67 protein-coding genes and 1 pseudogene are annotated in these 84,479 nt (G+C 72.0%); 36 read left to right on the top strand and 32 right to left on the bottom strand.

Features of this window, described 5'->3' with window-relative positions:
- Positions 1-90 precede the first annotated feature (90 nt).
- Positions 91-1,857: an SGNH/GDSL hydrolase family protein gene (locus tag ABTX60_RS35895; protein ID WP_352101212.1), complete on the bottom strand. Its 1,767-nt coding sequence runs from the start codon at positions 1,855-1,857 to the stop codon at positions 91-93.
- Between the two features lie 221 nt (positions 1,858-2,078).
- On the opposite strand from ABTX60_RS35895, the gene ABTX60_RS35890 reads away from it, so the two are divergent.
- The gene (locus ABTX60_RS35890; RefSeq protein WP_352101211.1) at positions 2,079-2,486 is read left to right on the top strand and encodes a DUF6278 family protein; all 408 of its coding nucleotides are present in this window, start codon (positions 2,079-2,081) and stop codon (positions 2,484-2,486) included.
- Between the two features lie 140 nt (positions 2,487-2,626).
- Positions 2,627-3,370, top strand: a complete 744-nt coding sequence (locus ABTX60_RS35885) for an amino acid ABC transporter ATP-binding protein (RefSeq protein WP_352101210.1) — start codon at positions 2,627-2,629, stop codon at positions 3,368-3,370.
- 221 nt (positions 3,371-3,591) lie between these two features.
- On the opposite strand, the gene ABTX60_RS35880 is transcribed toward ABTX60_RS35885, so the two are convergent.
- Together ABTX60_RS35880 and ABTX60_RS35875 are read right to left on the bottom strand one after the other, a co-directional pair.
- The gene (locus ABTX60_RS35880; protein ID WP_352101209.1) at positions 3,592-5,160 is read right to left on the bottom strand and encodes a CocE/NonD family hydrolase; all 1,569 of its coding nucleotides are present in this window, start codon (positions 5,158-5,160) and stop codon (positions 3,592-3,594) included.
- A 116-nt stretch (positions 5,161-5,276) separates the two neighbouring features.
- Positions 5,277-6,035, bottom strand: a complete 759-nt coding sequence (locus tag ABTX60_RS35875; RefSeq protein ID WP_352101208.1) for a hypothetical protein — start codon at positions 6,033-6,035, stop codon at positions 5,277-5,279.
- Positions 6,036-6,139: 104 nt separating this feature from the next.
- Here ABTX60_RS35875 and ggt point away from each other — a divergent pair, with 104 nt between their 5' ends.
- Entirely contained in the window at positions 6,140-7,948 is a 1,809-nt protein-coding gene (ggt, locus tag ABTX60_RS35870; protein WP_352101207.1) for a gamma-glutamyltransferase, read from the top strand.
- A gap of 66 nt (positions 7,949-8,014) precedes the next feature.
- On the opposite strand, the gene ABTX60_RS35865 is transcribed toward ggt, so the two are convergent.
- Together ABTX60_RS35865 and map are read right to left on the bottom strand one after the other, a co-directional pair.
- Positions 8,015-10,552 (bottom strand): ATP-dependent Clp protease ATP-binding subunit, encoded by a 2,538-nt coding sequence (locus ABTX60_RS35865; RefSeq protein WP_352101206.1) that lies wholly within the window; start codon positions 10,550-10,552, stop codon positions 8,015-8,017.
- 186 nt (positions 10,553-10,738) lie between these two features.
- Entirely contained in the window at positions 10,739-11,506 is a 768-nt protein-coding gene (gene map / locus ABTX60_RS35860; protein WP_352101205.1) for a type I methionyl aminopeptidase, read from the bottom strand.
- A 32-nt stretch (positions 11,507-11,538) separates the two neighbouring features.
- Between map and ABTX60_RS35855 the strand changes: the two genes are divergently transcribed.
- The 9 genes from ABTX60_RS35855 (at position 11,539) to ABTX60_RS35815 (ending at position 22,500) form a co-directional block, all read left to right on the top strand.
- The gene (locus ABTX60_RS35855) at positions 11,539-11,790 is read left to right on the top strand and encodes a helix-turn-helix domain-containing protein (protein ID WP_352101204.1); all 252 of its coding nucleotides are present in this window, start codon (positions 11,539-11,541) and stop codon (positions 11,788-11,790) included.
- Between the two features lie 98 nt (positions 11,791-11,888).
- Positions 11,889-13,418, top strand: coding sequence for a hypothetical protein (locus ABTX60_RS35850; RefSeq protein WP_352101203.1), 1,530 nt, complete (start codon positions 11,889-11,891; stop codon positions 13,416-13,418).
- Between the two features lie 170 nt (positions 13,419-13,588).
- Positions 13,589-14,431, top strand: coding sequence for a nitrilase-related carbon-nitrogen hydrolase (locus ABTX60_RS35845; protein WP_352101202.1), 843 nt, complete (start codon positions 13,589-13,591; stop codon positions 14,429-14,431).
- Entirely contained in the window at positions 14,428-15,714 is a 1,287-nt protein-coding gene (locus ABTX60_RS35840; protein ID WP_352101200.1) for an aspartate aminotransferase family protein, read from the top strand. The genes ABTX60_RS35845 and ABTX60_RS35840 overlap by 4 nt, the downstream gene beginning before the upstream one ends.
- Before the next feature lie 28 nt (positions 15,715-15,742).
- Positions 15,743-17,341, top strand: a complete 1,599-nt coding sequence (locus ABTX60_RS35835) for a PucR family transcriptional regulator (RefSeq protein WP_352101198.1) — start codon at positions 15,743-15,745, stop codon at positions 17,339-17,341.
- A gap of 155 nt (positions 17,342-17,496) precedes the next feature.
- Positions 17,497-18,339, top strand: a complete 843-nt coding sequence (locus ABTX60_RS35830) for a nitrilase-related carbon-nitrogen hydrolase (protein WP_352101197.1) — start codon at positions 17,497-17,499, stop codon at positions 18,337-18,339.
- 67 nt (positions 18,340-18,406) lie between these two features.
- Positions 18,407-19,810, top strand: a complete 1,404-nt coding sequence (hydA, locus tag ABTX60_RS35825) for a dihydropyrimidinase (protein ID WP_352101196.1) — start codon at positions 18,407-18,409, stop codon at positions 19,808-19,810.
- Positions 19,811-19,821: 11 nt separating this feature from the next.
- The gene (locus tag ABTX60_RS35820; protein ID WP_352101195.1) at positions 19,822-20,844 is read left to right on the top strand and encodes a TIGR03842 family LLM class F420-dependent oxidoreductase; all 1,023 of its coding nucleotides are present in this window, start codon (positions 19,822-19,824) and stop codon (positions 20,842-20,844) included.
- A gap of 135 nt (positions 20,845-20,979) precedes the next feature.
- Positions 20,980-22,500, top strand: coding sequence for an NCS1 family nucleobase:cation symporter-1 (locus ABTX60_RS35815; RefSeq protein ID WP_352101194.1), 1,521 nt, complete (start codon positions 20,980-20,982; stop codon positions 22,498-22,500).
- A 25-nt stretch (positions 22,501-22,525) separates the two neighbouring features.
- On the opposite strand, the gene ABTX60_RS35810 is transcribed toward ABTX60_RS35815, so the two are convergent.
- From ABTX60_RS35810 to ABTX60_RS35790, 5 genes are all read right to left on the bottom strand, one after another.
- Entirely contained in the window at positions 22,526-23,194 is a 669-nt protein-coding gene (locus ABTX60_RS35810; protein ID WP_352101193.1) for a hypothetical protein, read from the bottom strand.
- Positions 23,195-23,414: 220 nt separating this feature from the next.
- A complete protein-coding gene (locus ABTX60_RS35805) occupies positions 23,415-24,305 on the bottom strand; it encodes a LysR family transcriptional regulator (protein WP_352101192.1) in 891 nt (296 codons plus the stop codon).
- A gap of 108 nt (positions 24,306-24,413) precedes the next feature.
- A complete protein-coding gene (locus ABTX60_RS35800; protein WP_352101191.1) occupies positions 24,414-26,153 on the bottom strand; it encodes an FUSC family protein in 1,740 nt (579 codons plus the stop codon).
- An 87-nt stretch (positions 26,154-26,240) separates the two neighbouring features.
- Positions 26,241-27,296 (bottom strand): AEC family transporter, encoded by a 1,056-nt coding sequence (locus ABTX60_RS35795; RefSeq protein ID WP_352101190.1) that lies wholly within the window; start codon positions 27,294-27,296, stop codon positions 26,241-26,243.
- Between the two features lie 128 nt (positions 27,297-27,424).
- Positions 27,425-29,128 (bottom strand): NAD-dependent malic enzyme, encoded by a 1,704-nt coding sequence (locus ABTX60_RS35790; protein ID WP_352101189.1) that lies wholly within the window; start codon positions 29,126-29,128, stop codon positions 27,425-27,427.
- A 260-nt stretch (positions 29,129-29,388) separates the two neighbouring features.
- Between ABTX60_RS35790 and ABTX60_RS35785 the strand changes: the two genes are divergently transcribed.
- From ABTX60_RS35785 to ABTX60_RS35770, 4 genes are all read left to right on the top strand, one after another.
- A complete protein-coding gene (locus tag ABTX60_RS35785) occupies positions 29,389-31,215 on the top strand; it encodes a gamma-glutamyltransferase family protein (protein ID WP_352101188.1) in 1,827 nt (608 codons plus the stop codon).
- Between the two features lie 164 nt (positions 31,216-31,379).
- Positions 31,380-32,228 carry an inositol monophosphatase family protein gene (locus ABTX60_RS35780; RefSeq protein ID WP_352101187.1) on the top strand — a complete coding sequence of 283 codons (849 nt, stop codon included), beginning with the start codon at positions 31,380-31,382 and terminating at the stop codon, positions 32,226-32,228.
- Between the two features lie 180 nt (positions 32,229-32,408).
- Positions 32,409-33,818 (top strand): phytoene desaturase family protein, encoded by a 1,410-nt coding sequence (locus ABTX60_RS35775; RefSeq protein WP_352101185.1) that lies wholly within the window; start codon positions 32,409-32,411, stop codon positions 33,816-33,818.
- Positions 33,815-34,324: an O-acetyl-ADP-ribose deacetylase gene (locus tag ABTX60_RS35770; protein ID WP_352101184.1), complete on the top strand. Its 510-nt coding sequence runs from the start codon at positions 33,815-33,817 to the stop codon at positions 34,322-34,324. Before ABTX60_RS35775 ends, ABTX60_RS35770 begins: the two co-directional genes overlap by 4 nt.
- Before the next feature lie 21 nt (positions 34,325-34,345).
- Here the strand turns inward: ABTX60_RS35770 and ABTX60_RS35765 are convergent, their stop codons facing one another.
- The 3 genes from ABTX60_RS35765 to ABTX60_RS35755 form a co-directional block, all read right to left on the bottom strand.
- Positions 34,346-35,179, bottom strand: a complete 834-nt coding sequence (locus ABTX60_RS35765; protein WP_352101183.1) for a class II glutamine amidotransferase — start codon at positions 35,177-35,179, stop codon at positions 34,346-34,348.
- Positions 35,180-35,376: 197 nt separating this feature from the next.
- Entirely contained in the window at positions 35,377-36,786 is a 1,410-nt protein-coding gene (locus tag ABTX60_RS35760) for a DUF2252 domain-containing protein (RefSeq protein ID WP_352101182.1), read from the bottom strand.
- A 3-nt stretch (positions 36,787-36,789) separates the two neighbouring features.
- Complete coding sequence (locus ABTX60_RS35755) at positions 36,790-37,368, bottom strand: potassium channel family protein (protein ID WP_352101181.1); 579 nt, start codon at positions 37,366-37,368, stop codon at positions 36,790-36,792.
- Between the two features lie 345 nt (positions 37,369-37,713).
- Between ABTX60_RS35755 and ABTX60_RS35750 the strand changes: the two genes are divergently transcribed.
- Positions 37,714-38,130 carry a DUF7144 family membrane protein gene (locus ABTX60_RS35750; protein WP_352101180.1) on the top strand — a complete coding sequence of 139 codons (417 nt, stop codon included), beginning with the start codon at positions 37,714-37,716 and terminating at the stop codon, positions 38,128-38,130.
- 11 nt (positions 38,131-38,141) lie between these two features.
- Here the strand turns inward: ABTX60_RS35750 and ABTX60_RS35745 are convergent, their stop codons facing one another.
- Positions 38,142-40,187, bottom strand: coding sequence for a SpoIIE family protein phosphatase (locus tag ABTX60_RS35745; RefSeq protein WP_352101179.1), 2,046 nt, complete (start codon positions 40,185-40,187; stop codon positions 38,142-38,144).
- A 180-nt stretch (positions 40,188-40,367) separates the two neighbouring features.
- On the opposite strand from ABTX60_RS35745, the pseudogene ABTX60_RS35740 reads away from it, so the two are divergent.
- Both ABTX60_RS35740 and ABTX60_RS35735 read left to right on the top strand, forming a co-directional pair.
- Positions 40,368-40,721: pseudogene (locus ABTX60_RS35740) on the top strand (alpha/beta fold hydrolase); the annotation flags it as partial.
- A gap of 296 nt (positions 40,722-41,017) precedes the next feature.
- Positions 41,018-44,911, top strand: a complete 3,894-nt coding sequence (locus ABTX60_RS35735; RefSeq protein ID WP_352101177.1) for a glycoside hydrolase family 2 TIM barrel-domain containing protein — start codon at positions 41,018-41,020, stop codon at positions 44,909-44,911.
- 27 nt (positions 44,912-44,938) lie between these two features.
- Here ABTX60_RS35735 and ABTX60_RS35730 read toward each other — a convergent pair whose 3' ends face one another.
- Positions 44,939-45,301: an ArsR/SmtB family transcription factor gene (locus ABTX60_RS35730; RefSeq protein WP_352101176.1), complete on the bottom strand. Its 363-nt coding sequence runs from the start codon at positions 45,299-45,301 to the stop codon at positions 44,939-44,941.
- Positions 45,302-45,432: 131 nt separating this feature from the next.
- On the opposite strand from ABTX60_RS35730, the gene ABTX60_RS35725 reads away from it, so the two are divergent.
- Together ABTX60_RS35725 and ABTX60_RS35720 are read left to right on the top strand one after the other, a co-directional pair.
- The gene (locus tag ABTX60_RS35725; protein WP_352101175.1) at positions 45,433-46,914 is read left to right on the top strand and encodes an AlkA N-terminal domain-containing protein; all 1,482 of its coding nucleotides are present in this window, start codon (positions 45,433-45,435) and stop codon (positions 46,912-46,914) included.
- Between the two features lie 10 nt (positions 46,915-46,924).
- Positions 46,925-47,407 (top strand): methylated-DNA--[protein]-cysteine S-methyltransferase, encoded by a 483-nt coding sequence (locus ABTX60_RS35720; RefSeq protein WP_352101174.1) that lies wholly within the window; start codon positions 46,925-46,927, stop codon positions 47,405-47,407.
- On the opposite strand, the gene ABTX60_RS35715 is transcribed toward ABTX60_RS35720, so the two are convergent.
- The 3 genes from ABTX60_RS35715 to ABTX60_RS35705 form a co-directional block, all read right to left on the bottom strand.
- Positions 47,404-48,135: an SIR2 family NAD-dependent protein deacylase gene (locus tag ABTX60_RS35715; protein ID WP_352101173.1), complete on the bottom strand. Its 732-nt coding sequence runs from the start codon at positions 48,133-48,135 to the stop codon at positions 47,404-47,406. The two genes, ABTX60_RS35720 and ABTX60_RS35715, sit on opposite strands and share 4 nt — an antisense overlap.
- Positions 48,136-48,215: 80 nt before the next feature.
- The gene (locus ABTX60_RS35710; RefSeq protein WP_502992462.1) at positions 48,216-48,743 is read right to left on the bottom strand and encodes an NUDIX domain-containing protein; all 528 of its coding nucleotides are present in this window, start codon (positions 48,741-48,743) and stop codon (positions 48,216-48,218) included.
- Positions 48,744-48,753: 10 nt separating this feature from the next.
- Positions 48,754-49,827 (bottom strand): ADP-ribosylglycohydrolase family protein, encoded by a 1,074-nt coding sequence (locus tag ABTX60_RS35705; protein ID WP_352101171.1) that lies wholly within the window; start codon positions 49,825-49,827, stop codon positions 48,754-48,756.
- 249 nt (positions 49,828-50,076) lie between these two features.
- Between ABTX60_RS35705 and ABTX60_RS35700 the strand changes: the two genes are divergently transcribed.
- On the top strand, positions 50,077-51,195 hold the full coding sequence (locus ABTX60_RS35700) for a glycerate kinase (RefSeq protein WP_352101214.1): 1,119 nt from the start codon (positions 50,077-50,079) through the stop codon (positions 51,193-51,195).
- Between the two features lie 98 nt (positions 51,196-51,293).
- Here the strand turns inward: ABTX60_RS35700 and pssA are convergent, their stop codons facing one another.
- From pssA to ABTX60_RS35655, 9 genes are all read right to left on the bottom strand, one after another.
- Entirely contained in the window at positions 51,294-52,076 is a 783-nt protein-coding gene (pssA, locus tag ABTX60_RS35695; RefSeq protein WP_352101213.1) for a CDP-diacylglycerol--serine O-phosphatidyltransferase, read from the bottom strand.
- Positions 52,077-52,134: 58 nt separating this feature from the next.
- Positions 52,135-52,791 (bottom strand): phosphatidylserine decarboxylase, encoded by a 657-nt coding sequence (locus tag ABTX60_RS35690; RefSeq protein ID WP_053671161.1) that lies wholly within the window; start codon positions 52,789-52,791, stop codon positions 52,135-52,137.
- Between the two features lie 170 nt (positions 52,792-52,961).
- On the bottom strand, positions 52,962-54,167 hold the full coding sequence (locus tag ABTX60_RS35685; RefSeq protein WP_352101170.1) for an acyl-CoA dehydrogenase family protein: 1,206 nt from the start codon (positions 54,165-54,167) through the stop codon (positions 52,962-52,964).
- 2 nt (positions 54,168-54,169) lie between these two features.
- Complete coding sequence (locus ABTX60_RS35680) at positions 54,170-54,682, bottom strand: MaoC family dehydratase (protein WP_030843910.1); 513 nt, start codon at positions 54,680-54,682, stop codon at positions 54,170-54,172.
- A gap of 5 nt (positions 54,683-54,687) precedes the next feature.
- Entirely contained in the window at positions 54,688-55,650 is a 963-nt protein-coding gene (locus tag ABTX60_RS35675; RefSeq protein WP_184555485.1) for an HpcH/HpaI aldolase/citrate lyase family protein, read from the bottom strand.
- Positions 55,647-57,695 (bottom strand): ethylmalonyl-CoA mutase, encoded by a 2,049-nt coding sequence (locus ABTX60_RS35670; RefSeq protein ID WP_352101169.1) that lies wholly within the window; start codon positions 57,693-57,695, stop codon positions 55,647-55,649. The genes ABTX60_RS35675 and ABTX60_RS35670 overlap by 4 nt, the downstream gene beginning before the upstream one ends.
- A gap of 17 nt (positions 57,696-57,712) precedes the next feature.
- Entirely contained in the window at positions 57,713-59,056 is a 1,344-nt protein-coding gene (ccrA, locus tag ABTX60_RS35665; protein WP_352101168.1) for a crotonyl-CoA carboxylase/reductase, read from the bottom strand.
- A gap of 380 nt (positions 59,057-59,436) precedes the next feature.
- Positions 59,437-60,246, bottom strand: coding sequence for a TetR family transcriptional regulator (locus ABTX60_RS35660; protein ID WP_352101167.1), 810 nt, complete (start codon positions 60,244-60,246; stop codon positions 59,437-59,439).
- Between the two features lie 160 nt (positions 60,247-60,406).
- Positions 60,407-62,212: a 3-hydroxyacyl-CoA dehydrogenase family protein gene (locus ABTX60_RS35655; protein ID WP_352101166.1), complete on the bottom strand. Its 1,806-nt coding sequence runs from the start codon at positions 62,210-62,212 to the stop codon at positions 60,407-60,409.
- A gap of 396 nt (positions 62,213-62,608) precedes the next feature.
- Between ABTX60_RS35655 and ABTX60_RS35650 the strand changes: the two genes are divergently transcribed.
- The gene (locus ABTX60_RS35650; RefSeq protein WP_352101165.1) at positions 62,609-63,184 is read left to right on the top strand and encodes an adenylosuccinate lyase; all 576 of its coding nucleotides are present in this window, start codon (positions 62,609-62,611) and stop codon (positions 63,182-63,184) included.
- 2 nt (positions 63,185-63,186) lie between these two features.
- On the opposite strand, the gene ABTX60_RS35645 is transcribed toward ABTX60_RS35650, so the two are convergent.
- The 4 genes from ABTX60_RS35645 to ABTX60_RS35630 form a co-directional block, all read right to left on the bottom strand.
- Positions 63,187-63,690, bottom strand: coding sequence for a GNAT family N-acetyltransferase (locus ABTX60_RS35645; protein ID WP_352101164.1), 504 nt, complete (start codon positions 63,688-63,690; stop codon positions 63,187-63,189).
- Positions 63,691-63,710: 20 nt separating this feature from the next.
- Positions 63,711-64,109, bottom strand: a complete 399-nt coding sequence (locus tag ABTX60_RS35640; protein ID WP_352101163.1) for a RidA family protein — start codon at positions 64,107-64,109, stop codon at positions 63,711-63,713.
- Between the two features lie 57 nt (positions 64,110-64,166).
- Entirely contained in the window at positions 64,167-65,756 is a 1,590-nt protein-coding gene (locus ABTX60_RS35635) for an alpha/beta hydrolase (protein WP_352101162.1), read from the bottom strand.
- 136 nt (positions 65,757-65,892) lie between these two features.
- Complete coding sequence (locus ABTX60_RS35630) at positions 65,893-66,930, bottom strand: Rv2578c family radical SAM protein (protein WP_352101161.1); 1,038 nt, start codon at positions 66,928-66,930, stop codon at positions 65,893-65,895.
- Positions 66,931-67,101: 171 nt separating this feature from the next.
- Between ABTX60_RS35630 and ABTX60_RS35625 the strand changes: the two genes are divergently transcribed.
- The 11 genes from ABTX60_RS35625 (at position 67,102) to ABTX60_RS35575 (ending at position 82,460) form a co-directional block, all read left to right on the top strand.
- Positions 67,102-67,545: an SRPBCC family protein gene (locus tag ABTX60_RS35625; RefSeq protein ID WP_352101160.1), complete on the top strand. Its 444-nt coding sequence runs from the start codon at positions 67,102-67,104 to the stop codon at positions 67,543-67,545.
- A 156-nt stretch (positions 67,546-67,701) separates the two neighbouring features.
- Positions 67,702-70,092, top strand: coding sequence for an MFS transporter (locus tag ABTX60_RS35620; protein WP_352101159.1), 2,391 nt, complete (start codon positions 67,702-67,704; stop codon positions 70,090-70,092).
- A 164-nt stretch (positions 70,093-70,256) separates the two neighbouring features.
- Positions 70,257-72,677 (top strand): SpoIIE family protein phosphatase, encoded by a 2,421-nt coding sequence (locus ABTX60_RS35615; protein ID WP_352101158.1) that lies wholly within the window; start codon positions 70,257-70,259, stop codon positions 72,675-72,677.
- A 208-nt stretch (positions 72,678-72,885) separates the two neighbouring features.
- Positions 72,886-73,611, top strand: coding sequence for a class I SAM-dependent methyltransferase (locus tag ABTX60_RS35610; RefSeq protein ID WP_352101157.1), 726 nt, complete (start codon positions 72,886-72,888; stop codon positions 73,609-73,611).
- Positions 73,612-73,746: 135 nt separating this feature from the next.
- On the top strand, positions 73,747-74,823 hold the full coding sequence (locus ABTX60_RS35605) for an SGNH/GDSL hydrolase family protein (RefSeq protein WP_352101156.1): 1,077 nt from the start codon (positions 73,747-73,749) through the stop codon (positions 74,821-74,823).
- Between the two features lie 74 nt (positions 74,824-74,897).
- On the top strand, positions 74,898-75,731 hold the full coding sequence (locus ABTX60_RS35600; RefSeq protein WP_352101155.1) for a M55 family metallopeptidase: 834 nt from the start codon (positions 74,898-74,900) through the stop codon (positions 75,729-75,731).
- The gene (locus ABTX60_RS35595) at positions 75,724-77,037 is read left to right on the top strand and encodes a M20/M25/M40 family metallo-hydrolase (RefSeq protein ID WP_352101154.1); all 1,314 of its coding nucleotides are present in this window, start codon (positions 75,724-75,726) and stop codon (positions 77,035-77,037) included. The genes ABTX60_RS35600 and ABTX60_RS35595 overlap by 8 nt, the downstream gene beginning before the upstream one ends.
- Before the next feature lie 4 nt (positions 77,038-77,041).
- Positions 77,042-79,006, top strand: a complete 1,965-nt coding sequence (locus ABTX60_RS35590; protein ID WP_352101153.1) for a prolyl oligopeptidase family serine peptidase — start codon at positions 77,042-77,044, stop codon at positions 79,004-79,006.
- Positions 79,003-79,935, top strand: coding sequence for a S66 peptidase family protein (locus tag ABTX60_RS35585; protein ID WP_352101152.1), 933 nt, complete (start codon positions 79,003-79,005; stop codon positions 79,933-79,935). The genes ABTX60_RS35590 and ABTX60_RS35585 overlap by 4 nt, the downstream gene beginning before the upstream one ends.
- Positions 79,936-80,007: 72 nt before the next feature.
- Positions 80,008-81,852: a CocE/NonD family hydrolase gene (locus ABTX60_RS35580; protein WP_502992460.1), complete on the top strand. Its 1,845-nt coding sequence runs from the start codon at positions 80,008-80,010 to the stop codon at positions 81,850-81,852.
- 44 nt (positions 81,853-81,896) lie between these two features.
- Positions 81,897-82,460: a GNAT family N-acetyltransferase gene (locus ABTX60_RS35575; RefSeq protein WP_352101150.1), complete on the top strand. Its 564-nt coding sequence runs from the start codon at positions 81,897-81,899 to the stop codon at positions 82,458-82,460.
- A 14-nt stretch (positions 82,461-82,474) separates the two neighbouring features.
- Here ABTX60_RS35575 and ABTX60_RS35570 read toward each other — a convergent pair whose 3' ends face one another.
- Positions 82,475-82,822, bottom strand: coding sequence for a VOC family protein (locus tag ABTX60_RS35570; RefSeq protein WP_351633556.1), 348 nt, complete (start codon positions 82,820-82,822; stop codon positions 82,475-82,477).
- A gap of 48 nt (positions 82,823-82,870) precedes the next feature.
- Here ABTX60_RS35570 and ABTX60_RS35565 point away from each other — a divergent pair, with 48 nt between their 5' ends.
- Together ABTX60_RS35565 and ABTX60_RS35560 are read left to right on the top strand one after the other, a co-directional pair.
- The gene (locus ABTX60_RS35565; protein WP_352101149.1) at positions 82,871-83,350 is read left to right on the top strand and encodes a phage holin family protein; all 480 of its coding nucleotides are present in this window, start codon (positions 82,871-82,873) and stop codon (positions 83,348-83,350) included.
- Between the two features lie 6 nt (positions 83,351-83,356).
- A complete protein-coding gene (locus ABTX60_RS35560; RefSeq protein WP_352101148.1) occupies positions 83,357-84,388 on the top strand; it encodes an SDR family oxidoreductase in 1,032 nt (343 codons plus the stop codon).
- The last annotated feature ends 91 nt before the right edge of the window (positions 84,389-84,479 follow it).

Genomic DNA, 84,479 nt, shown 5'->3' with positions numbered 1-84,479 from the left:
ACCCGCTACGACAAACGCGCCCGCCACTACGAAGCCCTGGTCACCATCGCCTGCCTACGACTCTGGCTCTCCTGACTTTGCGGACACGACCTAGGGCCGCAGCAGGCCCAGGTCGACCGAGTCCGCCAGGGCCGCGAGCCCCGCGTCGCCCGGATGCAGATGGTCCCCGCTGTCATAGGCGGGGAGCATCCGGGAGGGCTGCTGCGGATCACGGACCACCGCGTCGAAGTCGAGCACACCGTCGAAGACCCCGCCGTCGCGGATCCACTCGTTCACCACGCCCCGCTCGGCGTCGACGGCCGCCGTGCACCGTGCCTCGCCCTCGCAGGGCAGGATCGTGGCCGCGAGCATCCTCAGCCCCCGGGCGTGCCCACGCGCCGCGAGCTCCCGCAGCCCCGCGACCAGCTGCTCCGCCGAGGCCCCCCACCGCAGGTCGTTCACACCCTCGAAGACGACGGCCGTACGCGCCGACGGCTGGGCGAGGACGTCCCGGTCGAAGCGGTGCAGGGCGCTCACCCCGGCCGTGTCGGTGGACACCCCGTCGCCTGGGTACCGGTCGGTGGCCACGCGGTTGCCCGAGACGCCCAGGTTCAGCACGCCGTAGCGCGGGACGGTGCTCTGCGTCAGGAGCCGGGCGGCCAGGACGCTCGGCCAGCGCCGGTTGGCGTCCGGCGTGGACTTGTCGCCGTCGGTGATCGAGTCGCCGAGCAGCACCACGGACCCGGGCCCGCCGCTCACATCGACCCCGGCGAGCAGCGGCCAGCGGGTGATCACCGAGGTGTACGCCCCGGCGGTGCCGTCCGCCGCGTGATCCCCCGGCTCGCTGACGTAGGAGCGCTGCTGCGCGAGCCCGTGCACGGGCGCCGCGGCCACCGTGCCGGGCAGATGGAAGCTCACCAGCAGGTTGGCGTCCGCGGGGACGGAGAAGCCGAGCGGATCGCTGTACGCCTGACCCCCGGCCGGGATCGTCACGCCCGCCGCACCGCCGAAGGCCAACGCCACCGGAGCGCCCCGCGAGGCCGCTCCCGAGGCCTGCACGGCGACCGTCGTGCTCCCGATCCGTACCGGGGCCGACGCGAAGGTGTTGTCGAACCTCACCCGCACGCGCGGCCCGCCGGCCGAGGTGTGCACGACCAGCCGCAGCGTCCGCTCGGTCCAGGGCCCGACGGTCGCGTAACCGCCCGTGGCCGTGGTCCAGCTGCCCGTCCAGCCCCGCGTGGCGGTCCGCACCGACATCGCGAAGACATGTAGTCCGGCCGCGCTCGGGAGCCGGACCGAGGTCACCGCACGCCCCGGGGCCAGCGGCACGGTCACGACGTACAGGCGGGCCTGGCCGGCGAGTTGGCCGCCGGGCGTGTTGATGTGCGGCAGGGCCACGGCCTTGGTGGCGAGCGGCCCGGTGCGCCAGTCCGGGGCGCTCAGCCGGTAGCCGGAGCGGGAGCCGTTCGCGTACGTGATCGTCCCCGGACCGCCCGCCTCCGTGCCGCCGGTGCCCGCCACCAGGAAGGCGAGTGCGTCACCCCGCCCCGCGACCCGGACGTCCTGCCCGGTGGCCCGCACGTTGTCCGGCTCGCCGGGCTGCCGCTCGGGCCAGGTCAGCCGGGCGCCTTGCACCGTGAGAGCGCGGCCGGGCGTCCAGCCCGCGGCGGTGAGGTCCTGCGCGGACAGGGAGGCGCCGGAACCGTCGAAGTCGGCCTCCGCGGGCCGGCTGTCGTCGCTGACGGCCACGTTGTCGAACAGCCGCTCCAGCGGCACCGGCGCGGCCCGTTCCTCCGCGACGGCCCGGGCGGACACCGCCGGGACCAGCGACCCGCACAGGGCCAGGACGACCAGGACCCCCCGGACACATCGGCGCACGGCCGACTCCTCCCACTCAGCGACACACGACGCGACAACACGGAACACAGGGACGGAAACCGAAGAGACAACGACGGCCGAGACGCAAGACGCACGGTGAAGTTAGGGAGGCAGGAGTGACCCGTCAACGCGCGTCGCGTGAACTCGGCCTGAACTCGACCGGGATCGGCGGACCCGCGCGCCTGTGGTGCGTACGCCGGTACGAATGACACGCTGGGAGTATGAACATCCCTTTCCTGGGCCACCGGCGCCAGAAGGTCGGGTTCCCCGATCCGGCGGGCATCGCGGAACTCCTCGCCGAGTGCGAGCTGCTGCGCTCCCAGGCGTCCCGGGCGGGTGTCCTGCTGGACGACACGGTGGCCTCGCTGGAGGCACTGGACCAGCTCCTGCCGCGCTGGCGGGACGACGAGGAGACCCTGACCTGGCTCGGCAACGACGCCGGTCTCTACCTGGGCAGCGTCATCGTGCGCACCGTACCGGGCGCCGCCTGGGAGATCCGTACCGACGGTCAGCCCGTCGTACGGCTGGACTCCGGCCGCGAGTTCGACGTCGTCGACTCCGGCCGCGAGTGGGCCGCGTACGGGGTGCCCGAGCTGTCGCAGCTGTACGCGGAAGTCGCCGAGTCATGACCCCCCTGGCCAGAACCTTTGGCCCAAAGTCCGACGTAAATACGGCTAATGATCGAAAAGTGCGTGTCGCCCGCCACGTTCGATCTTGCCTGGATACGTTGCGGCAACCACCACACAGCTGAGAGTGAGTAGGGCTGAGTATGGCCGGCGAGCCGCTGATCGAGCTGCGTGACGTCAACAAGCACTTCGGGGAGCTGCATGTCCTGCAGGACATCAACCTCACGGTCGGCCGGGGGGAGGTGGTCGTGGTCATCGGCCCGTCGGGGTCGGGAAAGTCGACCCTCTGCCGGGCGATCAACCGGCTGGAGACCATCGAGTCCGGTCAGATCGTCCTCGACGGGCAGCCGCTGCCGGAGGAGGGCAAGCCCCTGGCCCGGCTGCGCGCCGACGTCGGCATGGTCTTCCAGTCGTTCAACCTCTTCGCCCACAAGACCGTGCTGCAGAACGTCTCCCTGGGGCAGGTCAAGGTCCGCGGGCGCCGCAAGGAGGACGCCGACAAGCGCTCCCGGGAGCTTCTCGACCGGGTCGGCGTCGCCAACCAGGCGGACAAGTACCCGGCGCAGCTCTCCGGCGGTCAGCAACAGCGCGTGGCCATCGCCCGCGCCCTGGCGATGGAGCCCAAGGCGATGCTCTTCGACGAGCCGACCTCGGCCCTCGACCCGGAGATGATCAACGAGGTGCTGGAGGTCATGAAGCAGCTCGCCCGCGAAGGCATGACCATGATCGTCGTCACGCACGAGATGGGCTTCGCCCGCTCGGCCGCCAACCGCGTGGTCTTCATGTCCGACGGCAGGATCGTCGAGGACCGTGCCCCGGACGAGTTCTTCACCAACCCGAGCAGCGACCGTGCCAAGGACTTCCTCTCCAAGATCCTCAAGCACTGAACGGGCAGGGACCGGACGGCTCATCGGATCGGACCTCGACTACGATGTGCCCTTCATCCCTGTCGGAGAGGGGGACTTCGCCGAAGGCCGCCGATTCCGCCAGGGGGAGCAGACCGCCCGCCCGGTCCGCGGGGCATTCCCACCGGGTGCGGCCCCCACGGCCCGAAGGCCGTGGGGCAGGCGGTTCACATCGGCCAGGCCCGTCCGGCGGCAGCCGGAGATCACTGCTCGCGCAGCGGAACCGACACGTACGACGGGTCGTCCACCGGCGAGGAGAAGGTCAGCTGCGCGCCGGACGGGTTGTGCTCGATGTAGAGCGGGTCGACCGTGTCGACGACCAGGGCGAGGCGATGCCCGGCCGGGACGTCGTAGGCCGTGGAGTACAGCTCCAGGTCGACGCCGAAGGGCTTTCCGGGGGTGCGCCCGTGGAAGGTGTACGGCGCGTGCGTGACCAGCTTGCCGAGGCCGAGCGGCCCCACGTCGTACAGATAGGCGACGAGGGTGCCGCTCTCCTTGGTCGGGGTGAGGGTCGTGTGCAACTTCGCCGTGCCGCGCACCTGTTGGACCGTGGCGGACTTCTCCGACTGCCAGACGGCGGCCCAGCGGCGGGGGAGCAGCGGGATCGAGGCCATCGGCGGCACGTGCGCCACCTGGTCGAGGATGCTGGACAGGAAGACGACACCGCCGTCCGCCCCGGAGTTCACGTTCGCGTGGATCGTCTTCGAGCCGCCGAGGGTGATCTTCCGGTCGGTCGCGGCGGCCGACTTCCAGTCCGGGTAGCCCTCGTAGCCGCCCGCGGAACGGGACTTGAGCTGGACGGGCTGCTCACGGTCGATGCCGTTGTCCTCGCCCCTGAGGTAGTGGTCGAACCAGCGCCCGGTGTCCTTCCAGACGTCGTTGGGCAGCCCGAACAGGCCGGTCAGCTCGGCGGTGGCGTGGTCGCCGGGCCGCATCTCCAGCCGCTTCGGGCCGGTCAGCTTCTCGTAGAAGTCGGCGTACTGGTTGGGCGGGAAGACGCTGTCGCCCCAGGCGTTGGCGAGCATGATGGCCGCGCCGTTGTCGTTGATCCGGTCGACGTAGGTCGCAGCGGAACGTTTCTTCCCCCAGGCGATGAGCTCCGGCTCCTTCGCCAGGTTGGAGCCGTAGAAGTCGTCGAACGTCTGCCGGAGTTCCGGGCTCTGGCGGCCCGTCACCACGCTGGCGCCGTCCAGCAGGGCGGCGGCTTGGAGGTGCTGGGTGCGCCCGGCGTAGATCGAGCCGATCAGGTCGGCCCAGCCGCTGAGCGAGGCGACCGCCTTGACCCGCTTGTCGTGCGCGGCGGTGAGCAGGCTGATGCCCGCGCCGTAGGAGACGCCCGCCATGCCGATGTGCCCGGCGTCCGCGGGGGTGTGGGCGAGCGCCCAGTCGATGACCTTCGAGGCGTCGGCGACGTCGGGCGGCCCCGCCACTTCTATCTCGCCGCCCGACTGCCAGAATCCGCGCACGTTGTAGGTGACGACGACGTACCCGGAGTCGGCGAGCTTCTGCGCCTGGGCCAGGTACTCGACCTGGGGCAGACCCCAGCTCGTGGGCATGACGAGCAGCGGGTAGCGGTCGGTGCCGCGGGCGCCGGCCGGGGTGACGACGTTGGCCTTGAGGACGGTGCCGCCGTCGCCGGCGATGTCGACGAAGCGGACGGGGCTCGGGGCCGCCTGGGCGGTGGGGGCGAATCCGAGGGCGGTGCCGGCGACCAGGGTCGCCGAGACGGCGCCGACGGCGGTGGTGCGCAGGGCCTTGTGGTGATGTCCCACGGGTCACTCCTCACTCGTGTCAGTGCAAAGTGACCGAACGGTAACCGCGACCTCTTACCAGAGGTAACCCGCCGGTAAGTTACGTGCCAGTAACGATTGTTGAGCAGTGGAGGAGTCTAGGAGGCGCGGTGAGTGTTGCGTGGAGCAGTGGCCTCGGGCAGGGGTGCCTGTGCCGCCCGGGTCACGTCCCCCACCAGTTCGACGACGTCCGGGCCGTACGCCTGTGAGTTGATCACCTTGAGCAGCAGGACGAACGAGCCGGTGCCGTACTTGCGGGTCAGACGCTCGTGGTTGCGGGCGAGGTAGCGGGTGGCTGCCTGATTGGTGATGGCCCGCTGGCCGCAGAACAGGAACACGGGACGCGTCTCGCGGCGGTCACCGGCGGTGATCCGGGCCAGTATCACGTACTCCGTGACGCCGGGGTTCATGCGATGGCGCTCGCCTCCTATCTGGAAGGCGCCTCGGTCCGGCCCCGGTTCGGGATCGACGTTGACGCGCACGCCGGGGAGCATGGCCGACATGTGCGCCACCATGCGCCGGTTCGAGCCCGGGCCGCCCACGCAGAACTCGGTGCGCTCCCCGAAGCCCTGATGGGCGGTGTCCTGCGTGACCACATGGAGGTTCGCTCCACAGTCCTTGATCAGCGCGGAGAGCTCCAGGAGCGCGTACACGTCGAAGCGGTGGACCGCCGGCTCGGAGGCGGCCGGGTCGCGGTTGACGACGAGCAGCGACTCGGAGTTCTCGGGCAGGCCGAAGAAGGCCTGCTTGCGCCGGAGTTTCCGCTTCCACAGAAACGTACGGGCGAGCCAGCCCAGCGTCGCACTGATGCCCGCCGCGACCACACCCAGAACGATGTTGCGCACGTCGTCATTCATGGGCGCGCATGCTAGCGGGCCCGACGCACCGGTGTTCGACGCCTGCCTGACGCGCCCATGGCGATGAATTAAGCTGCGCGGACGGCCTTTGACTGGAGGTGCGGATGCGTCGCCCTGTCGCACGGAATCTGACGGTCCTGGCGGTTTCGGCCGCTGTGGTGGTGTCGGTGGGAGCGGCGGCGCCGCCATCCGCCGTGCCGGACACCGGCGGTGGGAAAACCCCGCTGGCCGTCGGCTACGGCGGCGCCGTCTCGAGCGTCGATCCCGATGCCTCCGCCGCCGGGATCGAGGTCCTGAGAAAGGGCGGCAACGCCGTCGACGCCGCCGTCGCCACGGCCGCCGCGCTCGGCGTCACCGAGCCCTACTCCGCCGGCATCGGCGGGGGCGGCTACTTCGTGTACTACGACGCCAAGTCCCGCACCGTGCGCACCATCGACGGCCGGGAGACCGCGCCGCTGAGCGCCGACAAGAACCTGTTCGTCGAGAACGGCAAGCCCCTCGCCTTCGCCGACGCCGTCAGCAGCGGCCTGAGTGTCGGCACCCCGGGGACGCCCGCCACCTGGCAGACCGCACTCGACCGGTGGGGCAGCAAGCGACTCGCGAGTGTCCTGAAGCCGGCCGAGCGGCTGGCGCGCGACGGTTTCACCGTCGACGAGACGTTCCGCTCGCAGACGGCGTCCAACGAGACCCGCTTCCGCTACTTCCCGGACACCGCCGAGCTGTTCCTGCCCGGCGGGCAGCTCCCCGTCGTCGGCTCCACCTTCAAGAACCCCGATCTCGCCCGCACCTACGCGGAGTTGGGGCACAAGGGCGTCGACGCGATCTACCGCGGCCGCCTCGGTCGGGACATCGTCGACACGGTCAACAAGCCGCCGGTGGATCCCGGCTCGGGCTGGAACGCTCGGCCCGGCGACCTGACCACGAAGGACCTGGCGGCCTACCGCACCAAGCTCCAGGCGCCCACCAGGACTTCCTACCGGGGTCTCGGCGTCTACTCCATGGCGCCGTCCTCCTCCGGGGGCACGACGGTCGGTGAGGCGCTCAACATCCTGGAGCGGACCGACCTGTCCAAGGCGAGCAAGGCCCGCTACCTGCACCGCTTCATCGAGGCCAGCCGGATCGCGTTCGCCGACCGGGGCCGCTGGGTGGGCGACCCGGCCTTCGAGGACGTGCCGACGAAGGAGCTGCTGTCGCAGCGGTTCGCCGACTCGCGCGAGTGCCTCATCAAGGACGACGCGGTGCTCACGAGTCCCGTGCCGCCGGGGGACCCGCGCAACCCCGCGCGCTGCGGCTCGGGGGGCAAGGCGGCCCCCACGACGTACGAGGGCGACAGCACCACGCATCTGACGGTGGCCGACAAGTGGGGCAACGTCGTCGCCTACACCCTCACCATCGAGCAGACCGGCGGCAGCGGGATCACCGTCCCCGGGCGGGGCTTCATCCTCAACAACGAACTCACGGACTTCTCCTTCACCCCGGCGAACCCGGCCGTGCACGACCCGAACCTGCCGGGGCCCGGCAAGCGGCCGCGGTCGTCCATCTCGCCGACGATCGTGCTGGACCGGCACCACAAGCCGGTGGTGGCGCTGGGGTCGCCGGGTGGCGCGACGATCATCACGACCGTTCTGCAGACGCTCACCGGGTTCGTCGACCGGGGGCTGCCGCTGGTCGACGCGATCGCCGCGCCTCGGGCCAGTCAGCGCAACGCCGCGCAGACCGAGCTGGAGCCGGGGCTGTACGACGACGCGGAGTTGAGGAAGCAGCTCGAGGCGATCGGGCATTCCTTCAAGGTGAACCCTGAGATCGGTGCGGCTACCGGTGTGCAGCGGCTGCCCGGTGGGAAGTGGCTGGCAGCCGCTGAGACCGTGCGGCGGGGTGGGGGGTCGGCGATGGTGGTGCGGCCTGTGCGTTGAGTTGCCGGGTGCGGGTGTGGGGGCTGGTCGTGCCCCGCGGCGGAGCCGCACATCGACACCGCGCCCCTAGGGCGAGGGTGCGGCTGCCTCTTCAGTCTCGAACGCCAAGTGGCCGTCCTGCACATCCACCGTCACCCGGCCGTTCTTCGACACCCGGCCGTCCAGCAACAGGCGTGACAGCTCGTTGTCCACCTCGCGCTGGATCGTGCGGCGGAGTGGGCGGGCGCCGTACTCCGGCTGGTAGCCCCGTTCGGCCAGCCACTCCACCGCACGGTCGGTGAAGGTCACCGTGACGCCCTTTTCCCGCACCAGGGACCGGGTGCGGTCCAGCAGGAGGTTGGTGATCCGGCGCAGCTGCTCCGTGGTCAGCTGACGGAAGACGACGATCTCGTCGATGCGGTTGAGGAACTCGGGGCGGAAGTGCTCGCGCAGCGGGCGCAGGATCTGCTCGCGGCGGGCCTCCTCGTCCGCGTCGGCACCGCCCGCCGCGAAGCCCGTCGTGGCACCGCGGCGGGTGATCGCCTCGGAGCCGAGGTTGCTCGTCATCACGATGACCGTGTTGCTGAAGTCCACCGTGCGGCCCTGGGAGTCGGTCAGCCGGCCGTCGTCGAGGACCTGGAGCAGGATGTTGAAGACGTCCGGGTGGGCCTTCTCCACCTCGTCCAGCAGGAGCAGCGAATACGGGTGGCGGCGCACGACCTCGGTGAGCTGGCCCGCCTCCTCGTGGCCGACGTAGCCGGGCGGGGCGCCGACCAGCCGGCTGACGGTGTGGCGCTCCTGGTACTCGCTCATGTCGAGCCGGACCATGCGGTCCTCGCTGCCGAACAGCGACTCGGCGAGCGCCCGGGCCAGTTCGGTCTTGCCCACACCCGTCGGGCCGAGGAAGAGGAAGCTGCCGATCGGGCGGTCGGGGGCCGCGAGCCCGGCGCGGGAGCGCAGCACCGCGTCCGAGACGACCCGCACGGCCTCGTCCTGGCCGACCACCCGCTCATGCAGATGCTCCTCCAGGCCCAGCAGACGGTCCTTCTCCTCCTGGGTGAGGCTGCTGACCGGGATGCCGGTCTGCCGGGACACCACCTCGGCGATCGACTCGGCCCCGACCACCAGGTCCTGGCCCTCGTCGACCTCGCCGTCACCGCCGGCGTCGGTGATCCGCTGCTTCAGCTCCATGATCCGGTCGCGCAACTGGGTGGCCTGCTCGTACTGCTCGTCCGCGACGGCCTGGTCCTTGTCCCGCGTCAGCTGCTCCAGCTCCCGCTCCAGGGACCGTACGTCCGTGCCCTTGGTCCGGGCCCGCAGCCGCACCCGGGCGCCGGCCTGATCGATGAGGTCGATCGCCTTGTCGGGCAGGCGGCGGTCGGTGAGATAGCGGTCGGACAGCTCGACGGCCGCTACCAGGGCCTCGTCGGTGTAACGGACCTGGTGGTGGGCCTCGTAGCGGTCCTGGAGACCGCGCAGGATCTCGATCGCGTCCGCTGCCGTGGGCTCGGGCACCATGATCGGCTGGAAGCGGCGGGCCAGCGCCGCGTCCTTCTCGATGCGGCGGTACTCCTCCAGCGTGGTGGCGCCCACGATGTGCAGCTCACCCCGGGCGAGGGCCGGCTTGAGGATGTTGCCCGCGTCCATCGAGCTGCCGTCACCGCCGCCGGAACCGGCGCCCACGACGGTGTGCAGCTCGTCGATGAAGATGATCAGCTGGTCGGAGTGGGCGCGGATCTCGCCCACGATGTTGTTCATCCGCTCCTCGAAGTCACCCCGGTAGCGGGTGCCCGCGACCACGCCCGTGAGGTCCAGGGCGACCACGCGGCGCCCGATCAGCACGTCGGGCACGTCCGCCTCGGAGATGCGCTGCGCCAGCCCCTCCACGATGGCCGTCTTGCCGACTCCGGCGTCACCGATCAGCACCGGGTTGTTCTTGCCGCGCCGGGAGAGGACCTCGACGGTCTGCTCGATCTCCTGGTCCCGGCCGATCACCGGGTCGATACGGCCCTGGCGGGCCAGTTCGGTGAGGTCGCGGCCGTACTTGTCGAGGGTCGGGGTGTTCGTCGGGCGCGGGCGCTCGGCCTGCGGGACCTCGGGCGCCTCGGGCGGCTCGGAGGGGGCGAAACGGGCCGCGTTCAGGATGTGCCCGGCGGCCGAGTCGGGGTTGGAGGCCAAGGCGCTGAGCACGTGCTCCGGGCCGATGTAGCCGTAGCCGCGGGCCCGGGCCATGTCGTGCGCGTCCAGCAGGGCCCGCTTGGCGGCCGGGGTGAGGGACAGCGCGGTCGGCGGAGGAGCGTCGTCCTTGGTGTGCTGGGCCGGTCCCGACCGGTCGTCGATCTGCGACGCCAGCGAGTCGGGATTCGCGCCGGCCTTGCTGAGCAGGGTGCGGGTGGGCTCTGTGGCGAGCGCCGCCCGCAGCAGATGCTGGGTGTCGAGGTCCCGGCTGCCGTGCTCGGCGGCGTACTGGGCGGCGCCGCGGACGAGCTCCCGGGCCGGCTGGCTGAGCAGCCGCCCGAGATCGATCTGCCGGGGACCGGGACGCGGTCCGCCGAAGAAGCGTGCGAGGAATTCTCCGAAGGGATCCGAGCCGTAGCCCTCCGGGCTGGTGAAGCCGCTGCTCATGGGCCTTCCGTTCCCGGCGTCCCCGGCGCGCGGGCGGGGGACGCCCTCGCTTGTCGACGTGCCGGGGTCGGGTAACCCGGGTGGCAGCCGGTTACACCTGGGGCGCGCTCGTAGAACACCTTCGCACGATCGTCGACGAGGGGCACCTCAGGGTCATACCGGGAGGAACGGGACGCGGGGCGGAGCTCAGCGGGCCGTGAGGATTCTCGGCCCGGATTCCGTGATCGCCACCGTGTGCTCCGCGTGGGCCGCGCGGGAGCCGTCGTTCGTCCTCAGGGTCCAGCCGTCGGGCGCCGCGTGGAAATCGTCCGTGCCGCCCGCGATCACCATGGGCTCGATCGCCAGCACCATGCCGTGCCGCAGCCGCATGCCGCGCCCCGGGCGGCCCTCGTTCGGCACCCCGGGATCCTCGTGCATCCGCCGGCCGATGCCGTGGCCGCCGAAGCCGTCGGGGATGCCGTAGCCGGCGCCCCGGCAGACCGTGCCGATGGCGTGGGCGATGTCGCCGACGCGGTTGCCCACGACGGCCGCCTCGATCCCGGCCGCGAGGGCCCGCTCGGCGGTGTCGATCAGGCGGAGGTCTGCCGCGTGCGGGGTGCCGACGACGAAGCTGAGCGCCGAGTCGCCGACCCAGCCGCCCAGTTCGGCGCCGAAGTCGATGGAGACGAGGTCGCCGTCCCGCAGGCGGTAGCGGCCCGGGATGCCGTGCACGATCGCGTCGTTGACCGAGACGCAGAGGACGGCGGGGAAGGGGGTCGGTGCGAAGGACGGGCGGTACCCGAGGAAAGGCGAGGTGGCGCCCGCCTCGCGCAGCACGCCGTGCGCCACCTCGTCCAGTTCCAGCAGGGAGACGTCCACGCCGGCCGCCTTCCGTGCGGCCGTCAGGGCGGCGGCGACGACCTGGCCCGCCTCGTACATCGCGTCGATAGAAGTGTCTGTCTTCAGCTCCACCATGCCAATTACTATACCGGTATTAGAATGGGGGCATGGTGCGCACCCCCCTCACCCCCGAAGAGCGCGAACGCGGCGAGCGGCTCGGCCGCCTGCTGCGTGCGGCGCGTGGCGGCCGGAGCATGACGGAGATCGCGGCGAGCGCCGGCATCTCCGCGGAGACCCTGCGGAAGATCGAGACCGGGCGGGCCCCGACCCCGGCCTTCTTCACGGTGGCCGCGCTGGCCGGGGTCCTCGGCCTGTCCATGGACGAACTGGCCGGGCAGTGCACGCCGGTTCCTGTCTGAGGCTCTTGCGCCGCGCGTGAAAACTACCCGTAGCGCTCCCGTAACACGGCTGGTGTTGCCTACGGGTCGGAGTGCTCCGGTCTCACGGGAGTTGAGCGATGGCGGCGGATCAACTCCCGGCTGAAGTCGGGGAGTTCGCGACCTACCTGGACGGCCTGCTGGCCCGCCTCGACCCGTCCGGCGGGTGGTGCGCCGTGTTCTGGCGGCGCGACCCGGAGGGCATGCGGGCGTGCCTCGACGGGCGCGAGATGCCGCCCTGGGACGTGGTCGAGGCACTGCTGCAGGACCTCGCCGCTCAGTACGGCCCGGGGGGAGCCGGCCCGGAGACGGACCGCGCCCGCGCCCTGCACGCCACGGCGCTCAGCGCGTACGACGCCCTGCCCGGCGGCCGTGACGTCCTCGGCGACCGCCTGGACGTCATGCTCCGCGAGCAGAGGTACGCCGCCGAACGCCAGGCCGCCCTCGCCCGCCGCCTGGCCTCCGCCGCTACCCGCGAACAGGCGGACGCCCTGCGCCTGGACCTGGCCTGGGCCAGGGACGACCACGAACGGGCCGGCGCGCGGTGCGCGGAACTCCGGGCACGGATGGCCTTTCTGGACCGGCGTGAGCGGGAGGTGTCCCCGACGGCGTGGGGTGCCGCCGCGCCGACGCACGGCGGCGGGGCGGCATCGCCGTCCGCCGGTGATCCAGAACCCGCACCGGCTCCACCGCAGGCGTTCGACCCGGCCACCCCATCATTCGCCTCCAGCCCAGTGGCCCCGGCGCCACCACAGGCGTTCGACCCGGCCACCCCATCATTCGCCTCCAGCCCAGCGGCCCCGGCGCCACCACAGGCGTTCGACGCACCCGCCCCCGGCCCCTCGGCCCCTCGACCCGTCACCCTCCCCAAGCAGCGCAGACGCCGTCGGGGCAGTGCCCGCTTCGCCGGGATGGCGGACGAGGAAGCCGCACCCGTCGCCGTGCCGCCCCCCGTCGTGCCCACCCTGCCCACGCCCGCCCCCACGACCGCCGGCCGTACCCTGCGCGGCGCGCGCTTCGCCTGGGCCGCCGAGGAGGCGGCGGCGAAGCGCCCGGCGCGGGAGGCCGACGCGGTCGCGGCCGACGACGGGGCCGAGGTCGGCAGGACCGTGGAGGCGCTGGCCCGGTTGCGCAGCGAGGGGCGCAGCGGCGAGGCCCACGCGCTGCTGGCCGAGGTCGCCACCTGGGAACCCGGCAGGTTCCCGCTGCTCGCGGCGCGGCTGCGGCTGGCCGGGCTGGACGCCGACTGGCAGACCCTGCTGTGGGAGGCCGCCTCACTGCCCGCCGGACGGCTGGTCGCCGCCGCCGACGCACTGGTCGAGGCCGGGCGGCCGGGTGACGGCCGGCAGATGCTGCGGCAGGGGATCGCACGGCCGCCGGACGAGGTCGGACGCGCGGTCCTCGGCCTGGTCGCCGAGGGGCGTCACCGCGAGGTGCGCGTGCTGCTCGACGCGTACGTCAGGGCCCGTGCCCCCGAGGAGGCGGCGCGCAGCGCCGAACCGGAACCGGGGAGCCTCGCGCCGCTCCTGCTGGAGGCGGCCCGGGGGGTCTCGGAGGAGCGGCACTGGGACTTCGTGCACGCCCTGCGGGTCGCCGGATTCGCCGTCTGACCGGTGACGTCGCGCCCCGGGCGACTCACCCACAGGAGTGCGAATCGCGCAACCCCCCGCGGGTTGGCGACGATGGTCTTGGCAACCCCGTGCCAGAGGCTTACGTTCGTGGCTCTACGGCCCGCTTCTACGGGCGTAGAGGCGCAGACGTCGCGTCGAAGGAGCAGCTCATGGCCAACGTCGTACGTGCCGCCCTGGTCCAGGCCACCTGGACCGGCGACACCGAGTCCATGGTGGCGAAACACGAGGAGCACGCCCGCGAGGCGGCTCGCCGGGGCGCGAAGATCATCGGTTTCCAGGAGGTCTTCAACAGCCCCTACTTCTGTCAGGTCGAGGAGCCGGAGCACTACCGCTGGGCCGAGCCCGTCCCCGACGGGCCGACCGTGCGGCGGATGCGGGCGCTCGCGCGCGAGACGGGCATGGTGATCGTCGCGCCGGTGTTCGAGGCGGAGCAGCCCGGCTTCTACTACAACACCGCGGCCGTGATCGACGCCGACGGTACCTACCTCGGCAAGTACCGCAAGCACCACATCCCGCAGCTCAAGGGCTTCCGTGAGAAGTTCTACTTCAAGCCCGGGAACCTCGGCTGGCCCGTCTTCGACACGGAGGTCGGCAGGGTCGGCGTGTACATCTGCTACGACCGGCACTTCCCCGAGGGCTGGCGGCAGCTCGGCCTCGCCGGAGCCCAGCTGGTCTACAACCCCTCCGCGACCCACCGGAGCCTGTCGTCGCACCTGTGGCGGCTGGAGCAGCCCGCGGCGGCCGTCGCCAACGGGTACTACATCGCCGCGATCAACCGCGTCGGCCAGGAGGAGTACGGCGACAACGACTTCTACGGCACGAGCTACTTCGTCGACCCGCGCGGGCAGTTCGTCGGGGACGTCGCCAGCGACAGCAAGGAGGAGCTCGTGGTCCGGGACATCGACCTCGACCTCATCGAAGAGGTGCGGCAGACGTGGGCCTTCTACCGCGACCGCCGCCCCGACGCCTACGAAGGGCTGGTGCAGCCGTGACCAACGACCTCCTGGGCCGCCACCGGGCCGTGCTCCCCGACTGGCTCGCCCTCTACTACGAGGAGCCCCTCGAGATCACCCACGGCGAGGGCCGCCACGTCTGGGACGCCCGGGGCAACCGGTACCTCGACTTCTTCGGCGGCATCCTCACCACCATGACGGCGCACGCGCTGCCCGAGGTGACCAAGGCGGTGAGCGAGCAGGCCGGGCGGATCATCCACTCCTCGACCCTCTACCTCAACCGCCCGATGGTCGAACTCGCCGAGCGCGTCGCCCAGCTGAGCGGCATCCCGGACGCCCGCGTCTTCTTCACCACCTCCGGAACCGAGGCCAACGACACCGCCCTGCTGCTGGCCACCGCTTACCGGCGCAGCAACACCATCCTGGCCATGCGCAACAGCTACCACGGCCGTTCCTTCAGCGCCGTCGGCATCACCGGCAACAGCAGCTGGTCCCCGACGTCGCTCTCCCCGCTCCAGACGCTGTACGTCCACGGCGGGGTGCGCACCCGCGGCCCGTTCGCCTCCCTCGGCGACGAGGCCTACATCGCCGCCTGCGTCGAGGACCTCGAGGACCTGCTCGGCCACACCCGCGCGCCGGCCGCGCTGATCGCCGAACCCGTGCAGGGCGTCGGCGGTTTCACGGTCCCGCCGGACGGGCTGTACGCCGCCTTCCGCGAGGTGCTGCACGAGCGCGGCATCCTGTGGATCGCCGACGAGGTGCAGACCGGCTGGGGCCGCACCGGCGAGCACTTCTGGGGCTGGCAGGCCCACGGCCGGAACGGGCCGCCCGACATCATGACCTTCGCCAAGGGCATCGGCAACGGCATGTCCATCGGCGGGGTCGTCGCCCGTTCCGAGATCATGAACTGCCTGGACTCCAACAGCATCTCCACCTTCGGCGGCACCCAGATCACCATGGCGGCGGGCCTCGCCAACCTCAACTACCTGCTGGAACACGACCTCCAGGGCAACGCCCGGCGCGTCGGGGGACTGCTCATCGAGCGGCTGCGGGCCGTCGCCGCGCACGTACCGGCCGTACGGGAGGTACGCGGCCGCGGCCTGATGATCGGCATCGAGATCACCAAGCCGGGGACCGACGAGGCGGATCCGCGGACCGCCGCGGCCGTCCTGGAGGCGGCCCGCGAGGGCGGCCTGCTGATCGGCAAGGGCGGCGGCCACAACACCAGTTCGCTGCGCGTCGCCCCGCCGCTGTCCCTCAATGTCGCGGAGGCCGAGGAGGGCGCCGCGATCCTCGAGAACGCTCTGAGGAGCGTCCAGTAGCAGTGCACCGAGCAAGGGATACGGCGCCATGACCATCACCCTGGATTCCCTGGAGCCCGCGCTGTCGGTGCGGCAGATCCTCACCCTGGAGCGGGTGCTCGCCGGGGAGCCCGAGGTGGTGGCCGGCGCGGGCCATCTCGACCGGCTGGTGCGCTGGGTGCACGTCGCCGAGGCCGCCGACGTCGGCGTGATGCTCAGCGGCGGCGAGATGGTCCTCACCACCGGCGTGCTGCTCGCCGGTGACGAGGACAAGCAGGCCGAGTACGTCCGGTCCCTGCACCGCGCCGAGGCCGCCGCCGTCGTCCTGGGACTCGGCCGCGCCTTCCCCGCGGCGCCGGACGTGATGCGCAGGGCGGCCGAGCGCTGCGGACTGCCGATGGTCGTCCTGCACCGGCCCTTCCCCTTCGCCGACCTGACCGAGGAGGTCCAGTCGCGGCTCGTGCGGCGCAAGTTCGCCGCCGTCAGCCTCTCCGAGGCGGTCCGCACCGAACTCACCGCCCTCATCACCGCCGGCGCCCCGCTGCAGCGCCTGCTCGACGAGGTCGCCCGGCACAGCGCCTGCCCGGTCGTCGTCACCAACCTCGCCCACCGCGTCCTCGGCACGGCGGGGGAGCGGCCCGCGGTGGACGACGTGCTGCGCGACTGGGAGCGCATCGCCCGGCAGGCGTGGGGGCACCACCCAGGCCCTTCAGGCACTGGGGGAGGCACCGAGGGCGACGGCTGGATCCGGGCCGAACTGGGCGGACGCGGGGAACGGTGGGGCCGGATCGTGCTGTGCGGCTACCGCGGCGACACCGCCACCGGACGGCTGCTGGCCGACCGCGCCGCCGAGGCCCTCGTCCTGCACCGCATGCTCGGCGGCGGCGCCACCTGCTCCTGGGAGGAGCAGTCCGCGCAGGGCCTGCTGACCGACCTGGTCAGCGGCGTCGTACCGGCACGGCAACTGCTGCCCCGGGTCCGGGCGGCCGGGCTGCCCGTCAACCGGCGCACCTTCGTGCCGCTGGTCGTCCGCGACGGCGATCCCGCCCGGCTGGAACGCCTGCTGCGGCTGCTGGGCCTGCCCGGACTGGTCGCCGAACTCGCCGACGGGGCCACCGCCGTGCTGCTGAGCGTCCCCCGGGACCAGGACGCGGGCGCCCTCGCCGTGCACTTCGCGACCCGGCTGCGCACCGAGTCCGGCCCGGACCACACGGTCGTCGCCGCGGCGGAACCCCGCGCCGCCTGGGACGACGTCCCCACCGGACTGCGCGAGGCCCAGCACGTGTCGGACGCCGTGGCCGACTCCTCCGCCGTCCTCGACCTTCCACCGGTGGTACGCCTGAAGGACGTCCACCTGCGGGGCCTGATCCGGCTGCTGCGCGACGACCCGCACGTGCAGTCCTTCGCGGAGCGGGAGCTGGACGGGCTGCTGCGCGAGAGCGACGAGGACCTGCTGTCGGTCCTGCGGACCTACCTGGCCACCGGCCGCAACAAGTCCCGCACCGCCCAGCTCCACCACGTCTCCCGGCCCGCCCTCTACCGCCGTCTGGAGGCGATACAGGTCCGGCTCGGGGTGGACCTCGACGACTTCGAGCAGGCCGCCTCGGTGCACATCGCACTCCTCGCGCACGACGCGCAACAGCAGTGAAACACGAGACCACCTGGGAAAACGGCGGTGAAACATGGGTCCGCGAAAGAGTGACACGGTGGCACGCCGCACGCCCTCGGACGTGACACGCTGCAACTCAAAGACGCCCTTCGCCCTCCCTAGGCTCACGGCACACCGAGCGACCGGAGGTCCCGATGAGCCAAGTGATCCGTGCCGCCGTCTTCCAGACCGCCTGGACGGGCGACAAGGAATCGATGATCCAGGTCCACGAGCAGGCGGTCCGCGACGCGGCCGCTCAGGGTGCTCAAGTCCTGTGTTTCCAGGAGCTGTTCTACGGGCCGTACTTCTGCCAGGTCCAGGACCCGGCCTTCTACGAGTACGCCGAGCAGATCCCCGAGGGCCCCATCGTCCGCCGTTTCCAGGCGCTCGCGAAGGAACACGGCATCGTCCTGGTGCTGCCGATGTACGAGGAGGAGCAGCCCGGCGTCCTCTACAACACGGCCGCCGTGATCGACGCGGACGGCTCCTACCTCGGCAAGTACCGCAAGACGCACATCCCCCAGGTCAGGGGTTTCTGGGAGAAGTTCTACTTCCGCCCGGGCAACTCCGGCTGGCCCGTCTTCGACACCAAGGTCGGCCGTGTCGGCGTCTACATCTGCTACGACCGCCACTTCCCCGAGGGCTGGCGCGCCCTCGGCCTCGCGGGTGCCGAGATCGTCTTCAACCCCTCGGCCACCTCGCGCGGCCTGTCCGGCTACCTCTGGCAGCTGGAACAACCGGCGGCGGCCGTCGCCAACGAGTACTTCGTGGGCGCGATCAACCGGGTCGGCGTCGAGGAGTACGGCGACAACGACTTCTACGGCACGTCGTACTTCGTGGACCCGGAGGCCCAGTTCGTCGGCGAGGTGGCGAGCGACAAGGAGCCCGAACTGGTAGTCCGCGACCTGGACATGGCCAAACTCCGAGAGGTCCGCGACCGCTGGCAGTTCTACCGGGACCGGGCACCTGGAACGTACGGTCCGCTGACGGCCCCATAGGGGCGCGGGGAACTGCGCGACCAGCCCCACACGACCCGCACGTCAACACGGCGAGGAGCGAAACAGCATGAGCAGCCGTACAGTCATCCGCGGCGGCCTCGTCATCACCGCATCCGACGAGATCCACGCCGACGTCCTGATCGAGGACGGCCGAATCGCCGCCCTCGCAACCTCCCACACCCCCGCCGCAGAGGCCTTCACGGCCGACCGCACGATCGACGCCACCGGAAAGTACGTCATCCCCGGCGGCGTCGACGCCCACACCCACATGGAGCTGCCCTTCGGCGGCACCTTCGCCTCCGACACCTTCGAGACCGGCACCCGGGCCGCCGCCTGGGGCGGCACCACGACGATCATCGACTTCGCCGTGCAGAGCGTCGGGCACAGCCTGCGCGAGGGACTCGACGCCTGGCACGCCAAGGCCGACGGCAACTGCGCGATCGACTACGGCTTCCACATGATCGTCTCCGACGTCAACGAGCACACCCTCAAGGAGATGGACCACCTGGTCGAGGAGGGCGTCACCTCCTTCAAGCAGTTCATGGCCTACCCGGGGGTCTTCTACAGCGACGACGGCCAGATCCTGCGCGCCATGCAGCGCTCCGCCGACAACGGCGGCCTGATCATGATGCACGCCGAGAACGGCATCGCGATCGACGTGCTGGTGGAGCAGGCACTGGCGCGCGGGGAGACCGACCCCCGCTACCACGGTGAGGTCCGCAAGGCCCTCCTCGAAGCCGAGGCCACCCACCGCGCCATCAAACTCGCGCAGGTGGCCGGCGCACCCCTCTACGTCGTGCACGTCTCCGCGACGGAGGCGGTCGCCGAGCTGGCCCGGGCCCGCGACGAGGGACTGAACGTCTTCGGCGAGACCTGCCCGCAGTACCTGTTCCTGTCCACCGACAACCTCGCCGAGCCGGACTTCGAGGGCGCGAAGTACGTGTGCTCGACCCCGCTCAGGCCGAAGGAGCACCAGGCCGCACTGTGGCGGGGCCTGCGCACCAACGACCTCCAGGTCGTCTCCACCGACCACTGCCCCTTCTGCTTCACCGGTCAGAAGGACCTGGGCCGCGGCGACTTCTCCAAGATCCCCAACGGTCTGCCGGGCGTGGAGAACCGTATGGACCTCCTCCACCAGGCGGTCGTCGACGGGCACATCTCGCGCCGCCGCTGGATCGAGATCGCCTGCGCCACCCCGGCCCGGATGTTCGGCCTCTACCCGAAGAAGGGCACCATCGCTCCGGGCGCCGACGCCGACGTCGTCATCTACGACCCGCACGCCGAGCAGGTCATGTCCGCCGAGACGCACCACATGAACGTCGACTACTCGGCCTACGAGGGCAAACGCACCACCGGCCGGGTCGAGACGGTGCTCTCGCGCGGCGAACCCGTCGTCACCGAGCGGGAGTACACCGGGCACGCCGGGCACGGCGTGTTCACCCCGCGATCCACCTGTCAGTACCTCAACTAGGAGTGGCGCAGATGGACTTCGGACTCGTCCTGCAGACCGACCCGCCGGCCTCGCGGGTGATCAGCCTGATGAAACGCGCGGAACGGAACGGCTTCACGTACGGCTGGACCTTCGACTCCGCCGTGCTGTGGCAGGAACCGTTCGTGATCTACAGCCAGATCCTGGCCAACACCACGACCCTGAAGGTCGGGCCGATGGTGACCAACCCGGGCACCCGCACCTGGGAGGTCACCGCCTCCACCTTCGCCACCCTCAACGACATGTTCGGCAACCGCACGGTCTGCGGCATCGGCCGCGGCGACTCCGCGATGCGGGTGGCCGGCCGCAAGCCCAACACCCTGGCCCGGATCAGCGAGGCCATGAAGGTCATCCGGGACCTCGGCGGCGGACGGGAGGCCGACCTCGGCGGCGGCACCGTCGTCCGGTTCCCGTGGATCAAGCCGGGTGCCGAAGTGCCTGTGTGGATGGCCGCGTACGGTCCCAAGGCCCTGAAGATGACCGGCGAGGAGGCGGACGGGTTCATCCTCCAGCTGGCCGACCTCTATCTCACCGAGTACATGGTCAAGGCCGTGAAGGACGCGGCCGTCGCGGCCGGACGGGACCCCGCCGAGGTGACCGTCTGCGTGGCCGCACCGGCCTATGTGACCGAGGACGACTCGCCCGAGGCGCTCGCCCACGCGCGCGAGCAGTGCCGCTGGTTCGGCGGCATGGTCGGCAACCACGTCGCCGACCTCGTCTCCAAGTACGGCGAGCACTCGGCCGCCGTCCCCGACGAACTCACCGACTACATCAAGGCCCGCGAGGGCTACGACTACTCCCACCACGGGCGCGCCGACAACCCCGACACCCGGTTCGTGCCCGACGAGATCGTCGACCGGTTCTGCCTCATCGGCCCGGTCGAGAAGCACATCGAGAAGCTGGACGCGCTGCGCGCGCTCGGCGTGGACCAGTTCGCCGTCTACGACATGCACGACGCGCAGGAGGCCGTGATCGAGGCCTACGGCTCCCGGGTGATCCCGGCCCTCAACGGCTGACCTCCTCCGCTGCACCCCCTGTGAACTCCCCCTTCCCAGCGGCTCGGGAAGGGGGCCCAGGACGCTCCCGAGCGCACCCCCCATCGGCTCACCGCACGGCCTTTCCCGTCCCACCTCCCCTGATTGGCCCGGCCCATGACCGATACCGCTCCCACGGCCCCACCTCCGACCACCCAAGTCACCCGCGCCGACGGCCGGGTGGAGATCGCCCCGGGTGCCCCCGCACCGACCGGCCCCTACGCCAACGAGGACCTGCTGCCGGTCCCGGTCGAGAAGCGCACCTGGACCACGTACAACTTCTCCGCCCTGTGGGTCGGCATGGCCCACAACACGGCCTCCTGGACCCTCGCCTCCGGGCTCATCGCCGTCGGCATGGACTGGAAGCAGGCGGTGCTCACCATCGCCCTGGCCAACGTGATCGTGCTGATACCGATGCTGCTCACCGGACACGCCGGTCCCAAGTACGGCATACCCTTCCCGGTCTTCGCCCGGGCCTCGTTCGGTATCCGCGGCGCCAACCTGCCCGCCGTCGTACGGGCGTTGGTGGCGTGCGGCTGGTTCGGCATCCAGACCTGGATCGGCGGCGAGGCGATCTACTTCCTGGCCGGCAAGCTCATCGGTACCGGCTGGACGGACGCGGCGAAGGTCGGCGGCTACGCCTGGACCATGTGGCTGTCGTTCGCGATCTTCTGGGCACTCCAGGTCGTCATCATCTACCGGGGCATGGAGACCATCCGCCGTTTCGAGAACTGGGCGGCGCCCTTCGTGCTCGTCGGCGCGTTCGTGATGCTGTGGTGGATGAGTGACAAGGCGGGCGGCTTCGGCCCGTTGTTCGACCAGCCCTCCAAACTCGGCTGGGGCGCCGACTTCTGGAAGCTGTTCGCGCCCGCCCTGATGGGCATGATCGGCTTCTGGTCCACGCTGTCGCTGAACATCCCCGACTTCACCCGCTACGGCAGGAGCCAGAAGGCACAGACCCGGGGCCAGGCCCTCGGCCTGCCGACCACCATGACCCTCTTCGCCTTCCTGTCGGTGATGGTCACCTCCGGCTCCCAGGCCGTCTACGGCGAGGCCATCTGGGACCCGGTGCAGCTCGCGGCCAAGACCGACAACACGGTGGGCCTGCTCTTCGCGCTGGTCACCGTCCTGGTCGCGACGCTCTCCGTCAACGTCGCGGCCAACCTGGTCTCGCCGGCGTTCGACTTCTCCAACATCGCGCCCCGCCGCATCAGTTTCCGGGCCGGTGCCCTCGCCACCTGCGTCCTCGGCGTGCTGATCTTCCCGTGGAAGCTGTACTCCGACCCGCAGGGCTACATCTTCACCTGGCTCGGCCTGGTCGGCGGCCTGCTCGGCACCGTCGCGGGCATCCTCATCGCCGACTACTGGATCCTGCGCCGCGCCCGCCTCGACCTCGCCGACCTGTACCGGCCCGGCGGCCGCTACTGGTACGAGGGCGGCTGGAACTGGCGGGCCGTCGTCGCCTTCGTGGTCGGCGGTGTCCTCGCCGTGGGCGGCGCGAGCTTCAAGCCGCTGATCGACGGCCGTCCCATCCCCGCGCTGGCCGATCTGGCCGACTACGGCTGGGCCGTGGGCCTGGGCACCTCGATGGTTCTGTACCTGACGCTGATGGCCACGCGGGGCCGCGGCACCCGCTGAGGAGGGCCGGCGCGCTGGAGAGCGCTCAGTCCTTGTCGCTCTCCAGCGCGGCCATCGCTTCCTTCGCGGCCTTGATGGCGCCCTTGTTGATCGTGTCCGTGCTCGGCGCCTTCTTCGACTCGAAGTCACTGCCGTTGTAGGTGATCGTCACGAGCGCGTTGGAGGCGCGGGCGAACACGACGCCCTCGCGGGTCTCCTGCTTGTCCTCCGTCGTGAGGTTCACGACGGAGTACGCGCTGTCCCCCAGTCCGGGGACCGCTCCGCCGCCGCTCTGCTTCTCGAGGTGCGCCTGGTACGACTTCTGCGCGGCCTCGTCCGACTCCATGATCTCGTAGGACACGTCGAGCCAGCGGTAGTCGTAGCCCTCGAGGGCGTTCCAGGAGCAGGTGCGGCGCAGCTCCGCGTCCGTGGACGGGATTTCCTTGCCGGCCGTCTTGGCGCCCGGCACCAGCGCCTCGACGGTCTTCTTGGCGACGCTCTGGCACGGGGCGGGCGCGGCCGAGTACACCTTCGGCGCCGTCGACGTCGACGGCGCCGACTCCGAGCGGGTCTCGGTCTTCTCTTCGGCCGGCTTGTGCTCGGCGGCCTGCGGCGCGGCGAGCGGACCGGACGACAGCGCCCAGCCCACCGCGGCGAGCACCACCACCGGGGACAGACGGGCGGTCAGGGCCAGGGGCAGAGGTAGGGAACGCACGGCGCCCTTCAGGTGGGGACGGACGGTGCGGAACGGGTCCGCACGGCGGACGGGACGACAGTGTCACATGCGTCCCTGTGCTGCGGAAGTGCGGCCTCCTCCATGCGTTCCGTGGAACACCGTGCGTGTCGGAGCGGTCGCGCTGCGCCCGGCGCGCTCCGCCGACGCCGCCCGGGACAAGGCCGGACATGCCCCGACTTCCGGTGGCAGGAAGGGACATTCACTCCTCGGTCGACGTCCGCAGCGCGTGGTCGAGGAAGCGCCGGGTGATCGGCGGCACGGCGCGGGAGCTCAGCCAGGCGATGCCGATGTCCCGGGCGCCCCGTACGTCGGTGATCTCCAGGTAGCGGATCGGGGACTCGGAGGCCGCCGTGACGTCCGGCGACGACGGGATCAGGGACACCCCCAGGCCCGCGGCGACCAGACCCCGCAGGGTCTCCACCTCTTCGCCCTCGAAGGCGATGACCGGCGTGAAGCCGGCTTCGCGGCACAGTCCCGCGGTGATGTCACGCAGCCCGTATCCCTGCTTGAGCAGGATGAACCGCTCCTCGGCCACCTCGGCCAGGCGGATCCGGCGGCGTTTGGCCAGCCGGTGCCGGGACGGGACCGCCAGCCGCAGCGGCTCCACCAGCAGGCGCCGCCACGTGATGAGGGGGTGGCCGGGGTCGCTGCTGGTGATGACCAGATCCGCGGTCGTGTCCAGGAGGTGCCGGGTCAGGCCCATCTCGCCGTCCTGGTGCAGTTCGAACTGCGCCTGCGGGAAGGTCTGCCGGAAGTCGGTGACGAGCCGGGGGACCAGCCAGGTGCCCAGGGTGTGCAGGAAGGCCAGCGACACCACGCCCGAGTCGGGGTGGACCATCTCGGCCACGGCTCGCCGGCCCCGGTCGTAGTTGTCGAGCACCCCGTCGACATACTCCTTGAACACCCGGCCCGCCGGGGTCAGGCGCAGCACGCGCCCGACGCGTTGGAGGAGCTCGGCGCCGACCTCGTCCTCCAGCCGCGCCAGGGCGCGGGACAGGGCGGGCTGGGTGATGCCGGCGTCCGTCGCGGCGTCGGTCACCGTCGTTCCCTCCGCGACGGACTGGAAGGAACGCAGCACCTGAAGATCCATGGAGCCATTCTTTCCCGTCATGGGCCGCCGATGACCCAGGCGGCGGCGGCATGGATCACACCGGGTCGAGACCGGACCGGGACCGCTGCCGAGCCGATGCCCGACCTGCTACCGGACCGGGTCCGACGCGCCCGCGACCACGTGCCCCGTCACCTGGTCGCAGAGCTGTTCGGCCGCCGTGATCGCGCCCTCCCAGTCGGGCAGCGGCCGCCCGCGGCGGGCCGGTTCGCGCCGGGCGTGGGCGACCGTGCGGCGCGCCTCGGCCAGCTGGTGGTAGGCGGTACGGCGCAGCGACTGCCGCTGGACCGGGCCCGCTTCCGGCGCGGCGTCGCGGTAGCGCCGCGCGGCGGCGACGGCGGCCTCGGTCTGCGCCTCGGCGCGGTGGGCGGCGGAGTCCGGCCACACCGCGAAGTGCGCGACGAGCACCAGCGCGGACGCCAGTGCCGTGTCCACCACCCGTGTGCCGTACAACGGACGGTGGTCGCCCAGCAGGTCGAGCAGCACGAACACGACGGCGGTCAGGCCCAGCGTGGCGAGCGCGTAGTGGTGCCGCACGCCGATGGCCATGAGCGCGCCGAACACGGCCACGACGCCCACCACGGCGTACGTACCGGTGGCCGCCGCGGACACCGCCCCGATGGCGGCCACCCCGACGATCGTGCCGACGCACCGGTGCAGTGCGCGCGGGAACAGCGGCCCAAAGTCGGGCTTGTAGACGAAGGCCACCGTCATGGGCAGCCAGTAGCCCCGAGGCCGGTGCAGCACCTCCGCGAGCACATGGGCCGCGAGCACGCACCCGGCCAGCAGCAGGGCGTACCGCGCCCGCGCCGCCCGTCCGGGCCCGTCGTGCGCCGGCAGACGCAACTCCAGGTCGGCCCCGTCCGGTTCGGCGTCGACGGCGGTGACCAGGTCGGCCAGGGCGCGCATGCCCGGCGAGCCGGTCACCGGTACCGGCTGCGCCGCAGGGTCCTCCGGGGCCGCGAGGCGGCCCGGCAGCAGGCGCCCGGCCAGGTGCCGCGGTACGCCGGTCAGGGCGGGCGGCAGCGCACGGCCCTCCCACACCACCGCCGTCACGGCCTCGCCCAGCCGTACGGCGTAGTGGAACGCCCGGACGAGATCCCCGGTCCCGTCCCGCTGCCGCCGCCCACGCGGGGCGAGATGAGGGGCCATCACCTCGTGGGCATGGTTCAGTGCCAGCGTCATCCGCAGGCGGGCCTCCTCGGCGGCCTCGGTGCCCGCCGCGGTCAGCGCCTCGCCCGCGCTCCGGTACACGGCGAGCACGGCGGCCCGTTCGACGTGGTACCGGCGCCACAGCCACGGCGCAGCGGACAGCACGAGGACGAGCGCGACACCGGCCAGCAGCGCCAGCGGCGGCTGCCACCACGGCCCCGGCACCGGGATGCCGCTGCCGATCGTGACACCGAGCAGCAGGTGCATGCCCGACACGGACGCGATCCGCCCGCGCAGGCCGACACCGCCCGCCACGAGCGCGGCCGTCACCAGACACCCCGCCACCGCCGCCGGCTCCCCGCTGCGCAGGGCGACTTCGCCGGCGAGCAGGCCGAGCGCGCTGGACACCCCGGTCCAGCCCAACCGCCGCACCCGGACCCGGTACGGATCGGAACCATCCTGGCTCACCCCCCACAGGGCGCCGATGGCGGCGATCGCCGAGAGCACGACCCACCCGGTGGCGAGCCCGACGAGCAGGGGCAGAGCGAGCGCGACGGCCCCCCGCGCCGCCGCGGCGAACGGCAGGGATCCGGGCAGGCGGCCGAGAACGGAGCGCGGCCACCACGGGCGCGACGGGCGGCGCGGACGGTCCGGTCGCGAGTCTGCGGCTGGTGTCATGAGGCCGTGTCCTTTCGGGGTGATCGGCCGGAGGCCGGGTGCGGAGCGCACGAGGCGTTTGCCCCGGCGGCGTGGCCCCGGCCGAGGTCAGCCGATCAGCTCGATGAGCAGGGGCAGGGTGACGAAGGAGAGGAGCAGGCTCAGTACGACGGCGGACCCGATGGTCCGCACGTCCTCGGCCGAGCCGTGCCGGGCGGCGAACATCAGGGGGACGGGCGAGACGGGGAACGCGAGAATCAGCGCGGCCTGGGCGGCGACCGCCTCGGAGGTCAGGAGCAGCCCCGTCCCGTAGACGAGCAGGGGCAGGACGACCACGCTGGTGAGCGAGACCGCCCACACGGCGGGGGACAGCGCGGGCCGGCCGATCCGGGCGACGGAGACGCCGACGTACAGCAGGGCAGTCGCCGAGGCGGCGCCCGCCAGCAGACTCAGAGCGGAGTCGGCGATCTCCGGCACACCGACCCCGGCGACCGACAACACCAGGCCCAGGACGGGACCCCAGCAGAACGGCTCGCGCAGCGCGTGCCCGACGGTGCGCGGCACGGAGGGGCGCGGGCCGGGCGAACCGGCTTCGGCGGCTGCCGGCCGGGCGGCCGCCTCGGGCGCACCCCCGCCGACGGTGGCCAGGACGGGCCGCCGTGCGGGGGCTGCCCCGGCGGTGACCGCCCCGGGCTCCGGATGTTCCGGCATGCCGAGGAGGATCAGGACGACCGGGTCGAGAACGACGTTGACGATGATGCCCGCGACGGCGATCGGCACGGCGGCCTCCGCGGTCCCGAACAGGCCCCCCAGGATGGACGTGCCCATGAAGGCGTATTGCGGCTGGACGCACGCCAGCGCGAACAGCGCCGCCCGCCTCAGCGGCCGGCGGGCCGCGAGGCGCAGCACGCCCAGCAGGACGGCGTACACGGCGAGAAACCCCAACGCCAGCAGGCCCACCAAGGGCAGTTGCTCGACCAGCACGTGCCGCGGCGTCTGCCAGATGCTCAGCAACAGGGCTGCGGGAAGCGCGAGTTGCATGGTCAGCTCGCGCAGTGCCTGGGCACCGCCCGCGTCGAAGAGCGCCCGGCGGCCGGTGCCGTAACCGACCAGGATGAGGAGGAAGACCGGCACCACGACGGTGAAGATCTCGGCGAAAGACATGACTGCGTCAATCCTTTGGAGCAAGGCGGGGGCGCGACCGTGCGGGCCGGTGACGGTGTGTCAGAGAGCCGGGGGAGTCCGGTCGGCGCCCCCTTGGGGGGTGGGGAGCGATACCCGGGCTGAGCCCGTCAGACGGCCTCGATCGGCGGGTACACCGGATGCCACATGGCCGCGCGGACGCGCTCCTCGACCGTGTCGTCGGCGCTCTCCCGGGCGACGCCGTCGGCGACCGCGGCGCGGGCCACGGCCACGGCCACCGCCACGGAGGTGTCGCGCAGCCGGTCGATCGGGGGCAGGATCGGCGCGCCGGGTGCCGTGGGGTCGGTCTGGTCCGCGATGGCGCGGGCCGCGGCCACCAGCATGCCGTCGGTGATCCGCTCGGCCCGGACGACGGCGGTGCCGAGTCCCAGACCGGGGAAGACCAGCGCGTTGTTGGCCTGGCCGATGTGGTGGGTGACGCCGTCCGTCTCCACCGGCTCGAAGGGGCTGCCGGTGGCGATCAGGGCCCGGCCGCCGGTCCAGGCGAGCAGGTCGGCGGGGACGGCCTCGGCCAGCCGCGTCGGGTTGGACAGGGGAAGGATGACCGGACGGTCGATGTGGGCGGCCATGGCCCGGACGATGTCCTCGGTGAAGGCGCCGCCCTGCCCCGAGGTGCCGATCAGGACGCTCGGGCGCACCCGGTCGACGATCTCCGCCAGCGGCACGCCACCGAGGTTCTCGTCGTGCCGCCATCCGGTCACTTCGGCGCGGCGGCGGGCGAAGGGCATGTGGAAGTCCCGGAGCCCCTGCTGACCCTCGGTCAGCAGGCCGTGGCGGTCCACGGCCCAGATGCGCTCCGCGGCCTCCCGCGGCGTCAGCCCGTCGGCGATCATCGCGTCACGGAGCTGCTCGGCGATCCCGATGCCGGCGGTTCCGGCACCGAAGAGCACCACCCGGTGGTCGCGCAGGGCGGCACCGCCGGCGCGCACGCCGGAGAGCACGGCGGCCAGATTGACGGCGCCGGTGCCCTGGATGTCGTCGTTGAAGGTGAGCGTCTTCTCGCGGTAGCGGTCCAGGATGCGGCGGGCGTTGGACGAGCCGAAGTCCTCCCAGTGCAGCAGGGCGTCGGGGAACAGCTTGGTGGCCGCGGCGACGTAGGCGTCGATGAAGGCGTCGTAGCGGTCCCGGTCGGCGCGCGGGTGCCGGTTGCCCAGGTACAGCGGGTCCTCCAGCAGCTCCTGCCGGTCGGTGCCGACGTCCAGCATCACCGCCAGGGTGCGGGCCGGGTCCACTCCGGCGGCGGCCGTGTAGACGGCGAGCTTGCCCACCGCGATGTCGATGCCGCCCACTCCCCAGTCACCGATGCCGAGGATCGCCTCGCCGTCCGTCGCCACGATCAGGTCGACGTCGTCGGCGCCCAGTCCGGAGGCGCGCAGGGAGCTCTCGATGGACTCGGGGTCGTCCACCGAGAGGTACACGCCGCGCGGGCGGCGGTACTCGTAGCTGTAGCGCTCGATCGCCGTACCGACGGTCGGGGTGTACACGATCGGCAGCATCTCGCCGAGATGGTCACCGAGGAGCCGGTGGAAGAGCACCTCGTTGCGGTCCCGCAGCGCCGTCAGATAGACGTTCTTGGCGAGATCGTCGGGCTGGGAGCGGAACTGCGTGTAGGCGCGGGCGGCCTGCTGGTCCTGGGTCAGGACCTGCGGCGGCACCAGGCCGGTCAGCCCGAGCTCCTGCCGTTCCCGCCGGGTGAAGGCCGTACCCCGGTTCAGACGCGGACTGTTCAGGACGGAGTGTCCGCGCTCGCTCGTCCGGATGACACCGTCGACGGTGCTCCTCTCTGTGCCCATGATGACTCCTCAGAAGGTCGGGACCGGGGACTCGTTCCAGAGTGTGACGCTGCGTGTCATGCGTCCAATGCCTGACATGACGGAGATCCATAACCTCAGGACATTCGAGCCTTGACCTGCGGTTTTTCGCGGGCGGGGAGTCGGCTGGGCTGCTGACTGTGATTGACGTCGCCCGGGCGGGGGCAGCGAAGGGGAGGGGGGTTCCGGACCCGACGGCTCCGGCCCCCGGTCCGAGTCCCGAGGCCCCGGTGAGAGGTCAGATGTTCACCACCCGCCCCACCCTCCAGGGCACCTTCGGCATGGTGTCCTCCACCCACTGGCTCGCCTCGCAGTCGGCGATGGCCGTCCTGGAGAGCGGCGGCAACGCCTACGACGCCGCCGTGGCGGGCGCGTTCGTGCTGCATGTCGTCGAGCCCCACCTCAACGGCCCGGCCGGTGAGGTGCCGATCCTGCTCGCCCCGGCCGGTGGCGAGGTGCGGGTGCTGTGCGGGCAGGGCGTCGCACCGGCCGGCGCGACCGTCGCGCACTACCAGGACCTCGGACTGGATCTCGTCCCCGGCACCGGGCCGCTCGCCGCCGCCGTGCCGGGCGCGTTCGACGCCTGGATGCTGCTGTTGCGCGACCACGGCACCAAGTCCCTCGACGACGTCCTGGCGTACGCCATCGGCTACGCCGAGCACGGGCACGCGCCCGTGGAGCGGGTCGGCGAGACCGTCGAGACCGTGCGCGAGCTGTTCGAGACGGAGTGGACCTCCTCTGCGGACGTCTACCTCCCCGGCGGCAAGGCACCCCGCCCCGGCGAACTCTTCGCCAACCCCGCACTCGCCGCCACCTGGAAGCGCCTGCTCGCCGAGACGGCGGGCGCGGGCGACCGGGAGGCGCGGATCGACGCCGCCCGGCAGGTATGGCGCACCGGCTTCATCGCCGACGCCCTCGTCCGCCAGGCCGGGCGCCCCACGAGGGACACCAGCGGAGAGCGCCACACCGGCACCCTCACGGCACCCGACCTCGCCGCCTGGTCCGCGACCTACGAGACCCCGGCGACATACGACTGGAACGGCTGGACCGTGTGCAAGCCGGGCCCCTGGAGCCAGGGCCCGGTCCTCCTCCAGCAACTCGCCCTGCTCCCGCCGGAACTGCCCCCGTACGGTTCGGCCGACTACATCCATCTCCTGGTGGAGAACTGCAAGCTCGCCATGGCCGACCGGGAGGCCTGGTACGGGGACGTCGCCGACGTGCCCCTCGACGACCTGCTGTCCGACGCGTACAACACGCCCCGCCGCGCCCTCGTCGGCGAGCGGGCCGGCAACGACCTGCGGCCCGGCAGCCCCGGCGGACGCACCCCGCGGCTGTGCGCGCACGCGCGCGTCGCGGCCGCCGCACAGGAGGGCTTCGACGCCCTGGGTGCCGGCGAACCGACCGTCGCCAAGAGCCCGGCGTCCCCCGTCCCGGGCGAGCCGGAGATCCTCGCCGACGGGACCACCCGCGGCGACACCTGCCACCTCGACGTCGTCGACCGCTGGGGCAACATGGTCTCGGCCACGCCCAGCGGCGGCTGGCTCCAGTCCAACCCCGTCGTGCCCGAACTCGGCTTCCCGCTCGGCACCCGGCTCCAGATGACCTGGCTGGAGGAGGGCCTGCCGAGCTCCCTCACCCCCGGCCGCCGCCCCCGCACCACCCTGACGCCCTCGATCGCGCTGCGCGACGGTGTGCCCGTCATGGCGTTCGGCACGCCCGGCGGGGACCAGCAGGACCAGTGGCAGCTGCACTTCTTCCTCGCGGTCGCCCTGCGCGGCCCCGTGCGCGGCGGCCCCGACCTCCAGGGCGCGATCGACGCCCCGAACTGGCACAACGACAGCTTCCCCGGCTCCTTCCACCCGCGCGGCATGCGCCCGGGCAGCGTGACCGTGGAGTCCCGCACCGACCCCGCCGTCGTCGGGGAACTGCGGCATCGCGGCCATGACGTGACCGTGGGCGGCCCCTGGTCGGAGGGCCGGCTGTGCGCGGTCGCACGGGACCCGGAGACGGGCGTGCTGTCGGCGGCGGCGAACCCGCGCGGCATGCAGGGGTACGCCGTGGGCCGGTGATCCGCGGAGAGCCGCCCACGCCCGGCCGTCCCCGCTGCCCGCCCACGCGCGTGGCACGCAGCGGCCTCCGGCCACGCCCCGGCCGCCCCCGCTGTTCATCGCGCTGCCACCCGGAGTGCACCCGGCGGGCAGGGCCTGTCAGTGGCCCGTGTTGTCATGGAGGGGTGAACGACAGCAACGAAACCATCGAAGAGTTTCTCCCGGAGCACGCCTGCGACGACGTCGAAGAGGCCATCCGCAAGGCGGCCGCCGCCGAGATCCTTCCGCGCTGGCGCCGGCTCGCCGCGCACGAGGTCGACCAGAAGAGCGGCCCGCACGACCTGGTGACCGATGCCGACCGCAAGGCCGAGCTGTACCTGACCGAGGCCCTGGTCGCCCTGCTGCCCGGTTCGGTCGTGGTCGGCGAGGAGGCGGTGCACACCAACCCCGTCTCGTACGAGGCGATACGCGGCGACGCCCCGGTCTGGATCGTCGACCCGGTCGACGGGACACGCCAGTTCGTGCGCGGCGAGGCCGGATTCTGCACCCTGGTCGCGCTGGCCCACCGCGGCACCGTGCTCGCCTCCTGGACGTACGCGCCCGCCCTGGACCGGCTCGCCGTCGCCCGGCGGGGCAAGGGCGCCCACCTCGACGGGGAGCGGCTGCTGGCCGGAGTGCCGGAGCCCGGCCGGGACCTGCGCGTGGCCACCTCCCACCCCGACTACACGACGGACGAGCAGAAGGACGCCCTGCTCGGCCTGCGCGCCGACGGTGTCGCACCGCGCCCGTGCGGCTCCGCCGGACTGGAGTATCTCGCCATCGCCCGCGGCGAGTTGGACGCGGTGGCGTTCTCCTGGGAAGCGGCCTGGGACCACGCGGCCGGTCTGCTCCTCGTCGAGGAGGCGGGCGGCGCTCACCTCACCCTCGCGGGCGCCCCGTTCCGCATCCAGGGCGGCAACGCCCTGCCCTTCACCGCCGCCCGCGACGCGGCCACGGCGCGCAGGGTGGTGGGGCTGCTGTCGGGCGGGGCCTGAGCACCGAAACCGTTGCGTGTTGCACACAGGTGATGACCCACTGTGCACACGGGGGCATTCCGGTCGCCGTGAAGTGCCCTTCTGCAGCGGAAATCACCCGCGGCCGGTGACTGTCAGTCTCCGGGCATATCCTGAGGCTCAGTGGCCGTCGGCTGACGAAGGGGTCCGAAGGTGCCGTCGATGCTCGATGCCGTCGTAGTGGGTGCGGGGCCGAACGGACTGACCGCGGCCGTGGAACTGGCCCGCCGCGGTTTCTCCGTCGCCGTCTTCGAGGCCCGGAGCACCGTGGGCGGCGGGGTCCGCACCGAGGAGCTCACCCTCCCCGGCTTCCGTCACGACCCGTGCTCGGCGGCCCACCCGCTCGCCATCAACTCACCGGCGTTCCGCGCCCTGCCGCTCGAGCGGTACGGCCTGGAGTGGCTGCACGCCGAGCTGCCCATGGCGCATCCCTTCCCGGACGGCTCGGCGGCGGTCCTGGCCCGGACCGTCGGTGAGACGGCCGCCTCCTTCGGCCCGCGCGACGCCGGCGCGTACCGCAGGCTCGTCGAGCCGTTCCTGCCCAAGTGGGACACCCTCGCCCGGGACTTCATGTCACTACCGCTGACCGCCCTGCCCCGCGACCCGGTGACCCTCGCCCGCTTCGGCCTGGCCGGGCTGCCCCCGTCGACACTGCTGATGCGCCGCTTCCGCGACGAGCCGGCCAAGGCCCTGTTCTCCGGGCTCGTCGCCCACGTCATGGCACCGCTCGGCGGCTTCGCCACCGGCGCCATCGGCCTGGTCTTCGCCCTCGCGGCGCACGCCCGCGGCTGGCCCGTCGCCCGCGGCGGCTCCCAGTCCCTCTCCGACGCCCTCGCCGCCTACCTGCGCGACCTCGGCGGCAGCGTCCACACCGACTACGAGGTCAAGCGCCTCGACGACCTGCCGCCGGCCCGGGCGTACGTCTTCGACACCTCACCCACCGCCCTGGCCCGCATCGCCGGCTTCGGCAACCACTACGGCGGATACCGCTACGGGCCGGGCGTCTTCAAGATCGACTATGCGCTGGACGGGCCCGTGCCCTGGACCGCGAAGGAGGCCCGCGCCGCCGGCACCGTACAGATCGGCGCGAGCAGCGCGGAGATCGGATCGGCCCTGCGCGCGGTCTCCCGTGAGGGCCGGGCCCCCGACCGGCCGTTCCTGATCACGGTCCAGCCGAGCGTCGTCGACCCCACCCGGGCCCCGGCGGGCAAGCACGTCTTCTGGGCCTACGGCCATGTCCCGCACGGCTGGACCGGCGACCTCACCGACGCCATCGAGCGCCAACTGGAACGCTTCGCCCCGGGTTTCCGGGACCGCGTCCTGGCCCGTGCCACCGCGGGGCCGCCGGAACTCGCCGCCCGCAACGCCAACTACATCGGCGGGGACATCGCCTCCGGTGCCGTCTCCGGCCTCCAGCTCCTGCTGCGCCCGAGGCCGACGCTGTTCCCGTACCGCACCCCGCACCCGGCCGTTTTCATCTGCTCGTCGGCGACCCCGCCCGGCCCCGGTGTGCACGGCATGTCGGGACACAACGCGGCGAAAGCCGTCTGGAAGCGACTGAGGCAGATATGACGGCCGTCGAGCTGGTCCGGGGCGACATCACCCGCGAGAGCGCCGACGCGATCGTCAACGCGGCCAACTCATCGCTGCTGGGCGGGGGAGGGGTCGACGGGGCGATCCACCGCCGCGGTGGCCCCGCGATCCTGGAGGACTGCCGCAGGCTGCGTGCGGCGCACCTCGGCAAGGGCCTGCCCACCGGCCGGGCGGTCGCCACCACCGCGGGCGACCTGGACGCCCGCTGGGTCATCCACACGGTCGGCCCGGTGTTCAGCACGACCGAGGACCGCTCCGGCCTGCTCGCCTCCTGCTACCGCGAGTCGCTCCGCGTCGCCGGTGAACTCGGAGCCAGGACCGTGGCGTTCCCCGCGATCTCCACCGGTGTCTACGGCTGGCCGATGGACGACGGCGCCCGCATCGCGGTCGAGACCGTGAAGGCAGCGGACACCACCGTCGAGGAGGTCAGGTTCGTCCTCTTCGACGAGCGGGCCTACGAGGCGTTCGCAGCGCGGCTGCGCTGAGCCGGGCGACGGCGGGGCGGCTCAGACGGGCTCCGGCTCGAAGTGCTGCAGCAGGTCCCGCCCGGGCTGCACGACACCGTAGGTGCTCTCCGGCACGGCGTTCCACACGCCGGGGAGGTCGCCCAGCGGCTCCGACACGACCAGCCGGGTCTCGTCCGAGACGTGGTTCAGGAACCCGAGGTCGGGATGGAGGGCACGCACGTCCTCCACCCGGCTGCTGTAGTACAGCGACCGTGACTTCCCCGCGCTGGAGTAGCGGAAGAACCACACCCGCTCGCCATCGGTCACTGCGACCGTCATCTGCAGCGGCTGCGGCACCCCGTGCTCGCGGCCCAGCCGCTCGATCAGCCCCGTCATCCGGGCCACCGCGCCCGGCGGATCGCCGTCCAGCCCGAGGGTGAGCGCCACGTGGAACATCACCTCGGAGTCCGTCGTGCCCTCCATCGACGCGAACAGCCCCGGGTCCACGGCCAGCGTCAGATCCCGGCGCATCTCGCGGAACCCGTCGATCGCCCCGTTGTGCATCCACATCCACCGCCCGTGGCGGAACGGATGGCAGTTCGTCTGCTGCACGGCCGATCCGGTGGAGGCGCGCACATGGGCGAAGAACAGCGGCGAGCGGACGTGGTCGGCGATCTCCCGCAGGTTGCGGTTGCTCCAGGCCGGGCCGGTGTCGCGGATGACGGCGGGGGTGCGCAGATGCCACGCGTACCAGCCGACGCCGAAGCCGTCGCCGTTGGTGGTCTCGACCCCCATCCGCGCGTGCAGGCTCTGGTCGATCAGCGAGTGCTGCGGGCGGTAGAGGACGTCGTCGAGCAGCACCGGAGTGCCCGAGTAGGCGAGCCAGCGGCACATGGCCGTACCCCCTGTTCCGAGCCGCCCGGGCCGGACCCGCGCGGCTCCGTAGGCGGTGTCCGTGGATTTCAGGGAACCCCGGGTCGCGCCGGGGCGCATCGCCCGCTGCGGGTGAGAGCGTGACGCCCCCCGCCGGAGCGGTCCCGGGCAGGACGACGGCGCGCCCCGGCCCCCGGCACCCGCCCGGGGCCGGGGCATCACGGTGCCGCCGCGTGTACACGGCCCGACCGGACCGCCGTGCGCAGCGCCGCGAAGTCCCGCTCGTTCTGGTCGGCGTACGCCTGGGCGAACACCGTGAGGGCACGGTCGAAGCGGTCACCGCCGCCCAGATAGGCCGCGATGGCGACGGGGTCGCCGGAGCGGGCGTGGGCCCGTGCCAGGCTCGCCCCGCACAGCCGCCCGAACAGCCTCAGCAGGTCGGGGTCCATGGTCTCCGGCTGGGCGATGCCCTTCCAGTCGCGCAGTTGCCGCACGTAGAAGTCCCGCTCCTGCCCGTCGAGACCCACGGCGTGCGTCCAGCCCAGCAGGATGTCGCTGGTCGTCTGGATCAGGCGCTGTCCCGCCACGACACGGCGGCCCTGGTTGTCGTAGCGGTCGCCGCCGCTGTGTTCCGCGAGCACCGACTCCTGCGCCTCCTTGGCCTGGAGCAGCAGCGGATCGTCGTCGTCGCGGCCGAGCAGCAGCACGATCCAGCAGCGCGTGCCGACACTGCCGACCCCGACGACCTTGCGGGCCATGTCCACCGGGCGGTACCGGCGCAGCAGATGCCGGCGCTCGGACGACAGGCTGCGGGCGTAGCCCTCCAGGACGGCGCGCAGTTCCTTTTCCCGTCCGTGCTCCGAGGAGTCGCCCACCAGGTCCCGCAGTGGGGTGATCAGCGGCGGGTCCGGTGTGATCCGCCGCCCTTCGGCCGTGTCCCGGGTGAGCTTCGCGTAGGCCTGCATCTGGGTGCGGGTCCGGGCGCTCGCCGTGGCCTTCGCGGTGCGGCGCCGTGCCTCCTTGGACATCGACGCGGCCATCAGCTCCCGCATGCGGTCGGCGTCGTCCTGGGCGTACCAGATGTCCAGGTTCCGCATCCCGGCGAAGTCCCGCATCCGCCGCCGGTAGGCCCGGACACAGCTCTCGATCGCGCTGTTCTGCTCAGCGGTCTTGAAGCCGCCCGCGCGGCCAGCGATGGCGAAGCTGGCCGCGAGCCGTTTGACGTCCCACTCGAACGGCCCGGCCAGCGTCTCGTCGAAGTCGTTGATGTCGAAGACCAGATGGCGCTCCGGGGAGGCCAGCAGCCGGAAGTTCAGCAGATGGGCGTCCCCGCACAGCTGCGCCCGCAGCCCGGTGTCCGTGGTGGCCCCAAGGTCCGCCGCCATGATCGCCGCCGCGCCGCGGTAGAAGCGGAACGGGGACTCCAGCATGCGGGCGTAGCGCAGCGGCACCAACTCCGGTACGCGGGTGGCCGACTGGCGTTCCAGTACGTCGACCGGGTCGAACCGGTCCGGCCCCGCCTCGAACCCGGCGTGGGACGACCGCGGCACCCGCCGCCGCGCCTCCCGGCCGGCGGCCGCCCGCTCGGCCGGTGACATGAAGGTCGTGAAGGGGCTCGGTACGGTCATGGCTCAGTCCTTCCGCCGCGTGGGGAAGTCGTCCGAGGGCTCCCGGCCCTGCCGCCGCAGTCCCGCCTGCACGGCGCCGGCGAGGATTCGCGCCGCCACGCCCACCAGCAGCAGACCGCCCGCCATCTGAATCATCGTCAGCACCCGCCCGGTCTGCGAGCGGGCCACGATGTCGCCGTATCCCACGGTGGTGAACGTCGTGAGCGTGAAGTACAGGGAGTCCGTCTTGGTCAGCGGCTCGCTGAACGAGCCGGGGGTGGTGTGCTCCAGCAGGAAGTAGGCGCCCGCGAAGAGCAGCAGGAAGAGCGCGGCCGTCGTGGCCAGGGCCTCGACGGCCTTCAGCCGGGGGTGGGGGGAGGTCACGATGGCCCGCACCTGCCACCAGAAGACCACGACCACCAGCAGCAGACCGCAGGCCAGCAGCACCGAATCGCCTCTTGTGCCGCGTCCGTCCAGGGGCAGCACGTAGTAGACGGTGACGAGCCCGGCCGCCACGAGCGCGGCACGCACGAGGGTCGAGACCGCCGCACGCCGTTGCCGCCCCGGCCGCCGCCGGTACGGCTGCTCCGCTGGATCGTCCATCGCGCGTCTCTCGGTCGCGTCCTGCCTCCGGCACCGGGGCGCCCCACAAGGCCTGTCCCACCACCTCAGCGCCCCGGCGACGCATACGGATCACCCGCCACGGGTGAGGCAGCCCTGCTCGCGCCCCGGGCAGGCTGAGGTGGACGGGGACCGCTGCCGGGCGGCCCCCGGGACGTAAGGACCGCAAGGAGCGGTTCCCGGGGCGGCGAGGACCGGCCCAGCGGTGCCGAGGAGCTCGCCGGGCTGTCCGGCGGGCACGGAGCGCCGCGGCTTCGCCGCACAGGGCGTCCCGGTCCCCGCTACCTGTCGCTGACCGATACGGACCCAGCAGAATCGAGGAGCAGGATGGCTGCCACACACCCCACGCACGGGCGCTCGACGGCGAAGCGCGGCTGGGCCACCGGCATGACGGCCTTCGCGGCGATCATGCTCATGATCGCCGGGATCCTGGCCGTCATGCGCGGCATCTCGGCCATCGCCGAGGACGAGGTCTTCGTCTCGACCCCCAACTACATCTTCCAGTTCGATCTCACCGGCTGGGGCTGGACCCACCTCGCCCTGGGCGTGGTCGCCGTGCTCGTCAGCCTGGGCCTGTTCCAGGGGTCGGGCTGGGCGCGCGTCGTCGGCGTGGGCATCGCCGCCCTCGTGATCATCGCCAACTTCCTCTCCCTGCCGACCTACCCGGTCTGGTCGGTCATCATGATCGCGATGTCGGGGTTCGTCATCTGGGCCTTGTGCACGCCACGCAGGGGTGACGCCTAGCCCGTCATGGCTCAGGCCCTCGTGCGGACCAGCAACAGGGCGACATCGTCGTCCGGCTCGGGACTCAGCGCGCTGAGCAGACTGTCGCTCGCGCGCTGGAGGCTGGGCCCCGCGTGCTGGAGCAGCCGGGTCAGGGTGCCGAGGCCGGTGTCGATGGGCTCCCCGCGGTTCTCGACCAGGCCGTCCGTGTACAGCGCGAGCAGGGAGCCCGGGGCGAGTTCCACCTCCACCGTGCCGAACTCCACGCCGCCGACCCCGAGCGGCACACCGCCCGGCACGTCGACGAGCCGTGCGCTGCCGTCCGCCCCGGCGAGCACCGGCGGCAGATGCCCGGCGCTGGACAGCTCGCAGGTGCCGCGCCGCAGGTCGCACACCGCGTACACGCACGTGGCGATCGCGTCACCGAGCGAGCCGGCGATGTCGTCGAGGTGCCGCAGCAGCTCGGCGGGCGGCAGGTCCAGCCGGGCCAGCGCCCGCGTCGCGGTGCTCAGCTGCCCCATGATCGCGGCGGCCTGGACACCCTTGCCCATGACGTCCCCGACGACCAGCCCGGTGCGTCCCGGACCCAGCGGGAGGACGTCGTACCAGTCGCCGCCGACCTCACTGAGGGCCGGGCGGTAGCGGGCGGCGATGTCCAGCCCTTCCCGCTCGGCGGGCGTGCTCGGGAGCAGGCTGCGCTGCAGGGTCAGGGCGGTGCCGCGTTCGCGGCCGTAGAGGCGGGCGTTGTCTATGCAGATCGCGGCGCGTGCGGCGAGTTCCGAGGCGAGCACCTGGTCCTGGTCGTCGAAGGGGCGCTCGTTGACCGTGCGGTACAGCGAGAGCGTGCCGAGCACCTTGCCCCGGGCCACCAGCGGCAGCGCCAGGTAGGAGTGGGCGCCGGCCTCGTGCAGGGCCTGGGCGGCCCGTGAGTCCCGGGCGAGCCGCCGCAGCATCTTGGCGTCCACGCGCTCGACCAGGACCGGGCGGGCACTGCGGACGCACTGCGTGATGATCCGCGACGAGCCGTACGTGGCGAGCTCGCCCACCGGGTCGGCGGCGTGGATGGCGTCGGTGGGGTAGCCGGCCGCGACGGCCAGCGCCCGGAACTCGGCCGGGGCGCCGCCCGACACGGGCGTGATGGTGCCGCGCGCCACGACCGACTCCAGGACGTCCACGGCGGCCAGGTCGGCCAGATGCGGCACGACCACGGCGGCCAGTTCCCGGGCGGTCTGCTGGAGGTCCAGCGTGGTGCCGATCTTCATCCCCGCGTCGGCGATCACCGACAGGTGCTGGCGCGCCTGTGCGACCTCGGCCGCGGCCTGCTGGCGCTCGGTGACGTCCAGCACGGCCATCGCGAGCCCGAGGACCCGCCCGTCGGTGTCCTCGATGCGGTGGTAGGACTCCGAGTAGGCGCGCTCCTGCGTGTCCGCCGCCGTACGGCCGACGGTCTGCTGGTCGAGCAGCGGTCTGCCGGTCTCCAGGACGTGCCGCATCCGGGTCTCGATGGCCGCCACGTCCAGGTCCGGCAGCACTTCCCCGACCCGGCGCCCCAGCACGGCCTCCTCGGGCACGCCGTTGATCCGCTCCAGCGCGGGGTTCACACCGACCCAGCGCAGGTCGTTGTCGAAGACGGCGATGCCGAGCGGGGTCTGGTTGACGAGGCTGTGGGAGAGGGCGAGGTCGCGCTCCACCTTGCGCACGGTCGTCGCGTCCGCTGCGAGTCCCAGCAGGTGGGGCTGTCCTTCGGGGTCGAGGAGGCGCATCGTACGGAACTCCACGGCCCGTTCCGTGCCGTCGCGGTGCCGCAGCGGGAACACTCCGGCCCACCGCGCCCCCGTGCTGACCTGGGCGAACAGCTCCCTGCCCCGGGACCGGTTCTCGGGGGAGACCAGGAGGGTGTCGGCCCGCTGCCGCAGTGCCTCCTCCGCGGTCCAGCCGAGCAGCTGCTCGATCTCCGGGCTCCAGAGCGCGATGTGCCCGCCCGCGTCGAGGACCACGGCCGCGACCTTGAGCAGATCCAGCAGCCCGCCGGGCGCGGCCGTGACGGCGTCGCGGTCCGAGGTCGCGTAGCCGTTCATGCGGGCCGCTCCTTCCGGCGCGGCAAAAGGTACCGCCATGATCTGTTGTGCGGGCTGTCCGATGAGGTCACATTACGGTCGGAGCAGCGGCACTGTCGCGCCGAAATGACAAAAAAGGGCGGGTCGGCACCCGCAGGGGGAGGGAGCGGCGCCGTGAAGGACTGAACGTCGCGGGAGAGCTTGCTCACGGGGTCGGGAACGGTGCGCTGGGACCGGTTGGGCGATCCCGGCGCGGAGCCGGTCGTGCTGCCGCACGGGACGCCCTTCTCCTCGTACGTGTGGCACGAGATCGCACCCGCCCTCGCGACCGTCGGGCATCACGTCCACGTCTGGGACAGGGCGGGCTACGGCACCTCCGGCACGCACCCCGGCCAGGACGTCTCACCGGCCGCCCAGGGCCGGATCCTCACCGAGCTGCCGGCGCACCCGGGGCTGCGGGTGCCGTCCGTGGCCGCACACGACTTCGGCGGGTGCGTGGCCCCGCGCGCCCGCCTGCTGCACCGGGCCCGCTACCGGCGGATCGCGCAGGCCGACCAGCGCTGCACCGACGAGATCCAGCCGCTCTCCGCTGGACGCGCCCGCCCGCCTGACGAGCGAGCTGCTCGCCTCCCGCACGGCCTGAATCATCAGGACCGCACAAAGTCCGACGCGGTCATTGCTTCGAATGTGTGCGAGTCCTAGGGTGTGCCTGCTCAGCAGTTGCTCTGTCACCGTCAGTTGCCCGTCGAATCAACAGAAACACCCACCAGGGGTGCGCAGTTGAGGATCGCATCTGACGTGCCCTCAGTCCGTGCAGCACCGCACCTGTCGAACCGAGGAAGGCCACGTTCATGCCGCACCCCCCGCATCCGTCCCCCGCCGACCGGCCCGTCGTCAGCCGCCGTCGTCTGCTGGAGGGAGGAGCCGCCGTGCTCGGCGCGCTCGCCCTCTCGGCGTCGCCCACCGCCTCGTACGCGGCTGGCCGGCGCCCGGCGGCGGACGGCCCTCCGGAGTGGAACGACGGCCTGAGCGTGTACCGGGTGGGCACCGAGCCACCGCACACCACCCTCATGCCCTACGCGGACCTCGGACAGGCACTGAAGGGCGACCGCGAGCGCTCGCCGTACCGGTTGAGCCTCGACGGCACCTGGAAGTTCGCCTACGCGGACCGTCCCGACGACCGTGACCCGGACTTCTACGGCACCGATGTCGACGACTCCGGCTGGGACACCATCCCGGTGCCCTCGGCCTGGCAGATGCACGGCTACGACTTCCCGATCTACGTCAACATCACCTACCCCTGGTGGGGCCCCAACGGCGGCGGCGAGAACGCCCAGCCGCCCGCCGCCCCGACCCGTTACAACCCCGTCGGCCAGTACCGCCGCACGTTCACCGTGCCCCGCGACTGGAAGGGCCGGCGCACCTTCCTGCACTTCGAGGGCGTCAAGTCCGCCCACTACGTGTGGATCAACGGCAAGCTGGCGGGCTATCACGAGGACTCCTACACCTCCGCCGAGTACGACATCACCCCCCACCTCAAGCCGGGCACCAACCAGATCGCCGTAGAGGTGTACCGCTACTCCGACGCGGAGTGGCTGGAGGACCAGGACATGATCCGGCTGAGCGGCATCTTCCGCTCGGTCCACCTGTTCTCCACCCCCAGCGTGCACGTGCGCGACTTCCGCCTGGACACCCCGCTGGGCGACGGCTACACCTCCGCCGAGCTCAAGGTCACCGCCCAGGTCCGCGACTACGGCGGCGAGGGCGCGGGCCGCTACACCGTCGAGACCCAGCTCTATGACGCGCGCGGCCACGCCGTCTGGTCCCGCCCCCTGAACCGGACGGTCGACGTCCCCGACGGCGAGGAGGCCACCGCCGAGGCGTCCAGGGCTGTCCCCTCACCCAAGCTGTGGTCGGCCGAGCACCCGAACCTCTACACCGCCGTGCTCCGCCTGCGCGACCCGGCCGGCAAGGTGGTCGAGACCCTCTCGCACCGGGTCGGCTTCCGCGAGTTCGCGCTGAAGGACGGCCTGATGCGCATCAACGGCAAGCCGGTCTCCTTCCGCGGCACCAACCGGCACGAGATGCACCCCGTCACCGGCTCGGCGCTCACCCGGGCGCAGATGGTCGAGGACATCGGGATCATCAAGCGCCTCAACATCAACAGCGTCCGCACCTCGCACTACCCCAACAACCCCCTGTGGCTCGAACTCGCCGACGAGTACGGCCTGTACCTCGTCGACGAGACCAACCTGGAGACCCACGGAATCCGCGACAAGTTCCCCGGCAGCGGGCACCCGGAGTGGACCGAGGCGTGCGTGGTCCGCGCCCAGAACATGGTCCACCGCGACAAGAACCACGCCTCGGTGGTCATCTGGTCCCTCGGCAACGAGGCCGGCGGCGGCACGACCTTCAACGCCATGCACGACTGGATCCGCTCCTACGACTCCACCCGCGTCATCCAGTACGAGGGCGACGACCGCCCCGGCATCAGCGACATCCGCTCCGAGATGTACGACAGCCCGCAGCGGGTCGAGCAGCGTGCCAAGGACACGAGCGACACCCGGCCGTACGTGATGATCGAGTACTCGCACGGCATGGGCAACTCCAACGGCAACTTCAAGAAGTACTGGGACATCGTCCGCCGCTACGACGTCCTCCAGGGCGGCTGGATCTGGGACTTCGTCGACCAGGCCCTGCGCTGGCCCACCCCCACCCGCAAGCTGCTGACCGAGTCCGGCCCGGGCTCGCTGCGCGGCGAGGTCATGGCACCCGCCGGCACTTTTGACCGTGCCAAGGGCGTCACGGGCGGCACCGTCTTCCCCCGCGACACCCGCCTGGACCTCACCGGGTCCCTGACGCTGGAGGCCTGGGTCACCCCGGACGTCACCGGCGGCCATCAGCCCGTCATCGCCAAGGGCGACACCCAGTACGCCCTCAAGCAGACCGACAAGAACCTGGAGTTCTTCATCCACGGCGGCGGCCAGTGGGTCACCGCGAGCTGGGCGCTGCCCGAGGGCTGGACCGGCAAGGAGCACCACATCGCCGGCGTCTTCGACGCGGACGCGGGCACGCTCACCCTGTACGTCGACGGCCAGGTGCGCGGCACCAGGACCACCACCCGCCGCCCCGCCGACAACACCGCCTCCCTGTCGCTCGCCACCGACGTCGACAACCCGACCCGGGAGTTCAGCGGCACCATCCGCCGGGCCCGCGTGTACGCCCGCGCCCTGAGCGCCGCGGAACTGGCCTCGGACACCCGCACGCCCGGCGACGAGGGCGTGCGCTTCTGGTTCGACGCCGCCACCGCCGGGTTCACCGAGAAGCGCCCGCGCGACAAGACGTTCTACGCCTACGGCGGCGACTGGGGCGACAACCCCAACGACGGTGCCTTCTCCGGCGACGGCATCGTCACCGCCGACCGCGGCCTCACCGGCAAGGCCGCCGAGGTCAAGCAGATCTACCAGGCGGTCAACGTCACGCAGGCCTCGGGCGGCCCCGGTGCCGTCACCCTCACCAACGAGTACCTGTTCACCAACCTCCGCGAGCTCGAAGGGCGTTGGTCCCTGGTCTCCGACGGCGAGGTCGTCCAGCGCGGCCGGCTGACCCGCGACCAGCTGGACGTGGCGCCGCTGAGCAGCAAGGACATCAAGGTCCCGGTGCGGGTCCCGGCCGCGCCCGAGCCCGGCACGGAGTACTTCCTCCAGCTCTCCTTCACCACGAGGGAGGCCACCCCGTGGGCGAAGGCCGGCTTCGAGGTGGCCAAGCAGCAGCTCGCCCTCGACGCGGACAGCCCGGCCGTGCAGCCCGCGCCGCTGCGGAGCGTGCCCGCCCTGAGCCACACGGACGGGGACAAGACCGTCGTGGTCAAGGGCAAGGGCTTCGCCGTCACCGTCGACAAGGGCACCGGAACCATCACCTCCTACGAGGCGGGCGGTACCCGTCTCCTGACCTCCGGCCCCGTCCCGAACTTCTGGCGCGCACCCACCGACAACGACCACGGCAACGGACAGCACACCCGCAACCAGACCTGGCGCGACGCCGGAGCGAAGCGGAAGGTGTCCGACGTCCGCGTGCGGCCCTTGGCCGACCGGGCCGTCGAGGTCACCGTCACCGGCACGCTGCCCACCGGCACGGAGTCCACGTACAGCACGACGTACACGGTCTTCGGCAACGGCGAGATCAAGGTCGACAACACCCTGCACCCGGGGGCGGCGAACCTGCCGTACATCCCGGAGGTCGGCACCCTGCTGTTCTTGCCGCGGAGCCTGGACCGGCTGCACTACTACGGCCGGGGTCCCGAGGAGAACATGTGGGACCGCAACAACGCCACCGACGTGGGCCTGTACTCCGGCACCGTCTCCGGGCAGTGGACCTCCTACCTGCGCCCCCAGGAGAACGGCAACAAGACCGACGTCCGCTGGGCCGCTCTGACCGACGGCCGGGGACGCGGCCTGCTCGTGTCCGGTGAGCCGCTGCTGGAGGTCAACGCCTCGCACTTCACCCCCGAGGACCTCTCCGTCGGAGCCCGCCACGACTACCAGCTCACCCCTCGGGACGCCGTGGTCCTGCGGGTGAACCACCGCCAGATGGGCGTGGGCGGCGACGACAGCTGGGGCGCGCACACGCACGCCGAGTTCAAGCTGCTCGCCGACCGCGACTACGCGTACACGTACCGGCTGCGTCCGCTGACGCGGGTGAGCGAGGCCATGGAGGCCTCGCGACGGCGGACCGCCACCGACTAGAACCCACGGTGGGACAGCGGCGCCGCCTCAGTCGGCGGCGTCGCTGATGCCGAGCCGCAGATGCTCCACGTGGTAAACGGCCTGGTCGAGCAGCTCGGCGACATGGTGGTCGTGCAGCGCGTAGACCACCGAACGGCCCTGCCGCTCGCCCACGACCAGGCCCAGGTTGCGCAGCAACCGCAGCTGGTGGGAGCAGGCCGACTGCTCCATGCCCACCTCGGCGGCCAACTCCGTGGCCGGCAGCGGGCCTTCGCGCAGCCGCGCGAGGATGAGCAGCCGGGAGGGTGTGGACAGGGCCTGGAGCGTGGTGGCGACCTTCGCGACGTTGTCCGCGTCCAGGCGTACGCGCTCGGCGGCTTCCTGCGCGGGAGTGACGGCTCCATGACCCATGCCGTCATCGTACCGGGCCCGCACGAACACATGAATGAATCTTCATCTGTCTCCGTCCGGGGGCCGGTCCCGAGCACGTCGATGTCGGATTCTCGCCAGCCCCGCACCGCCCGGTGCCGGATGCTGGACCCATGCAGAAGGGGATGCACACCGACACCGAGCGCTGCGTGCGCGCCGTCCGGTCCAAGGACGCGCGGTTCGACGGCTGGTTCTTCACGGCCGTCCTGACCACCGGCATCTACTGCCGTCCCAGCTGCCCGGTGGTGCCGCCCAAGCCGGAGAACATGGTCTTCCACCCCAGTGCGGCGGCCTGTCAGCAGGCCGGGTTCCGGGCCTGCAAGCGCTGCCGGCCCGACACCAGCCCCGGCTCCCCGGAGTGGAACCAGCGGGCCGACCTCGTGGCCCGCGCCATGCGGCTGATCGCCGACGGTGTCGTGGACCGCGAGGGCGTGCCCGGCCTTGCCGGCCGCCTCGGCTACAGCACCCGCCAGGTCGAACGCCAGCTCCTCGCCGAGCTGGGAGCGGGCCCCCTGGCGCTCGCCCGTGCCCAGCGCGCCCAGACCGCCCGGCTGCTCGTCGAGACGACCGCCCTGCCCATGGCGCAGATCGCCTTCGCCGCCGGCTTCGCCTCGATCCGGACCTTCAACGACACGGTCCGCGAGGTCTTCGCCCTGTCCCCGAGCGAGCTGCGCGCCCGCGCCCCGAAACGGCAGGGCGCGAGCACCCCCGGCGCCCTGTCGCTGCGGTTGCCGTTCCGCGCACCGCTCAATCCCGACAACCTCTTCGGACACCTCGCCGCCACGGCCGTACCCGGCGTGGAGGAGTGGCGCGACGGCTCCTACCGTCGCACCCTGCGCCTCCCGTACGGCCACGGCATCGTGGCCCTCACCCCGAATCCCGACCACATCGCCTGCCGCCTCACCCTCAGCGATCTGCGCGACCTGACCGTCGCCATCAGCCGCTGCCGACGCCTGCTCGACCTGGACGCCGACCCCGTCGCGATCGACGAACAGCTCCGCACCGACCCGGTCCTCGCGCCCCTGGTGGACAAGGCGCCCGGACGGCGGGTGCCGCGCACGGTCGACGAGGCCGAGTTCGCCGTCCGGGCCGTGCTCGGACAGCAGGTCTCCACCGCCGCCGCCCGCACCCACGCGGCCCGCCTGGTCGAGGAGCACGGCGAACCGGTCGAGGATCCGGAGGGCGGTCTCACCCACCTCTTCCCGGCCCCCGAGGCCCTCGCGGCGCTCGACCCCGGGACGCTGGCGATGCCGCGCACCCGCCGCACGACCTTCACCACCCTGGTCGCCCGGCTCGCCGACGGCGACCTCCACCTGGGCGTCGAGAGCGACTGGCCGCGCACCCGCGCCGAGCTCCTCGCCCTGCCCGGATTCGGCCCCTGGACGGTGGACGTCATCGCCATGCGCGCCCTCGGTGACCCCGACGCCTTCCTCCCCACCGACCTCGGCATCCGCCGCGCCGCGCGGGAACTGGGCCTGCCGTCCACTCCGGCCGCCCTCACCGCCCGCGCGGCGGCCTGGCGCCCCTGGCGGGCCTACGCGGTCCAGTACCTCTGGGCGACCGACAGCCACCCGATCAACTTCCTTCCGGTATAGGGACGTTCCGATGAAGCAGCACACCGTGACCGACAGCCCGTACGGACCCCTCACCCTCGTCGCCGACGACGGTGTCCTGTGCGGCCTGTACATGACCGGACAGCGCCACCGCCCGGCGGAGGAGACGTTCGGCACCCGCGACGACACCCTCTTCGGGGAGGTGGAGGAGCAGCTGAAGGCCTACTTCGCGGGCGACCTCAAGGAGTTCACCGTCCCCCTGCGCCTGAACGGCACCCCGTTCCAGCGCACCGTCTGGGACCAGCTGTGCCGCATCCCTTACGGCGAGACACGCACCTACGGCCGGCTCGCCGACGCCCTCGGCGCCCCCGCCGCCTCCCGCGCGGTCGGCCTCGCCAACGGCCGCAACCCCATCGGCATCATCATCCCCTGCCACCGCGTCATCGGCGCGAACGGCGGCCTGACCGGCTACGGCGGAGGCCTGGAGCGCAAGCAGCGCCTGCTGGACTTCGAACGCGGGGCGGCGTTGTTCTAGGAGGTGGCGATCAGGCCACGCAGCAGCTCGGGCAGTGCCGTGCCGATGGGATCGCGGACGATCTCGTCGGCACGGTCGTCGTACGGGGTCGGCTCGCCGTTGACGATGACCAGTCGGGCTCCGTGGTCGGCGGCGACACCGGCGAGACCCGCCGCGGGCTGCACCTGAAGGCTCGAACCGACGGCGACGAACACGTCACAGGCCTTGCTGACGGCGGCCGCCTCGCCGAGGACGACGGGGTCGAGCCGCTCGCCGAACATCACCGTCGCCGGCTTCAGGATCCCACCGCACTCCCGGCACGGCGGATCGTCCTCACCTGCCTCCACCCGGGCCAGTGCGTCCGCCATCGGGCCGCGGGCGTGGCAGCCGGTACACACGAAACTCCGCGCCGTTCCATGCAGTTCGAGCACCTTGCGGGCGGGTATCCCGGCGAGCTGGTGCAGCCCGTCCACGTTCTGCGTGATCACCCGCACCGGCACCCCGGACCGCTCCAGCTCCGCCACCGCCCGGTGCGCGGCGTTGGGCTCGGCCCGCAGCGCCCCGGTCTCGCGCCGCATCAGCCAGGACCGGCGACGGATCTCGGCATCAGCCATGTAGTACTCGTACGTCACGAGCTTCTCGGCCTCGGGATCCCGCCGCCACAGCCCGTTCGGCCCGCGGTAGTCCGGGATCCCCGAATCCGTACTGATGCCGGCACCGGTGAGCAGGGCGACGAGGGGTTTGGCCATGTCGCCGAGGGTAGGCCGGTCCGCGGGGCGGCGGCGAACGGATTTCGAACGGAACGCCGAGGGGTGAACGGCCGGACCCGTCAGGACACCCGCCTGCCGTTCTCCAGCTCCGCCGTCCCCGAGCCGTCCGCCAGGACGTCGAGGGCGGCCAGGACACGGCCGCTGTGGGCGTCTGACAGGTACTCGGTCAGCTCCTCGCGCGCCACCAGCCGCCAGGACAGCAGCTCCTCCTCCTGGAGGCGGATCGCTTTGAAGTCGTCCTCGCTCAGCACCCCACCGTCGTACAGGTACGCCACCAGCGGCGGACGGCCCGCGCCCTGCACCCAGTCCACCGTCAGCAGCCGGCCGAGCTCACGGTCCAGGCCGATCTCCTCGGCCGTCTCGCGCCGCGCACCCTGCCGCGGGGTCTCGCCGTCGTCGGACTCGACGGTGCCGCCGGGCAGCGCCCAGCCCTCCCGGTAGTTGGGCTCGACGAGCAGCACACGGCCCTCGTCGTCCCGGAACAGCGCGGCGGCGCCGGCCAGGACGCGGGGCAGGGACGCGATGTAGGCGGCGTAGTCAGGAGAGGAAGTCACCGGTGCAGGGTAACCAGCAGCGCCCCGCCTCATCCTCCGGCGCTCAGGCCGCCTGTTCCGCCAGCCGCAGCGTCCGCTCCGCCAGCTCGCTGATCCGTACCCCGTCGAAGCCGAACACCGCGCTGCGGACCGTGTCCTCCAGCGGCGCCTTCCACTGGTCCGGGATGGCCGCGGCGCCGCCGAAGACTCCGGCCACCGAACCCGCGGTCGCGCCGTTGGAGTCGGTGTCCAGGCCGCCGCGGACCGTGAGCGTGATGGTCCGGGTGAAGTCGCCGTCGCCGTAGAGCAGGCCGGCGGTGAGGACGGCCGCGTTCGGCACGGAGTGGATCCAGCCCATCCCGGTGGTCTCCTCGGTAAGCGTGGTGAGCGTGTCCTCCCAGGACATCCGGGTGTCGTGCAGCGCGACCACCCGGCGGACCGCGCGGGCGAACCGGCTGCTCGCCGGGATCACGGCCAGCGCCTCGTCGACGGCGTGCCGCACGGTGGGCGCCGTGAACGCCGCCGCGATCAGCGCCGCAGCCCACATGGCGCCGTACACCCCGTTGCCGGTGTGCGACAGCACCGCGTCCCGCCGGGCGAGCAGGGCGGCGCGGCGCGGGACACCCGGGCAGGTCCAGCCGAAGACGTCGGCCCGGATGAGGGCGCCGATCCACTCCTGGTACGGGTTGTCGTACGTCGCCGTCAGCGGCGGCTTGAGCCCGCCCGCGAGGTTGCGGTACGCGGCCCGCTCGGCGGTGAACGTCTGCAGGTACGGCAGCCGCAGCAGCCACAGGTCGCCGACCTGCTCGGTGGTGAAGCCGAAACCGTGGGTCTCCAGCAGGTCGAGGCCGAGAATCGCGTAGTCGACATCGTCGTCACGGCAGCTGCCGTGGATGCGGCCGCGGACGCAGCTGCGCCACTCGGGGCGCAGCGCGAAACCGTCGTGCTCACTGATCGGCTCGGGCAGGTAGTCGGTCAGCGGCAGGGCCGCGGCCTGTCTGAGGTAGCGGTCGATGCGGTCGCGGGTCCACACCTCGCCCTGTTCGACCGGCTTGCCGAGCATGTTTCCCGCGATGCGGCCGGTCCAGCCGCCGAGGATGCGGTCGGAGAGCGCCGTTCCGGTGTCAACGAGGGTCATGGTTGTGGTCTACCCGTTTCGGGAGGGGGCTTGCGGCGCGTTCGGGGCTGCCGGTCCCCGGTGGCTGTTCGCGCAGTTCCCCGCGCCCCTGACGCGTCGGTCCATGGGTTGGGCAAAGGCTGACGGGCGGGGGTCCCTCCGGTTAAGGTCACAGCGGCGCGACTGGCCCTGACGTGCGTGAGGGCCCGGAGAGCAAGGGGAGTGCAAGTGGCGGACGCTGCAGTGAGCGGCACCCGGAAGGCACGGCGGGTGCTCGTCGCCGCGGACAAGTTCAAGGGGTCGCTGACGGCCGTGGAGGTCGCCGAGCGGGTGACGGCCGGGATGCGCCATGTCCTGCCGGACCTCGAGGTCGAGGCGCTGCCCGTGGCCGACGGCGGCGACGGGACCGTGGCCGCGGCCGTCGCGGCCGGATTCGAGCGCCGGGAGGTACGGGTCGCCGGGCCCCTCGGCGACGAGGTGACGGCGGCCTTCGCGCTGCGCGAGGGCACCGCCGTCGTGGAGATGGCCGAGGCGAGCGGGCTGCAACGGCTTCCCGCCGGGGTCTTCGCCCCGCTCACCGCGTCCACGTACGGCTCCGGCGAGCTGCTGAGGGCCGCGCTGGACGCGGGTGCCCGCACGATCGTCTTCGGGGTCGGCGGCAGCGCCACCACCGACGGCGGCGCCGGGATGCTGTCGGCGCTGGGCGCCCGGTTCCTTGACGCCGACGGGGAGCCGGTGCCCCCGGGCGGCGGCGGACTCGCCCGGCTGGCCACCGCCGATCTGTCGGGACTCGACCCGCGCCTCGCCGAGATCGAGCTGGTCCTCGCGAGCGACGTCGACAACCCGCTGACCGGCCCGAAGGGCGCCCCCGCCATCTACGGCCCGCAGAAGGGCGCCTCACCCGACGACGTGGAGGCGCTGGACACCGCCCTCGCGCACTTCGCGGAGGTGCTCCGGGGCCCGGTCGGTCCCCAGGCCGCCCAGTACGCGGCATCGCCGGGTGCGGGCGCGGCGGGCGGCATCGGCTACGGCGCCCTGCTGCTGGGCGCCCGGTTCCGTCCCGGGATCGAGGTCATGCTCGACGTCCTGGGCTTCGCCCCCGCCCTGGACCGCGCCGACCTGGTCATCACCGGCGAGGGTTCCCTCGACGAGCAGACCCTCCACGGCAAGGCCCCGGCGGGCGTGGCCGCCGCGGCCCGGGCCGCGGACAAGGACGTCGTGGCGGTCTGCGGCCGCCTGGCCCTGCCGCCCCAGACCCTGGGCCGCGCCGGTTTCCGCCGGGCCTACCCCCTCACGGACGAGGAACCGGACGTCGCGAAGTGCATCGCGGAAGCGGGCCCGATCCTGGAGCGGGTGGCGGAGCGGATCGCCCGGGACTTCCTGACCTGAGCCGGGCGGTTCCCTCCGCTGCGGCAACCCATGACGGCGCCCCGTGCACGAGAAAGGCCCCGAGCTCTCAGCTCGGGGCCTTCGTCGTCGTACGGTCGCTACGGCAGCTGCGCCGTCCGCGCCTCGCGGCGGTTGTCACGGAAGTTGTTCACCCGCCGGGCCGTAGCGAACAGCGGGATCACCGCCCCCATGACCAGCTGGAGCGCACAGCCCGTCTGGAGCAGCAGCTGGCCGCTCGGTGCGTCGAAGGCCCAGGCGGCCATCATGCCCATGCCCAGCACGATCCACGACAGCATCGCCACGGCGAGCCGGCCCCGCGGCTTCGGGTACTCCACGCGGCTCACCATCAGCCACGCCGTCCCCAGGATCGCCAGCAGGGTCGCCACGAAGGGCAGCTCCAGCAACACGATGGACACCACGGTCAGCGCGCCGAACGGTGACGGCATGCCCTGGAACGTGCCGTCCTTGACCGTGACGCACGAGAACCGGGCAAGCCGTAGCACCACCGCCAGCAGCACCACGATCGCCCCGACCGCCGCGACCCGCTGGTACGCGCCCTCGGCCACCATGCCGTAGACGAGGACGAAGTACGCCGGCGCCAGGCCGAAGCTGATCAGGTCGGACAGGTTGTCCAGTTCGGCGCCCATGGGGGAGGAGCGCAGCTTGCGCGCCACCAGGCCGTCGAACAGGTCGAAGACCGCCGCGCACAGCATCAGGATGACCGCCGTGGCCGCGCTGTTGCGCGCCATGCCGGACTCCTGGCTGCCCATGAGGTCCGGGATCAGGATGCCGGTGGTGGTGAAGTACACCGCCATGAAACCGCACGTGGCGTTACCGAGGGTCAGCGTGTCCGCTATCGACAGGCGAAGAGAGAGGGGCATCTCCTCTTCCTCGTCGACCCCGTCGGACTCCGGGACCCAGCCGGCCTTGGTGTCAGGATCAATCACGGTCAATGCGAGTCACCCCCGCCACGGTCTTCTGACCGACCTCGACCGCGACCTCCACGCCCTCGGGCAGGTAGAGGTCGACCCGCGAGCCGAAGCGGATCAGGCCGATCCGCTCGCCCTGCTCGACCTTCGTGCCCTCGGGCAGGTAGGGGACGATACGACGGGCGACCGCGCCGGCGATCTGGATCATCTCGATGTCGCCGAGCTCGGTGTCGAAGTGCCAGACGACACGCTCGTTGTTCTCGCTCTCCTTGTTGAAGGCGGGAACGAAGCCACCGGGGATGTGCTCGACCGACGTCACCGTGCCGGCCAGCGGCGCGCGGTTGACGTGGACGTTGAGCGGGCTCATGAAGATCGCGACGCGGGTGCGGCCGTCCTTCCACGGCATGATGCTCTGCACCACACCGTCGGCGGGCGAGATGACCCGGCCCTGGGTGATCTCACGCTCGGGGTCGCGGAAGAACCACAGCATCCCCGCCGCGAGCGCGGTGGCGGGAACGGCGACGGCCTTGGCGGCGCCGGAGCGCCGGGCCCGTGCCAGGCTGAGGGCTGCGGTGGCGACGGTCGGAAGGAGCCACGGCGATGCTCCGCGCGCGAGGCGTACGCCGGCCCGGCTGTCGCGAGGTGCAGAGGTTTGGCTGTGGGGCATGGATGACCTTCGTAGCGGATGATGCCGCACACTGACGGGGGACGGCGGCTTTCCGGCGATCGTAGCGGCTCGGGGCCGTAACTGGGTAAGCCAGGCAGCCGAGTCGGCGGCAGAAGAGTGCTGACGGGGTGTGATCTTCTTCTCCAAGAAAACACCCCGTATCCGGACATCTAGCCCTGGAATCGATACTCTTCGAGCAGCCGCCTGCCGATGATCATTTTCTGGATCTCGGCGGTACCTTCACCGATGAGCAGCATCGGGGCCTCACGGTAGAGGCGCTCGATCTCGTACTCCTTGGAGAAGCCGTAGCCGCCGTGGATCCGGAAGGCGTCTTCGACGACCTCCTTGCAGTACTCGGAGGCGAGGTACTTCGCCATCCCTGCCTCCAGGTCGTTTCGCTCCCCGGAGTCCTTTTTGCGTGCTGCGTTCACCATCATCGCATGGGCGGCCTCGACCTTGGTAGCCATCTCGGCCAGCTTGAACTGGATCGCCTGGTGCTGGGCGATCGGCTTGCCGAAGGTGTGGCGCTGCTGCGCGTACCGCACGCCCAGTTCGAACGCACGCTGAGCGACGCCGCAGCCACGCGCCGCCACGTTCACACGGCCGACCTCGACCCCGTCCATCATCTGATAGAAACCACGGCCGGTGACCCCGCCGAGCACACGATCCGCAGGAATCCGCAGGCCATCCATGATGAGTTCGGTGGTGTCGACCCCCTTGTAACCCATCTTGTCGATCTTGCCGGGGATCGTGAGGCCGGGGCGCACCTCGCCGAAGCCGGGCTCCTTCTCGACCAGGAAGGTCGTCATCGACTTGTGAGGCGCGGTGCCCTCGGCGTGACCTTCGTCACTTCTCACGAGGACGGCCACCAGGGACGACGTTCCGCCGTTCGTCAGCCACATCTTCTGGCCGTTGAGGACGTACTCCTCGCCGTCCTTGACCGCCTTCGACGTGATCGCCGACACGTCCGAGCCCAGGCCCGGCTCCGACATCGAGAAGGCGCCCCGGATGTCGCCGGCGGCCATCCTCGGCAGGAAGTGGTCCTTCTGCTCCTGCGTGCCGTGCTGCTTGAGCATGTACGCCACGATGAAGTGGGTGTTGATGATGCCGGAGACCGACATCCAGCCGCGGGCGATCTCCTCGACGCAGAGGGCGTAGGTGAGGAGCGACTCGCCCAGGCCCCCGTACTCCTCCGGGATCATCAGGCCGAACAGGCCCAACTCCTTGAGGCCGTCGACGATCTGCTGCGGGTACTCGTCGCGGTGCTCCAGTTCCGTGGCGACCGGAATGATCTCCTTGTCCACGAAGTCCCGGACGGTGGACAGGATCTCCTGCTGGACGTCCGTCAGACCGGCGGTCTGGGCGAGTCGCGCCATGGCTACTTCTCCTGCTCCCTGAGCTCGGGGCGGCCGGGCTGCTCGCCGCCGCGCTCCTTGATGTACGTCTCGGTCGGCACCATCACCTTGCGGCGGAACACGCAGACCAGCGTGCCGTCCTGCTTGTAGCCCTTGGTCTCGACGTAGACGATCCCGCGGTCGTTCTTCGACTTCGACGGCCACTTGTCGAGCACGGTCGTCTGGCCGTAGATCGTGTCGCCGTGGAAGGTCGGCGCCACGTGCTTCAGCGACTCGATCTCCAGGTTGGCGATGGCCTTGCCGGAGATGTCCGGCACGGACATGCCGAGCAGCAGCGAGTAGATGTAGTTGCCCACGACGACGTTCTTGCCGAAGTCGGTCGTCTTCTCCGCATAGTTGGTGTCCATGTGGAGCGGGTGGTGGTTCATGGTGAGGAGACAGAACAGGTGGTCGTCGTACTCCGTGACCGTCTTTCCCGGCCAGTGCTTGTACGTCGCCCCGACCTCGAACTCCTCGTAGGTGCGCCCGAACTGCATCGCGCTCAGCCCTCCGGGATCTCGAACTTGCTGGTGCGCTGCATGCCGGCGGCGCGGCCCTTGCCGGAGATGACCAGGGCCATCTTGCGGCTGGCCTCGTCGATCATCTCGTCGCCGAGCATCGCGGAGCCCTTCTTGCCGCCCGCCTCGGACGTGTAGTAGTCGTACGCGTCCAGGATCAGCTCGGCGTGGTCGTAGTCCTCCTGCGACGGCGAGAAGATCTCGTTGGACGCCTCGACCTGGCCCGGGTGCAGCACCCACTTGCCGTCGAAGCCGAGCGCGGCGGCGCGCTGGGCGACCTCGCGGTAGCCGTCGATGTTGCGGATCTGCAGGTAGGGGCCGTCGATCGCCTGGAGGTTGTTGGCGCGGGCGGCCATCAGGATCTTCATCAGGATGTAGTGGTAGGCGTCCGCCGGGTAGCCGGGCGGCTGCTCGCCCACGACCAGCGACTTCATGTTGATGGACGCCATGAAGTCGGCCGGGCCGAAGATGATCGTCTCGACGCGCTGGGAGGCCGTCGCGATCTCGTTGACGTTGTTCAGGCCCTGCGCGTTCTCGATCTGCGCCTCGATGCCGATCTTGCCGACCTCGAAGCCCATCGTCTTCTCGATCTGGGTGAGGAGGAGGTCGAGAGCGACGATCTGCTCGGCCGTCTGCACCTTCGGCAGCATGATGCAGTCGAGGTTCTGGCCGGCGCCCTCGACGACCGTGACGACATCGCGGTACGTCCACTCGGTCGTCCAGTCGTTGACGCGCACGACCCGCGTCTTGCCCGTCCAGTCGCCCTCGTTGAGGAACTTCACGATGGTGTGCCGCGCCTCGGGCTTGGCGAGCGGGGCGCACGCGTCCTCCAGGTCGAGGAAGACCTGGTCGGCCGGGAGGCCCTGGGCCTTCTCCAGGAAGCGCGGGTTCGAGCCCGGTACCGCCAGGCAGGAACGCCGGGGGCGAAGGCGGTTGACCGTGGTCATGCGGGGACCTCCAGGGGGTCGAGCTTGTTCGCTTTCCGGATCTCGTCGACGATGCGGCCGATGATTCCGGTGATGTCGAAGTCCTTCGGGGTGAAGACCGCGGCCACTCCGGCTTCCCTGAGCTGCTCGGCGTCACCATTCGGGATGATGCCACCGGCGATCACGGGTATATCTGTGGCACCGGCCACACGCAGCCGTTCGAGGACGTCGGGGACCAGCTGGGCGTGCGAGCCGGACAGGATGGACAGGCCGACCGCGTGCACGTCCTCGGCGAGGGCCGCGTCCACGATCTGCTCCGGCGTCAGCCGGATGCCTTGGTAGACCACCTCGAAGCCGGCGTCGCGCGCACGGACCGCGATCTGCTCGGCGCCGTTGGAGTGCCCGTCCAATCCCGGCTTGCCGACCAGGAAGCGCAGCTTGCCCACGCCCAGGTCCTTGGCCGTCAGGTCCACCTTGCGGCGGACCAGGGCGAGCGTGCTGCCCTCCTCGACGGGGACGGCCACCGGCGCCGACGAGACGCCCGTGGGCGCCCGGAACTCGCCGAACACCTCGCGCAGCGCCCCGGCCCACTCGCCGGTCGTCGCCCCGGCGCGGGCGCACTCCAGGGTGGCCTCCATGAGGTTCTCGTCGCCGCGCGCGGCCTCCTTCAGCCGCTCCAGGGCCTTGCAGGGCCGCGGGTGGTTGAAGGGCGGCTGGTAGCGGCTGTCGCGCCACTGCTGGAGCGAGGCGATGACCCGGGCCTCGACCGCCGGGTCCACCGTCTGGATCGCGGTGTCCAGGTCGGCGGTCAGCGGGTTCGGCTCGGTGCCCTCGAAGGCGTTGACACCGATGATCTTCTCCTGGCCGGACTCGATCCGGCCCCGGCGCTCGGCGTGCGAGGCGACCAGCTGCGACTTGAGGTAGCCGGACTCGACGGCCGCCATCGCGCCGCCCATCTCCTGGATGCGGTCGATCTCGGCGAACGACGCCTCGACCAGCTGCTCCACCTTCGCCTCGATCACCTTCGAGCCCTCGAAGATGTCCTCGTACTCCAGCAGATCGCTCTCGTACGCCAGCACCTGCTGGATGCGCAGCGACCACTGCTGGTCCCAGGGGCGGGGCAGGCCCAGGGCCTCGTTCCAGGCGGGGAGCTGCACGGCGCGGGCGCGCGCGTCCTTGGAGAGGGTGACGGCCAGCATCTCCAGGACGATCCGCTGGACGTTGTTCTCCGGCTGCGCCTCCGTCAGGCCCAGGGAGTTGACCTGGACGCCGTAGCGGAAGCGGCGCTGCTTGGGGTTCTCGATGCCGTACCGCTCGCGGGTGATGCGGTCCCAGATGCGGCCGAACGCCCGCATCTTGCACATCTCCTCGATGAAGCGGACGCCCGCGTTCACGAAGAACGAGATGCGGGCCACGACATCGCCCATGCGCTCCTGCGGCACCTGGCCGGAGTCGCGCACGGCGTCGAGGACGGCGATCGCGGTGGACATCGCGTACGCGATCTCCTGGACCGGCGTGGCGCCCGCCTCCTGCAGGTGGTAGCTGCAGATGTTGATCGGGTTCCACTTCGGGATGTGGGAGACCGTGTACGCGATCATGTCCGTCGTCAGGCGGAGGCTCGGCCCCGGCGGGAAGACGTGCGTCCCGCGGGAGAGGTACTCCTTGACGATGTCGTTCTGGGTCGTGCCCTGGAGCTTGGTGATGTCCGCGCCCTGCTCCTCGGCGACGACCTGGTAGAGCGCCAGCAGCCACATGGCGGTGGCGTTGATCGTCATCGAGGTGTTCATCTGCTCCAGGGGGATGTCCTGGAACAGCCGGCGCATGTCACCGACGTGCGCGATCGGCACGCCGACCCGGCCGACCTCGCCGCGGGCGAGGACGTGGTCGGAGTCGTAGCCGGTCTGCGTCGGCAGGTCGAACGCCACCGACAGACCCGTCTGGCCCTTGGCGAGGTTGCGCCGGTACAGCTCGTTGGACGCCTCGGCCGTGGAGTGACCGGCATACGTGCGCATGAGCCACGGCCGGTCCTTCTCCCGCCTGCCTTCGGCGGGCTGACGCTCAGTCATCTGTGCCCCCGTATGTCTCAGATGTTGCGGAAGCGGTTGATGGCGTCGATGTGCTGGGCGCGCTTCTCCTGGTCGCGCACGCCCAGGCCCTCCTCGGGGGACATGCACAGCACGCCGACCTTGCCCTGGTGCAGGTTGCGGTGCACGTCGTAGGCGGCCTGGCCGGTGTCCTGAAGGGAGTACACCTTGGACAGGGTGGGGTGGATCTTGCCCTTCGCGATGAGGCGGTTGGCCTCCCACGCCTCGCGGTAGTTGGCGAAGTGCGAGCCGATGATGCGCTTCAGGGACATCCACAGGTAGCGGTTGTCGTACTCGTGCATGTATCCCGAGGTCGAGGCGCACGTGGTGATGGTGCCGCCCTTGCGGGTGACGAAGACGCTCGCGCCGAAGGTCTCGCGGCCGGGGTGCTCGAAGACGATGTCGATGTCCTCGCCGCCGGTGAGCTCGCGGATGCGCTTGCCGAAGCGCTTCCACTCCTTGGGGTCCTGGGTGTTCTCGTCCTTCCAGAACTTGTAGCCCTCGGCGTTGCGGTCGATGATCGCGTCGGCGCCCATCGAGCGGCAGATGTCCGCCTTCTGCTCGCTGGAGACGACACAGATCGGGTTGGCGCCGCCGGCCAACGCGAACTGGGTGGCGTAGGAGCCGAGGCCGCCGCTCGCGCCCCAGATGAGGACGTTGTCGCCCTGCTTCATGCCGGCGCCGTTGCGGGAGACCAGCTGCCGGTAGGCGGTGGAGTTGACCAGGCCGGGGGCGGCGGCCTCCTCCCACGACAGGTGGTCGGGCTTCGGCATCAGCTGGTTGGACTTGACCAGCGCGATCTCGGCGAGGCCGCCGAAGTTGGTCTCGAAGCCCCAGATGCGCTGCTCGGGGTCGAGCATCGTGTCGTTGTGGCCGTCGCTGGACTCCAGCTCGACGGAGAGGCAGTGCGCGACGACCTCGTCACCGGGCCGCCAGGCGTTGACGCCCGGGCCGGTGCGCAGGACGACGCCCGCGAGGTCCGAGCCGATGATGTGGTACGGCAGGTCGTGGCGCTTGGCCAGCTCGTTGGTGCGGCCGTAGCGCTCCAGGAAGCCGAAGGTGGACAGCGGCTCGAAGATCGACGTCCACACCGAGTTGTAGTTGACCGACGAGGCCATGACGGCCACCAGGGCCTCGCCCGGGCCGAGCTCGGGCAGCGGCACCTCGTCCAGGTGGATCGACTTGCGGGGGTCCTTGTCGCGGGTCTCGAGGCCCGCGAACATCTCCGTCTCGTCCTTGTGCACGGTGATCGCGCGGTACGACTCGGGGAGCGGGAGGGCGGCGAAGTCCTCCGACGTGGAGTCGGGCGACTGGATCGCGGCCAGGATGTCCTTAACGGTCACGGTGTTGCCTCCGGCGGTGAGCGCCCTGAGGGAGGGGCGCCGATGGGTTCGTCGGTGCTGCTGAGGGTTGAGGGTGTGCCGTCGGTTCGGCGGTGGTGCTGATCGGCAGCGCTGGGTGGCGCGGGAGGTTGCCTGTGACGCAGGCGCCGGGCGGGCAAGCGGGTGAGCCTGCTGGGACGTCGCCCGGACCTCTTCAACGTATGACACCGCGTGTCACCCCGCAAGGCACTGAGTGCCAGAACTTGGCCTCAGATGAAATCTTTACGTAACAAATGAGCGATGATCGATCGAACGGCCTCGGCAAGGGCCTGCAAAACGGCCCCTGACATGCCAAAACGGCCACCCCGAGGGGTGGCCGTGATCACACGCGTGAAGAGGGCTCAGCGTTCCTTGAGTGCCTGCTCGATGGTCCGCATGACCTCGTCCAGCGGCGCGTCGGTGCGGGCTACGGTCACCAGCACCTCGCCCTGCGCCGAGGCGGTCGCCACGGCCGGCTGCGGTTCCGTGGAGCGCCCCGCCCCGATGCCCGTGCCGAAGGTCTTGCGCACGATCGCGAAGGCGTGGTCCAGCTGCGCCTCCACGTCGCCCTGGCCGCCCGCCCGCAGCCAGCGCCGCAGCACGTGGTTGTGGGCCGTGACGACCGCGGACGCGGCGACCTCCGCCAGCAGCGGGTCGTCGTTGGCGTCGTCGGCGTGCGCCCGCTCGTCGAAGTGGCCGAGGAGGTAGCGGGTGAAGAGACGCTCGTAGCGGGCCACCGACGCGATCTCCGCCTCGCGCAGGGTGGGCACCTCGCGGGTCAGCTTGTAACGGGCGACCGAGATCTCCGGCCGCGCCGCGTACATCCTCATGACCTCCTTGATGCCACGGCACACCGTGTCGAGCGGATGCTCGTGCGCGGGCGCGGCGTTGAGCACCGCCTCGGCCCGGATCAGGGTGTCGTCGTGGTCGGGGAAGATCGCCTCTTCCTTGGAACGGAAGTGGCGGAAGAAGGTGCGGCGGGCGACCCCTGCCTGGGCCGCGATCTCGTCGACGGTGGTCGCCTCGTACCCCTTGGTCGCGAACAGCTCCATCGCGGCTGCCGCCAGTTCCCGGCGCATCTTGAGCCGCTGGGCGGCGGCGCGAGAGCCGGCGGCACTCTCCGGCACGTCGGCCGTGGCTGGTGTACGTGAGGACTTGGCGGGCTGGGGCATGCCCTGAACGTACTGCATGTGCGCAGCTCGCCGCGCATGGCCCGGTTCTTCCCCGGTGCCCGGGGACGGGGGAGGGGCGGGCCGGCCGGCCGGGTGGAACCGGTCCGGGCCGAGCAGGCCGCCCCACTCCGCGCCGGACCGGAACCAGTCGCCGGGACGCTCAGCGCTTGGCATATTCGCGGAAGCCTCGGCCGGTCTTGCGGCCGAGGCAGCCCGCGGCCACCAGGTGCTCCAGCAGCGGCGCCGGAGCGAGCCCCGGGTCGCGGAACTCGCGGTGCAGGACCTTCTCGATGGCGAGCGAGACGTCCAGCCCGACGACGTCCAGCAGCTCGAACGGACCCATCGGGTAGCCGCCGCCCAGCTTCATCGCCGCGTCGATGTCGTCGAGGGAGGCGTAGTGCTCCTCGACCATCTTGATCGCGTTGTTCAGGTACGGGAAGAGGAGAGCGTTCACGATGAAACCGGCCCGGTCGCCGCAGTCGACCGGGTGCTTCCTGATGCGGCCGCACACCTCGCGGACCGTCGCGTGGACGTCGTCGGCGGTCAGCACCGTACGGACGACCTCGACCAGTTTCATGGCCGGCGCCGGGTTGAAGAAGTGCATGCCGATCACGTCCTGCGGGCGCGAGGTGGCCCGGGCGCAGGCGACGACGGGCAGCGACGAGGTCGTGGTGGCCAGGATCGCGCCCGGCTTGCAGACCTTGTCCAGGGCCGCGAACAGCTGCCGCTTGACCTCCAGGTCCTCGGCGACCGCCTCCACGGCCAGGTCGACGCCGGCGAAGTCCTCGTAGGTGCCCGAGGCCGTGATCCGGTCCAGGGTCCCGGCGGCCGCCTCGGCGGTCATCCGGCCCTTGTCGACCGAGCGGGACAGGGACTTGCCGATCCGGGCCTTGGCGGTCTGCGCCTTCTCCGCGGTGCGGGCGGCGATGACCACCTCGTACCCGGCCTTGGCGAAGACCTCGGCGATACCGGAGGCCATGGTGCCCGACCCCGCGACACCCACCGAGCGGATCTCCCGGCCGGGAGCCAGGTCGCCGCCCTCCAGCGGGGTCAGGGCGTCCCGCACGACGACCGCGCTGCCCGGTGCCTCGTAGGTGTAGAAGCCGCGCCCCGCCTTGCGACCCGTCAGGCCCGCCTCGCTCAGCTGCTTGAGGATCGGGGCCGGGGCGTGCAACCGGTCGCGGGAGGCGGCGTACATGGCCTCCAGGACCGTGCGCGCGGTGTCGACGCCGATCAGGTCGAGCAGTGCCAGCGGGCCCATCGGCAGTCCGCAGCCCAGCCGCATCGCGGCGTCGATGTCCTCGCGGGAGGCGTACTTCGCCTCGTACATCGCGGCCGCCTGGTTGAGGTAGCCGAACAGCAGGCCGTCCGCGACGAACCCGGGGCGGTCGCCGACCGCGACGGGCTCCTTGCCCAGGTCGAGCGCGAGGTCGGTGACCGCCGTGACGGCCGCCGGCGCGGTCAGCACCGAGGAGACGACCTCGACCAGCTTCATGGCCGGCGCGGGGTTGAAGAAGTGCAGGCCCAGCACCCGCTCGGGGCGGGACGAGTCGGCGGCCAGCCGGGTCACGGACAGGGCGTTGGTGCCGGTCGCCAGGATCGTCTCGGGGCGCACGATCCCGTCCAGCTCCCGGAAGATCTGCTGCTTGATCTCGTACGACTCCGGGGCCACCTCGATGACCAGGTCGGCGTCGGCGGCGGTGCGCAGGTCACCGGAGGTGCGGACACGGCCGAGGATCTCGGCGCGCTCCTGCTCGGTCAGCCGGCCGCGCTCGACGCCGCGGGCGGTGGAGGCCTCCAGGGCGGCGACGCACTTCGCGGCCTGGGCCTCGCTGATGTCGATGCCGACGACCGTACGGCCGGCCTTGGCGAGGACCTCGGCGATGCCGGTGCCCATCGTGCCGAGGCCGACGACGGCGACGGTCTGCAGCGTGGACTGGGACGGGTCGGAAAGGGGAGAGGCCATCGCGGGACTCCAGGATGAGGGTGACGACGGGGAACGCGCTCCGGGTGCGCCGCAGGGGGCCCGGCAGGAGCCGGACCACGGGCGCACCGGGGTGCGTGGATGAGTGCGGGTGCTGGCCGGGCTGCGAAGCGCACACGCCCGGTGCCGCCTCCACGGGCGTGCACACGCCCGGGATGAACGGCGATTCCGACCGGCCCTGTCCCGGGGCCGAGTCGTACTGCGGTACCTGAGGCACCGAACCGACTGCTCCCGCGACAGCCGCGTCACCAGACCGCCGCGAGGAATGCGAGTGGGTAACTCGCTCGTCTGAGCTTAACCGGCGGGTAACGAGCGCGCCAGCCCTCGTGTTTGTGATGTACGTCCCGCGCAGACCGCGTCACCCCTAATCTCTGAGGCATGAGCGAAGAGTTGCGATCACTCACGGAGCGCTTACGGCAGGAGTCGGGGGCGTCGCCGGCGTTCGAGCGGCTCGTGGCGACCGACGACCTCGACGCCCTGGCGGCGGCGCTGACCGAGCCCGGGCAGCACCTGTGGGCGAGGGAGCTGGCGGCGTTCCGGCTGGGGCTCGCGCGGGACCGGCGGGCCTTCGAGGCCCTGGTGCTGCTGCTCAACCACCGCGACCCCCCGCGCTGCGCCTCCGCCGCCCACGCCCTCGCCCGGCTCGGCGACCCGCGCACCGCCCGCGCGGCCGCCGCCCTCGCCACCAACGAACTGCGCGTCGCCTACGCCCTGCACCCGGTACGGCTGCTGGTCGAGCTGCGCGCCCCCGAGGCGGTCCCTGCGCTGATCACCACGCTCCGGCGGCGGCTTCGCCCGCACGACCCGTACCGCCGCGTGGCCCTCGCCTGTGTGGACGGGCTCGGGGCGCTGGGCGACGTCCGGGCCGGGCCCGTGCTGAACGAGGCCCTCGCGCATCCCGCGCTGGCCGAAGCGGCGGTACGGGCGCTGGGACGGATCCCGAAGCAGAGGTGACGTCAGCGGCCCAGGGGCCTGGCGTACCGCACTTCGGGAACCGCGACTCCGTCCACCTCGAAGGGCTCCTCGGCGCCGTCCGCGCGGAAGCCCGCCCGCTCGTAGAACCGGCGGGCCCGGCCGTTCTCCTTGAGCACCCACAGCAGGAGACGGCCGTGGCCCGCGGCGGAGCAGCGCGCGACGGACTCCGCGAGCAGCGCCCGCCCGACGCCCCGTCCCACGTGGTCCGGGTGGACGTAGAGCGCGTACAACTCGGCTTCCTCGGTGAGGACTTCGCCTTCCCGATACGGCCCGTGGCAGGCCCAGCCGACGAGCTCGCCGCCGGTGCCCACGGCGACCAGGTTCACCACGCGGCTGTCACTCCGCGCGAGGTGCGCACGACGCCGCTCGGCATCCTCCTCGACACTGAGCCCGTCCAGGTACGGCTGCGGGATCAGGCCCCGGTAGGCGCCCCGCCAGCCGCCGACCCGGATCTCCGCGACACGGTCGCAGTCGGCGAGCGTCATCCCCCGTATCCGCGGGCTCCTCATGGCGCCACCACCGCGAAGGCTTCGACCTCGATCAGAAACTCCGGTCGGACCAGGGCCGCGACCTGCACGGCCGAAGCGGCCGGCAGCCGGTCGTCAGGTATGTGCGCGGCGCGGGCCGCGCGGATGGCCGGCATATGGGCCATGTCCGTGACGAAGTAGGTGAGTTTGACGACGTCGTCGAAGGTCGCGCCGGCGGCTGCCAGGCAGCGCCGGAGGTTCTCGAAGACCTGGCCGGCCTGCGCTGCCGGGTCGCCCTCGCCGACCAGCCGCCCTCTCTCGTCGAGGGCGAGCTGACCGGAGATCGCCACGAAACGACCGGTGCCCAGGACGACATGACTGTACTGGGGTGCGGCGGCGACGCCATCGGGGGCGGGGATTCTCGTCAGCTCACTCATGCGCCCATGGTGGACCATGGCACTGACGACGACCGGCCCCGGCGGTGCGCCAGCGGCTCAGCGGCGGTAGCCGAGCAGGGCGTGCAGCACCGCGCCGTTCGAGGAGGCCGACGCCGCCTTGTCCGACGCCGTCACCGGAGGCTTGGGTTCGGGCAGCGCGTCGCACGCCGCGTCCGCCTCGCCCAGTCCGCGCGGCACGGTGCCGTCGGTCAGGTAGGCCGCCAGGTGTTTGTCCAGGCACGCGTTGCCGCTCAGCGTGATGCCGTGGTTGCCGCCGCCCTGCTCGACCACCAGGCTGGAACCGGCCAGCAGACGGTGCATGGTGACACCGCCCTCGTACGGAGTGGCCGCGTCGGCGGTCGCCTGGAACAGCAGCACCGGCGGCAGCTTGCCGTTCGCCACGTTCACCGGGCGCAGCGACTCCGTCGGCCAGAACGCGCACGGCGCGTTGTACCAGGCGTTGTTCCAGGTCATGAACGGCGCCTTCTCGTACGCCGCCCAGTTGTCCTTGCGCCACTGGTGCCAGTCACGCGGCCAGAACGCGTCCCGGCACTGCACCGCCGTGTAGACGCTGTAGCTGTTGTCGTCGGCGGCGTCGATCGCGCCGAAGTCCTTGTAGGCCTTGACCAGTGGTTCGGCGTTCTCGCGGTTCACGTACGCCGCGAACGCCTCCGCGAGAGGGGGCCAGTATCCGTTGAAGTAGGTTCCCGGGAGGTAGGTGTCCTCGAGCTCCGCGGCGCCCACCCGGCCGCCCGCGGGCTTCCTGGCCAGAGCCGCCCGCATGGCGTACCAGGTGGCTTCGACCCTTTCCGGGTCGGTGCCGAGCCGGTACCGCGCGTCGTGCCTGGCGACCCAGGCCAGGAAGGCGCGGTGACGGTCGTTGAAGGCGTGGTCCTGGTTGAGGTTGGCGGTGTACCACACGTCGGTGGGGTCGGCGACCGAGTCCAGGACCAGACGCCGGACCCGCTGCGGGTACAGGCCGGCGTAGACCGCGCCCAGGTAGGTGCCGTACGAGTAGCCGAAGTAGTTGATCTTCGGTGCGCCCAGGGCCTGCCGGATCGCCTCGATGTCGTGAGCGGCGCTGATCGTGTCGATGTACGGCAGCAGGTGCCCGTGCTTTCTGGTGCAGGCGGCCGCGAAGGATTTGGCGCGCGCGAGGTTGGCCCGCTCGGTCTCGGGTGTGCTCGGCACGGAGTCCGGGCGCACGGGGCCGAAGTAGCCGGGCTCGCAGTCCAGTGCCGGTCTGCTGGCGCCCACTCCGCGCGGGTCGAAGCCGATGACGTCGTACTGGGCCGCGACCTCCTTGGGCAGAGTGGCCGCGACGAAACCGGCGAGGGCCAGGCCGTCGCCGCCGGGCCCGCCGGGGTTCACCAGCAACGGGCCCTGGAACCTCTCGGCGGTGTGCGGGACGCGGGACAGTGCGAGGGTGACCTGCCGGCCGTCCGGGTTCGCGTGGTCGAGCGGCACCTTGAGGGACGCGCACTGGAGCGACGGGTACGCGGTGGTGCCGCACTTCCTCCAGCTCGGTTTCGCCAGGCGAGAGGCACCTGCGGAGTGCGGTGCGCTCGCCTCGGCGGGCACGGCTGTGAGGCTCCCGGCCAGCGCGACGGCGGCGGCGCCGCACAGCACGGCTGCGCGTGTTCTCATGGAGGCCTTCCAGGACGGAGGGGCGTCGGACCGCGGGGCTCACAGTCCTCGCCGATTCGTCCCGGCACACGGCGCTTGAAGAACGTGTTCCGTCGAGACTTGACCCGAATGGGTCGCGGGATGCGCTCGAACGCTCCTAAAGGAGCCACAGTTGGGTCGGCTCGGACGAGGGGGGCTCGGCCGGCTCGGGTGGCCGGACCCGGCGCGGTATGTCCGCGCGCGTGGGCCCGATGCCGTACTCCTCGGCGAGTTCGTGCACCTGGCGCGTGATGCGCCGCTGGTACCACTTCGGGGCGTAGGAGCCCTCCGCGTACATCCGCTCGTAACGGCCCACCAGGTGCGGATGGTGCTGCTCCAGCCAGGCCATGAACCACTCGCGGGCGCCGGGCCGCAGATGCAGCACCAGCGGCGTCACGGAGGTGGCACCGGAGGCCGCGATCGCCCGTACCGTGGCGCGCAGTTGCGCGGGGCTGTCGCTCAGGAAAGGGATCACAGGCGCCATCAGAACCCCGCAGTCGATGCCGTGATCGCCGAAGGTGCGCACGACTTCCAGGCGCCGCTCGGGCGCCGGTGTGCCCGGCTCCACGGTGCGCCAGAGCTCCTGTTCGGTGAAGCCGACCGAGACGGAGATGCCGACGTCGGTCACCTGTGCCGCCTGCTTGATCAGCTCCAGGTCGCGCAGGATGAGGGTGCCCTTGGTCAGGATCGAGAAGGGGTTCGCGTGGTCGCGCAGGGCCGCGATGATGCCCGGCATCAGGCGGTAGCGGCCCTCGGCGCGCTGGTAGCAGTCGACGTTGGTGCCCATCGCGATGTGCTCGCCCTGCCACCGGCGCGAACCGAGCTGCCGGCGCAGCAGCTCCGGAGCGTTGACCTTGACCACGATCTGGCTGTCGAAGCCGAGGCCCGTGTCGAGGTCCAGGTAGCTGTGCGTCTTGCGCGCGAAGCAGTACACGCACGCGTGTGAGCAGCCTCGATAGGGATTGACCGTCCACTGGAACGACATCCGCGAGACCGCCGGCACCCGGTTGATGATCGAGCGGGCCCGGATCTCGTGGAAGGTGATCCCGCGGAACTCCGGCGTGTCGAAGGTACGCGTGACCACCGCGTCCGCGCCGAACAACGCGGCATCGGCCCTGGTGTGTCCGGAGTCCACGGTGAGGTTCTCCCAGCGCATGACGCCTCCTCGGTAGCACTGACCCCAGAATAGAACACATGTTCCCTTGATCGTGCGAGGGCGTTTTCCGAACGCGTTCGACCGGGTTGCGCCACCCCGATTTGGGGCGCCGGGCGGCGGGGTGGTTGGCTTGCCCCGACCCCCGAGCAAACCAGGTCCTGGAGGAAAGCGATGGCGCAGGTCGAGGCCACTACGGAGCGGATCGTCGCGGCGGACGCGGAGACGGTGTTCGACGCCCTCGCCGACTACAGCGGCACGCGCGCGAAGCTGCTGCCCGAGCAGTTCAGCGAGTACGAGGTGCGGGAGGGCGGCGACGGCGAGGGCACGCTCGTCCACTGGAAGCTCCAGGCCACCAGCAAGCGGGTGCGCGACTGCCTCCTGGAGGTCACCGAGCCCACCGACGGCGAGCTGGTCGAGAAGGACCGCAACTCCTCCATGGTCACCACCTGGCGGGTCACCCCGGCCGGCGAGGGCAAGGCCCGGGTCGTCGTGACCACCACCTGGACCGGTGCCGGCGGCATCGGCGGCTTCTTCGAGAAGACCTTCGCCCCCAAGGGTCTCGGCCGGATCTACGACGCGATGCTCGCCAGGCTCGCCGCCGAGGTCGAGAAGTAACCCTCCCAAGAGGCGGATACGCAAGGGGCGTTGCCGCCCCTCACCGGTTCGGGTGATCTCCGTACGGTCCGCCCCTGTGCCGTAACTCGTCGCGCTTGCTCGTAGTTGTCGCTTTTACGCGGGAATGGTGCGGCAACGCGACGAGGGGAGCGGTGAGTGGGCGGGATCACTCTGGCGCAGGACGAACCGGCGGTGGCACCTCCCGGCACCCCCGTGCCACCGCCGGATCCGGACGGCGGGCCCAGCCCGCGGCGGGTGCGGTTGATCTTCTTCGCTCTGCTGCTCGCCCTGCTCCTGGCCGCACTGGAGCAGATGATCGTCGCCACCGCGCTCCCGAAGATCGTCGGTGAACTGCACGGTGTCGACCGGATGTCCTGGGCGATCACCGCCTACCTGCTCACCGCCACCGTCGGCCTTCCGGTCTACGGCAAGCTCGGTGATCTCCTCGGCCGCAAGGGCGTCTTCCAGTTCGCCATCGTCGTCTTCGTCGCCGGCTCCGCGCTCGCGGGCCGGGCACAGACCATGGACCAGCTGATCGCCTTCCGCGCCCTGCAGGGCGTCGGCGCGGGCGGCCTCATGATCGGTGTGCAGGCGATCATCGCGGACATCGTGCCGCCCCGGCGGCGCGGCCGCTACATGGGCCTGATCGGCGCCGCCTTCGGTCTCGCCTCCGTGGCCGGACCGCTGCTCGGCGGCTACTTCACGGACCACCTCTCCTGGCGCTGGTGCTTCTACGTCAACGTCCCCTTCGGCCTGGTCACCCTGGTCCTCGTCGCCGTCACGCTGAAGCTCCCCAAGCCGGCCGCGAGGGCCCGTTTCGACGTCCTCGGCGCGCTGCTGCTGACCGCCGCCTCCACCTGCCTGGTCCTGCTGACCAGTTGGGGTGGCACCGAGTACGCCTGGGACTCGCGGACGATCCTCGGGCTCGCGGCCGGAGCGGCGGCGGCCACTCTCCTCTTCCTCGTCACCGAGCGCTTCGCCGTCGCACCCCTCATCCCGCTGCGGCTGTTCAGGGACTCCGTCTTCAACGTCACCGGTCTGGTCGGCCTGGTGATCGGCGTGGGCCTGTTCGGCGCCGCCGGCTACCTGCCGACGTACCTGCAGATGGTCGAGGGGGCCTCCGCCACCGAGTCGGGACTGCTCATGCTGCCGATGATGGCCGGCATCGTCGGCGCCTCGGTCGTCGTCGGCCGGCTCATCAGCCATACCGGCCGCTACAAGGCCTATCCGATCCTCGGCGGCGCGCTCTCCGTCACCGGCATGTGGCTGCTGTCGCGGCTGGAGGTCGGCACGCCCCGGCTGCACTACAGCATCTGGATGGCCGTCCTCGGGGCCGGCATCGGCATGGTGATGCCGGTACTGATCCTCGCCGTGCAGAACTCCGTGCGCCCCGCCGACCTCGGCACCGCCACGAGCGCCAACAACTACTTCCGGCAGATCGGCGGCAGCGTCGGAGCCGCCGTCTTCGGCACCCTCTTCGCCGACCGGCTCGTCGACGCCCTCGCCGAGCGCCTTCCCGCGGGCGGGGGCACCGGGCTCCCGGACCCCGAGTCCCTCACCCCACAGCTCGTGCACGCATTGCCTCCGGCCCTGCGCGACGACTACATCCGGGCGTACGCCGACGCCATGCCGCGGATCTTCCTCTACCTGGTGCCGGTGCTCGTCCTCGGACTGGTCATCGCCCTCTTCCTCAAGGAGAAACCCCTGGTGTCCCACAACGCCTCCGTCACCGGCACGGGCCCGGCGCCGGGGACCGTCCCGGTCCCACAGGCCCGCGCCGCGTACGCCGCCGGTGTGCCCGTGTGCGGCTCGGTACAGCACCACGACGGAACCGTCGTCCCCCGCGCGGCGCTCACGCTCATCGACGTCACCGGGCAGCAGACCGGACGCGGCGCGAGCGGCGAGGACGGGCGCTACGCGCTGGCCACCCCGGGCCCGGGCTCGTACGTACTGATCGCCGCGGCCGGTGGCCACCAGCCGCAGGCCGTCACCGTGACCGTCGGCGAGCGTCCCGTCGAGCTCGACATCGTCCTCGGCGGCGCCGGCAACCTGATCGGCACCGTGGTCACCGCCGACGGCACGCCCGTACGGGACGCCACCGTCACCCTCACCAACGCGCACGGCGAGGTCGTGGCCACCACCCGCAGCGGCCGGGAGGGCGGCTACGTCATCACCGAACTGGTCGCCGGCGAGTACACCCTCGCCGCCGGCGCGCCCGCCTTCCGTCCGGCCGCGCTCCCGGTCACCGTCCAGGCCGACCGCGAGACACGCCGGGACATCGAACTGGCCGGCGGCGCCGTGCTGCGCGGCACCGTCCGGGCGGGCGGCGGCCGGCCCGTGGAGGACGCCCGCGTGACACTGCTCGACGTGGCGGGCAACGTCGTCGACACCCTCACCACCGGCGCCGACGGCACGTTCCGCTTCGTCGACCTGTCCTCCGGCGAGTACACGGTCATCGCGGCCGGCTACCCGCCGGTCGCCACCGTGCTCCAGGTCGCCGGAGGAGACCGCAGCGAGCGGGACCTCCAGCTGAGCCACGAGGACTGAGCGAGCACCGGCCGGGGAACGAACGGCACCGGCGCGCGGGGAGTCGTACGCCGGTGCGAGCCCGCGCGGGCAATTCCCGCATTGCCTCACGTGGCCGGCGGCGGTCGCCGTACGGTGGTGACGCCGGCACAGATCTTGCGTCCGTGGGAGAGAGGGCCTGAGCCATGGACCGTGGCATCGACAGGGCTGAGCAGGGCGCGGGGAGGGAAGGCGCCGAGCCCGGCCGCGTGCCCCTGGCCGTCGTCGTGGTCGACCGCGACGGTCTGGTCTCCCACTGGAGCCGCGGGGCGCGGCGTCTGTTCGGCGTCCCCAGGGAAGAGGCGATCGGACGCAGCGCCCTCGACCTGCTCCCCGTCTCCGGCGCCCTGCCCGAGGAGCGGGACCCCCTCGCACACGCCTCCGGCGACGGCCTCGGTCCCGGTCTCGACTCCTCCCTCGACGGCGGGCTCTCCTACCCGGCGGCGGGCCGCGCCCGGCTCACCGCGTCCGAGGACGGCCGGGTCGACGTCCTGTGGTGGGCCTACCCGCTGGTGGGGCCCGGGCCCGAGCGGCTGCTCGTGCTGGCCGCCGGCATGGACGGGTTGGGCACGGGCGACGGAGTGTTCGAGCGGATCGCACCCGGCTTCGCGCTGCACACCGACTTCCCCGGGGCGGAGGAGCTCGCCCGCCGACTCCCCGAGATCCTGCCCAGCATGAGCGTCGGCGAGAGCGCCCGGATCGTCTCGCAGGTCCTCGAACTCGGCTATCCGATCCTGGAGTTCAGCCAGAACGACCGGGTGCCCGTCACACCCGACTGGGGTGTGGCCCGGCGTGCCGAGCGCCGGGCGCGCCGGGAACGGGCCGCGCGGGCAATGGCCGCCGGCGACCCGGTGCCGCAGGAGCTGCGCGACGAGGGCGAGGACCTCGAATACGCCGCCGTCCGTGAGCGCCTGGAGTTCCTCAACGAGGTCAGCGGACGCATCGGCACCTCCCTCGACCTGTCCCGCACGATCGTCGAAGTCAGCCGGGCCGTGGTGCCCCGCTTCACCGACGTCGCCGGGACGTACCTGCGCGAACAGGTCGTCGCCGGCGAGGGGTTCGAGGACGGTGTGCCCGACACGACCACGATGTGGCACCGGGTCGCCCTGGAGCACACCGACGAACCGGGCCGCTGGGACGACGTCGTCCCCGTCGGCGAGGCCATGCCGTTCCCGGCGCACACGCCGTTCTTCCGGTGCATGACCAGCGGCGAACCCGTTCTCGTGCCGCGCATCAGCGAGGAGATGGGGCACGCCATCGCCGCGCAGTTCGACAAGCGCGACATCCGGCCCCTCATCACCGGCCGCTCGATGCTGGTCGTGCCCCTCAAGGCGCGCAACGTCGTGCTCGGCTTCATGATCCTGCTGCGGCACCCCGAGCGGCCCGTCTTCAACGACATGGACCGTGTCACCGGAGCCGAACTCGCCGCCCGCGCGGGCCTGGTGCTCGACAACGCGCGCATGTACACCTTCCAGGAGAACGTCGCCGAGACGCTCCAGGACAGCATGCTGCCGCACATCCCGCCCCGCATGGCCGGCTGCGACATCGCCACCCGCTACCTGCCGGGGACGCTGCTCGGGCGGGTCGGCGGCGACTGGTTCGACGCGGTGAAGCTGCACGGCGGGCGCACGGCGTTCGTCGTCGGCGACGTCATGGGCCACGGGCTGAACTCGGCCGCGATGATGGGCCAGTTGCGGACGGCCGTGCAGACCATGGCCGGGCTCGACCTGCCGCCCGCGCAGCTGCTGCGCAACCTCGACGACCTCGCACAGCGCCTCGGCGACGGCTATCTGGCGACCTGTCTCTACGCCGTCTACGACCCCCTCGCGGGCGAGCTCCACCTCGCCAACGCCGGGCACATCCCGCCCGTCCTGGTCCGGGCCGCGGACGGCCGCAGCGAACTGCTGGACCTGCCCACCGGCGCGCCCATCGGCGTCGGGGGAGTGCCCTTCGAGGCGATCCGCGTGCGCGTCGAGCCCGGCGACCGGCTCGTGATGTGCACCGACGGGCTGGTGGAGGTGCGCGGCGAGGACATCGGGGTGGGTCTCGCGACGCTCTGCGAGTCGGCCGCGCACCCGGCCGCGTCCATGGACGACGCCTGCGACACCATCATCCGGGCGCTCAACACCCGGGGTGGCCGTAAGGACGACGTCGCCCTGCTGATGGCCCGCCTGGCCGGTATCGAACCGGACGACGTGGCCGAATGGCGGCTCGCCCTGGACCCGGCCGAGGTGGGCCGGGCCCGTGCCGCGGTGCGCGAGCAACTGCACGACTGGGGCCTGGCGAAGCTCGCCGCACCGGCCGAGCTGATGGCCGGCGAACTCGTGACCAACGCCGTGCGGCACTCCCACGCCCGCCCCGTCGCACTGCGGCTGGTCCGCGGCGACACCCTGCTGTGCGAGGTGGACGACGACGACCACGAACTGCCTACGCTGAGGCATGCGGGCCCGCTCGACGAGGCCGGGCGCGGTCTGCGCGTCGTCAGCACGCTGTCCCGCGAGTGGGGGACCGGTCGGACCAAGGCCGGAAAGACGGTCTGGTTCGAGCTGACACTGCCGCGCAGCTGAACACGGCCCGTTCCGCCCTGTCGGCGCGGCGCAGCACGGCGGCCGGGTCTCTTTCGGTGCGCCCGGCTCGCCGCCGGCCGGCGGCGAGGCTTCGGCCGAACGCGAAGTAGCGTCGGGCGCCCGCGTTCTTGTGGGCGCGGCCCGGGCGCGGTACACCGTAGTCGCCCGCCGCATGGCGGGATCCGTTCGCACCCCCGGGGAGTGGGCCATGAGCGTGACGCGTAGATACCGGGAAGGCTGGGAGGGGTTCTGGCGCGAGGCGTCCGCCGAGCCCGGGGCGGTGTTCTGGGACGCGGAACCGGTCCTGACCGTGGGCCCGCACCTCGCCCTGTTCGAACCGTACCTGGCCGATCCCGCGCTGCCGCTGGTGGATCTCGGCTGCGGCAACGGCACGCAGACCCGCTATCTCGCCGACCGCTTCCCGCACGTCCTGGGCGTCGACCTGTCCGCTGCGGCCCTCGACCACGCCCGGCGGGCCGACCCGGCGGGGCAGGCGGCCTACCGGCAGCTGGACGCCGCCGCGAAGGAGGAGACGCAGGCGCTGCACGCGGAGCTCGGCGACACCAACGTCTATCTGCGGGGCGTCCTGCACCAGTGCGAGCCCGACGACCGGCAGTCCCTGGTCGACGGCGTCGCCACGCTGGTCGGCGAGCGCGGTCGCGCCTGTCTGGTGGAGGTGTCGGGTGCGGCCAAGCCGGTGCTGGCGGGCCTGGCGGATGGCCCCGACGGTCCGCCGCCCAAGCTCGCGCCCGTGTTCCGGCACGGCATCGCGCCCGCAGAGGTGTCGGACGAGGCCGTGCCCGAGTATCTGCGCTCAGCCGGTCTCACCGTGCTGGCGAGTGGCCGACTGCCCTTGACGACCACGGAGTACCGCCCCGACGGCACGCGCATCGAGCTGCCCTCCGCCTGGCTGGTGGCCGGGCGTACGGCCTGAGACGGGCGGTCGGGAGAGCCGGGCGCGGCGGTGCGGTCTGGTGGGTAGTGATTTGTCGGTGTACGGTCACCCTGCTCCGGTCCGTGCCCTGCCTCGCCCCCGCGGAGGACAGCCATGCCGATGCCCTGGTTACGGATGCTTGCCGCGTCAGCGGTGTCGACGGTGCTGATCGGCGCGAGCGCCGTCACGACCGCCGCCGCCCCCGATCCACGCGGAGTACAAGACAGCGTGCACACCGCCGGACGGGTCAAGGACGGCGGAGACGTCCTCCACTACAGCTGGCCCGGCGTCTACTTCGAGGGCCGGATCCGGGGCACCGGCGTGGGCGTCGTGCTCGACGACGCGGCCGCCGACTACGACGTCCAGGTCGACGGAGCCACCGTCGCGACCCTCGTCACTCCGGGCAGGACCACGCACTGGATCAGGGGCCTGCGCGACACCGTGCACACCGTCCGGCTCGTCAAGCGCAACGACACCCCGTGGAGCACCAGCTCCTTCGGCGGCTTCGTCGCCGCACCCGGCGGCGCCGTCCTGGCCCGGCCGGCCGCGCGCAGCCGCCAGATCGAGTTCATCGGCGACTCCCTCACCGTCGGCTACGGCAACCTCTCGACCTCCCGCGACTGCGACGGCGAGCGGCTCAAGCGCACCACCGACACGGACGTGAGCTACGGCGCCCTCACCGCCCGGGGACTGGGTGCCGACTACCAGATCAACGCCTACTCGGGCCAGGGCATGGTGCGCAACTACAACGGGGGCTCGCCGGAGGTGAACTACCGCAGCTTCTACGACCGCGCCCTGCTGAACGTGCCGGGCGACGTCTGGCAGAACCCGGGCACCTGGCGGCCGCAGCTCGTCGTGGTCCACCTCGGCACCAACGACTTCTCGACCCCCCTCAACCCGGGCGAGCCGTGGACCGACGAGAGCCTCGCCGCCGCCTACCGCAGCGCTTACAGCGGCTTCCTCGCGAAACTGCGGCAGCGCTACGGGGCCGCCACCACCATCCTGGCCGTGGGTACGGGTCCCTTCGCCGGCCATGTCGCACAGGTCGTCCGGGAACGCAACGGCGCGGGCGACCGCCGGGTCCGCTCCTGGTCGCTCGACACCGCCGGCCTGGACTACACCGGCTGCCACTGGCACTACTCGGCCCGTGACCACCGACTCCTGGCCGACCGTCTCACCGCGTTCCTCGCCGACCTGCCGATCCGTTGGTGACCGGTTCGTAGCCCGTTCCGCCCGCAACGCGTAACGTGACGAACCATGAACATCTCCGCTCCGGACGGCTCGTCATGAGGATCCTCGTCAGCGCCGACATGGAGGGCGCCACCGGCGTCACCTGGCCCGACGACGTGGTGCCGGGCGCCTCCCAGTGGGAGCGCTGCCGCTCCCTGTTCACCTCCGACGTAAACGCCGCCGTGCTGGGGTTCCACGACGGCGGGGCCGACGAGGTGATCATCAACGAGGCGCACTGGTCGATGCGCAACCTGCTGCTGGAGCAGCTCGACGAACGCGCCCGGCTGCTCACCGGCCGGCACAAGACGCTGTCCATGGTGGAGGGCGTGCAGCACGGCGACATCGACGGCGTCGCCTTCGTCGGCTACCACGCGGGCGCCGGTATGGAGGGCGTCCTCGCGCACACCTACCTCGCCAACTCCATCACGGGCGTGTGGCTGAACGACGTACGGGCCAGTGAGGGGCTGCTCAACGCCCATGTCGTCGCCGAGTACGGGGTGCCGGTCGTGCTGGTCACCGGGGACGACGTCGCCTGCGAGGACGCGCTCGGGTACGCGCCCGAGGCGCTGAAGGTCGCGGTCAAGGACCACGTGTCGCGCTACGCGGCGGTGTGCCGCACACCCGCCCGCACCGCGGCGGACATCCGGGCGGCGGCCAAGGGGGCGGCGGCACTGGCGGTGCGTCACGAACCGGTGCGGGGCGGCCCTTTCACCGTGGCCGTGGAGTTCGACGCGGAGCACCTGGCGATGGCCGCCACCGTCGTCCCGGGAGTGGACCGGATCGCGGAGCGCAAGGTGGCCTACACGAGCGAGACCATGTACGAGGGCATCCGCGCCTTCAAGGCGGTCACCACGATCGTGTCGGCCGCGGTGGAGGAGCAGTATGGCTGAGCAGGTGGACGGGACCGCGCTGGACGAGGTCGTGACGTTCACGTCCGACCTCATCCGCATCGACACCACCAACCGGGGCGGGGGCGACTGCCGGGAACGGCCCGCCGCCGAGTACGCCGCCGCACGGCTCGCCGACGCCGGGGTCGCGCCCACGCTGCTGGAGCGCACCGAGGGCCGGACCAACCTCGTCGCCCGCGTCGAGGGCACCGACCCCTCGGCCGGTGCCCTGCTGCTCCACGGCCACCTGGACGTCGTGCCCGCGGCGGCCGCCGACTGGAGCGTGCACCCGTTCTCCGGGGAGATCCGCGACGGGGTCGTCTGGGGGCGCGGCGCCGTCGACATGAAGAACATGGACGCGATGATCCTGGCCGTCGTGCGCGGCTGGGCACGCCAAGGGGTTCGGCCCCGCCGGGACGTCGTCATCGCGTTCACCGCCGACGAGGAGGCCAGCGCCGAGGACGGCTCCGGATTCCTCGCCGACGAGCACCCCGAGCTGTTCGAGGGCTGCACCGAGGGCATCAGCGAGTCGGGCGCCTTCACCTTCCACGACGGCGCCGGCCGGCAGATCTACCCCATCGCGGCGGGGGAGCGCGGCACCGCGTGGCTGAAGCTCACCGCCCGCGGACGCGCCGGGCACGGCTCCAAGGTCAACCGGGACAACGCCGTGACCCGCCTCGCGGGCGCGATCGCGCGGATCGGCGCGCACGAGTGGCCGCTGCGGCTGACCCCGACCGTACGCGCCGCCCTCACCGACCTCGCCGCGCTGTACGGCATCGAGACCGACCTCACCGACGTGGACGCGCTGCTGGAGAAGCTCGGCCCGACCGCCGCGCTCGTCGAGCCGACCCTCCGCAACAGCGCCAACCCGACCATGCTGGACGCCGGTTACAAGGTCAACGTCATTCCCGGCGAGGCCGTGGCCCAGGTGGACGGCCGGTACATGCCCGGCGGTGAGGAGGAGTTCCGCACCACCCTCGACCGGCTCACCGGGCCGGACGTGGACTGGGAGTTCCATCACCGCGAGGTCGCCCTCGAATCGCCGGTGGACTCGGCGACGTTCGCGGGCATGCGCGCCGCCGTCGAGGAGTTCGCGCCGGAGGGCCATGTCGTGCCGTTCTGCATGTCCGGCGGCACCGACGCCAAGCAGTTCTCCCGCCTCGGCATCACCGGCTACGGCTTCACCCCGCTGAAGCTGCCGGACGGCTACGACTACGCGGCGATGTTCCACGGCGTCGACGAGCGGGTACCGGTCGAGGCGCTGCACTTCGGTGTCCGCGTACTCGACCGGTTCCTGCGGACGGCCTAGGGGAGTGGGGGAGACGGTGCGGACGCTGGCCTACGGGGCGTGGCCCTCGCCCATCGACGCGGCGCTGACCGCCGCGCGCGACGGGCACCCGGAGTACGTGGGCTTCGTCGGCGACGAGGTGTGGTGGACGGAGCCGCGCCCCGCCGAGGGCGGCCGGCGCACCCTGGTGCGGCGGCACGCCGACGGCCGCGAGGAGTCGCTGCTGCGCGCGCCGTGGAACGTGCGCAGCCGGGTCATCGAGTACGGCGGGCACCCGTGGGCCGCCCTCGAGGGCGAGGCCGGGCCGCTCGTGGTGTTCGTGAACTTCGCCGACCAGCGGCTGTACCGCTGCGAGCCGGACGGTGATCCCCGCCCGCTCACCCCTGTGTCCGCCGTGGGCGGGGGACTGCGCTGGGCCGAGCCGCTGCCGCTGCCCGAACGGGGTGAGGTGTGGTGCGTGCTGGAGGAGTTCACCGGCGACGGATCCACCGACGTGCGCCGCGTCCTGGCCGCCGTCCCTCTGGACGGATCGGCCGCCGAGGACCGGGGCGCGGTACGCGAACTCACCGACGGCCGGCACCGGTTCGTGACCGGGCCGAAGCTCTCGCCCGACGGGCGCCGGGCCGCCTGGCTCGCCTGGGACCATCCGCGCATGCCGTGGGACGGCACCGAACTGCTCCTCGCCGAGGTCGCACCCGACGGCACCCTGAGTGGCACCCGGGCCGTGGCCGGCGGGCCCGGTGAGTCGATCGCCCAGGCCGACTGGACCCGCGACGGACGCCTGCTGCACGCGAGCGACCGCACCGGCTGGTGGAACCTCTACCTCGACGGGCAGCCGCTGTGCCCGCGGGAGGAGGAGTTCGGCGGCGCGCTGTGGAAGCTGGGTTCGAGATGGTTCACCCCGCTCGACAGCGGTCTGATCGCCGTCGTGCACGGCCGGGGCGCCACCGCCCTCGGCGTACTGGACCCCGAGACCGGCGAGGTCGTCGACGCCGCCGGGCCCTGGACCGAGTTCGCCCCCACCCTCGCCGCCCACGGCGAACGCGTCGTCGCCGTCGCGGCCAGCCCGCGCAGCGCCTACGAGGTCGTCGAGCTGGACGCCCGCACCGGCCGGGCCCGGGTCGTCGGCGCCGAGCACGACGACGCCGTCGATCCCGCGTACTACCCCGAGCCGCAGATCCGCACCTTCACCGGCCCGGACGGGCGCGACGTCCACGCCCACATCTACCCGCCGCACCACCCCGGCTGCGTCGCGCCCGGTGACGAGCTGCCGCCCTACGTCGTCTGGGCGCACGGCGGGCCCACCGGCCGGGCCCCGCTCGTGCTCGACCTGGAGATCGCCTACTTCACCTCGCGCGGCATCGGCGTCGCCGAGGTGAACTACGGCGGCTCCACGGGATACGGCCGCCCCTACCGGGAGCGGCTGCGCGAGCAGTGGGGCGTGGTGGACGTCGAGGACTGCGCCGCGGTCGCCCTGGCCCTCGCCGACGAGGGCACCGCCGACCGCGGTCGGCTCGCCGTCCGGGGCGGCAGCGCGGGCGGCTGGACCGCGGCCGCCTCGCTCACCACCAGCGACGTCTACGCCTGCGGCACCATCAAGTACCCCATCCTGGATCTGGCCGGCTGGGGCACGGGCGGGACCCACGACTTCGAGTCGCGGTACCTGGAGAGCCTGATCGGGCCGCTCGCCGAGGTGCCTGCCCGGTACGCCGAGCGCTCGCCCGCCGCCCACGCCGACCGCCTCGCCGTGCCGTTCCTGCTGCTCCAGGGTCTGGACGACGTCATCTGCCCGCCCGTCCAGTGCGAGCGGTTCCTGGCCCGGCTGGAGGGCCGGAGGGTGCCGCACGCCTATCTCGCCTTCGCGGGGGAGGGGCACGGGTTCCGCAGGGCGGAGACCATGGTGCGCGCCCTGGAGGCCGAACTCTCCCTCTACGCCCAGGTGTTCCGCCTGGACCCGCCCGGTGTCCCGACCCTGGAGCTCGCCCGGTGAACCCGCTGGTACGACCACCCCGGCTCGCCCCCGGCGCCCGCGTCGCCGTCGTCGCGCCGAGCGGGCCGGTGCCCGAGGAGCGGCTCCAGGCCGGGCTCGACCTCCTGCGCGGCTGGGACCTCGACCCCGTGGTGGCACCCCATGTGCTCGCCCGGCACGGCGAGTTGGGCTATCTGGCCGGCGCGGACGAGCAGCGCGCCGCCGACCTTCAGGGCGCATGGTGCGATCCGTCCGTGGCGGCCGTGCTGTGCGCCCGCGGCGGGTACGGGGCGCAGCGCATGGTCGACCTGCTCGACTGGGAGGCGATGCGGGCGGCGGGCCCGAAGGTGTTCGCCGGGTTCAGCGACATCACCGTCCTGCACCAGGCGTTCGCCACCCGGCTGGGCCTGGCCACCCTGTACGGGCCCGCGGCCGCCGGCGTCGACTTCCTCAAGAACGCCCGGGCCCAGGACCATCTGCGGGCCACGCTCTTCGAGCCGGAGTCCGTGCGCGTCATCAGGGCCGTCCCCCCGGGCGGCGCCGCGCTGATACCGGGCCGCGCCCGGGGCATCACGCTCGGCGGCTGCCTCAGCCTGCTCGCGAGCGACCTCGGCACCCCGCACGCCCACCCCGGCGCGCGGGACGGGCTGCTGCTGATGGAGGACGTCGGCGAGAGCCCGTACCGCCTGGACCGCTACCTGACCCAACTCCTGCGCACCGGCTGGCTCGGCGGGGTCGCCGGCATCGTCCTCGGCTCCTGGGCGGGGTGCGGACCGTACGGGGAGCTGCGTGCGGTCCTCGCCGACCGGCTCGGCGGTCTGGGTGTTCCGGTCGTGGAGGAGTTCGGGTTCGGGCACGGCGCGGGCGCGCTGACCATGCCCCTTGGGGTGAGGGCCGAACTGGACGCGGGGTCGGGCACGTTGACCCTGGAGGAACCGGCCCTCAGCTGACGGCCGGTACTCCTGAAATACCGTCAAGAACCCTCGTTTCGGTGATTGACGGCTTCTGACACGTGTCACACCATGACAAGCGGCCGGTACCTACTGGTCGGTATCCGGGTTGCCCTCACCGTGGAGGTCCGAGTGTTCCGACGCGTGCCCAGAACCCGCGCACCCCTCGCTCTCGCTCTGGGCGCCGCCCTGGCCGTGCCCCTCGCCCTCACCCCGCCGTCGGCCGCGGCCGACGCCTACACCGTCACGCCGCTGAAGTTCAGCGTGCGGGCGGGCGGCCGCGCCTGCACGATCGACGCCGACCTGTACCGTCCCGCGGGCGTGGACCGCGACCACCCGGCGCCCGCCGTACTCGGCACGAACGGCTTCGGCGGCAGCAAATCGGACGGCTCGACGGACGCCGTCGGCAAGGCCTTCGCCCTGCGCGGCTACGTCTCGCTCGTCTACTCCGGCCTCGGATTCGGCCGCAGCGGGTGTCTCATCTCCCTCGACGACCCGGACATCGACGGCGCCGCCGCCTCGCGGCTGGTCGACTTCCTGGGCGGCACCCGCGCCGCCGACGACGGCACCACCGCCGACTTCGTCACCCGTGACGCACCCGGCGACCCACGCGTCGGCATGATCGGCGGCTCCTACGGCGGCGCCGTCCAGCTCGCGACGGCCGCCGTCGACCACCGCCTCGACGCGCTCGTCCCGATGATCACCTGGAACGACCTGGCGTACGCGCTCGCTCCCAACAACGCCGTCGGCAGCGGGGACGTCCCCGGGGTGTTCAAGTGGCAGTGGACGAACGGCTTCTACCTCGTCGGCGAGGGCCAGCCGCTGCTCCAGCCCGCTCTCGACCCCTCCCGCATCAATTCCCTGACCTGCCTGCACTTCGTCACCGAGGCCTGCCGGACCGTCCACACCCTCAACTCCGACAGCTACCCGGCCGGCCGGACGGCCGAGCTGCTCGCCTACGCGCGCCGCGTCTCCCCGGCGTCCTACCTCGACCGCGTCGACACGCCGACCCTGCTGGTCCAGGGGCAGGCCGACACCCTGTTCAACCTGAACGAGGCGACGGCGACGTACCGGACGCTGAAGGCCCGGGGTACACCCGTCAAGATGATCTGGCAGTCCTGGGGTCACAGCGGCGGGCTCACCGGCCCGGCCGCCGCAGGAGAACTCGACCTGACCAAGGGCAACCTGGAGACCAGCTACGTCGGCCGGCGCGTCCTCGCCTGGTTCGACCGGTACCTGCGCGAACGGCCCCACGCCGACACGGGGCCGGAGTTCGCCTACCACCGCGACTGGATCACCGACCCGGACCACACCTACGCCACCGCCGAAGAGCTCCCGGCCCTCAGCCGCACGCTGTACCTCTCCGGCGACGGCAAGCTCGTCGACAACCGCCGCAAGGTCGCCCACGGCAGCCGCGGTTACACCAACCGGCTGATCCCCACCAGCCATTCGGAGAGCTCGATCGCCGGTCTCGTCGGGCTGCCGGACCCACCGCCGTACGACGCCGACGGCACCTACCTCGGCTGGACGAGCGCGCCCCTGGAACGCCCCCTCGACGTCGTCGGCGCCCCCCGGGCCACCCTCAAGGTCGTCTCCCCGAAGGCCGAGCGCACCCAGAACAGCTCCGACGCGGCCGACAGGCTCGTGCTGTTCGCCAAGCTGTACGACGTCGCCCCCGACGGCACCCGCACCCTGGTGCGCCGCCTGGTCGCGCCCGTGCGCGTCCCGGACGTCACCAAGAGCTTCACCGTCACCCTGCCCGGTATCGTGCACCGGTACGAGACCGGGCACCGGCTGCGGTTCGTGATCGCCGCGAGCGACGACGCGTACTTCGGCAACCGCGGCATCAAGCCGGTGACCGTGGTCAGCGGGCCGCGCGACACCGGGATGCTGCGGCTGCCCGTCGCCGGCTCCTGACGCCCCGACTGGGGACACACAGCCGGCGCGGTTACTGTGGCGGGGTGCCGCACCACACATCCCGCCACCTCGCCGAAGGTCCCCGGGTGGGCATACGCCACTTCACCCACGAGGACGGCGCCGAGTTCACCGCCCGCGCCCGGGAGAGCACGGACCTGCACCACCCGTGGCTCTTCCCGCCCACCACGGCACAGGCGTACACCGCCTACGCGGGCCGGCTGATCGAGGACCCGTCCAAGGCCGGGTTCCTGGTCTGCGAGAAGAACGACGGGGCCATCGGCGGCTTCATCAACATCAACAACATCGTCGAGGGCGGCTTCCAGTCCGGGGCGCTGGGCTACGGCGCCTTCGCGCACGCCGCCGGGCGGGGGCTGATGCGCGAAGGGCTGGACCTCGTCGTGGGGTACGCGTTCGGCCCGATGCGGCTGCACCGGCTGGAGATCAACGTCCAGCCGGGGAACGCCGCGTCGATCGCCCTGGCCCGTGGCTGCGGGTTCCGCCTGGAGGGCTTCTCGCCGAAGATGCTCTTCGTCGACGGGGCCTGGCGCGACCACGAACGCTGGGCGATCACCACCGAGATGATCACCGGGCGGCCGGGACGGCACTGAGGCCCCGGCGGCGCCTACGCGTGACGGTCCACGTACTCGTAGATCGACCCGTCCGGATGCAGGGCGATCAGGTTGCGGCCCGCCGGTGAGGCGATCGGGCCCGCGACGATGTGCGCCCCCAGCTCGGTCAGCACCTTGTGGGTCTCGTCCACGTCCGTCACGGCGATCGTCGCGGCGACCTTGCGCAGCACCTCCAGTTCGGCCGGGGGGCCGCTCATCAGCAGGAAGCAGCCGACCGCTGCGACCTGGACACCTCCCCGCTCGAAGCGCTGGGCTCTGCCGCCCGCCAGTCGCTCGTAGAAGGGGATCGCGGTCTCGAGGTCGTCGACGCAGACGCGCAGTGTGGCACCCAGAATCTCCATACGGCTGAGCCTAGTTACGCGCAGGGGGGCGAGGGTACCCGGCCGGGTATGAAGCCGTTGGATCACCTGGAGCATCTGGACAAGCACCTCGTCGACGAGCTGGCACAGGTGGCGCGCGAGACGGTACGGGAGGAGCTGCGCGAGCAGACGCGCAAGCAGCGCCGCAAGGCCGCCCTGTACGCCGCGTCCGGCGCGCTCGCCCTGTACGCGGGCGCGGCCCTCGCCCTCGCCGTGGGGCTGGCCCTCGCCCTCGGCCTGCCCGACTGGGCCGCCGCGCTGATCACCGCCGTGATCCTGGGCGGCCTCGCCTACGTGCTGCGCGGCATGGCCCGGCCGTCGCGGCCGGGCACGGGGCACGCGGCCGGTACGGCGCCGGGTGGGGACGGCGCCCGTCGGAGTGCGGCCGAAGCGGTCGGCGGCATGCCGTATCCGCCGGTGCCGCCCGCCCCGCCCGGTGGGACGGCCGCCCCGGGCCCCGTGCCCCCGAGGCCGGCGGGCGACCCGGACGTACCCCACCGCGGGGTGTGATGCCGGGTGCGCACACCAGGGACATCGCACCGGCGCGGCCGTGTCGTGGTGGTGACCGGAGCCAGCGGCGGCGTCGGCCGGGCCACGGTCCGGGCCTTCGCCGCCCGCGGCGACAGGGTCGCCCTGCTCGCCCGCGGCCGTGAGGGACTCGCCGCCGCGGCGGACGACGTGGAACACGCCGGAGGCGAGGCGCTCGTCGTCCCCGTGGACGTCTCCGACGCCAAGGCCGTCGACGACGCCGCCCAGCAGGTCGTCGACGCGTACGGTCACATCGACGTCTGGGTCAACAACGCCTTCACCGGGGTGTTCGCACCCTTCACCGAGGTCGCCCCGGACGAATTCCGGCGCGTGACCGAAGTGACGTACCTGGGCTACGTGTTCGGCACCCGGGCCGCCCTGCGCCACATGCTGCCGCGGAACCGCGGCACGATCGTGCAGGTCGGCTCCGCACTCGCCTACCGGGGAATTCCCCTGCAGTCGGCGTACTGCGGGGCCAAGCACGCGATCCAGGGGTTCAACGAGTCGCTGCGTTGCGAGCTGCTGCACGCGCGCAGCGGGGTGCGGACCACGATGGTGCAGCTGCCGGGCCTCAACACCCCGCAGTTCGACTGGGTGCTGAACCGGATGCCCGGGCGGGCCCGGCCGGTCGCGCCCGTGTACCAGCCGGAGGTCGCGGCCCGGGCCATCGTGCACGCGTCCTCGCACGCCCGGCGCCGGGAGTACTGGGTGGGCGGCTCCACCGCCGCCACGCTCCTCGCCAACGCGGTGGCCCCCGGGCTGCTCGACCGCTACCTGGCCCGCACCAACGTCGACGCGCAGCAGGAGGACGGCCCGCCCGAGGGACCCGCGAACCTGTGGTCCCCGGCGGACGGGCCGCACGGGCGGGACTTCGGCGCCCACGGGCGCTTCGACGACGAGTCCACGGACGACAGCCCGCAGCAGTGGCTGTCCCGGAACCGGGGGTGGATGGGCGCGGCCCTCACCACGGCAGCCGCCGCCCTGACCGTACGGAAGCTGGCAGGAGCGGCCCGGCGCTAGGTCGTGTCCGCAAAGTCAGGAGAGCCAGAGTCGTAGGCAGGCGATGGTGACCAGGGCTTCGTAGTGGCGGGCGCGTTTGTCGTAGCGGGTG

This window comes from Streptomyces sp. NPDC126510 (assembly GCF_040302345.1).
GTDB lineage: Bacteria > Actinomycetota > Actinomycetes > Streptomycetales > Streptomycetaceae > Streptomyces.
The sequence above is the reverse complement of the archived record's forward strand: the minus strand, read 5'-3'. Positions and strand labels throughout refer to the sequence as shown.

Coding starts and splice junctions, on each gene's coding strand:
- ABTX60_RS35830 (WP_352101197.1), top strand. CDS start 17,497: ATGAGCCAAGTGATCCGTGCCGCCGTCTTCCAGACCGCCTGGACGGGC.
- ABTX60_RS35615 (WP_352101158.1), top strand. CDS start 70,257: ATGGACCGTGGCATCGACAGGGCTGAGCAGGGCGCGGGGAGGGAAGGC.
- ABTX60_RS35885 (WP_352101210.1), top strand. CDS start 2,627: ATGGCCGGCGAGCCGCTGATCGAGCTGCGTGACGTCAACAAGCACTTC.
- ABTX60_RS35755 (WP_352101181.1), bottom strand. CDS start 37,368: ATGGACGATCCAGCGGAGCAGCCGTACCGGCGGCGGCCGGGGCGGCAA.
- ABTX60_RS35745 (WP_352101179.1), bottom strand. CDS start 40,187: ATGAACGGCTACGCGACCTCGGACCGCGACGCCGTCACGGCCGCGCCC.
- ABTX60_RS35675 (WP_184555485.1), bottom strand. CDS start 55,650: ATGACCACGGTCAACCGCCTTCGCCCCCGGCGTTCCTGCCTGGCGGTA.
- ABTX60_RS35795 (WP_352101190.1), bottom strand. CDS start 27,296: ATGTCTTTCGCCGAGATCTTCACCGTCGTGGTGCCGGTCTTCCTCCTC.
- hydA (WP_352101196.1), top strand. CDS start 18,407: ATGAGCAGCCGTACAGTCATCCGCGGCGGCCTCGTCATCACCGCATCC.
- ABTX60_RS35850 (WP_352101203.1), top strand. CDS start 11,889: ATGGCGGCGGATCAACTCCCGGCTGAAGTCGGGGAGTTCGCGACCTAC.
- pssA (WP_352101213.1), bottom strand. CDS start 52,076: ATGCCCCTCTCTCTTCGCCTGTCGATAGCGGACACGCTGACCCTCGGT.
- ABTX60_RS35630 (WP_352101161.1), bottom strand. CDS start 66,930: ATGCGCTGGGAGAACCTCACCGTGGACTCCGGACACACCAGGGCCGAT.
- ABTX60_RS35690 (WP_053671161.1), bottom strand. CDS start 52,791: ATGCCCCACAGCCAAACCTCTGCACCTCGCGACAGCCGGGCCGGCGTA.
- ABTX60_RS35725 (WP_352101175.1), top strand. CDS start 45,433: ATGCAGAAGGGGATGCACACCGACACCGAGCGCTGCGTGCGCGCCGTC.
- ABTX60_RS35645 (WP_352101164.1), bottom strand. CDS start 63,690: ATGACGCTCGCCGACTGCGACCGTGTCGCGGAGATCCGGGTCGGCGGC.
- ABTX60_RS35730 (WP_352101176.1), bottom strand. CDS start 45,301: ATGGGTCATGGAGCCGTCACTCCCGCGCAGGAAGCCGCCGAGCGCGTA.
- map (WP_352101205.1), bottom strand. CDS start 11,506: ATGGTGGAGCTGAAGACAGACACTTCTATCGACGCGATGTACGAGGCG.
- ABTX60_RS35760 (WP_352101182.1), bottom strand. CDS start 36,786: ATGACCGTACCGAGCCCCTTCACGACCTTCATGTCACCGGCCGAGCGG.
- ggt (WP_352101207.1), top strand. CDS start 6,140: ATGCGTCGCCCTGTCGCACGGAATCTGACGGTCCTGGCGGTTTCGGCC.
- ABTX60_RS35815 (WP_352101194.1), top strand. CDS start 20,980: ATGACCGATACCGCTCCCACGGCCCCACCTCCGACCACCCAAGTCACC.
- ABTX60_RS35655 (WP_352101166.1), bottom strand. CDS start 62,212: ATGGCCTCTCCCCTTTCCGACCCGTCCCAGTCCACGCTGCAGACCGTC.
- ABTX60_RS35890 (WP_352101211.1), top strand. CDS start 2,079: ATGAACATCCCTTTCCTGGGCCACCGGCGCCAGAAGGTCGGGTTCCCC.
- ABTX60_RS35660 (WP_352101167.1), bottom strand. CDS start 60,246: ATGCCCCAGCCCGCCAAGTCCTCACGTACACCAGCCACGGCCGACGTG.
- ABTX60_RS35710 (WP_502992462.1), bottom strand. CDS start 48,743: ATGAGGCGGGGCGCTGCTGGTTACCCTGCACCGGTGACTTCCTCTCCT.
- ABTX60_RS35715 (WP_352101173.1), bottom strand. CDS start 48,135: ATGGCCAAACCCCTCGTCGCCCTGCTCACCGGTGCCGGCATCAGTACG.
- ABTX60_RS35845 (WP_352101202.1), top strand. CDS start 13,589: ATGGCCAACGTCGTACGTGCCGCCCTGGTCCAGGCCACCTGGACCGGC.
- ABTX60_RS35680 (WP_030843910.1), bottom strand. CDS start 54,682: ATGCAGTTCGGGCGCACCTACGAGGAGTTCGAGGTCGGGGCGACGTAC.
- ABTX60_RS35600 (WP_352101155.1), top strand. CDS start 74,898: ATGAGGATCCTCGTCAGCGCCGACATGGAGGGCGCCACCGGCGTCACC.
- ABTX60_RS35570 (WP_351633556.1), bottom strand. CDS start 82,822: ATGGAGATTCTGGGTGCCACACTGCGCGTCTGCGTCGACGACCTCGAG.
- ABTX60_RS35820 (WP_352101195.1), top strand. CDS start 19,822: ATGGACTTCGGACTCGTCCTGCAGACCGACCCGCCGGCCTCGCGGGTG.
- ABTX60_RS35610 (WP_352101157.1), top strand. CDS start 72,886: ATGAGCGTGACGCGTAGATACCGGGAAGGCTGGGAGGGGTTCTGGCGC.
- ABTX60_RS35805 (WP_352101192.1), bottom strand. CDS start 24,305: ATGGATCTTCAGGTGCTGCGTTCCTTCCAGTCCGTCGCGGAGGGAACG.
- ABTX60_RS35835 (WP_352101198.1), top strand. CDS start 15,743: ATGACCATCACCCTGGATTCCCTGGAGCCCGCGCTGTCGGTGCGGCAG.
- ABTX60_RS35875 (WP_352101208.1), bottom strand. CDS start 6,035: ATGAATGACGACGTGCGCAACATCGTTCTGGGTGTGGTCGCGGCGGGC.
- ABTX60_RS35785 (WP_352101188.1), top strand. CDS start 29,389: ATGTTCACCACCCGCCCCACCCTCCAGGGCACCTTCGGCATGGTGTCC.
- ABTX60_RS35800 (WP_352101191.1), bottom strand. CDS start 26,153: ATGACACCAGCCGCAGACTCGCGACCGGACCGTCCGCGCCGCCCGTCG.
- ABTX60_RS35650 (WP_352101165.1), top strand. CDS start 62,609: ATGAGCGAAGAGTTGCGATCACTCACGGAGCGCTTACGGCAGGAGTCG.
- ABTX60_RS35790 (WP_352101189.1), bottom strand. CDS start 29,128: ATGGGCACAGAGAGGAGCACCGTCGACGGTGTCATCCGGACGAGCGAG.
- ABTX60_RS35565 (WP_352101149.1), top strand. CDS start 82,871: ATGAAGCCGTTGGATCACCTGGAGCATCTGGACAAGCACCTCGTCGAC.
- ABTX60_RS35640 (WP_352101163.1), bottom strand. CDS start 64,109: ATGAGTGAGCTGACGAGAATCCCCGCCCCCGATGGCGTCGCCGCCGCA.
- ABTX60_RS35720 (WP_352101174.1), top strand. CDS start 46,925: ATGAAGCAGCACACCGTGACCGACAGCCCGTACGGACCCCTCACCCTC.
- ABTX60_RS35670 (WP_352101169.1), bottom strand. CDS start 57,695: ATGACTGAGCGTCAGCCCGCCGAAGGCAGGCGGGAGAAGGACCGGCCG.
- ABTX60_RS35625 (WP_352101160.1), top strand. CDS start 67,102: ATGGCGCAGGTCGAGGCCACTACGGAGCGGATCGTCGCGGCGGACGCG.
- ABTX60_RS35855 (WP_352101204.1), top strand. CDS start 11,539: ATGGTGCGCACCCCCCTCACCCCCGAAGAGCGCGAACGCGGCGAGCGG.
- ABTX60_RS35775 (WP_352101185.1), top strand. CDS start 32,409: ATGCTCGATGCCGTCGTAGTGGGTGCGGGGCCGAACGGACTGACCGCG.
- ABTX60_RS35635 (WP_352101162.1), bottom strand. CDS start 65,756: ATGAGAACACGCGCAGCCGTGCTGTGCGGCGCCGCCGCCGTCGCGCTG.
- ABTX60_RS35735 (WP_352101177.1), top strand. CDS start 41,018: ATGCCGCACCCCCCGCATCCGTCCCCCGCCGACCGGCCCGTCGTCAGC.
- ABTX60_RS35770 (WP_352101184.1), top strand. CDS start 33,815: ATGACGGCCGTCGAGCTGGTCCGGGGCGACATCACCCGCGAGAGCGCC.
- ABTX60_RS35750 (WP_352101180.1), top strand. CDS start 37,714: ATGGCTGCCACACACCCCACGCACGGGCGCTCGACGGCGAAGCGCGGC.
- ABTX60_RS35580 (WP_502992460.1), top strand. CDS start 80,008: ATGACAAGCGGCCGGTACCTACTGGTCGGTATCCGGGTTGCCCTCACC.
- ABTX60_RS35685 (WP_352101170.1), bottom strand. CDS start 54,167: ATGGCGCGACTCGCCCAGACCGCCGGTCTGACGGACGTCCAGCAGGAG.
- ABTX60_RS35595 (WP_352101154.1), top strand. CDS start 75,724: ATGGCTGAGCAGGTGGACGGGACCGCGCTGGACGAGGTCGTGACGTTC.
- ABTX60_RS35765 (WP_352101183.1), bottom strand. CDS start 35,179: ATGTGCCGCTGGCTCGCCTACTCGGGCACTCCGGTGCTGCTCGACGAC.
- ABTX60_RS35865 (WP_352101206.1), bottom strand. CDS start 10,552: ATGAGCAGCGGCTTCACCAGCCCGGAGGGCTACGGCTCGGATCCCTTC.
- ABTX60_RS35605 (WP_352101156.1), top strand. CDS start 73,747: ATGCTTGCCGCGTCAGCGGTGTCGACGGTGCTGATCGGCGCGAGCGCC.
- ABTX60_RS35705 (WP_352101171.1), bottom strand. CDS start 49,827: ATGACCCTCGTTGACACCGGAACGGCGCTCTCCGACCGCATCCTCGGC.